The 94,717-nt window shown below is 59.3% G+C and carries 91 protein-coding genes and 5 pseudogenes; 37 read left to right on the top strand and 59 right to left on the bottom strand.

What is annotated here, in order from left to right; translation table 11 throughout:
• Positions 1 to 55 precede the first annotated feature (55 nt).
• The 7 genes and pseudogenes from ACGYLA_RS15040 to ACGYLA_RS15010 all read right to left on the bottom strand — a co-directional run.
• Positions 56 to 409 (bottom strand): annotated as a pseudogene (locus tag ACGYLA_RS15040) (metal-binding protein); the annotation flags it as partial.
• Positions 406 to 1,170: an exo-alpha-sialidase gene (locus tag ACGYLA_RS15035; protein ID WP_394433526.1), complete on the bottom strand. Its 765-nt coding sequence runs from the start codon at positions 1,168 to 1,170 to the stop codon at positions 406 to 408. The gene ACGYLA_RS15035 and the pseudogene ACGYLA_RS15040, both read right to left, overlap by 4 nt.
• A 281-nt stretch (positions 1,171 to 1,451) precedes the next feature.
• Positions 1,452 to 1,934 (bottom strand): hypothetical protein, encoded by a 483-nt coding sequence (locus ACGYLA_RS15030; protein ID WP_240791664.1) that lies wholly within the window; start codon positions 1,932 to 1,934, stop codon positions 1,452 to 1,454.
• Positions 1,912 to 2,880 carry a cation diffusion facilitator family transporter gene (locus ACGYLA_RS15025; RefSeq protein ID WP_132446302.1) on the bottom strand — a complete coding sequence of 323 codons (969 nt, stop codon included), beginning with the start codon at positions 2,878 to 2,880 and terminating at the stop codon, positions 1,912 to 1,914. The genes ACGYLA_RS15030 and ACGYLA_RS15025 overlap by 23 nt, the downstream gene beginning before the upstream one ends.
• A 39-nt stretch (positions 2,881 to 2,919) precedes the next feature.
• Complete coding sequence (locus ACGYLA_RS15020) at positions 2,920 to 3,387, bottom strand: DUF411 domain-containing protein (protein WP_132446304.1); 468 nt, start codon at positions 3,385 to 3,387, stop codon at positions 2,920 to 2,922.
• A 19-nt stretch (positions 3,388 to 3,406) separates the two neighbouring features.
• Positions 3,407 to 5,668, bottom strand: a complete 2,262-nt coding sequence (locus ACGYLA_RS15015) for a heavy metal translocating P-type ATPase (RefSeq protein ID WP_394433523.1) — start codon at positions 5,666 to 5,668, stop codon at positions 3,407 to 3,409.
• An 84-nt stretch (positions 5,669 to 5,752) separates the two neighbouring features.
• On the bottom strand, positions 5,753 to 6,535 hold the full coding sequence (locus tag ACGYLA_RS15010) for a ZIP family metal transporter (protein WP_394433521.1): 783 nt from the start codon (positions 6,533 to 6,535) through the stop codon (positions 5,753 to 5,755).
• Between the two features lie 154 nt (positions 6,536 to 6,689).
• Between ACGYLA_RS15010 and ACGYLA_RS15005 the strand changes: the two genes are divergently transcribed.
• Positions 6,690 to 7,115, top strand: coding sequence for a helix-turn-helix domain-containing protein (locus ACGYLA_RS15005; RefSeq protein ID WP_132446308.1), 426 nt, complete (start codon positions 6,690 to 6,692; stop codon positions 7,113 to 7,115).
• Complete coding sequence (locus ACGYLA_RS15000; RefSeq protein ID WP_132446310.1) at positions 7,115 to 7,438, top strand: YnfA family protein; 324 nt, start codon at positions 7,115 to 7,117, stop codon at positions 7,436 to 7,438. Before ACGYLA_RS15005 ends, ACGYLA_RS15000 begins: the two co-directional genes overlap by 1 nt.
• Before the next feature lie 38 nt (positions 7,439 to 7,476).
• On the opposite strand, the gene ACGYLA_RS14995 is transcribed toward ACGYLA_RS15000, so the two are convergent.
• The 3 genes from ACGYLA_RS14995 to ACGYLA_RS14985 are packed head-to-tail and all read right to left on the bottom strand — an operon-like array spanning position 7,477 to position 9,293.
• Entirely contained in the window at positions 7,477 to 8,133 is a 657-nt protein-coding gene (locus tag ACGYLA_RS14995; protein ID WP_394433518.1) for a transmembrane anchor protein, read from the bottom strand.
• Between the two features lie 17 nt (positions 8,134 to 8,150).
• Entirely contained in the window at positions 8,151 to 8,879 is a 729-nt protein-coding gene (locus ACGYLA_RS14990; protein WP_394433516.1) for a HupE/UreJ family protein, read from the bottom strand.
• A gap of 57 nt (positions 8,880 to 8,936) precedes the next feature.
• The gene (locus ACGYLA_RS14985) at positions 8,937 to 9,293 is read right to left on the bottom strand and encodes a hypothetical protein (RefSeq protein ID WP_394433514.1); all 357 of its coding nucleotides are present in this window, start codon (positions 9,291 to 9,293) and stop codon (positions 8,937 to 8,939) included.
• An 81-nt stretch (positions 9,294 to 9,374) separates the two neighbouring features.
• Here ACGYLA_RS14985 and ACGYLA_RS14980 point away from each other — a divergent pair, with 81 nt between their 5' ends.
• The 3 genes and pseudogenes from ACGYLA_RS14980 (at position 9,375) to ACGYLA_RS14970 (ending at position 10,872) form a co-directional block, all read left to right on the top strand.
• On the top strand, positions 9,375 to 9,635 hold the full coding sequence (locus ACGYLA_RS14980) for a metal-sensing transcriptional repressor (protein ID WP_340263858.1): 261 nt from the start codon (positions 9,375 to 9,377) through the stop codon (positions 9,633 to 9,635).
• Positions 9,553 to 10,254: pseudogene (locus tag ACGYLA_RS14975) on the top strand (MFS transporter); the annotation flags it as partial. The gene ACGYLA_RS14980 and the pseudogene ACGYLA_RS14975, both read left to right, overlap by 83 nt.
• A gap of 78 nt (positions 10,255 to 10,332) precedes the next feature.
• A complete protein-coding gene (locus ACGYLA_RS14970) occupies positions 10,333 to 10,872 on the top strand; it encodes an MFS transporter (RefSeq protein ID WP_394433533.1) in 540 nt (179 codons plus the stop codon).
• A gap of 42 nt (positions 10,873 to 10,914) precedes the next feature.
• Here the strand turns inward: ACGYLA_RS14970 and ACGYLA_RS14965 are convergent, their stop codons facing one another.
• A complete protein-coding gene (locus ACGYLA_RS14965) occupies positions 10,915 to 11,769 on the bottom strand; it encodes a sterol desaturase family protein (protein WP_394433511.1) in 855 nt (284 codons plus the stop codon).
• Positions 11,770 to 11,863: 94 nt separating this feature from the next.
• On the opposite strand from ACGYLA_RS14965, the gene ACGYLA_RS14960 reads away from it, so the two are divergent.
• Both ACGYLA_RS14960 and ACGYLA_RS14955 read left to right on the top strand, forming a co-directional pair.
• Complete coding sequence (locus ACGYLA_RS14960; protein WP_394433509.1) at positions 11,864 to 12,523, top strand: ArsR/SmtB family transcription factor; 660 nt, start codon at positions 11,864 to 11,866, stop codon at positions 12,521 to 12,523.
• An 89-nt stretch (positions 12,524 to 12,612) separates the two neighbouring features.
• Complete coding sequence (locus tag ACGYLA_RS14955) at positions 12,613 to 13,005, top strand: transposase (protein ID WP_340263854.1); 393 nt, start codon at positions 12,613 to 12,615, stop codon at positions 13,003 to 13,005.
• A 291-nt stretch (positions 13,006 to 13,296) separates the two neighbouring features.
• On the opposite strand, the gene ACGYLA_RS14950 is transcribed toward ACGYLA_RS14955, so the two are convergent.
• The gene (locus ACGYLA_RS14950; RefSeq protein WP_340263853.1) at positions 13,297 to 13,950 is read right to left on the bottom strand and encodes a TetR family transcriptional regulator C-terminal domain-containing protein; all 654 of its coding nucleotides are present in this window, start codon (positions 13,948 to 13,950) and stop codon (positions 13,297 to 13,299) included.
• 102 nt (positions 13,951 to 14,052) lie between these two features.
• Between ACGYLA_RS14950 and ACGYLA_RS14945 the strand changes: the two genes are divergently transcribed.
• The 5 genes from ACGYLA_RS14945 (at position 14,053) to ACGYLA_RS14925 (ending at position 19,459) form a co-directional block, all read left to right on the top strand.
• On the top strand, positions 14,053 to 16,512 hold the full coding sequence (locus ACGYLA_RS14945; protein ID WP_394433506.1) for an FAD-dependent oxidoreductase: 2,460 nt from the start codon (positions 14,053 to 14,055) through the stop codon (positions 16,510 to 16,512).
• 56 nt (positions 16,513 to 16,568) lie between these two features.
• Entirely contained in the window at positions 16,569 to 17,282 is a 714-nt protein-coding gene (locus ACGYLA_RS14940) for an IS6 family transposase (protein ID WP_340263851.1), read from the top strand.
• Between the two features lie 483 nt (positions 17,283 to 17,765).
• The gene (locus tag ACGYLA_RS14935; RefSeq protein WP_340263850.1) at positions 17,766 to 18,368 is read left to right on the top strand and encodes an FCD domain-containing protein; all 603 of its coding nucleotides are present in this window, start codon (positions 17,766 to 17,768) and stop codon (positions 18,366 to 18,368) included.
• Positions 18,369 to 18,455: 87 nt separating this feature from the next.
• Complete coding sequence (locus ACGYLA_RS14930; RefSeq protein ID WP_340263849.1) at positions 18,456 to 19,046, top strand: biotin transporter BioY; 591 nt, start codon at positions 18,456 to 18,458, stop codon at positions 19,044 to 19,046.
• Complete coding sequence (locus ACGYLA_RS14925; protein ID WP_340263848.1) at positions 19,043 to 19,459, top strand: DUF1284 domain-containing protein; 417 nt, start codon at positions 19,043 to 19,045, stop codon at positions 19,457 to 19,459. Before ACGYLA_RS14930 ends, ACGYLA_RS14925 begins: the two co-directional genes overlap by 4 nt.
• Before the next feature lie 11 nt (positions 19,460 to 19,470).
• Here ACGYLA_RS14925 and ACGYLA_RS14920 read toward each other — a convergent pair whose 3' ends face one another.
• The 10 genes from ACGYLA_RS14920 to ACGYLA_RS14875 form a co-directional block, all read right to left on the bottom strand.
• Entirely contained in the window at positions 19,471 to 19,701 is a 231-nt protein-coding gene (locus tag ACGYLA_RS14920; protein WP_394433502.1) for a hypothetical protein, read from the bottom strand.
• Positions 19,702 to 19,748: 47 nt separating this feature from the next.
• Positions 19,749 to 20,765 (bottom strand): alpha/beta fold hydrolase, encoded by a 1,017-nt coding sequence (locus ACGYLA_RS14915; protein ID WP_340263847.1) that lies wholly within the window; start codon positions 20,763 to 20,765, stop codon positions 19,749 to 19,751.
• Positions 20,766 to 20,770: 5 nt separating this feature from the next.
• Positions 20,771 to 21,760 carry a zinc-binding dehydrogenase gene (locus tag ACGYLA_RS14910; protein WP_340263883.1) on the bottom strand — a complete coding sequence of 330 codons (990 nt, stop codon included), beginning with the start codon at positions 21,758 to 21,760 and terminating at the stop codon, positions 20,771 to 20,773.
• 156 nt (positions 21,761 to 21,916) lie between these two features.
• Complete coding sequence (locus tag ACGYLA_RS14905; protein ID WP_340263846.1) at positions 21,917 to 22,969, bottom strand: TRAP transporter substrate-binding protein DctP; 1,053 nt, start codon at positions 22,967 to 22,969, stop codon at positions 21,917 to 21,919.
• Between the two features lie 72 nt (positions 22,970 to 23,041).
• Positions 23,042 to 24,349 carry a TRAP transporter large permease subunit gene (locus ACGYLA_RS14900; protein WP_340263845.1) on the bottom strand — a complete coding sequence of 436 codons (1,308 nt, stop codon included), beginning with the start codon at positions 24,347 to 24,349 and terminating at the stop codon, positions 23,042 to 23,044.
• Positions 24,346 to 24,882 carry a TRAP transporter small permease subunit gene (locus ACGYLA_RS14895; RefSeq protein WP_340263844.1) on the bottom strand — a complete coding sequence of 179 codons (537 nt, stop codon included), beginning with the start codon at positions 24,880 to 24,882 and terminating at the stop codon, positions 24,346 to 24,348. Before ACGYLA_RS14895 ends, ACGYLA_RS14900 begins: the two co-directional genes overlap by 4 nt.
• Positions 24,879 to 25,937 carry a phosphotransferase gene (locus ACGYLA_RS14890; protein ID WP_340263843.1) on the bottom strand — a complete coding sequence of 353 codons (1,059 nt, stop codon included), beginning with the start codon at positions 25,935 to 25,937 and terminating at the stop codon, positions 24,879 to 24,881. Before ACGYLA_RS14890 ends, ACGYLA_RS14895 begins: the two co-directional genes overlap by 4 nt.
• Positions 25,934 to 27,508: an AMP-binding protein gene (locus ACGYLA_RS14885; RefSeq protein WP_340263841.1), complete on the bottom strand. Its 1,575-nt coding sequence runs from the start codon at positions 27,506 to 27,508 to the stop codon at positions 25,934 to 25,936. The genes ACGYLA_RS14890 and ACGYLA_RS14885 overlap by 4 nt, the downstream gene beginning before the upstream one ends.
• Before the next feature lie 74 nt (positions 27,509 to 27,582).
• Positions 27,583 to 28,791, bottom strand: a complete 1,209-nt coding sequence (locus ACGYLA_RS14880) for an acyl-CoA dehydrogenase family protein (RefSeq protein ID WP_340263840.1) — start codon at positions 28,789 to 28,791, stop codon at positions 27,583 to 27,585.
• Positions 28,792 to 28,801: 10 nt separating this feature from the next.
• Complete coding sequence (locus ACGYLA_RS14875) at positions 28,802 to 29,581, bottom strand: SDR family oxidoreductase (RefSeq protein WP_340263839.1); 780 nt, start codon at positions 29,579 to 29,581, stop codon at positions 28,802 to 28,804.
• Between the two features lie 121 nt (positions 29,582 to 29,702).
• On the opposite strand from ACGYLA_RS14875, the gene ACGYLA_RS14870 reads away from it, so the two are divergent.
• Both ACGYLA_RS14870 and bktB read left to right on the top strand, forming a co-directional pair.
• On the top strand, positions 29,703 to 30,422 hold the full coding sequence (locus tag ACGYLA_RS14870; protein ID WP_340263838.1) for a TetR family transcriptional regulator: 720 nt from the start codon (positions 29,703 to 29,705) through the stop codon (positions 30,420 to 30,422).
• Between the two features lie 78 nt (positions 30,423 to 30,500).
• Positions 30,501 to 31,682, top strand: coding sequence for a beta-ketothiolase BktB (gene bktB / locus ACGYLA_RS14865; RefSeq protein WP_340263837.1), 1,182 nt, complete (start codon positions 30,501 to 30,503; stop codon positions 31,680 to 31,682).
• A 497-nt stretch (positions 31,683 to 32,179) separates the two neighbouring features.
• Here bktB and ACGYLA_RS14860 read toward each other — a convergent pair whose 3' ends face one another.
• From ACGYLA_RS14860 to ACGYLA_RS14845, 4 genes are all read right to left on the bottom strand, one after another.
• Complete coding sequence (locus ACGYLA_RS14860; protein ID WP_340263836.1) at positions 32,180 to 32,785, bottom strand: Isoquinoline 1-oxidoreductase subunit; 606 nt, start codon at positions 32,783 to 32,785, stop codon at positions 32,180 to 32,182.
• A gap of 3 nt (positions 32,786 to 32,788) precedes the next feature.
• Positions 32,789 to 34,960 (bottom strand): molybdopterin cofactor-binding domain-containing protein, encoded by a 2,172-nt coding sequence (locus ACGYLA_RS14855; protein WP_340263835.1) that lies wholly within the window; start codon positions 34,958 to 34,960, stop codon positions 32,789 to 32,791.
• A gap of 3 nt (positions 34,961 to 34,963) precedes the next feature.
• Positions 34,964 to 35,422, bottom strand: coding sequence for a 2Fe-2S iron-sulfur cluster-binding protein (locus ACGYLA_RS14850; RefSeq protein ID WP_340263834.1), 459 nt, complete (start codon positions 35,420 to 35,422; stop codon positions 34,964 to 34,966).
• 286 nt (positions 35,423 to 35,708) lie between these two features.
• Positions 35,709 to 36,185, bottom strand: coding sequence for a MarR family transcriptional regulator (locus tag ACGYLA_RS14845; RefSeq protein WP_340263833.1), 477 nt, complete (start codon positions 36,183 to 36,185; stop codon positions 35,709 to 35,711).
• A 166-nt stretch (positions 36,186 to 36,351) separates the two neighbouring features.
• Here ACGYLA_RS14845 and ACGYLA_RS14840 point away from each other — a divergent pair, with 166 nt between their 5' ends.
• The 3 genes from ACGYLA_RS14840 to ACGYLA_RS14830 are packed head-to-tail and all read left to right on the top strand — an operon-like array spanning position 36,352 to position 41,113.
• The gene (locus ACGYLA_RS14840) at positions 36,352 to 36,906 is read left to right on the top strand and encodes a TetR family transcriptional regulator (RefSeq protein ID WP_340263832.1); all 555 of its coding nucleotides are present in this window, start codon (positions 36,352 to 36,354) and stop codon (positions 36,904 to 36,906) included.
• The gene (locus ACGYLA_RS14835) at positions 36,893 to 38,038 is read left to right on the top strand and encodes an efflux RND transporter periplasmic adaptor subunit (protein ID WP_394433494.1); all 1,146 of its coding nucleotides are present in this window, start codon (positions 36,893 to 36,895) and stop codon (positions 38,036 to 38,038) included. Before ACGYLA_RS14840 ends, ACGYLA_RS14835 begins: the two co-directional genes overlap by 14 nt.
• A gap of 33 nt (positions 38,039 to 38,071) precedes the next feature.
• Positions 38,072 to 41,113 carry an efflux RND transporter permease subunit gene (locus ACGYLA_RS14830; protein WP_394433492.1) on the top strand — a complete coding sequence of 1,014 codons (3,042 nt, stop codon included), beginning with the start codon at positions 38,072 to 38,074 and terminating at the stop codon, positions 41,111 to 41,113.
• 293 nt (positions 41,114 to 41,406) lie between these two features.
• On the opposite strand, the gene ACGYLA_RS14825 is transcribed toward ACGYLA_RS14830, so the two are convergent.
• Positions 41,407 to 41,748: a winged helix-turn-helix transcriptional regulator gene (locus tag ACGYLA_RS14825; RefSeq protein WP_340263829.1), complete on the bottom strand. Its 342-nt coding sequence runs from the start codon at positions 41,746 to 41,748 to the stop codon at positions 41,407 to 41,409.
• Positions 41,749 to 42,025: 277 nt separating this feature from the next.
• Between ACGYLA_RS14825 and ACGYLA_RS14820 the strand changes: the two genes are divergently transcribed.
• From ACGYLA_RS14820 to ACGYLA_RS14810, 3 genes are read left to right on the top strand one after another with little or no spacing between them, the layout of a single operon-like run.
• Positions 42,026 to 42,784 (top strand): class III extradiol ring-cleavage dioxygenase, encoded by a 759-nt coding sequence (locus ACGYLA_RS14820; protein ID WP_340263828.1) that lies wholly within the window; start codon positions 42,026 to 42,028, stop codon positions 42,782 to 42,784.
• A 55-nt stretch (positions 42,785 to 42,839) separates the two neighbouring features.
• Positions 42,840 to 43,739 carry an NAD(P)H-binding protein gene (locus tag ACGYLA_RS14815; protein ID WP_340263827.1) on the top strand — a complete coding sequence of 300 codons (900 nt, stop codon included), beginning with the start codon at positions 42,840 to 42,842 and terminating at the stop codon, positions 43,737 to 43,739.
• Positions 43,740 to 43,749: 10 nt separating this feature from the next.
• Positions 43,750 to 44,385 carry a glutathione S-transferase N-terminal domain-containing protein gene (locus tag ACGYLA_RS14810; RefSeq protein ID WP_340263826.1) on the top strand — a complete coding sequence of 212 codons (636 nt, stop codon included), beginning with the start codon at positions 43,750 to 43,752 and terminating at the stop codon, positions 44,383 to 44,385.
• A 174-nt stretch (positions 44,386 to 44,559) separates the two neighbouring features.
• Here ACGYLA_RS14810 and ACGYLA_RS14805 read toward each other — a convergent pair.
• Positions 44,560 to 45,252 (bottom strand): annotated as a pseudogene (locus ACGYLA_RS14805) (IS6 family transposase).
• Positions 45,253 to 45,375: 123 nt separating this feature from the next.
• Between ACGYLA_RS14805 and ACGYLA_RS14800 the strand changes: the two are divergent.
• Positions 45,376 to 45,717, top strand: coding sequence for a transposase (locus tag ACGYLA_RS14800; protein WP_340263825.1), 342 nt, complete (start codon positions 45,376 to 45,378; stop codon positions 45,715 to 45,717).
• 325 nt (positions 45,718 to 46,042) lie between these two features.
• Here the strand turns inward: ACGYLA_RS14800 and ACGYLA_RS14795 are convergent, their stop codons facing one another.
• The 8 genes from ACGYLA_RS14795 to ACGYLA_RS14760 all read right to left on the bottom strand — a co-directional run bounded on the left by ACGYLA_RS14795 (position 46,043) and on the right by ACGYLA_RS14760 (position 54,997).
• Entirely contained in the window at positions 46,043 to 46,633 is a 591-nt protein-coding gene (locus ACGYLA_RS14795) for a maleylpyruvate isomerase N-terminal domain-containing protein (protein ID WP_340263824.1), read from the bottom strand.
• Complete coding sequence (locus ACGYLA_RS14790; protein WP_394433530.1) at positions 46,630 to 47,703, bottom strand: cupin domain-containing protein; 1,074 nt, start codon at positions 47,701 to 47,703, stop codon at positions 46,630 to 46,632. The genes ACGYLA_RS14795 and ACGYLA_RS14790 overlap by 4 nt, the downstream gene beginning before the upstream one ends.
• An 18-nt stretch (positions 47,704 to 47,721) precedes the next feature.
• A complete protein-coding gene (gene maiA / locus ACGYLA_RS14785; protein ID WP_340263822.1) occupies positions 47,722 to 48,369 on the bottom strand; it encodes a maleylacetoacetate isomerase in 648 nt (215 codons plus the stop codon).
• A 55-nt stretch (positions 48,370 to 48,424) separates the two neighbouring features.
• A complete protein-coding gene (locus ACGYLA_RS14780; RefSeq protein WP_224556238.1) occupies positions 48,425 to 49,120 on the bottom strand; it encodes a fumarylacetoacetate hydrolase family protein in 696 nt (231 codons plus the stop codon).
• Positions 49,121 to 49,151: 31 nt separating this feature from the next.
• The gene (locus ACGYLA_RS14775) at positions 49,152 to 51,086 is read right to left on the bottom strand and encodes a TRAP transporter permease (RefSeq protein WP_394433487.1); all 1,935 of its coding nucleotides are present in this window, start codon (positions 51,084 to 51,086) and stop codon (positions 49,152 to 49,154) included.
• A gap of 64 nt (positions 51,087 to 51,150) precedes the next feature.
• Positions 51,151 to 52,119: a TAXI family TRAP transporter solute-binding subunit gene (locus tag ACGYLA_RS14770; RefSeq protein ID WP_340263820.1), complete on the bottom strand. Its 969-nt coding sequence runs from the start codon at positions 52,117 to 52,119 to the stop codon at positions 51,151 to 51,153.
• 26 nt (positions 52,120 to 52,145) lie between these two features.
• Positions 52,146 to 53,771, bottom strand: coding sequence for a benzoate-CoA ligase family protein (locus tag ACGYLA_RS14765; protein WP_340263819.1), 1,626 nt, complete (start codon positions 53,769 to 53,771; stop codon positions 52,146 to 52,148).
• 83 nt (positions 53,772 to 53,854) lie between these two features.
• Positions 53,855 to 54,997, bottom strand: a complete 1,143-nt coding sequence (locus ACGYLA_RS14760) for an FAD-dependent monooxygenase (RefSeq protein ID WP_224556244.1) — start codon at positions 54,995 to 54,997, stop codon at positions 53,855 to 53,857.
• A gap of 86 nt (positions 54,998 to 55,083) precedes the next feature.
• On the opposite strand from ACGYLA_RS14760, the gene ACGYLA_RS14755 reads away from it, so the two are divergent.
• A complete protein-coding gene (locus ACGYLA_RS14755; protein WP_340263818.1) occupies positions 55,084 to 55,491 on the top strand; it encodes a thioesterase family protein in 408 nt (135 codons plus the stop codon).
• Positions 55,484 to 56,278 (top strand): helix-turn-helix domain-containing protein, encoded by a 795-nt coding sequence (locus tag ACGYLA_RS14750; protein WP_340263817.1) that lies wholly within the window; start codon positions 55,484 to 55,486, stop codon positions 56,276 to 56,278. The genes ACGYLA_RS14755 and ACGYLA_RS14750 overlap by 8 nt, the downstream gene beginning before the upstream one ends.
• Before the next feature lie 84 nt (positions 56,279 to 56,362).
• Here ACGYLA_RS14750 and ACGYLA_RS14745 read toward each other — a convergent pair whose 3' ends face one another.
• Both ACGYLA_RS14745 and ACGYLA_RS14740 read right to left on the bottom strand, forming a co-directional pair.
• Entirely contained in the window at positions 56,363 to 56,689 is a 327-nt protein-coding gene (locus ACGYLA_RS14745; protein ID WP_340263816.1) for a hypothetical protein, read from the bottom strand.
• Positions 56,690 to 56,797: 108 nt separating this feature from the next.
• Positions 56,798 to 57,439, bottom strand: coding sequence for a DNA-processing protein DprA (locus ACGYLA_RS14740; RefSeq protein ID WP_340263815.1), 642 nt, complete (start codon positions 57,437 to 57,439; stop codon positions 56,798 to 56,800).
• A gap of 1,164 nt (positions 57,440 to 58,603) precedes the next feature.
• Here ACGYLA_RS14740 and ACGYLA_RS14735 point away from each other — a divergent pair.
• Positions 58,604 to 58,813: a hypothetical protein gene (locus tag ACGYLA_RS14735; RefSeq protein WP_132446336.1), complete on the top strand. Its 210-nt coding sequence runs from the start codon at positions 58,604 to 58,606 to the stop codon at positions 58,811 to 58,813.
• A gap of 12 nt (positions 58,814 to 58,825) precedes the next feature.
• On the opposite strand, the gene ACGYLA_RS14730 is transcribed toward ACGYLA_RS14735, so the two are convergent.
• From ACGYLA_RS14730 to ACGYLA_RS14710, 5 genes are all read right to left on the bottom strand, one after another.
• Positions 58,826 to 60,649, bottom strand: a complete 1,824-nt coding sequence (locus ACGYLA_RS14730; RefSeq protein ID WP_394433483.1) for an ABC transporter ATP-binding protein — start codon at positions 60,647 to 60,649, stop codon at positions 58,826 to 58,828.
• The gene (locus ACGYLA_RS14725) at positions 60,646 to 61,482 is read right to left on the bottom strand and encodes an ABC transporter permease (RefSeq protein WP_132446340.1); all 837 of its coding nucleotides are present in this window, start codon (positions 61,480 to 61,482) and stop codon (positions 60,646 to 60,648) included. Before ACGYLA_RS14725 ends, ACGYLA_RS14730 begins: the two co-directional genes overlap by 4 nt.
• The gene (locus ACGYLA_RS14720; protein WP_206054335.1) at positions 61,479 to 62,420 is read right to left on the bottom strand and encodes an ABC transporter permease; all 942 of its coding nucleotides are present in this window, start codon (positions 62,418 to 62,420) and stop codon (positions 61,479 to 61,481) included. Before ACGYLA_RS14720 ends, ACGYLA_RS14725 begins: the two co-directional genes overlap by 4 nt.
• 101 nt (positions 62,421 to 62,521) lie before the next feature.
• Positions 62,522 to 64,063, bottom strand: coding sequence for an ABC transporter substrate-binding protein (locus ACGYLA_RS14715; protein ID WP_132446342.1), 1,542 nt, complete (start codon positions 64,061 to 64,063; stop codon positions 62,522 to 62,524).
• A gap of 73 nt (positions 64,064 to 64,136) precedes the next feature.
• Entirely contained in the window at positions 64,137 to 65,789 is a 1,653-nt protein-coding gene (locus tag ACGYLA_RS14710) for an amidase (protein ID WP_132446344.1), read from the bottom strand.
• 163 nt (positions 65,790 to 65,952) lie between these two features.
• Between ACGYLA_RS14710 and ACGYLA_RS14705 the strand changes: the two genes are divergently transcribed.
• Positions 65,953 to 66,687, top strand: coding sequence for a GntR family transcriptional regulator (locus ACGYLA_RS14705; RefSeq protein WP_132446346.1), 735 nt, complete (start codon positions 65,953 to 65,955; stop codon positions 66,685 to 66,687).
• Between the two features lie 2 nt (positions 66,688 to 66,689).
• Here the strand turns inward: ACGYLA_RS14705 and ACGYLA_RS14700 are convergent, their stop codons facing one another.
• From ACGYLA_RS14700 to ACGYLA_RS14680, 5 genes are read right to left on the bottom strand one after another with little or no spacing between them, the layout of a single operon-like run.
• Positions 66,690 to 67,490: an ABC transporter permease gene (locus ACGYLA_RS14700; protein WP_132446348.1), complete on the bottom strand. Its 801-nt coding sequence runs from the start codon at positions 67,488 to 67,490 to the stop codon at positions 66,690 to 66,692.
• Positions 67,490 to 68,365, bottom strand: coding sequence for an ABC transporter permease (locus ACGYLA_RS14695; RefSeq protein ID WP_165935609.1), 876 nt, complete (start codon positions 68,363 to 68,365; stop codon positions 67,490 to 67,492). Before ACGYLA_RS14695 ends, ACGYLA_RS14700 begins: the two co-directional genes overlap by 1 nt.
• 49 nt (positions 68,366 to 68,414) lie before the next feature.
• Positions 68,415 to 69,593, bottom strand: coding sequence for a PotD/PotF family extracellular solute-binding protein (locus ACGYLA_RS14690; RefSeq protein ID WP_394433478.1), 1,179 nt, complete (start codon positions 69,591 to 69,593; stop codon positions 68,415 to 68,417).
• A 44-nt stretch (positions 69,594 to 69,637) separates the two neighbouring features.
• The gene (locus ACGYLA_RS14685) at positions 69,638 to 70,723 is read right to left on the bottom strand and encodes an ABC transporter ATP-binding protein (RefSeq protein ID WP_132446354.1); all 1,086 of its coding nucleotides are present in this window, start codon (positions 70,721 to 70,723) and stop codon (positions 69,638 to 69,640) included.
• The gene (locus ACGYLA_RS14680; RefSeq protein ID WP_132446356.1) at positions 70,716 to 71,360 is read right to left on the bottom strand and encodes a pyroglutamyl-peptidase I; all 645 of its coding nucleotides are present in this window, start codon (positions 71,358 to 71,360) and stop codon (positions 70,716 to 70,718) included. The genes ACGYLA_RS14685 and ACGYLA_RS14680 overlap by 8 nt, the downstream gene beginning before the upstream one ends.
• A 145-nt stretch (positions 71,361 to 71,505) precedes the next feature.
• On the opposite strand from ACGYLA_RS14680, the gene ACGYLA_RS14675 reads away from it, so the two are divergent.
• On the top strand, positions 71,506 to 72,390 hold the full coding sequence (locus tag ACGYLA_RS14675) for a LysR family transcriptional regulator (RefSeq protein WP_132446358.1): 885 nt from the start codon (positions 71,506 to 71,508) through the stop codon (positions 72,388 to 72,390).
• A gap of 68 nt (positions 72,391 to 72,458) precedes the next feature.
• Here ACGYLA_RS14675 and ACGYLA_RS14670 read toward each other — a convergent pair whose 3' ends face one another.
• From ACGYLA_RS14670 to ACGYLA_RS14660, 3 genes and pseudogenes are all read right to left on the bottom strand, one after another.
• Positions 72,459 to 72,866: a hypothetical protein gene (locus tag ACGYLA_RS14670; protein WP_132446360.1), complete on the bottom strand. Its 408-nt coding sequence runs from the start codon at positions 72,864 to 72,866 to the stop codon at positions 72,459 to 72,461.
• 41 nt (positions 72,867 to 72,907) lie between these two features.
• A pseudogene (locus ACGYLA_RS14665) lies at positions 72,908 to 73,609 on the bottom strand (IS6 family transposase).
• A gap of 93 nt (positions 73,610 to 73,702) precedes the next feature.
• Entirely contained in the window at positions 73,703 to 74,071 is a 369-nt protein-coding gene (locus tag ACGYLA_RS14660) for a hypothetical protein (RefSeq protein ID WP_132446362.1), read from the bottom strand.
• Positions 74,072 to 74,458: 387 nt separating this feature from the next.
• Here ACGYLA_RS14660 and repA point away from each other — a divergent pair, with 387 nt between their 5' ends.
• The 5 genes from repA (at position 74,459) to ACGYLA_RS14635 (ending at position 80,488) form a co-directional block, all read left to right on the top strand.
• The gene (gene repA / locus ACGYLA_RS14655) at positions 74,459 to 75,643 is read left to right on the top strand and encodes a plasmid partitioning protein RepA (RefSeq protein WP_132446364.1); all 1,185 of its coding nucleotides are present in this window, start codon (positions 74,459 to 74,461) and stop codon (positions 75,641 to 75,643) included.
• Positions 75,643 to 76,614 carry a plasmid partitioning protein RepB gene (gene repB / locus ACGYLA_RS14650; protein WP_132446366.1) on the top strand — a complete coding sequence of 324 codons (972 nt, stop codon included), beginning with the start codon at positions 75,643 to 75,645 and terminating at the stop codon, positions 76,612 to 76,614. Before repA ends, repB begins: the two co-directional genes overlap by 1 nt.
• 171 nt (positions 76,615 to 76,785) lie before the next feature.
• The gene (locus ACGYLA_RS14645) at positions 76,786 to 77,838 is read left to right on the top strand and encodes a helix-turn-helix domain-containing protein (protein ID WP_394433473.1); all 1,053 of its coding nucleotides are present in this window, start codon (positions 76,786 to 76,788) and stop codon (positions 77,836 to 77,838) included.
• Positions 77,839 to 78,296: 458 nt separating this feature from the next.
• A complete protein-coding gene (locus tag ACGYLA_RS14640) occupies positions 78,297 to 79,220 on the top strand; it encodes a PQQ-dependent sugar dehydrogenase (RefSeq protein WP_132446368.1) in 924 nt (307 codons plus the stop codon).
• 488 nt (positions 79,221 to 79,708) lie between these two features.
• The gene (locus ACGYLA_RS14635; protein WP_132446392.1) at positions 79,709 to 80,488 is read left to right on the top strand and encodes an alpha/beta fold hydrolase; all 780 of its coding nucleotides are present in this window, start codon (positions 79,709 to 79,711) and stop codon (positions 80,486 to 80,488) included.
• 644 nt (positions 80,489 to 81,132) lie between these two features.
• Here ACGYLA_RS14635 and ACGYLA_RS14630 read toward each other — a convergent pair.
• Positions 81,133 to 81,711: a hypothetical protein gene (locus tag ACGYLA_RS14630; protein WP_394433470.1), complete on the bottom strand. Its 579-nt coding sequence runs from the start codon at positions 81,709 to 81,711 to the stop codon at positions 81,133 to 81,135.
• A gap of 114 nt (positions 81,712 to 81,825) precedes the next feature.
• Here ACGYLA_RS14630 and ACGYLA_RS14625 point away from each other — a divergent pair.
• Positions 81,826 to 82,784, top strand: a protein-coding gene (locus ACGYLA_RS14625) for an IS630 family transposase (protein WP_132446372.1) whose coding sequence is annotated in 2 segments (ribosomal slippage) — positions 81,826 to 82,167 and positions 82,170 to 82,784 — 957 coding nt in all. Because the reading frame shifts where the segments join, the coding sequence is not laid out codon by codon here.
• Positions 82,785 to 83,056: 272 nt separating this feature from the next.
• Here ACGYLA_RS14625 and ACGYLA_RS14620 read toward each other — a convergent pair.
• Positions 83,057 to 83,392: a type II toxin-antitoxin system RelE/ParE family toxin gene (locus tag ACGYLA_RS14620; RefSeq protein WP_132446374.1), complete on the bottom strand. Its 336-nt coding sequence runs from the start codon at positions 83,390 to 83,392 to the stop codon at positions 83,057 to 83,059.
• Positions 83,393 to 83,665: 273 nt separating this feature from the next.
• A complete protein-coding gene (locus ACGYLA_RS14615; protein WP_394433467.1) occupies positions 83,666 to 84,163 on the bottom strand; it encodes a hypothetical protein in 498 nt (165 codons plus the stop codon).
• An 858-nt stretch (positions 84,164 to 85,021) separates the two neighbouring features.
• Here ACGYLA_RS14615 and ACGYLA_RS14610 point away from each other — a divergent pair.
• Positions 85,022 to 85,555, top strand: a pseudogene (locus tag ACGYLA_RS14610) (chemotaxis protein CheB); the annotation flags it as partial.
• Positions 85,556 to 85,838: 283 nt separating this feature from the next.
• On the top strand, positions 85,839 to 85,964 hold the full coding sequence (locus tag ACGYLA_RS14605; protein WP_394433535.1) for a hypothetical protein: 126 nt from the start codon (positions 85,839 to 85,841) through the stop codon (positions 85,962 to 85,964).
• A 77-nt stretch (positions 85,965 to 86,041) separates the two neighbouring features.
• Here ACGYLA_RS14605 and ACGYLA_RS14600 read toward each other — a convergent pair whose 3' ends face one another.
• The gene (locus ACGYLA_RS14600) at positions 86,042 to 86,638 is read right to left on the bottom strand and encodes a chemotaxis protein CheB (RefSeq protein ID WP_394433465.1); all 597 of its coding nucleotides are present in this window, start codon (positions 86,636 to 86,638) and stop codon (positions 86,042 to 86,044) included.
• A gap of 263 nt (positions 86,639 to 86,901) precedes the next feature.
• Between ACGYLA_RS14600 and ACGYLA_RS14595 the strand changes: the two genes are divergently transcribed.
• Both ACGYLA_RS14595 and ACGYLA_RS14590 read left to right on the top strand, forming a co-directional pair.
• Positions 86,902 to 88,281, top strand: coding sequence for a sensor histidine kinase (locus tag ACGYLA_RS14595; protein WP_394433463.1), 1,380 nt, complete (start codon positions 86,902 to 86,904; stop codon positions 88,279 to 88,281).
• Between the two features lie 281 nt (positions 88,282 to 88,562).
• Positions 88,563 to 89,171, top strand: coding sequence for a recombinase family protein (locus tag ACGYLA_RS14590; RefSeq protein ID WP_394433528.1), 609 nt, complete (start codon positions 88,563 to 88,565; stop codon positions 89,169 to 89,171).
• A 298-nt stretch (positions 89,172 to 89,469) separates the two neighbouring features.
• Here ACGYLA_RS14590 and ACGYLA_RS14585 read toward each other — a convergent pair whose 3' ends face one another.
• Both ACGYLA_RS14585 and ACGYLA_RS14580 read right to left on the bottom strand, forming a co-directional pair.
• Entirely contained in the window at positions 89,470 to 89,697 is a 228-nt protein-coding gene (locus ACGYLA_RS14585; RefSeq protein ID WP_394433461.1) for a hypothetical protein, read from the bottom strand.
• Between the two features lie 108 nt (positions 89,698 to 89,805).
• Positions 89,806 to 90,159, bottom strand: a complete 354-nt coding sequence (locus ACGYLA_RS14580; RefSeq protein WP_394380664.1) for a hypothetical protein — start codon at positions 90,157 to 90,159, stop codon at positions 89,806 to 89,808.
• 413 nt (positions 90,160 to 90,572) lie between these two features.
• On the opposite strand from ACGYLA_RS14580, the gene ACGYLA_RS14575 reads away from it, so the two are divergent.
• Positions 90,573 to 92,003, top strand: coding sequence for an ATP-binding protein (locus ACGYLA_RS14575; protein ID WP_394433459.1), 1,431 nt, complete (start codon positions 90,573 to 90,575; stop codon positions 92,001 to 92,003).
• Positions 92,004 to 92,658: 655 nt separating this feature from the next.
• On the opposite strand, the gene ACGYLA_RS14570 is transcribed toward ACGYLA_RS14575, so the two are convergent.
• Both ACGYLA_RS14570 and ACGYLA_RS14565 read right to left on the bottom strand, forming a co-directional pair.
• Positions 92,659 to 92,958, bottom strand: coding sequence for a hypothetical protein (locus tag ACGYLA_RS14570; RefSeq protein ID WP_394433457.1), 300 nt, complete (start codon positions 92,956 to 92,958; stop codon positions 92,659 to 92,661).
• A gap of 419 nt (positions 92,959 to 93,377) precedes the next feature.
• Positions 93,378 to 93,905, bottom strand: coding sequence for a hypothetical protein (locus ACGYLA_RS14565; RefSeq protein ID WP_394433455.1), 528 nt, complete (start codon positions 93,903 to 93,905; stop codon positions 93,378 to 93,380).
• Positions 93,906 to 94,717 lie beyond the last annotated feature (812 nt).

Raw genomic sequence — 94,717 nt, 5'->3', positions numbered from 1 at the left:
CTTACAGAAGACCGCACTCGATCACTCGCCAATAGGGTCAAAAAATTCTTGCACTACGGGCGGCAACCACAGAAGGCACCAGACCGCTGACGTAGTAGCCATCGACCTCTGCAAGGTGGCACCCCAGCCCCTGCTCCGGCACGCCGACCTCAACCGAGCGTTTGTCAAAATCCCGGTCGTCAATGCGGATGACGTGATAGCCGTTCTCTTCGGCATAATCGGCATAGGCATCGCAGCAGCCACAGGACGGGTCGCGCCAGATGGTCATTTGGCGATCTGCCGGGACGGTGCTGGCTACGGTGTCGGCGGGTGCCGTTTTGTCGCTTTCAGCCATACCAAAGGTGGCGAAACCGATGATTCCGGCGGCGGTCAGGGCAGCGGCCGCGCCGAGGGTGTATCTACTGTTCATGTCTGGTCTCCTTGAGGGATGTTGAGGGGATCAAAGGTCAGGCCACCATCGCGGCTGACCGAAAGGGTGCCGTCGCGAAGGGTGGCAAGATGCTGAGGGTCGGCAGGATCGACAGCCAGTGCGTCGATCTTTCCCGCCGCTGCGCGCGTCCAATTCACACCCGCGTCGGGCGAGGCCCAAAGGCCAGTCGCCAAGCCAGCGTAGAGCCGTTCAGGCGCTTTGGGGGAGAGTGCCAGATGAGTGATCGGCTGGCCCTCGGGCAGAGGTTTGGCAGGCGGCGGCGTTTTGCCCGCAGCCAGCGCATCCATCGCGTCGCCCGCGGTCACATCCTGCCAGCGGCAAAAGCAATCCGGCACGCGGGTCAGCCCGGCGTCGGTCCCGGCATAGAGCCAGATGCCGCCCATGCCAGTCGGATTGCCCACCGAGACGAGCGTTAACACCTCACGTTCGGCCCCATCGAGATAGGGCCGGTCCATGACGAATTCCCAGCTTTCGCCCGCGTCTTGGCTGCGCCAAAGCCCGTCGCCCGCAAGGGCGGCATAGAGCATATCTGGCTCAAGCGCGGCCTGGGTGAGCGCGGTGACGCGGGTTGCAGGCAAGCCCGTGCTGGCGTCTGCCCATGTGCGCCCCCCATCCCGGCTGCGCATAAGGCCGACAGGATCAACTGCCGCGAACAAAGTGCCCGGAGTCTCTGGATGGCTGGTGATCGCGGTGATTAATCGCTCCAACGACACATGCTGGATGTCGCTTGGGGCGGACACGCGCCAAAGCTTGCGCTTTGAAGCCACAACAAGTGCATCGCCGTCATAATGAAGGGCGCGGACCGCCGCCCCCGTTGTCGTTGCGAGGGAGACATGAGGTAGGATCAGCGCAGAACCAACTGCCGCAAGCCCGCCGGACAGCACACGCCTGCGCGATATATCGCGCGGTGGATAAATAGACATAAAGGTTGTTCCCGAAAGTGACGGATAAGGTCGAACGCGCCGTTGCCAAAAGGCATCAAGCGTCGCGAGACTGGGCCGTCACCCTTCGGTGCGGCCGGTCAACTTAGGGAGGTGGTTCGCGGCGGGTTCGGGTCGGACCCGAGGTTGACCCCAGCGAGGCCAAGATCACCCGGCACAGGCGCGAAGAAACGCTGCACGCTCTCGGGTTGCGACTGAAGCATCTGCGAGTTCAGCAAGAGGGGTGCCGTGCAATCAATGTCACACACCACCTCACCCTGATCTTCTTGCAAACAAGCTGTACAGGTATCGTCCTCTTCCATCGTCGCGGATGAAATGACACCTGACATATGCAAGGACATGTTCGCCGCCGCCAAATCATGCGCCAATACGCCCGTCAAAAGAACGAGCGAGAGGCAGAATGTGGCAAGGCGAAGCAGGATGCGCATAGCTGAGATATAGGAACCCGATGCGGTGCTGTCGATCCCCTCACCAGAAAGTGAGGTGAGCGATCCGTCGCAGGCCCGCAGATCGGCAAGACACAGCGCATCGCGTTGAGCCTCAGCAGTCGTGCGACGCCCCATCGCTGTGCTCAGCGTCGTTGCCAGCGCGCGCCGGGCCGCCCTCATGCCCAAACAACGCGGCATCCTGATGGGCATTCGCAGAGGTTTCAAACTCAAGGCTTGAATGGGTGATGCCAAAGTCATCTGCGAGCATTTTCTTGACAGCCTGCTTCACAGCATCAAGGTCCGTCCAATCTTGCCCCTCCAACACGACATGGCAATCAAGCGCCACCTCATGCTCTTGCATCTGCCAAAGATGAACATGGTGCACGTCCCTGACGCCGTCGACCTTGGCCATTGCCTCCACCACAGCGCCCGCATCCATGTCAGGCGGGCTGCCCAACATCAGCATACGGATCGGGCCGCCGATTTCAGTAAGTGCCAGATAGAGGATATAAAGCGCGATACCGATGGTGATCGCCGGATCAACCCAACGCAGATCGTAAAGGATGATGAGCGTGCCGCCGATAATCACCGCGACCGAGGCCAGCGCGTCTGACAGGTTATGCAAGAACAATGCTCTGATATTCACGCTGCCCTTCTGCATCGAATAGGTCAGCAGCGCCGTCAGCGTATCGACCACAAGAGCGACGGCGCCCAGAATGACTACAGTCCAACCCGCCACCTGAGGCGGATCAATCATGCGCATTCCGCCCTCGTAGATCAGATAAACCCCGACAAGAATAAGCGTGGTGTAGTTGATCAAGGCGGCAACGATTTCAATCCGGCCATAGCCAAAGGTCATCCGCGCATCTGCCGGGCGCCGTGCGACCTTGCGGGCGACAAAGGCAATGACCAATGAGGCCATGTCCGAAAAGTTGTGCAGCGCGTCGGCGATAAGGGCGAGCGACCCTGCAAAGACACCGCCCACGATCTGCGCCACCGTGAGAAGCGCATTCGCCCAGATGGCCAGTGATACTCTGCGGTCCCCGCTTTCGGGGTCAATATGGGCGTGATCATGTGCCATGTGTGCTTCCTACCGGTTTGAGGCCCAATCCGCTGCGTTTTAGGCTGCCTCGTAGCTTGTGAAGACCTCGCTGCTGCCATCATGGGCAATCAGATAGACGTCATATGCATCGCGTTCGTTCTCCGGTCCCATCCCCGGCGAGCCATAGGGCATCCCCGGCACGGCGAGACCGATGGCATCTGGGCGCTCGGCCAGCAGTTTACGGATGTCGGCGGGTGGGACGTGACCTTCGATCATATAGCCCTCGATCTTTCCAGTGTGGCAGGAGGCCATACTTTGCGGGATGCCGTTGTCCTGCTTGTATTTGATCAAGAGCGTTCCCAAGCTGCGTTCCGTCCTCACGGCAAAACCCTCGTTCTCCAGAATCTCGATCCACGCCGAACAGCAGCCGCAGTTGGGATCTTTCATCACGTGGATGGCGGGTTTTTCTTCGGCCCATGCCGCGAATGGTGCGGCGGCGGCAAAGCTGGCGGAACAGGCCAGCAGGCTGCGTCGTGTGAGGGTCATAGAAAGTCCTTCCAAAGGTTCAACCTGTCGTTTCATTTGTTCCATGGGTTGTAGGGCGGCGGCGGGGTTCGGCCAACCGCTCAGCGGTGGTTGGCCGGAAAAACAGCAGCCGCAGGGCGTTGAGCGTCACCAAAACAGTCGCGCCAGTATCCGCCAAGATCGCGATCCAGAGGCCGGTGATCCCAAATATTGTGGTGACAAGGAACACGGCCTTCAGCCCAAGGGCGATAGCGATGTTCTGCCGGATATTGCCCATCGCTGCGCGGGCAAGGCGGATCTGGCCGGGCACGTCTGTCACCCGATCACGCAGGATGGCGGCATCGGCGGTCTCGAGCGCTACATCGGTGCCGGACCCCATTGCAACGCCCACATGGGCCGCAGCCAATGCCGGGGCGTCGTTGATGCCGTCGCCGATCATCATGACCCTCGCCTCTGCCGTGAGGTTTTGAATGGCCGCGACCTTATCCTCTGGCATCAGCTCGGCCCGGTGGTCGATGCCAAGCCCCTCTGCGATGGCCGAAGCTGTGCGCCGATTGTCCCCGGTGAGCATTACCGATGAAATGCCCAAGGCGCTCAACTGCGCCACAGCCTCTGCCGCATCGGCGCGGGGTTCATCGCGCAGGGCGATTAGTCCTTGGGCCACGTCGTCGCGCAGCACGATCACCACGGTTTTACCCTGCGTTTCGAGTGTTTCGACTTGGGCGCGCAAAGTCTCTGAGAGCGCCCCGCGCTCAGCGGCCAAACGGGGGGAGCCGACGCAGATGGTTGCTCCTGCGATCACCGCCTGAGCGCCTTTGCCAGCCAAGGCGCGGGACTGTGTCGCGGCGGCAGGATCGATCCCGCGTGTTTTAGCCGCGCCGCAAATGGCTTGCCCAAGCGGGTGGCTCGAGCCGTTCTCAACCCCTGCGGCAAGGGCCAGAAGGTCAGCTTCATTTCCCATTAGCACCTGCACATCGGTCACCCGCGGCTTGCCGTGGGTCAGCGTTCCGGTTTTGTCAAAGGCCACATGGGTAACCCGCGCCGCCGCTTCGATCACCGCGCCGCCCTTCATCAGCAACCCATTGCGCGCCCCGGCGGACAGTGCTGAGGTGATTGACGCAGGCACCGAAATCACCAGCGCGCAGGGGCAGCCGATCAGCAGCAAAGCCAGCGCCCGATAGATCCATTCGTCCCAACCGCCGCCGAAGGCGAGCGGCGGCACCACGGCAACCAGAGCGGCCATGCCGACCACGGCAGGCATGTAGACGCGGCTGAACCGATCAATGAAACGCTCGGTCGGCGCACGGACGCTTTCGGCCTCTTCCACCAGCCGCACAATGCGGGCGATGGTGTTGTCCGCGGCGGCCTTGGTGACGCGCACGCGCAGCAGCGCTTCTGTGTTGATCGACCCGGCAAAGACATCCGCGCCCGGTTCTTTAAGGCGCGGCACGCTCTCCCCGGTAACGGGGCTTTCGTCGACGCCCGAAGTGCCGCTGACCACCTCGCCGTCACAGGGCACCCGGTCCCCAGGGCGCACCTGCACAATCTGGCCGACGCTGAGTGCCTCTGCCGCCACCTCCCGCGTCTTGTTGCTCACCTCAAGCCGCGCCGTTTTCGGCACCAGCTTGGTCAGCGCACGGATGCTGTTGCGTGCCTTCCCAGCAGAGACACCCTCCAGCAATTCGCCGACGGCAAAAAGAAAGACCACCAACGCGGCTTCTTCCGGCTCTCCGATCACGAGCGCACCGCTGGCGGCGATGGTCATCAGCATTTCGATGGTAAAGGGCATGCCCACCTGCGCCATGGCAAAGGCCCGGCGGGCGACGGGGATTAACCCGATCAACGTGGCGATGACAAAGGCCCAGTGCGAAACCTCAGCCGGCAGGACAAGCCGCGATGCCCATGCCGCTGCGAGCAAGGCACCGCTGCCGAGGACCAAGCGGCCTTTCATAGTTTGATACCAAGCGGGGTCTGGTGTCTCTTCGGGCGCAGAGTCCTGAGGCACGGCCCCTGCCCCACCGATCACCGCATCGTCCGGCAGGATGAAACCGCCCTTGGGCCTCTCTGCCTTTGACCCCTTCGGAGAGATGCCAAAACCGATGCCCCGCACGGCTTTCTCGATACGCTCGGGCGAAGTCTCTCCCTCATCCAGCGTTAGGCGCAGCCGTTCGGACATCAGCGCGACATCAACATCCGCGACCCCCGGCAAGCGCTCCACCGCGCCACGCACCTTGGCCGCGCAGGCGCCGCAGTCCATCCCCGTGACGCGCCATTCCCGTTGTGCGGTGTTTCCGTCCGCCATCTCTGTTTCCAATCCAATTCACAGTCAGGAGCAGAGATACAACCTACAGCAACTGTAGCTTCAAGCGCTTTTCGAAGATTTTTTTTAGCCCAGCCAAACGTCAAGAAATAGCATAAGCACCAGCCCAATCGCCAAACCGAGCGTCGCCTTGTTCTGATGCCCGCTGCGATGGGTTTCGGGAATGATCTCATGGCTGATGACGTAAAGCATCGCCCCAGCGGCAAAGGCCAGCCCCCAAGGCAACAACGGCTCAGACAGTGCGATGATCCCGGCGCCGAGCAGACCGCCGATTGGTTCAACCATCCCGGTGAGGGCCGCAATGCCCCATGCGCGGCCTTTGGAGTAACCTTCGCCTAAGAGCGCCACCGCAACTGCGAGCCCTTCGGGTGCATTTTGCAACCCGATACCGAGCGCCAGTGCCATGCCGCCCGACAGCCCATCCGCGCCGAAGCCCACACCAACGGCCAGACCTTCGGGGAAATTGTGGATCGTGATCGCAATGATGAAAAGCCACACCCGTCGAAGCGATGCCGCCGCTGGCCCCTCTCGGCCCGTCTTGAAGTGTTCATGCGGCAGAAGCTCGTTCATGAGGGCCACGGCCCCCATGCCAAGCAAGATCGCCACACAAACGATCGCGGCAGGCGTGGCCTCGTTGTCATACCGCAGACCTGCTGCATCCAGTGCCGGGATGATGAGCGAAAAGAAAGACGCCGCCAGCATCACCCCCGCGGCAAACCCCAACGACAGGTCGCGCGTTGCCCGCGACGGGGTGCGCCCAAAGAGCACCGGCACGGCCCCCACGGCGGTCATAGCCCCCGCAGCCAGACTGCCGAGAAATCCGAGCATCAATGGTGACATCGTCTCCAAGGGGGAATCCTTCCTCAACATCTGCTATGTGCAGCCGTCGACGACATAGTCCGCCGGGCCATTCGGCCAAGCCTATGGGAAGGATCGTGCTCCGTCCACTTGCGCCAAACCACCGAGCAACCTACAGAGACTATAGGTTATAGGAGGCTCAGACATGCTCGCCATCGGCACACTCGCAAAACGCACCGGCACCAAGGTGCAGACGATCCGGTATTACGAGCAGATCGGCCTTATGCATGAACCCGGCCGAACCGAAGGCGGCCAACGGCGGTATGGCGATGCCGAATTGGACCGCCTCTCCTTCATCCGCCATTCCCGCCAGCTCGGCTTCTCGCTGGAGGCGATCCGAGAGTTGCTGGACCTTTCTGATACGCCCGACCGGTCCTGTGCGCAGGTCGATGCCATCGCCCAAAAACAACTTCGCCAAGTCGAGGCACGCCTTGTGCGGCTCGAAGCCCTCCGCGTTGAGTTGCAACGCATGATCGGTGCCTGCAATGCGGATCGGGTGGCCGACTGTCGCATCCTTGAGGTGCTGCGCGACCATGAGGAATGCCTTGCCGATCACGGGGCCACCGCCTGATGCCCGCCGCCTTGCTCTATCCGCTTGCGGCATTGGCTGAGATCGTCGGGTGTTTTGCGGTCTGGGCGTGGTGGCGCGGCGCATCGCCGCTGTGGCTGGTGCCGGGGCTGCTGAGCTTGGCGTTGTTTGCGGGGTTACTGGCTTTGGTCGAAGCCGGGTTCGCCGGGCGCGCTTTTGCGGCCTATGGTGGCATCTATATCGCGGCATCGCTGGTGTGGATGTGGGCTGTAGAAGGGCAGCGGCCTGATCTTTGGGATGCTGCCGGGGCGGGCCTCTGCATTCTTGGCGCAGCGTTGATTATTCTTGCGCCCCGCGCCGGATAGGCTGCCGACCCTTCTGAAAGGACCGGCAGCCACGCGGTTTAGCTGGCGTCTTTGAATTCGTCGTATTCGCCGCGCACCTGAACGGTCACCGTCACTTCGGTCTTGTCACGGTTGCGCCAGAACCAGCCGTGTTCACCTGCGAAACCGGCGGTGATTTCGCCCTCTTCGCCTGTCGAGCCGCGGCCCTTTTCATAGGTCTCGGACTGGCCCGAACCATGACCGTGCAGGTCAAAGTTCACGCGCCCCCCTTCGACCAACATGACATATTCCGCGGTCTGGCCTTCTTCCATCACCAACTTCCACTCGGCAGACTCGCCCGGTGCCAGCGTGAAGGTGATTTCATCACGCCATTCATCGGCGGGCTCAGAGACCACCTCTTCGGCATGGGCGGCACCGACGAAGACGCTGAAGATATCGTTCATCAGGCTGGATTGCTCTTGGGTCACAAGCGCGCCCTGCTCTTCCAGCGCTTTGATCCGGTCCGCTTCGGCCTCTGCGGCAAGCTGGCTTTTGATCTCGCCCATTTCTGCCAGACCGAGCACGCCGCCGATCCCGGTGGGGTCGATGTCGTATTCCGCGGGCAGCACAACGGTCACGAGGATCACTGCGGCACTGGCAGCAGCAATGGCGGTGGAGCGGATGAGCTGAGCGGATGTGGGCAATTCGTTGAGGCTTGGTTTTTCTGCGTTGAACATGTGGTTCTCCTATTTGCTTAAGCGGCTACGAAATAGCCGGTGATTTGAAGGCCCATGAGGATGAACCCCAGTGCCATCATGATGACGTTTGCGGTGTAGGCTTGGCGGAAGAAATTGGGTGATCTCCGCCAAAATCCCATGACGATAAGGATGACGGCGAGCGCCATCAGCTGGCCCATCTCGACGCCCACATTGAACGCCAGAAGGTTGGCCAAAAGGCCGTCCGGGGCGATCTCGTAGTCGAGAAGTTTGGTGGCCAGACCGGTGCCGTGGAAGAAGCCGAAGATCAGCGTGGCGACCTTGGTATTGGGCTGCACGCCGAACCAGCGTTGATAAGCGCCAAGGTTGTCGAGCGCCTTATAGACGACCGACAGACCGATGATGGCATCAACGATATAGGCGTTGATGCCCCAGCCGAACCAGACACCCGCCAGCATCGTCGTCGAATGCCCCACAGCAAAGATGCTGACATAGATGCCTACGTCTTTCATCTTGTAGAGAAAGAAGACGACGCCAAACAAAAACAGGATGTGGTCGTAACCCGTCACCATATGTTTGGCGCCAAGATACATGAAGGGAATGATGTTCACCCCCCAGATCTCCTGAATATAGCCCGCATCCCCGGGCGTGACGTTATGTGCCAAGGCATAGCTTGCGCTCTGAATGAGCAAGGTAACTGTGACAGGGGACAGGATCGCGATCCGGCCTGCGCCAAAATCGGTCCAAACCCGTGGGACTGTGTTCATGGATTGAACTCCGCGTATGTGATTTGTGAGGAATGGGAGCGCCAGTGGCGCGGCCAGTCACACGCGTGGCGGTCGTTCGATCAGGTAGACTCTTAAGGTATTTGCAGAAGCGGCACTGAGCCGCCAAGCGGCCCTGTAGACATCGACGGGTTGCGCGGCCAAGGCGCGGCCAAGCACCACCGCTTGGCTATGATCATGGTCCGCACTGTCGTGGCTGTGCCCATGCATGGCCCAAGCAAGGTCTTCTTCTAACCCGTGAGAGTGCCCGTGATCCGCGATCATCTGTTCATGTTCTTGAAGAACATCCAGCAGGGCAGGAACATGGGAGGAGGTCGGCACTACGGACCAGACAAGCACGGCCACACAGAGAAGCATCGCAAAAGCGGCTTGCCCAGTTGTCCGTAGAAAAGTCATCTGTCCTGTCTGCCCTCTCGTCAATTGCGCGGCGCTTTTCGCCGTCTTGCTCTATCCCCCCGAGGGGGATACGGTCTTACTATGTCAGATACCCATATTCATGCAAGTCATCCCGCCCTCATCGCCCGGCTGAAACGTGCCGATGGGCATCTGCGTGCGGTGATCGCGATGTTGGAAGCAGGCAAGCCTTGCGTCGACGTGGCGCAGCAGCTTCAGGCCGTTGAGAAGGCTGTGACCAACGCCAAACGCGTGTTGATCCATGACCACATCGACCATTGCCTTGAGGTCGATGGCTCCGAGCGTGACCGCGCCGAGCTTAAGACAATCACCCGTTACCTCTAAGGGCATTATGCTGGGTGTTCTTTCGGATCGCACCTACAGGCATCTGTTCCTTGCCCAAATTGTCGCGCTTCTTGGCACCGGCTTGGCAACGATGGCGCTTGGCCTTCTGGCCTATGATCTGGCCGGGGATCGGGCCGCGATGGTGCTGGGCACGGTCTTTACGATCAAAATGGTGGCCTATGTCGGCATCGCGCCAATTGCTGGCGCCTTTGCCGAGCGTCTGCCGCGCCGCGCTCTTTTGGTCACGTTGGACGTGGTGCGGGCTGCGGTGGCCTTGGCCCTCCCTTTCGTGACCGAGGTTTGGCAGATCTATGTCCTGATCTTCTTCCTGCAATCAGCCTCGGCGGCCTTTACGCCGACCTTTCAGGCAACCATCCCTGACGTGCTGCCGGATGAGGCGCGCTATACCAGAGCGCTGTCCTTGTCCCGCTTGGCCTATGATCTGGAGAACATCATCTCGCCCGCGCTGGCCGCTGTGCTGCTGACGGTGATGAGCTACAACACCCTGTTTCTTGGGACGGTCGTAGGGTTCGGGGCCTCGGCGCTGCTGGTGCTGACGGTCGTCCTGCCCGGCCCCAAAGCGACAGTCCCGCGCGGGATTTATGATCGCACCACGCGGGGGCTTCGGATCTACCTCGCAACACCCCGGTTGCGCGGGCTGCTGGGGCTGAACCTCGCGGTGTCGTCTGCGGGCGCGATGGTTTTGGTGAACTCGGTCGTGCTGGTGCGGGGGCAACTGGGCCTTGATGATGCGGCACTGGCTTGGTCAATGTTTGCCTTCGGGGCTGGCAGCATGAGCGCGGCGCTGGTTCTGCCCAAAGTGCTGGACAGATTTCCCGACAGACCCGTCATGCTGACAGGGGCTTGGCTGATGGTCGCGGCTCTGTTTGGGATCGCAGCGGGCATTATAGGTTTCGGCTTATCTTGGCCCCTTCTGCTGGCGATCTGGCTGCTCATCGGCCTGGGCAATTCCGCGGTTCTGACCCCGTCGGGCCGTCTCTTGCGCCGATCGGCCCAGCCGGAAGACCGACCTGCTGTATTTGCAGCGCAATTTGCGCTGTCCCATGCCTGTTGGCTGATCACTTATCCTTTGGCAGGTTGGACCATGACCGCATTCGGAACGGTTCCAGCGCTGATACTGTTGGGGAGCTTAGCCGCGCTCGGGATCGTAGCAGCTCTGCGCTTTTGGCCCGCTGACGTGTCGGACAACGCGGGCGTGTCTCGCACTAAGTTCTGAATATGATGGGCCCGCGCCCAACTCATTGCGGATGAACTCTGATCAGTCGACAGGCTCTTTCGTCGTGACCTTCGGGTCGAGTGCGCCGCCCGATGCTGGGCCGCGAACCGGCTGGATCAGCATGCGATCAAGCCAGAGGTCGCGGCGCGTGCGGAACTGCTCGATCCCGATCTCCATCCCTTCATGCCCCTTGGCGGGCTGGGCAACATATGTTCCCAAAAGATGGTCCCACCACGGCAGGTTGAAACCGTAATTCGAGTTGGTCTCACGTGGGTCGACGGAATGGTGAACACGGTGCATGTCAGGGGTCACCACAAAGAGGCGCAGTATCCGATCCACCGGGCGCGGCAGGTTGATGTTGGCGTGGTTGAACATCGCGGTCGCGTTCAAGACCACCTCAAACAGCAGCACTGCCACGGCGGGCGGGCCGAGGGCGGCGACCACCGCGAGCTTGATGCCCATCGAGATGAGGATTTCAACCGGGTGGAACCGCAACCCCGTTGTCGCGTCGAAGTCGAGATCGGCGTGATGCATGCGGTGCAGCCGCCAGAGGCCGGGGACCGCGTGGAACATCACGTGCTGTAGGTAGATCGCCAGATCAAGCAGCAGCATTGAGGCGGTAATTGCCACCCAGACGGGCAAGTCAAAGTTATTAAAGAACCCCCAGCCCCGTTCCTCGGCCATGACGGCAAGGCCGACCGCTACGATCGGAAATGAAAGCCGCAAGATGATTGTGTCGACGGCCACCAGCGCGAGGTTGTTCGTCCAACGGATCACCCGCGGGATCTCCCGCCGACGCCGCGGCGCCGCGACTTCCCACAGGGCCATCGCCACAAGCACACCCAGAAAGGCAGCAAGGCGGATCATGGGTTCGGCAGAGAGAAAGGTCTCAAACATCAAAAGAAGCTTTCCGGATTGTCTGGCACAGCAAAATAGCTAACATTCAAGCAACTGATTGAATGAAGTTATCGTTAGGAGACCCGCGATGTCAATGAGCCCGAAGGCCGCGCTGCTTGAAGAATACACACGGGTCGCACGCGCGCTCGCGGCACCAGCGCGCCTATCGATCCTTGAGCAACTCGCACAGGGCGAGTGCGGCGTGGAAGCGCTTGCAAAGAAAACCCGTCTGACCTTTGCCAATTGTTCTCAACATCTTCAGCATCTGCGCAGGGCTGGGCTCGTCACCAGTCGCCGTGAGGGCAAGGCCGTGATTTACCAGCTATCCGACAGTAAGACGCTGGAATTGATGGACCTCCTTCGCATCATCGCCGAGCGAAATCTGGCGCAGGTCGAGCACATCCTTCGCGGCCTCACTGGCGAAGATGACGCGCCCGAACCGATCGACCGCGCAGAACTGGCAGCCCGCCTCGCACAAGGTTCGGTCACAGTGCTCGATGTCAGACCTTGGGACGAATACGCCGCCGGTCACATTCCCGGGGCGCGCAATGTGACTTTGGCAGCGTTGGATGAGATTCTTCCTTCACTGGCGCCAGATGCCGAGATTGTCGCCTATTGCCGCGGGCCTTACTGCGTCTACGCCCACCAAGCCGTCGCGGCCCTGCGCGCGCAAGGTCTCAACGCGCGACGACTCGCAGGCGGCCTGCCAGAATGGCGCAAAGATGGACGCCCGGTTGTTGAAGCTGAAAGGTGAGCTGTCGTTGGAAACTCTATCACGAAGGACGCAAGCTGCTGTTTGAGCGGTGAAGGCAAGCCCGCCAGGTAACCGCTGCCCTTTCAGAAATGCGCAGCAAGACCGACAAGAACGACGCGCGTGAGATCGCCCATGTCCTGCGCACTGGCTCGTTGAGCTCGGTGCACACAAAGAGCCGGGAAGCGCATAGTGTGCGAGCCTCGCTCAGCACCCGCAAAGCGTTGTTGAAAAAGACGATTAATCTCGCCACTGAAGTGCGCGGTCTGCTAAATATCTTTGGCTTCCGACTTCCCAAGACTGTGAAGCATGGCCGCTTTGACGATCTCGTCCGCCCGATGATTGAAATGGATGAGGTTCTGGCAAATGCGATTATTTTACTGCTCCATTTACGCCGGGTCTTGGGGCATGCAACTAATGCGAACCAAAGGACGTTGCCGCGCCGTTGTCGCGGTAGCCAGAAAGTTGGCCGCCCTGCTGCATAGAATGTGGACAGATGGCACCGAGTCCGGTCCGGCAGAGGTGAAGGGTCCAGCATAACCTGATCAGCCACCGTGCAAAGCTGGACGAGGTCTGTGGAAGAAGCCGAAAATGACTCCTGCGCAACGAGAAGCGCGTCCCTTAGCAAGGCTCTCCGCTGCCAATCCGACACATGCGTGCTGCGATGCCCGACGGCATCAACCAGTCTGCGAAGGTAAACGTGACCCGGATGAGCGACAATGATCCACAAGAAAGAAGCAGCCGAGCTGGACCCAAACGCCCAATTAGAGAAGCCGTCATTCAGGATCTTCGCAGCGAATGTCGGCATGCTTCGGAAAACACTTGAAAAGGTAGGCCAAAACGTCTCCCAACACGGCTTGTCGGTTAAACCGATCTGGATATGTCAGAATGTTCAGCCACAATCCGTCAAACAATCCCTCAAGAGTTCGAGAAACCTCGTCAGAGGCAACATCCCTGTAGCCCCCTTCGTCTACAATTTCAGCACACAATTGCATTGTGATCCTCTGGCGTTCTAAATCCTCTTCACCAGAGGACTTTCGGTAGGCCTCCCGATGCCGCGCCTCGCCGAAGAAGGCGAACCAAACGGCAAGCTTGCGACGGTTGCAGATACGAGGGTGGAACTGCGCCTCTACGATGGCGCGCAGCTTTGCCATAGGATCAAGATCGCGTCGCTTGGATTTTCTGATCCACAGGTCGCGATGCTCATCCGCAAGATGCCGCACGGTCGCAAGCAAAAGCGCGTCTTTGCTTGTGAAGTGAAAGTTGACCAACCCAAGGGACAGCCCCGCTTCTTGCGTCACCCGATTGAGCGTTGTGCCGGAGATCCCGAATTTACTGATTGAGGTGATCGTCGCATCAATCAACTGCTGACGCCGCACCTCAGGACTGGCCGTGCGCGACGGGGTTTCAGGCGAAGCAGGGGCAGACATTTGCGCCTCCATTGAATGACCATTCAATCATTCTCTTGCTTTCTACCTCGGGTCAAGTCAGGCTTTTGATCAAATCTTTCGGATTCGAGAAGAGGTTCCACGATGACTACATCCCTTCCCACCCAAGCGCAGGTCGTCATTATTGGGGGCGGCTCTATCGGTTGTAACATCGCATACCATCTCACCGAACTGGGCCTGACCGACGTGGTCGTGCTGGAGCGTGACAAGCTGACCTCTGGCACCACTTGGCACGCCGCGGGGGAGATTGTGCCAGCGGTGTTGGGCGCGGAATGGGAATGCAAGCTTTACTTGCATGGACGCAATTTGATCGCGGGGCTGGAAGCCGAAACAGGACAGGCCACCGGCTGGCGCGAGGTGGGGTATATCCAACCCGCTGACACGCATGAGCGGATCGAAGAGATGCGCCGGGGCGCCGCCTTTATGCGTCTGCAGGGGATCGAAGTGCATGAGATTTCGCCCAAAGAGGCCGCAGAGCGTTTCCCCATCGGCGACTTTTCCAACACCCTTGCTGCCTTTTGGTATCCCAAGGAAGGCCGCACCAACCCTGTCGACACCACCATGGCTCTCGCACGCGGCGCGCGCAATCGCGGGGCGAAGGTGTTTGAGGATATCGCAGTAAAAGACATTCTAACCCGCGATGGCCGCGCGGTCGGCGTGCGCACGGACCAAGGCGACATCGCCGCAGAACATGTGGTCATTGCTGCTGGCATGTGGTCGCGTCAGATCGGTGCGCAGGCAGGGCTGAACCTACCGCTTCAGGCGGCGGAGCATTACTACCTTATCACTGAGCAGATAGAAGGGCTGCCGCGCGACCTGCCGCTGCTCGAAGACCCGCACAACTGGTCCTATTACCGTGAGGAGGTCGGCGGCCTGCTCGTAGGGCTGTTTGAGCCGGACGCGGCCCCTTGGATGGTCGACGCCATCCCCGAGGGGTTCTCCTTTGGCGAGATCGAGGCCGATTGGGAGCGCATGGCCCCGCATCTGGAAGCCGCTTTCAAACGCGTGCCATCGGTGGCTGAGGCGGGTGTGCGCAAGTTCTTTTGCGGCCCGGAAAGCTTTACCCCCGACCTTGCGCCGCTGGTGGGCGAAGCGCCGGGGTTGGGCAACTGCTGGGTGGCTGCGGGGATGAATTCGCTGGGTATCCTTTATGGCCCCGGCATCGGCAAGACTTTGGCCCATTGGATCGTTGAGGGACACTGCCCCGTCGATCATACCGCCTTTAACGTTGACCGATTTGCCGATGGCAGTCACAATACCCCCGCATTTCGCCGCGCCCGGACGCCGGAACTTCTAGCGAAGAGTTTTGGCGCGCATTTCCCCAACGACAGTTTCAAAACCGCCCGCGGGCTCAAACGGTCGCCGCTTTATGACCGGCTCAAGGCTGCGGGGGCGTATTTCAGCGAAAGCCACGGTTGGGATCTGCCGGACTGGTTCGCCCCGTCGCCTGCACAGGCACAGATCGACACCTATAGCTGGGGCCGACAGAATTGGTTTGGCTGGCACGCCGAAGAGCACCGCGCCGCCCGCGAGGATGCGATCCTGATGGACATGAGTTCGATGTCAAAGTTCCTCGTCCAAGGGCGCGACGCCTGCGCGCTGCTCGATCGGCTCAGCGGCAACACCATCGATGTCGCGCCGGGGCGCGTGGTCTATACCGCTTGGGCAAACACGGCGGGCGGGTTTGAGGCAGACCTCACCGTCACTCGCATTGCGCAGGACCGCTTTATGGTGGTGGTCGGCGAAAACAGCCACGGCCATACAGAGACATGGATGCGGCGCCACATTGGCCCGGATGAATTCGTGACAGTAACCGACGTGACCGACGGCATTACGCAGATCAACCTGCACGGCCCCAAAGCCCGCGATATTCTGGCCAAGGTCAGCACGGCGGACCTGTCGAACGACAGCTTCCCTTTCATGTCAGCCGCCCATATCGATGTCGGCCTGTTCCGCGTCTATGCCCTGCGGGTGACCTATGTTGGCGAGTTGGGCTGGGAGTTACATGTGCCGAGCCTCCATGCGGTTCAGGTCTATGACCTGCTCGTAGAGGCAGGCACAGAGCACGGCCTGCGCAACGCCGGTATGCAAACGCTGTCCTCGCTGCGGTTGGAGAAGGCCTATCGTGATTTCGGCATCGATGTGGACAACACCGACAACCCTATAGAGGCGGGGCTCGGCTTTGCCGTGAAATTGAATAAGCCGGATGGTTTCATCGGCAGAGACGCCCTCGCAGAGATCAAGGCGGCAGGCACCCCAAAGCGGCGCATGCTCCAGTTTCTGCTGAGCGATCCTGAACCCTTGATGCATGGGAACGAGATCATCCATCTGAATGGCAATCCAGTGGGATATATCCAGATTGGCGCTTACGGCCATAGTTTGGGCGGCGCGGTTGGGATCGGCTTTGTCGAAACGGCTGAGCCGATGACAGCGGACGTCGTCAAGACTGGTAGATGGACGATTGAAATCGCGGACAGCCACATTTCGGCAGACGCCTCTCTGAAACCTCTGCTTGATCCCACTATGGAGCGTGTGAAGAAGTAGGACCGTTTGAGGCATCGTCAAGTTGTGGGGCATCTCAATAGCCGGTACGTGGGGGCATGACCAAACCCAAGCAATCTGGGGCCTTTTCAGGCCATCGCTTTCCTCCTGAGATCATCGCATACGCCGTCTGGGCCTATTATCGGTTCTCCATGAGTTTGCGTGATGTTGAGGACCTGCTCGCTGCACGCGGTGTTGTGGTCAGCTACGAGACCATCCGCGCATGGGCCACCAAATTTGGATCACAATATGCTAGGGTGATCCGCCGAGACCGCCCCAAAGTGGCGGATAAATGGCACCTGGACGAAGTTGTCCTTCCAATGAACGGGCAGAAGTATTGGCTGTGGCGCGCTGTTGATAGCAATGGCGACGTGCTGGACATCCTCGTTCAGTCTCGGCGCAATAAACAGGCTGCAAATCGGTTCTTCCGCAAACTGTTCAGGGCGTTTGGTCAACCACGAGTTGTCGTCAAGGACAAACTCCGGAGCTACGGAGCCGCCCTGAAAAGCCTTGCTCCGGGAATAGAGCACCGCAACCATAAGGGTATCAACAATCGATCCGAAGGATCACACAGGCCGACCCGACGGCGAGAAAAGATCATGGGAAGATTCAAATCGCCAAAACAAGCCCAGCAATTTCTTTCCGTTCATGATCAGGTCCAAACCATCTTCCGTCCGCGCCGCCATACACTTTCACCCGCTGCCTATCGCCAAACCAGAGCCGATGCCCATTGGATTTGGGACGACATCACGCGTGATTTGCAGGCCGCCTAAGATCTAGCGCCCGACTTACGCTGCCAGAAACACCAATAACTTGACGATGCCGCCGGTCCGACCGGCCGCCAGTAAGATTGCACCGAAACACTGCATCACCGGGCTTATCAATCTCGTGATGGATATAGACCGACTGGCCAAACCAAGGATGCCATCGATAAAGAACCTCCCGGCATTCGATAACGTGGGTGTTCTGGCGTGCTGTTGTATAACGACAACCACCCACACAGCGGCCTAAGATGGCGCTCGCCTCGCGAGTTCATCAAGGCCAAAACCGAAACCGCTTAGGTGTCCGGTGAAACGGGGGCCGGTCCATGACGGAACGGGGGAAGCGAAAGCCCTTCAGGCGAAGCTGTGAAACTTTGCTAATCATGGCCGAGGGCTAAGCATGCAACCGAAGCACGTCAATAACCTGACAAAGTCCAACAGGTTATTCTGAACATTTGCCTGTTCCAATGGTTAGGTTCAGGTTAGATCCAGTCTATGTCTGATTTATCTATAAAACCCGCAGCGATTGCTGACATTCTTGCAGAAGAAATCATCAGGGGCGACATTGCTCAGGGTGCTCGGCTTGCTCAGGATCGCATCGCTAAACGCTTCAAGTGTAGTCATGTGCCTGCTCGAGAGGCGCTTCAGCGCCTTGTGCAGATGGAGCTTGCGACCTTCATCCCCAAGCGCGGTGTCCGAGCGTTTGCTTTAACTGACGCAGATCAGGACGATATTCTTGAGATGAGACTTGCGTTGGAACCACTGGCTTTGACGAAAGCGGTTGCCAACATTACGCCTATGGCCCTCCAAGAGATGGAGCAATTTCGACTTGCTTGCGATAAAGCAAAAGATCCGATCTCTTGGGAGAAAGCCAACCGACAGTTTCATTTGGAAATTTTAAAGCCCTGTTCGCGGCCCCTTATTCTGGGACGCATCAAACAGCTTCAGCGACTTTCCGCACGAAGGTTTCACGCCAGATGGCGCGAGACGTGGCAAAGCACCTCGGACAAAGATCATGTCGCGATCCTCCAGGCGATGGAGCGGCGCGATGCAAAAACCGCGTCGACGATCCTTAGGCGGCACCTCTTGCGCGGTTGAACTTGGGCATCCCTTGTAAATTATCTATAATTATTATACTTTATGATTCTTGAAGAGTTTTAATAGATAAATCAGGGAAGCCTCTTAATGACCTTATCCACAAATGCAGTGGCCCACAGCCATCTCAACGCATTCAATGTGCAGAGCTATACGGTGCCGTGGAAAGTGGCTGCCGTCCTTCTCGGCACCCTTTTCCTAACGGTCTCGTCCTATATCGAAGTTCCGATGATCCCCGTTCCGATTACCATGCAAACCTATGCGGTCATGCTTATCGGCGCTTTGTACGGCTGGCGGCTAGGTGGCCTCACAATTGTCGCTTGGCTAATTGAAGGGGCGCTTGGTTTACCGGTTCTGGCCGGGGGAGCAGCCGGAGCGCAGCATTTCCTAGGTGCAACAGGCGGTTATCTCTTTGCCTTTCCTGTAGCCGGCATGGCTGTCGGATGGTTGACGACACGAGGCTGGGACGGTCGGCACGTTTGGATGTCATTTGTTGCGATGCTCATCGGCAACGCTATCTGCCTTATTTTGGGTGCCGCATGGCTTGCCCTGCTGATCGGTGCAGAACAGGCCATCATGCTTGGAGTCGTTCCCTTTGTTATTGGTGGGATCCTCAAGTCTGGTCTTGGGGCGATGACGCTTAAGCTGTTGTCGCGCGAAGGCCACCATACTGCCGAATGACAGTTTACCTGCGTGCTCATCACCTCCTTTGTATTCTTACCTATATCGGCAAGGGGTACAGCCCCGCCTTCACAAACAACATGACTGTGATCGCGGGGCGCATTTTAACCGGAGAGATGATCCAGATCGTAGAGGGGCCAGATGATATCTGCGCCCCGCGTTGGGCAGAAAATGACGCGCATTGCCGTGACGACAGTATTCATCATCGAGACCGGCAGGCCGCAAAGGATGTGGGCCAGATACTGCCATTACAGATCGGTCCGGGCGCAAAGCTCTGTTTAGATACATATGCCCTGAAACGACTCCGGGCAGCGTTCACACAACACCAGATTAGGTCCGCCTGCATCGATTGCCAGTGGGAAAACCTTTGCACCAGCATTGCTACGAATGGTTATAGCGGGGCAGTGGTGTGAACGCACTTTGCTTAGTGGTACACAAGACCCATATTTGCGTCGGGCTCGCAAAATACATCGTTTTGCAAATTGTGAGCTCCGTTCGGCCCTCCGGCGAGCTCAGCCGAACACATGCCGATCACCAAATCCGCCTGACCGGCGGCCGCGATATCGGTAGAGGTCGCGAGCAGCGCTCGGGCCTGCTGCGCCTGCGGGGCACTCATCCGCTCTTTCTCGACCGCCCGGTCGAAATAGCGCGCCACACGCGCCTCCAATGCTGCCAGTGCCTGCGCCGATGACGACGATGGTATTAATCTCCATTAGGACTCACCTGCTGCTTTTGCGTACGCCCGTGCCGATGCAGGAACGCATGCACCGCCGAGAAGAGCGAGGGCGCGCGCCGCTCAGCGTTGATGAAATGGGTGCCGTTGCCGATTTCGAGATACTGTTTCTCGGCCGTGCCTAACCGATCGAAAAGCGCGAGCATGTCGCTGCGGGTCGACGTGGGATCCTGGGTGCCCCGGACCAGCAGCGTAGGGCAGTCGATCTTGCCGGGATCATAGATCGGCCGACCGCTGTAGCACTCCCACAGATCGACCAGCGTGCCGTTGGGCACGCAGAAGCCCGGCGGCGTTATGGTCAAGGCGGTGGGATCGTCCTGTAGGCTGACGCGGGCCAGCTCTTGCAGCACTGTTTCCTCGCGCCAATCGTCGCTGCCGAAAGGAAGCTGTGCGTCCCAGCGGCGGCGCATATCCTCAGCGGTGATCCGTCTAAAGGGGCCTAGCGGGCGGCGCTGCCCGGGTGTCTGGGGATCGGCAAGCTCGGCCAACCACGCCTCGTTGCGCTCGGCAAAGATGGGGGCGTAGAGCACGAGCGACGCGACCTTGTCGCGCCCAGGCCCGGCGACGTAGCGCGCACTGGTCGTGCTGCCCCAGGACCAGCCGACCAGTGCGGCGGGCCGTCCGTGACGATAAGTGACGAAGTCCATCGCGATGCCGATATCTTCTATGGCTTCAGCCCCCGTGCAGGCCGGGCCCGCGCCGTGTGCGAATGACCGGGCGCGCCAATTAGCATTTCCCGAGCGGCCATAGCCGCGCAAGTCTAGCGCATAGGCCGCAAAGCCCGCCGCAGCGGCGGCCCGGAGCCAGCTAACACCACTGGCGTCGATATCGAACATCCTTCCCGAGAACGTGGCACCATGCACGAACAGGATCGGCGGGCGCTCCGCCGCGTCGCCGCGCGCCGCGAGATGCAGGCGAAGATCGGGATCGCGCGGCGCGGTGAGCCAATGGATGCGCGCCGCACCTGGATTGGCGGTTGCGGCCATTGCGGTCACGCCACCTTTAAAACGATCTTACCGATATGCTCAGATGTCTCCATCCGTGCATGGGCTTCGGCAGCTTTCTCCAGTGGGTAGACCGAGTCCATCACCGGCGCGATACGACCTGCCTCCAGATGAGGCCAAGCCTCTTTCAGCAGCGCCTCGGCGATCATGGCTTTGGCGGCGTCGCTCTGGGGCCGCAGGGTGGAGCCGGTGATCGTTAGCCGCCGGGTCATTACCTGGGTCATATTAAGTTGCATGTCGGCGCCCTGCAGGAAGGCAATTTGGACGAGGCGCCCGTCGTTGGCTAACGCATCTAAGTTGCGCGCCATATAAGGGCCACCCACCATGTCGAGGATAAGCTGGGCTCCACCTTCGGCTTTCATGACCTCGACATAATCTTCCTCGCGGTAGTTGACGGCGCGCTCCGCGCCCAGGGTTCTGCAGGTCTCGCATTTTTCCGGCGAGCCAGCGGTCGCGAAAACCCGTGCGCCGCGCAGTGCGGCCAGCTGGATGGCCGTCGTGCCGATCCCAGACGAGCCGCCATGAACGAGGAAACGTTCGCCTGCCTCCAGACCGCCACGCATGAAGACGTTGGTCCAGACGGTGAAATAGGTTTCGCAAAGCGCCGCGGCCTGCTCCATCGACAGGCCCTCAGGCACCGGCAGGGCGTGGTCGGCATGGGTCACGGCGTATTCGGTGTAACCCCCGCCGGGCAGCAAAGCAGTCACTGCGTCGCCCACCTCCCATCGGGTTACACCCTCACCAATCGCGGCCACATGGCCCGCGCCTTCGAGCCCCGGCAGGGGCGAGGCGTCCGGTGGTGGGGCGTAGTTGCCGGCGCGCTGCAAGGCGTCGGGCCGGTTCACGCCTGCGTGGCTGAGACGGATAAGGATTTGCCCAGGACCGGGCCGGGGCACTGGCCGGGTCGCAGGCTTCAGAACCTCGGGCCCCCCGTATTCGGAGATTTCGACCACGCGCATCGTTTCGGGAAGTTGCATCATTCAGTCTCGGCTTTGGGGCAAGGGCCCTGTGAGTTTGAGAGAGACGGTACCGGCGCCAGCTGGATGGGACCAAAGCCTACGGACCGCACCGTGAGTAGCGGCAGAATTTGCCGCGAGGGCGGGGGGCCGCAAGGAACCCCCGCCGCCATGAGATCAGGCTTTCCCGGTGAGACGCATGAACTCGTGCAAGATTTCGGCAACGCGACCGGAATATTTCGGATCGCGCTCGGCAAACTCGTCCACGACCTCCATCGACTTCACGCGCAGTTCGTCAACCACGGCAGGCTCAAGGGTGGTGATCTCACCGCCAAGCTCTTTGACAAATTCGTCCTTGCGCAGAAGGTCGCGGTGTAGGAAGTGAGCGGAAGCGTCGGCGCTGGTGGCGCGCACAATTTCGTTGAAAGTCGCCTTCAGATCGTCGCCGATGGCCTCCCACTGCTTCATGCCGACCATGACTTCGCCATTGAGCTGGCTGACCAAATCAGGCTGGACGATATATTTGGTCACTTCTTGGAAGTTCATGCCCCAACCGGTAGAGATCGACCCCCAATGCGCGCCTTCGACCACACCGGTTTGCAACGCTTGGTAAAGCTCGCCGCCGGGGATTGACACGGGTGAGGCGCCCATCTTTTCGAACACCATCGCCGCGGTGCCGGTAGACCGAACGCGCCAGCCGTCGAAGTCTTCCTTGGTGACCAACGGACGGTTAGAGTAAAGCGCAAGACCGGCGTAGGAGACCGGGCCCGCCTGATAGATACCCTGCTCAGCATAGGCTTCGCGGATCACGTCGATTGCGCCCATCTCATACATGAACATGTGCATCTCTTCATGGCTGCCGAAGGTACCAATGTTACCGTTAAGATGACCCGCGACGGGGATCCGGCCCATCCAGTAGGACGGGTAGATGAATGCGCTTTCCAGCAGGCCGCGGCGTACGGCGTTGAGCACCTCGCCGGTGGGCACGATGCCATCGTTCTGAACCGGTTCGATGGTCAATTCGCCGCCGGTGGCCTCGGACACGCGGTTGGCAAATTTGACGAAAACATCTTCGTAGTACCAGTTGCCCGTGGGCCAATGGGTCTGCATCCTCCAGGTGATCTTGCTCTGGGCGATGGCGGCCGGTGCGGCCAACATCGAACCGGCACCGGCAGCGGCGCCGGCCGTAAGTAGCTTACGCCGGGACAGCGGTTGCTTGTTGATGGTCATATGTAGTCCTCCACAAGGTTAAGGGGCCGGGCCGCGTCACTCCTCCCGCGGCGCCGGGACTGCCGAAGCGGATCAGAGCCGCTCCGGAAGATCGGTGAAATTCGTGATGATCTGGGGAAACAGGAAGATCAGCGCGCCCGTGGCCAGCATCAGCAGGAAATAGGGGGTGATCGCGCGATAAATCGCGCTGATCGGCGTCTCAGGGCTGAGGATCTTTAGGTAAAAAAGGTTATAGCCGAAGGGCGGCGAAATATACCCGATGCACAGGTTGAGTTGGAACAGAATACAGAACCAAATCGGGTCGAAGCCCAGTTCCACCACGATCGGAAAGAAGATCGGCAGCATCAGCAGAATGATCCCGATGGGGTCTAAGAACATGCCCAGCAACAGCGTCACCGCCTGAAGGATAAGGATCATCATCAGCGGCGAGACGTCTAGCCCACGCAGGAAGTTCTGCATGAAGGTCGTGCCCCCTGCCCCACCGTAAACGGCAATGAAGGCGCTGGCCCCGAAGACGATCCAGATGACCATGCCGGTCATGGCGGCGGTTTCGTAGCTGACTTCCTTGATGTAGGTCCAGTTGAGTTCGCGCCGGATGGCGACCGAGACGATTACGGCAGCGGCACCCACAGCGGCGGCCTCAGTGGGCGTGGCGATGCCAGCGAAGATCGAGATCAGCACCGACAGGATGACCACCAGCGGCAAAAAGACCGAGCGCAGTGCGCCGATCCGTTCGCGCAGCGGCGCCACCTCTGCCGCGCCTGGCGCCAGTTCGGGGCGCATGTAACTGCGGATAGCGATGTAGAGAAGGAATATCCCCAGCAGCAGCAGGCCCGAGATCAGACCACCCAAGAAGAGCCGCCCGACCGACTGCCCGGTCTGCATGCCGATGACGATCAGCGTGATCGAGGGCGGGATCAGAATGCCCAACGTCCCCGATGCACCGATGGTGCCCAGCACGAAGGAGCGGTCATAGCCGCGCTTGTCCATTGCCGGGATTCCGACAAGTCCGGTCGTCATGGTTGAGGCGGCGCAGCTTCCGGTCATGGCCGAAAGCGTCGCGGCAAAGCCAGCGGTGCCCAACAGCAACCCACCATTGGTCCGGCCTGACCAGAGGTAGAAAGCTTGGTAAAGGTCATGAGCAATTTTTGATCGCGCCAGCGCCACGCCGATGAATACGAAGAGCGGGATCGCCGAGAGAAGGATCGACCACATCGCGCCAAACATCGTAGTAACGATGGAATACATGCCGTAGCTGCCAAAGGTCAGCAAGCCGAAGATGACGGCCGTACCGCCCATGGCGAAGGCGAGCGATACACCCGACAGGATGGCTAAGAGGACCATCCCGAACATTCCAATGGTCAAGATTTCAGGGCTCATAGGATTTCGCTCCTTTGGGCTTCGGCGGCGGATTGGGTATCGGCGTCGGGATTGACAAGCAGGACCAGCGCGCGGATCGCTTCGATCACGCCCTGCACGGTGATCAGCACCGCGCCTACGAAGAGTGAGAGCTTGATCGGCCACATCGGGTGCCGCAGCACGCTGTCGTCAAGCTCATTGAACCGCCAAGCGTCCTCAAAGAGCCAGAAGCCCTCCCAGATCAGAACGCTGCCCCAGATGATTAGGAAGATGCAATTGATCAGGTCGAGAAAGGCCGTGAACCGCGGCGAACGGGTGTTGAGCAGCAAGTCCACGCGGACATGGTTGCGGCGGATCAGCGTGTAGGCCCCTACGAGCACAAAATAGGCGCCGAAGATCCGCTGGGTGTAGCCATGGGCCCAAATGGTTGGCGCGCCGAACACGTAACGGGCGACCACTTCCCAGCAGAGCACAACGATGCCGATCCAAATCAGGAACGAGATGGCCTTCCCGATCAAGATGTTGATGTTTTCGATTTGTCTGAGGAGTCTCATGACACCACCTTTCGGGTTTTGGCCCTGGTATCCGGCCCATCGAAACCAGCCGCCTGCACCGCGCGGATGGCGAAGCGCTCGGCAAGCGGGCCGAGCTCGGCCGCTTCATCGGAAGCGGCGCTACCCGCCCGGGCGCGGTCGGCAATCCCCACGAAGATCACCGCAAAGCGAAAGAGCGCGAAAGCGCGGTGGAAAAGGGTGAGTTCCGGTGTCGGGCGGGCATGGGCGTGGTAATGGGCTACGAACTCTTCCCGCGTAGGAATGCCGAGTGCCGCATGATTGAGGCCTAAAATGCCGCCGTATTCATCGGGCGCGGTTTGCCAAGGCATGACGCAGAAACCCAAATCCGCCAGCGGATGGCCAAGGGTCGACAGCTCCCAGTCGAGCACCGCGATGACCCGCGGCTCGGTGGGGTGGAACATCATGTTGCCCAGCCGAAAATCGCCATGGGCGATGGACGCCGCACCGTCGTCGGCAGGCATATTGGCAGGTAGCCAGTCCATCAGCTGGTCGAGCGCGGCGATGCGCGGACCGGGTGATCCGGCATATTGCGCGCTCCAACGCCGCAGTTGCCGTTCGAAATAACCACTGGGCCGGCCATAATCGCCCAAGCCCACCGCGTCGGGGCGCACCGCGTGAAGCCGCGCCAGCGTCTCGGCCATGGAAAGATACATCGCCCGCCGCTCTTCGTGGCTCAGCCCGGGCAACGCGCAGTCCGAAAAGACGCGCCCCTCAAGCCGTTCCATCACGTAGAAGGGTGTGCCCAGAACCTCGGCATCTTCCTCAAGCACCAGCGCGCGGGGAACGGGCACATCGGTCTCCTCCAGCGCGCGAAGTACACGAAACTCCCGCTCGATAGCGTGGGCGCCGGGCAGGATCGGTCCGGTTGGCTTGCGCCGAAGCACCAACCTGCGTGCGCCCCAGTTCACAAAATAGGTGGGGTTCGACTGTCCACCGCTGATCGGCTCGAACGTCAGCGTGGCGTCGGGTCCGCCGTCTTCGGGAAAATGACGACTTAGCCAGTCGCGCAGGGTCGTAGCATCAAGGCCGCTCATTGAGTCACCATCCGCTTGGCGGTTTCCCGCAACAGGAATTTCTGAATTTTGCCGGTCGCGGTCTTAGGCAACTCACCAAAGACGATGCGCCGCGGGCGCTTGAAGCCTGACAGGTGTTGTCGGCAGAACCCGACGAGGTCGGCTTCGGTCAGGGCAGAGCCCTTGCGCGGCTCAACGAAGGCCCAGGGGGTCTCCCCCCATTTCTCATGCGGGGCGGCGACAACGGCGGCGAGCAGCACATCGGGATGCTTGTGCAGCACCGTCTCTACTTCGATGCTGGAAATGTTTTCTCCGCCCGAGATCACCACGTCCTTCGCACGATCGCGGATCTCGATCTGTCCGTCGGGATGGCGCACGGCCACGTCCCCAGTGTGCAGGAAGCCGCCGGCAAAGGCTGCTTCTGTTGCCTCGGGATCGCGGTAGTAACCGGCCATAACCGTGTTGCTGCGCAGGACAATCTCGCCCTCGCTCTGCCCGTCAAAAGGAACTTCCTGTCCGGCCTCATCGACGATAGCGATACCGGCGGTAGTGTTGTGGCGGTAGCCCTGTCGCGCCAACATAGCGGCGCGCTCATCGACCGTGCCGGGAGCGTCCGCGCCGGGATCATTAAGCGTGGCAGGACCGTAGCTCTCGGTCAGGCCGTAGCCGTGAACCAAGTCGAATCCCCGCTCCTCCATCCCCGCCAGAAGCGTGGGCGTGGGCGCCGCGCCGCCGGTCATCACCTTCACGCGGCTCGACGGCGCGTGGCCCCCGTGATCGAGGATCATGTAAAGCACCACCGGCGCGCAGCACATGTGGCTGACCTGATGACGGCCGATCAACTCAAGGATGGGGACCGGGTCCACATGCTCCAGACAGACATGCAGGCCGCCAGCGGCTGTCACGCCCCAAGTGTGGCACCAACCATTGCAGTGGAACATCGGCAGCGTCCAGAGATAGCGCGTCTCGCTGGTGAAGCCGAGCATCGTCACGTTGCCGACCGCGTTCAGATAGGCACCACGGTGCGTGCAGACGACACCTTTGGGCCGCCCCGTGGTCCCGGATGTATAGTTAAGTGCAATAGCTTGGGTCTCGGAGGCGATATTCGCGAACCAGTCCAGCGCCGGCGCTTCACCTTCGAATAGATCAAGCCCCGTGCCGTCGCCGGGTCGGTCGCAAACCATCGTTACGGGGGTCGCCACACCCTCAAGCGCGGGCGCCGTACGCGCCTCGCACAGGACGAGCTTGCTGCCCGCGTGATCAAGGATATAGGCGATCTCCTCACCGGCGAGACGCGTATTGAGTGCATTGAGCACCGCGCCGAGCGCCGGCACGGCAAAATGCGCGGCGAGCATTTCGGGCCGGTTCGTCAGCATAACCGAAACCACATCGCCGCGCCCCACACCCTGCGCCCTTAACCAATCGGCCATACGGGCGACGATCTGTCGAAATTCGGTGTAATCCCAAGTTCGGTCGTGCCAGGCCACGGCCGGGCGGGTGCCATGCACCTCCACAGTCCGCTCGAGCAGGTCGAGCGGTGTCAGGGGACGGAAATTGGCGGAGCGGGCCGCAAGATGTTGTGCGTCGAACAAGTGGGCACCTCCTCATGCCTTTATGTTTCGATTGACTCGGCCACGACGGCGGCGGCCGGGCATGTGTCTAAGGGTCAGTTCTCGGTCACGTCCCAGTTCCAGAAGTCACGGTGCTCCTTGCTCAAGAAGCGCTCCAAAACCATCATGTGGACCTCATCCGCGCCATCGACGAGCCGCGCCTGGCGGGCATAGCGGTAGATCCACTCCAGGGGCGTATCCGTGGAATACCCGCGCGCGCCGTTGATCTGGATGCCGGTATCGGCTGCCTGATGAAGCAGGTTGGCAACGTGTACCTTGGCCATAGAGACCTCCTTGCGTGCAAAACTGCCTTGGTCCAGCGCCCAAGCGGCCTTCATCACCAAAAGACGGCCAATTTCGATCTTCATCGCCAGATCGCCGAGCATCTGTCGGATGCTTTCGCGCTCAATTAGGCGTTCACCGAAGGCAAAACGATCGGAGGCGTAGTCCTGCGCGATCTCAACCGAGCGCTTGGACAGGCCCAACCAGCGCATGCAATGGGTCAGGCGGGCTGGCCCCAAGCGCATCTGCGTGACTTTAAGCCCAAGCCCCTCGCCAAGAAGCACGTTGTCGGCATCGACTTCCAGCCCGTCGAAGACCAGCTCGCAATGGCCACCATGCTCCTCGGGGCCCATGATCGGGATGCGCCGATCAATGTGCCAGCCGGGTTGGTCACGGTCAAAGAGGAAGGCCGTCAGACCTCGGCGCGGATCGTCGGACGTGCGCGCCATCAGGATAAAATGCTGCGCTGTCTCGGCACCGGTGATGAACCATTTGCGTCCAGTGATGACGTATTTGTCGCCTTTCCGCTCGGCCTTGGTCAGCATCATCGAAGGGTCAGAGCCGGAACCCGGACCGGGCTCGGTCATTGCAAACGCCGAGCGCACGCGCCCGTCCACGATGGGCGCAAGCCAGCGCTCTTTCTGCGCATCGGTCGCGGCCTGCTCCAACACCATCATGTTGCCGTCATCAGGTGCCGCGGAGTTGAAGACCACCGGCCCGAAAATTGAACGGTTCATCTCTTCATAACAGACCGCCATGCCAACCTTGCCAAGACCCTTGCCGCCAGTCTCGGGCTTAAGTTGCAGGCACCAGAGCCCCGCATCCTTAGCCTTACCACGCAAGGTGCCCAACAACTCTTCGTTGATGTTCCCGTGCGCATCATAGGCGCCGCGATCAGCTTCGAGAGGAATGATCTCCTGATCTACAAAGCGAGAGATGCGGGCGCGGTAGTCCTCAATCTCGGGAGAAATCGCGAAATCCATGGGGTGTTCCTTATAGTGAAGTGACCAAGTGGCCGCCGTCGACCACCAATTCCGAGCCGGTCATGAACCGACCATGATCCGAGGCCAGCAAGAGGAGCGGCGCAGAAAGATCCTCCATCTGACCCAGTCGGCGCACAGGGATACGGCTCACCAGCTTCTGGCCTGCTGCGGTTGCGAAAAAATCGCGGTTGATGTCGGTTTCGATATATCCAGGACAGATCGCGTTTACGCGGATGCCGTGGCGGGCCCACTCCAGCGCATGGGCGCGGGTGAGCTGCACCACAGCCGCCTTGGCCGCGGCATAGGCCGAAAGCCCTCCTGCAACGCGTTTACCCAAAATTGAGGCGATGTTGATGATGCTGCCCCCCCGCCCGTCCGCGGCCATGGCCGTTGCGGCGGCTTGCGAAACGAGGAAGACACCTGTCAGATCGGTGTCGATCACCTGGCGCCAGTTCTCTTCGGGCGTTTCCAACGCGGGGCCATTAAAGGCGATACCGGCATTATTGACCACAATATCAAAGCGCCGCCCGGTGAAAGCCTCTGCCACCGAGGCCGCGTCGGTCACGTCGAGGCGCAGAGCTTGGGCCGCGCCACCCGCGGCCACGATCTCCTGCGCAAGGTCTGACACTTTCTCGGCCCGCCGGGCGGCGACGGCGACGTCGGCCCCATGCGCGGCAAGGATACGGGCAAAATGTACCCCGAGGCCAGAAGAAGCACCGGTAACCAACGCGGTCCGCCCGGACAGGTCAAACCCTAGAGGGGAGGCGGCAGAAGATGAATCCTGTTGCACGTAAACAATTCCTTATTCGAACGAGCGCTCGATTTATTTCTTGCATGGTTTCTCTGGCGCTGGCAACGATTTTGTTGCAACATGACGATCAATTCGTTGCCGCGCCGCAGAAAGACGCCAGATGACTCAGACTGCAAACACCCACCTGCCAACGACCGATGACCTGTGCCGTTCGGTCCTCGAGAACAATCGCAACAGCATCTCGATTCAGAAGCCTGAGCTTGCAGTGCGCAAGCTGGCGTTGATCCTGAACGCCGCGTTGGAGCTTTCGAACAAAAAAGGGTTTCAGGCCATGAGCTTACGCGATCTTTCGCAAACCTCTGGCGTGAGCATGGGCGGGCTCTATTCCTATTTTGACAGCAAAGCCACTCTGCTAAAGATGATCCTGTCTGAGGTCACACTGGCGGTTGAGAATGCCCTTGCCCACCCGCCCGAGGAGGTGTGCCGGGACCCGCGCGCTCACCTTATGTGGCTGATCGAAATCCATATCCGTCTGACCGAGGCGATGCTCTCTTGGTTCACCTTTTCGTTCATGGAAGCGAAGAACTTTCCGAGCGCGGAGCGGAAGCGCGCCATCGACAGCGAAGAACTGACTGAGAGCTACTTTGCGCAGGTGCTGGAGCGCGGTGTGAAGGACGGAAGTTTTTCGATAGACATGCCACCGCTGATGGCCGCGCTTATCAAACCTCTGCTGCAGGACTGGTACGTCAAGCGTGCCAAATATCGACGTCGGAAGGTCGACATCGATAGCTATATTGAAATGGTTCAGAGCATCGTGTTGGCGGCCTGTGGTGCCAAGGCCGTTGGCGCAGATAGCAAGGACGCCAGCGACGCCGCCTAACGCCTCCCCTACGAGCAATCCCCCAGAATGACGCGCGCGCGCCGCGCCCAAACCCCCATGAAAAAAGAAGGACAGATTATGACGAAATCCGTAGTTATCGCCTCTGGCGTCCGCACAGCGATCGGCGACGCCGGTGGCGCGCTGGCCGGGGTTAGCCCCTGCGACCTAGGCGCTGCCGTCGCACGCGAAGCCATTGCCCGCGCCGGGATCGAACCCGAGGCCGTGGGCCAATCGGTCTTTGGCAACGTCATTCACACCTCGCCGGAGGACATGTATCTTGCGCGGGTCGTTGCAATGCGCGCGGGCGTGCCAGAAACCTCTCCGGCCCTTACCCTCAACCGTCTCTGCGGTTCGGGGCTTCAGGCGGTGATCACCGCGGCCGAGCAGATTATGCTGGGCAATTGCGACACAGCGCTGGCGGGCGGCGCCGAGAGCATGAGCCGTGCAGGCCACCTTCTCACCAAGTCCCGCAGCGGTCAGAAGATGGGCGACGTGGTCGCTACCGATATGATGCTGGGCGCCCTTAACGATCCTTTCGGCAATGGCCACATGGGGATTACCGCTGAGAACGTGGCGAAGCGCTGCAACATCGACCGCGCCGCGCAAGATGCCTTCGCCCTCGAATCCCACCGCCGCGCAGCACGCGCCATCGAGCAGAGCCTTTTCAAACAGCAGATCCTGCCCATCCCTGTCCGCCGCGGCCGCGAAGAAGTGGCCTTCGACACTGACGAGCACGTGCGCCCGAACCTGACCGAGGCCGATCTGACCAAGCTGCGCCCAGCCTTCGCCAAGGACGGGTCGGTCACTGCTGGCAACGCCTCGGGCATCAATGATGGTGCAGCCGCGTTGGTTTTGATGGAGGCGGAAACGGCGGACGCCCGAGGCGTCACGCCCATGGCACGGATCGTGGCTTACGGGCTAGGCGGCGTCGCGCCCGATGTAATGGGCCTTGGCCCCGTGCCTGCCACGCGCCAAGCGCTGGAGCGCGCTGGCTTGCAAGTGAGCGATCTTGACGTGATTGAATCGAACGAGGCATTCGCAGCGCAGGCCTGCGCTGTCAGCGCCGATCTGGGCCTACCCGTCGAAAAGGTGAACCCAAACGGCGGCGCGGTGGCGCTCGGCCACCCGATCGGCGCATCAGGCGCTATCATCCTTACCAAGCTTCTCTACGAACTTGAGCGCATCTCCGGCCGCTACGGCCTTGCGACCATGTGTATCGGCGGCGGCCAAGGGATCGCGGTGATCGTCGATCGCGGCTGACCGGCCTCTCAAACCTACAAATCAAAGTGCCGCCTCTTTTCGGGACGCGGCGCTTTTTAAGCTCATCGAGCGGAGGCGGTTCAGGTTCTACCCGGCAGCATGTAGCGCGGGCTCTGTACCATGATCCTCTAGCGTCAAGCCTAGGTTTCACCCACGTAACCAACCTTGAAGCCTTGGACTTCTGTTCGAGTGCAGCGACATTCAGTGACAATCAACGCTTCCGAAAATGAGAGCGGGTGATGCAAGGCTTCCGATCACCGGTGGGATTACAACGCTTCGTATCTATGCAGTCCGCAACCCGCAATCGATTCTCTGTCCCAGCCCGCCACCGCTCTGCCCTCCCCATCCGCTACAATCGGCTCGAACCACTCGAGGCGTGGAAATCCGCGGCACATGCCGGTTGATCAACGAACGGCATGCAAACTGGCAAACTCGGCGGGTTAACGTGACAACACCCTCGCCCGCGCCTTCCAGGATCCCTGAAAGGCGCGGTCAGGTCACTTTGTGGGGCAAGCGGCGCCCGTGTTGATCCAGGCCTGCGTCAACGCGCCGAAAACCTCCTGAGTACCGGGAGCGGGGGTTCGGCCTTTGCCTGGCTCCCATCCCCATCCGACCAGCCCATCTTCGGCGTTATGCTCATGGAGTTCAGCGAGCGTCCGGTTGCCATTGCGACCAGGATCTTTAAGTTGTTCGCAAACCTCTGCCGCCGTCAGGCCGACCCAACCCATTTCGATGGGCGCTAGCTGCCATGGTTCATGCCCGGGGATCGAGCCCTCCCCAGTGGTGTAAGGTACATTCTCTGATCCGTGGCAGGTCGAACAACGCATGCCCGGCGCACCAAAATCAGCAGCGCCGCGAACCACAGGCGGCTGATGCGGTTGCATTTCCTCTCCCTGCAAAGGCGTGTTGTTCACCGGATGGCAGTTCATGCAGCGCGGGCTTTCGATTACGAGGAACATCTCTTCGAAAAGCGCGACGGACCGGTCGGATTCGTTTTCGATTTCGTCGAACTCATCAACGGTGCGCAGACCATTGACGGTTTCGGCATTGACCGCGCCAGCCCAAAGAATGCTGGCAACGGCCAGTTTAACAAAAGTATTCATAGGTCAGGCTCCGTTCGCGGACAAAAAGGGAAGGGTGATCACGTTCGTCCCGGTCAGAGCGCGCCACGCGTTGGCAACGGCGGGGCCCACCGGGGGCGTGCCCGGCTCACCGATCCCCGTCGGGTCCAGCGTGCTTTCGATGATTTCCACCTCGACCTCGGGCATCTCGTTAATCCGGATCATCCGGTAGGTGTCGAAGTTCTGTTCCTGCACGACGCCGCCTTCTCCGAGTGTGACGGCATTGAACAGGACACTGCCCAAGCCAAAGCCGATGCCGCCTTCGATCTGGGCGCGGATCACATTCGGGTTTACCGCAAGACCGCAGTCCACCGCGCACCAGACTTTGGTCACATGGGGGAACCCGTCACGGTCTTCGACCTCGGCAATCTGAGCCACATAGGTGCCAAAGGATTCGTGCAAAGCCACGCCATAGCCTTTGTCGCCCTTCACCTTGGTCCCGTCCCAATCCGCCATTTCAGCGACCTTTTCCAGCACCGCGCGGTCACGGCCCATATCGCCCTTCAACAGGTCCAACCGGCCCTGCAAAGGGTTCTTACCGCCCGCTTCGAGCAGATGGTCCAAAAAGACTTCGGTCGCGTATCCGGTGTGCGAGTGTCCCACAGAGCGCCACCACAAAACCGGCACCGCGCTTTCAGCGCGGACCCAATCCACGCGCAAGTTCGCCAAGTCGTAAGGCATCTTGATCGCTCCCTCGAAAGAGGTCGGATCCTTGTTGTCTTTCATCATCTGTTCCATCGGGCCACCGGCCATGATGGATTGGTTCACGATGACATCATGCCAGCCCAAGATGTTGCCATCGGCATCCACGGCGCCCCGCATCTTGTGGACAGTCATCGGGCGGTAATAGCCGCCCGCCAGATCGTCTTCGCGGGTCCAGATGAGTTTCCAGGCCCCGTCACGCCCCGCGGCCTTAGCGATTGCACCAATTTCATTGCCGATCTGCGCTGACGGCTGAGCGCGGCGGCCAAAGGATCCGCCCGCCAGCATGACGTTCAGTTTCACATTCTCGACAGGCAAGCCAAGGTTGCCCGCAACTGCTTGCCGGTCAAAGCCAGGGAACTGGTAACCCCCCCACGTTTCTGCGCTGCCGTCCTTGACCTGAATGACCGCGTCGAGCGGCTCCATCGGGGCGTGGGCCAGATAGGGGAACCGAAACTCCATTTCGAGCACATCCACACCGTCCGACAAGGACGCGTCGACATCACCTACTTCTTCTGCGGCCCGTGCCTCACCACTGCTGGCCAGTTCGGCAAAATCTTCCATCATCTGGGCTGAAGTCCGGGTCTCGGCGGCACTGTCGTCCCACTCAACCGTCAGGGCATTGCGCCCAGAGAGCGCCGCGTGGGTAGAGGTCGCGTATACCGCGATGCCTTGTGGAATTTGGCGCACGGCGGTGACGCCCGGCACTTTCATTGCATCGGCGTCGTCAAAGCTGGCGACGGCGCCGCCGAGCATGGGCGCGTGGCGGATCACGACATACTCCATGTCCGGCAGGTCGATATCCATTGTGAATACGGCGGTGCCCGTGGATTTGGCCTGACTGTCGAGCTTTGGGCGATCTTTGCCGATCAGGACAAAATCCTTGGGGTCTTTGACGGGGGGATCCTCAGGCGGGGTCAGCATTGCAGCCTTCTTGGCCAGAGGCCCAAAGGTCGAGCTGTTATCGCCGGAGGTCAGCACTCCATCGGAAATGGTGATCGTAGACGCATCCACGCCCCATTCTTCGGCAGCGGCTTGCACCAGCATCGCGCGGGCCGCAGCACCTGCTTTGCGCATTTGGGTGTAGCTGTTGGCCATCGCGGTCGATCCGCCGGTGGCTTGCAGACCGAACAACAGGTTTTTGTACTTCTCGTCGTCCGCCGGAGCGGATTCGGCGCGCATCTGGCCCCAATCTGCATCCATTTCCTCTGCAACCAGCGTGGAAAGGCCGGTGAACGGACCCTGACCGAATTCGATGTGTTTGATGATAACTGTTATGGTGTCATCTTCGGCGACCCGGATAAAGGCGTTCGGTGCGAACGTAGGTTCTGTGCCATCCGGCTGGAAAGCGAGTGCCGCTCCCGATTGCGCACGGCCGCGCATGGGAAGCGCCACAGCGATGACGAGGCCCAGCGAAGAGGCAAGGAAGTTGCGTCGGCTTTGTAAGGTGGTCATGTCTTAACCCTCCAACGTCTTGGCAGCGTCTTTGATCGCTTGGCGAATGCGCACGTATGTCGCACAGCGGCAGATGTTTCCGGCCATGGCCTGATCGATCTCTTCATCAGTCGGGTTGGGAATTTCGTATAGCAGCGCAGCGGCACTGACGACTTGGCCCGATTGGCACCAGCCGCATTGCGGGACGTCGATCGCAGTCCATGCCGCCTTCACTGCCTTTGCCTCGGGAGTGTCGAGACCTTCGATGGTTTGAATATCGGCACCTTCTAAAGTTGCTACCGGCGTCACGCAGGACCGCCGCGTCATGCCGTCCAGCACCACGGTGCAAGCGCCGCATTGGGCCACGCCGCATCCAAACTTCGTTCCAGTGAGCTTTAACTCATCGCGCAGGACCCACAACAGGGGTGTATCGCCCGGCACGTCTACTGTGCGCTCTTCTCCGTTTACGGTGAATGTCGTCATGAGGCCCTCGCTGCTTTTCCAACTGCTTTGTCATGAGATATGGGTCGACACTGGAATAAGTCACGTTTAGATTACGAGCAGTGAGTGTGGCTTGTCGTGGAAGTGTCCGTATCACCAAAGCGGGTATTGTTACGATAGCTGGCCAAGGATTGCCAATATAACGGCGTCGGCATAGAGTGCTGCAGATGCAGCATCAGAACGTCGACTACAGATGCCACTGGTTTTCGCTCTAGGTTCGATTCCATGTCGTCAGCTCCAGCGTTTCAGCTACCGGTTGTGCGAACCGCTAAGGGTTCTTTTGAATTGCTTCTTCGGTTAACTTCAGACCTTCTTCTATCGCGCGATAAAATTTGGCGTAGCTGGCCACTCTTAACCGCGGACCGTGTTCAGAAGCCGGTATCTTTGCCAATGAGCATTCGATGGCTGTCGCTGCACGATGTGCGCGCTTGGCAAAAACGCCGACCATATTCGTAAAGGCGTCTTCTTCTACTTTGAAATAGACTTGTCGGTCGCCGATCTCAGTTACCCGCCGAATAAGCTTCAGTGCTTCCAGCTTTCGAACACTGGAACTGATGCTTCCCCGGCTGGCCTGAAGTGATCCGGCAAGTTGTTGAAAGGATATCTGGCCGCCATCGTAGAGCAATAGCGCAAAGACGCGGCCAGCGGTGCGAGGAAATCCTTCGGATTGAGCAATCGTTCCAATTTTTTCAATGAACACCGAACGCACGTAGCTTTCTTCGTAACATCTATCGAAGCTTCCCATTGTTCAATCCTTCTCCTGACCCGCTTAGCCCCTAGAAAGACCTCTAATTGAAGTCTGTTCGGCAACGAGTACCCTGACGTCGAGGTGCTCCCCCCAGCAAACCCTTGACCCTATTTCCATCCCAAACTAAGAGACACAATATTCTAAACCGACCAGACGGTACAGTGTGAATAGCAAAAACCAGCCTGCGGGTTCTACAAACGCGTCATTGAAAATTCTCGAGGCGGCGCGTGCGGTTGCTTCGCGTGACGGTGCCGGGAAGATCACCATCGACGCGGTCGCGCAGGAAGCGGGCCTCAGCAAAGGCGGTGTGCTTTACAACTTCCCGAGCAAGAAGGCTCTCATCTCTGGGTTGTTAGACCAAATGATATCCGCCCATCGTGACCTCATTGAAGCCATGCCTGAACAAGCTCAGTCGCGTACGCTCCGTGGGCATCTTGAGACGGTGCTGAAGCCGCGTGACGGAGATGTCGACCTATCTATGGCGATCCTTGCGGCTGCGGCGTCGGACCCTCAGCTGCTGGACCCATTGCGTGCTGAAATGTCGGAGCAGATCGAGCATATTCTCTCTGAAACGCAGGACGCCTCCACCGCGATGGTTGTCGTTCTCGCGATCCAAGGCCTTCGATTCCAAAATCTGCTAAAGCTTCCGGACGGCGGCGCGGTTTGCAGAGCACGCGCCGTCCAACGACTAAGGACATTGATTGATGAGCTTGAATAAAACGCGTCCGGGCTGGAAACGAATGGGCTCAATTTCGGCACTCGCATTTGGTGTGGTCTTCGCGGTGGCGTTGGCGACGGGGCCATGGAGCCATCTTTGGGCCCAGACAGAAACGGTTGCCGAGGACAGTGTTAAGAGCAATGAGACTGCTGCCCTTGGTCAACCGATAACGGTTGAAGTGACCGAAGTGGTCAGCCGTATGATCAACCAATCCCGTTCTGTTACGGGACGCGTTAAACCCGTCCGAACAGTCGATATTGCATTCCAAGTGCCGGGTCAGATCATTTCTATTAATGTTGAGCCGGGGTCTCATGTTCAAAAAGGTGACCTGATCGCTCAGCTCGATCAGACGGACTTTGATCTTGCGGTAGACCGGGCGCAAGCCTCCTATGATCTCGCGAATTCTGAACTGAAGCGCGCCTCGAGCCTGGCCGAACGGGGGGTCGCAGCCGATGCGCGGCTCGACTCCGCACGCGCCCAGTTCGCGCAGGCAGATGTGTCGCGCCGCGAGGCCAAGCGACGGTATTCCCAGACCCAGATTGTAGCACCTTTCGATGCGATCGTGGCGCGCACCTTTGTCGAAGAATACATCAATGTCACCTCAGCCGCACCCGTAGCGCGCTTGCAAGATATCAGTGAAATGCGGGTTTTGATTTCCATGTCCGAAGAACTTGCCGCCGTGGGACGCTCGGCCCCTGACGCCTACGACATCGTTGCCCAATTTCCCGCCGTGCCGGGGTATACCGCCCCGCTTACCCTTCGGTCTTTTGCCACGGATGCTGATCCAACCGCGCAGACCTACGACGTGGAATTCGCCATTACCGGAGAGATCGATCCGCGCCTCTTGCCGGGTATGACAGCGGATGTGCGCATTTCGACAACGGACTCCGAAAACCCGGAGGCCTCCTTCATCATTCCCGTCTCGGCGGTCGATACGACAAGTCGAACGGACCCATCGGTATGGGTCTATGACGAGACAACAGAAAAAGTCACCCGCAGAACGGTCCGGCTCGGTCTTCCGGTCGGTGACGAGTTCATCGTCTTAGAGGGGCTAAAGGACGGCGAGATGGTCGTGTCTGGCGGTTGGTGGCGGTTGAGCGACGATCAGATAGTGGCGGTTTCGGGGCGTTGATCCCGTATTTCTCAGCGAGACTCGGATAGACACATGGCAATTAGCATCTCTCGCGCGAGCATTAGGCGCCCTGTTGCGGTCTGGCTTGCAATCATCTTTTGCCTTGTGGGCGGCTATTGGGGTTTGAACACGGTGGGTCGTCTTGAAGACCCCAATTTCACCCTGAAAACGGCGCTTGTCTTTGTCCCCTACCCCGGCGCGACTGCTGTTGAAGTAGAGGAAGAAGTCGCTGACGTCGTCGAAAACGCGCTTCAGCAGATGAAGCAGCTTGACCGGGTCGAATCCAAATCCATGCCGGGGATGGCGCAGATCACTGTCGAGATCGAGATGACCTATGGCCCGGATGAGATTCCGCAGGTGTGGGATGAAATGCGCCGGCGCATCAACGATGTCCAAGGAGAGCTACCCGCCGGGGCGCGTCCGCCAATCATCAACGACGATTTTGGTGACGTCTACGGGATGTTTTATGCCGTTACGGCCGAGAACCTAAGCCCGTCAGAACAGCGTGACCTTGCCAAGAGCCTGCGGCTGGGGCTGGTCACCGTCGATGGGGTGGCCAAGGTTGAGGTACAGGGTCTCGCTGAAGAGGTGATCGACATTTCGGTCCCCTCTTCGCGCATGACGGAGTTGGGTCTGCCGCCACAACAGATCTTGGGCATTCTTGCGGACGAAAATAAGGTTTTCACCAACGGTGAGATTACCGAAGGGCCCGCGCGGATCAGCCTGTCGGTGCCGCCGGGCTATGTTAGCCCTGAAGGGATTGAAGAGCTTCGGATCGGGTTGGCCGGACAGGTCGGACAGATCGCGATCTCAGACATTGCACGCGTCACCCGTGAAAAAGCTGAACAGCCCAGCCAGATCATCCGTCAAAACGGCGTTTCTGCTTTCACTTTGGGCGTCTCGGCTCTCACGGATCGCAATGTTGTTGAGGTCGGCGACGCTGTCTCGGCCCGGCTGGACAGCTTGAAAACCAGCCTGCCAAACGGCGTGGAGGTTATTCCGGTTTACGAACAGCATCGCGTTGTCGATCAAGCGGTTTCGAGCTTTCTTGTCAGTCTGGCGCAATCCGTTGCCATTGTTGTTGCCGCACTGATGCTTACCATGGGCTGGCGCGCCGGTCTGGTGGTGGGGGCGACTCTTGGCCTCACGGTCTTCTCGACGCTGTTTTTCATGTCGGCTTTCGGCATCGCGATGGAGCGCATTAGCCTTGGTGCCTTGATTATTGCGATGGGTATGCTTGTCGATAATGCCATCGTCATTACCGAAGGGATGGTCATTGGCATGGCCCGGGGGAGGACCGCAGAAGACGCTGCTGCTGAGACGGAAACGGCCACATCTATCCCGCTGCTTGGCGCCACGGTCATTGGGATCATGGCGTTCTCGGGCATCGGATTGTCGCCAGACGCGACCGGCGAGTTCCTGTTTTCGCTCTTCGCGGTCATTGCGATCTCTTTGCTGCTGAGCTGGGCGCTTGCTGTCACGGTCACACCCTATTTGGGTCGCCTGCTGCTCAGAGCGCCGAAAAATGGTTCCGACGATCCTTACAAAGGAGCGTTTTACGGCGCTTATCGCGGGTTCCTTTGGTTCGCGCTGCGGACGCGGGTGCTGGTCGTCGTGGTCATTTTGGGGATAACGGTTTGGTCTGTCATGGCCTTCGGCCAAGTAAAACAGGCCTTCTTCCCCGCGTCGAACACGCCGATCTTCTATGTTCAGGTGCAGATGCCCCAAGGCACAGATATTAACGTTACCGACGCTGAAATGCGCCGCCTTGAAAAGATGCTCTTGGCGGAGGACAGCGTGACCGGTCTGACCACATTGGTCGGGAGCGGCGCGAGCCGCTTCATGCTGACCTACAATCCAGAGCAGGCCGATTCCAGCTATGGGCAGCTTATCGTCCGGGTTGACGACGCAGAAGTCATCCCGTCCATTGCGAACCGGCTCAACAGCGTCCTGCCTGCCGCGTTCCCGCATGCGTTGATCCGGGTTGAGCAGATCGTATTCGGACCGCCCTCGGGCGCCGATGTGGCGGTTCGGTATTCGGGGCCCGATCCTGTTGTCTTGCGCCAGCTCGCAGACGAAGCGATGAAGGTCTATGCGGACGCTGGCACCATCACCAACCCCCGCACGAACTGGCGGCAGCGAGAAATCCTCGTTGAACCCGTAGTTGATGAATCCCGTATGCGGCTGGCTGGCACGACGCGTGGCGCGATTGCGGATACGATCCAATACGGCACTTCGGGCCTGCGGGTTGGCGATCTGCGCGAAGATGACGAAGTCATACCAATCCGTCTCCGCCTCCCCAAAGATGCGCGTGATGGCGTTACTCAACTGCGCGACCTTTCTGTCTGGTCTGACGGAGCCGGGTCCTACGTTCCGATTACGAACTTGGTTGAGCGTTTTGAGACACGTCTCGTTGAGGCGCTGATCCACAGACGAAACCGAGAGCGGACAATCTCCGTGCTTGGCGGGTCGCGCGATGATCTAACTGCGGATGAAGCGTTCCGGAGCGTTCGGACCGAGATTGAGGCCCTACCGCTTCCCGAGGGCTATGCGATGGAATGGGGCGGCGAGTTCGAAAGCGCCAAAGACGCGCAGGCGAGCCTTGGCAAACAGCTTCCCCTTGGTTTCCTCGTGATGTTGACGATCTCGATCCTGATGTTCAACAAGATCCGCCAGCCGCTCATTCTTTGGCTTGTTGTCCCCATGTCTGTCACTGGCATGGTTCTGGGCCTGCTGTTCACCGGGTTGCCCTTTACCTTCACGGCCCTGCTGGGTTTCCTATCGCTTTCGGGCATGTTGATGAAAAACGCCATCGTTTTGGTTGAGGAAATTGACCAACAACGTGCGGAGGGTGTCTCGGACTACAGAGCCGTTGTTGACGGATCGGTCAGCCGATTGCGCCCCGTGGTGCTCGCGGCTGGCACGACGATTTTCGGTATGATCCCGCTGTTGCCCGACGCCTTTTTTGCTTCAATGGCGGTGACAATCATGGGGGGGCTCGCATTTGCCTCAGTCCTGACGCTTGTCGCCGTCCCTGTGCTCTATGCTATTTTGTTTCGCATAAGGTCAGAATAGTGACGTAATATAGAGTTCGGACAGCGGCATGGCTGAGATTGCGCTGCCAAGGACGTGGGCGGCTTCACCGTCTAAGCTGACTTCCTCGATGCCATGCTCGGCTCCAAGCAAAAAGAGCAACGGTGGATACCGGCATGGTATCTGGGACAGCTCGACCCCGATAAGACAGAGGCCGGCCGCATCCTCGATAACTTCGAGCGTCCTGCCAAAAAGATGGGCCCCGGAGCGGCGCAAACAAAAAGCGCTCAAACGCCTCTAATCAAGACGCGGGACTGCACTCGATCATTCGGCCTTCACTTCGACCTTTCGAACGCACCTTCGGCCGCCCAACGCTGTGCGATTTCGCCCAAGGATTCGAGCACTTGGCTCAGATCGTCGCCGCGCTCCGTCAAACCGTAGGTGACCGCAGGGGGGATCGTTTGCGTTTGATCGCGCCAAATCACTCCGGCCGCCTGAAGCATTCGCAACCGTTCGGTTAGCATGCGTGTCGAAATGCCCGGCACTGCCCGTTTTAATACCCCAAAGCGTTGCGGCCCGCTGTCGCTCAGAACCCAGAGGATATACGTGGTCCACGGCCCCATCAGCAGGCGCAGAATAGAGTCCATTGGACATACGGGCGGTGCTTTTTGCTTCATTCTAACGTTCCTCTGGAATGGTTACTTTTCCGTGCCTACTTTTCTTTCAAAATTAAGACGACTTATTATACTACCGCGGAAGAAATTGCCTAGCAAGAGCGACCCACTCAGAACAATGCCGAGGCAATGTGTTGAACAGCGCGGCATAACCGGACCTCAAAGCTGCAATGACGGATGGGGGCCATCAGGGGGTGCACAGGGTTCAGACGAAAGGACGCAAGACGTGACTCGAATGCCGACAATGTTCATTCCACACGGTGGAGGCCCATGTTTTTTCATGGACTGGGACCCGCCGGAAACCTGGGACCGACAGCGTGAGTTCCTTGCGGGTGTACCGGCATCATTAGCGGAAGCCCCCAAGGCGTTGCTGGTGATTTCAGGCCATTGGGAAGAGCAGCAGTTCACAGTGCAGAGAAACCCGGCTCCACCGCTGTTGTTCGATTATAACGGGTTTCCACCCCACACTTACGAACTGACCTGGCCCGCGGCCGGCAACCCCGCGTTGTCCGACAGGGTGCGGAAGCTGATCGAGGCAGCCGGGTTCCCTTGCCCCGTCGATGAATCGCGTGGTTACGATCACGGCGTGTTCATTCCGCTAAAGGTGGCTTTTCCGCGCGCAGACATTCCTTGTGTGCAGCTTAGCATGCGCTCCGATCTTGACCCGGCTGCGCATATTGCGGTCGGACGGGCATTGGCGCCGTTGCGCGACGAAGGGGTTCTGATCATCGGGTCGGGCAACACCTATCACAACATGGAAAAGATGATGCGCGCGATGCAGGATGGCGCCACCGATGCCGTGAGCGGGCAGGAATTTGACCGCTGGCTAAGCGATGCGGCCACCCGCACCGATCCGGCAGAGCGTGATCAAATGCTGGCACACTGGGACGCCGCCCCCGGTGCCCGCGATGCAAACCCGCGCGAGGAACATCTGATTCCGCTGCATGTGGTCGCCGGGGCAGCCCTTGCCGACAAAGGTATAAAAACGTTGGAAGATCACGTGCTTGGAGCAGTCGAAAGCGCGTTTACCTTCGGGTGACTCCCAACAGACGTTCGAACATCCAAATCCAACCCGAAAAATCGAGGAAAACCCAATGACAAACATTCAAGAAGGCCCTTTCATCGTCACTGGTGCGTCCGGCCAACTTGGCCGACAGGTCATCGACAATTTGATTACGGCCGGTGCCGGTCCGATCATCGCCGTTTCCCGCTCACCGGAAAAGCTGTCCGATCTGGCTGACAAGGGCGTCGAGGCCCGCAAGGGTGATTTCAACGACGCGGCGTCGCTGCCTGCCGCTTTTGCAGGTGGCAAACGTCTGCTTATCATCTCGACCGACGATCTGGAACCGGGCAAGCGACTGGCAGCGCAGAAAAACGCCATTGCTGCCGCGTCAAACGAAGGGATTGGACATATCGTCTATACCTCCCTCGCTAGCCCTGTCGAGGAAAGCCCGATTACCTTTTCCAAGGATCACAGCGACACCGAGGCACTGATCAAGGACACCGGTGTCAGCTATACTATCCTGCGCAACAATCTTTACACCGATCTGGTGTTGATGGGTGGTAGGCAAAGCATTGGTATGGGACAACATTTTGCCGCTGCTGCCGACGGAAAGACCGCCTATGTCACCCGTGGGGATTGCGCCCGCGCTGCGGCTGTGGCGCTGATGCAGGAAACCGGGTCAAGCGTCCTGGAAATAACCGGCCCTGCGGCGGTTTCCCAGGGTGACATCGCGGCGATCCTGTCGGAAATCTCGGGCAAGGACCTCCCCTATATTCCGATCTCAACCGATGATCTGGTTCGGGCCATGGTCGGCGCTGGCCTGCCTGAACCCATGGCAAAGGTCTTTGCGTCCTTCGACGAGGCGATCGCAAAGGATTATTTGAGCGCTGCAACGGACGACCTGGAAAACCTGACCGGGCAATCCGGGCAATCGGTGCATGACTTTCTGATTGCCAACAAGGCGGCCCTGCTGACCCCCCAGGCGCAATGAGGAGAGTACGATGAGACTTTACAACGCCAATTTCTCGCCCAACGCCCTTCGCGTGCGTGCGGTCGCCCTGGAACTAGGGATCGACCTTGAAATCATCGAGGTCGACCTCCGGGGCGGCGACAATCAAAGCGCGGATTTCCTGTCGATGAATCCCAATGCCAAGGTGCCAGTGCTGGTGGACGACGATTTCGTGATCTGGGAATCGCGCGCCATCAATTCCTATCTGGCAAGCAAGAAACCCGAACGCGGTCTTCACCCGGATGATCTGAAATCCCGTGCAACAGTGGACCAGTGGCTATACTGGCAGGCGATTCACCTTGGCCCGGCGATGCAAAAGCTATCGTTCGAGCGGTTCCTGAGAGCGAAGTTCGGCATGGGTGATCCGGATCAAAGCGTCATCGACGCCGAGTTGAAGAACGTCGATCAATTTCTTGCGGTTCTGGAAATTGGCCTTGCGGGCAAGGACTGGGTCGCGGGCGATCTGAGCGTGGCAGATTTCGCGTTGGCCTCGACGTTCATGTACCGTGCGCAATCTGACATCTCGCTTGACGATCTGCCGAATGTCGCTGCCTGGATCGAACAGCTTGAGGCGCGTCCATCATGGAAAGATGCGTTCGCACCGGTCCTAGCGCTTTTTGGTGGCTAGACTTCACCGAAGTCTGCGCGCCTTGGCGGGGTACTGCCATACAAAAACAGAAAGGCAAAAAATGTTTGAACTGACACCCCGCGCCGGCCCGCGACCGGACACCACTGACTGTGGGACGCATGGGTGTTGTCAACTTAACTTGCCGGCCGCGAATAGATGGCCGGTCTTTGAGCGTCAGATGCTCGCAGCCTCCTTCCAGGCGCCGAAGGCCTCTATTCTGTGATAGCGTGTTTCGATTGCGGAACGGCGGCGGGCAGGAATTGAGAAGCGGTTTCTGGTGGCAGACTGGCATGTCACAAACCGTTGCAACCCGCCCGGAGAGCGAAACCCTTGCATGCACCGCTCTCGTTTTCGAAACGGCAAATGGCTATTCTTGGCCCGATTGTTAAGGCCTTTGTGGGAGCGATGTTCAAGACCGGACGCGATCTCGCGTCTGGCCGCACCGTAGGAGCGCAGCTTGTCCGTTACGATCCGTTTGGGCAGCCCAAACCGCTTGATCAGCGCTTTCAAAAGACGCTTTGCGGCACGCTTGTCGCGCTTAGATTGCAGGATTTCCTCCAGAACGATCCCCTCTTGATCAACCGCGCGCCAGAGCCAGAATTTCCGCCCGGAGATCGTCACCACAACTTCGTCGAGATGCCAAACGTCCCCCGGAGGCGCCTGCCGCCGGCGCAAGTTTCGGGCGATCTGCGGGGCGAATTTCGCCACCCAACGCCGGATCGTTTAGTAGGAAACATCAATGCCACGATTCAGTAGCATTTCCTCGACTTCGCGCAGGGAGAGGTTGAAACGGACGTACAGCCAAACCGCGTGCGCGATGATCTCTGGTGGAAAACGGTGGCGCTTGTAGCTGACGATCATACTCATGCGCAGCAACTAAGCAAAATCTCCTACGCTTCCAACAGGCCCGAGTTAATGTGACAATGCCCTTAGCAGAACTAATTTGGGTTGTGTTGAGTGAGTAAGCCGCATGCTAAAAGTTATCAGTCCATGGTTGTCCCTCGCTTGATGCCTAGGGCCGACACAATCGACCGCGAGATCCGGGCTATCACTAAACGCCATGAGACCGTGCGGTTGCTAATGACTGCGCCGGGTGTCTGGCCGATCACCGCCATGGCGGTCGCTGCCGCATTTGACGACATTGACCGGTTCAAACGATCCTCATCCGCCGGAGCTTACCTTGGGTTGACCCCGAGGCGGTATGAATCCAGCGAAATCAGTCGGAACGGGCGAATATCGAAACGCGGCGATATGTTCACCCGAAAGTGCTTGTTTGAGGCCACGAACGCGATCTTCTGCCGAAATCTCAAAGGATCCCGCCTCCGCACATGAGCCCAGGCGATCGCCGAGCGAACAGTGCCAAGAAAGGCGAAGGTCGCATTGGCGCGCAAGCTCGCGGTGACGCTGCATGCCATGTGGCGCACCAGCACGCCCTCCAGGGAGGTGATAGAGTAAAGCACCCGAAAACCTTGGCCACTTGCAGACCTTCAGCACGACGAAATGGGTCCTGCTGGGACGCGCGGCGCGGCTGAGATCGCCCCCACGGCTGCGGCACAAACCGCGTACACCACTTCGACCCACCCGACCCTGCACGCAAATATGCGGCGACCGCGGAGAGAACCAAAGAGCCCGGCGCGCAGAATGAACCGCGGAGAAATCAACTCTTGACCGTGGCGATTAGAGAACCCTGTAGGGCATGATCCAGCGCAGCCTTCGGAACATCCGCAAGGCGGGCTCCATTGGCCAGATCAATCGCCCCCTGCCAGACCTCTTTTGCCCGCAACATCGGCGTCTCGCACGCCGGGATCTTCCTGCCGTCTGGCAGGTGCAGCCGAGCGTTCCAGTCCTGATCGGTAAGATCGCGCCATTCGACGTTAAGATGCACCTCCGCATGACGAAAGAGGCTGCGCAAGGCGCGCGGTGGCAAGGTAGCGCCAAGGGCGATTTCAGTATCGCGGTTCTCGACAATAGGCTGCGACATTCCGGTGCGTGCAGCCTCGAGCAGATGTGCGAAGAGCCGGGCGTGGTAGCTAACATGGGCCACGACCTGAGCGCGGGTCCAGCCGTCGCGAAGTGCTGGGTCCGAAAGTTCCGCATCGCTCAACTCGTTGAGCTTGCGCGCGAAATAAGCAGTGCCGCGGCGCGCTTGGAGGAGGTCATCATGCGGCGCCGCCTCGGCATCGTAACGCGCGCCGTCGCCTTGGCGGGCGCGCAGAGCGTCACGGGCGGCGGTGTCTCCCGGGGTCATTGGCCGTCGACCATCGTACGCATGAAATTCAGACGTTCGATGATCGGCGCGTCGGAGAAGCGGAACAGGTCGAACTGCGTCTCGGCCTGCAGCGACCAGCCGACCCAGGAAGGCACGACGAAGATGTCACCTTTCTCCAGCTTGCGAGTCTCGCCGCCCAGCACCACCGCCCCCGAGCCTTCGAAGACTTGGAAGACCGAAGAACCGACCTCCTGCCGCAGGGGCGTTTCAGTGCCCGCGCGCAGCCGGTGAAACTCGCAGCGGATCGTCGGCATCACGTCGCCGCCGGTGGTAGGGTTGGTGTAGCGCACCGCCGCGTGGCCGAGGCCCACCGTGGCGGGCTGGCCCTCGTCTTCCAGCAGCAGCTGTTCGGTCAGGGCGCGGTCGGTGTGCTCCCACCGGTAGGCGCCGATCGGCGACGATACCGTATCTTGCAGGCCCGAGAGCGGGCGCAGGCCCGGATGGCCCCACAGCCGCTCGCCTTGGCTGTAGTTCGGGGTGGCATTGTCGGTGACACGCTCTGCGCCGAACTCGAAAAAGCCCACGTCCATCTGCTGGCTGAACGGAATATCCAGCCCATCAATCCAAGCCATCGGCTCGGTAGCGACGTTGTGATGACCGTGGAAAGCCCAGCCCGGCGTCAGCAGCAGGTCGCCGCGGGACATGCGCACCGGGTCGCCGTTGACAACGGTCCAGACGCCCTCGCCCTCGACCACGAAGCGGAAAGCGTTCTGCGAATGGCGGTGCTCGGGGGCGTTCTCCCCGGGCAGGAGATACTGGATCGCGCACCAGAGCGTCGGCGTGCAATAAGCGTGCGGGGCGAGGCCGGGGTTGGCCAGCCCGATGGCGCGGCGCTCGCCGCCTCGACCGACCGGCACCAGGTCACCGGATTGCTCGGCCATAGGCAACAGATCGGCCCACTTCCAGACGTAGGGCACCGCTTTGGGTTTGGGATGTTGCGGCATGAGGCCGGCGGTCTGGGTCCAGAGCGGGTTCATGTGGTTCCGCTCGAAGCCCTCATAGAGCGCGCGCAGTTCCGGGGTGTCCTCGGGTTGCATGGCATTGTCCATCATGGGTCTCCTTGTTGGCTAGGCAGCGTCGGGTTGGTTCGGCGGCGCGGCATTGGTGAAGGCGGGGAGCTGGTCGAGCTCCGCGAAGATACGCGCGATGGTGGGCCAACGATCCAGCGCGATGTCGAAGCGCTTGTTGTTCCAGACCTGCGCGTAGAGACAGATATCGGCCAGCGTCGGCTGATCGCCGTGAGAATAACGCCCGGTCTCGGGGCTGTCGGCCAACGTCGCTTCCAGCGCGTCGAAGGTAAGCGTGACCCAATGGGTGAACCATTTCTTCTGGGCCGCCTCATCGGCGCCGAATTCGTCGCGGAGGTAGAACAGCACCCGCAGGTTGTTCAGTGGATGCACCTCGAGCGCCAACATCTGCGCCAGCGCCCGCACCCGTGCCCGGCCGTCAGGATCGACCGGCAAAAGCGCTGGCTTGGGGTGGGTCTCCTCAAGCCATTCAATGATGGCCAGCGACTGTGTCAGGTGGCTCCCGTCTTCGCGCTCCAGTGTCGGAACAAGGCCCTGCCGGTTACGGTCGAGGTATTCCGGCGTTCGAGTTTCGCCGTCCCGCAAGACGTAAGGCACGTAGTCGTAATCCAGTCCCTTGAGGTTCAGCGCGGCGCGCAGCCGGGTTGAAGTTGAAGATCGGAAGAAGTTGTGAAGCCGCAGAGTCATGAGAGCCTTTCCTTTTCTGAGGTGACGCGGGGGGCCGACGGCCCCCCGCATTGGTTCAGGCGCGCGGACCGATCGGGGTTTCGATGGCGCCCAGGCCCTCGATCTCCACCCGGCAGGTATCGCCTTCGACCAGCGGGCCGACACCGGCGGGGGTGCCGGTCATGATCAGATCGCCAGGCCGCAGCTCCATCGAATGGGACAGGATCGAGATCACCTCGGGCACCGACCAGATCAGGTCAGCCAGATCAGCGTCCTGCTTGATCTCGCCGTTGACTGTCAGCCGGATCGAACCCTTGGAAGGATGGCCGACCTGTGCGACCGGATACACTGGGCCGATCACTGCAGAGCGGTCAAAGGCTTTGCCCCAGTCCCAAGGGCGCCCCTTCTCACGCGCTTCCAGCTGCAGATCGCGGCGGGTCAGGTCGTTGCCGACGGCATAGCCCCAGACGTGATCGAGCGCGTTTTCTTCGGCAATGTTCTTGCCCCCCCCGCCGATCACGACGACCAGCTCGGCCTCGTAGTGAAAGTTCTCTGTCTGGGGCGGATAGGCTACCGTCTCCCCGGTATCGACCACCGCATCGGCGGGCTTAGTGAAGAAGAATGGCGGATCGCGGTCCGGGTCCTTGCCCATCTCGACAGCGTGGGCGGCGTAGTTGCGCCCAACACAGAAGATACGGCGCACCGGCAGGCGGTCATCGCTCCCGTGAACGGCCACGTCAGCAGGCTCGGGCGGGGTGAAGACAAAAGACATTTAGTTTCCTTTTTTAAGTTTGAGGGCCTTTTCAGCCCTGTCCATTTTCCGTTAGCGCGGGGGAGTCATTGCGCTCCGCCCGAGCGGTGATCCAGAGCAGAGCAAGCACTGCAAAACCTGCCGCGTTGATCCACAACGTATGTGCTCCGCCGATACCCGGCGGCAGCAGGAGCGCTACCCCGGCGAGGCCAACGAGAGCCCTGCGCCCCTGCCCTGCCGGGCCGTGGAACCAGCCAACAAAGGCCGCCGAAATCGCGTAGACCCCTAAGACAGCGCTCGTGACGGCAATGGCGATTTCCATTGGATCACCGATCAACAAGAGCGCTGGCGAGAAGACAAAGAGGAAAGGCACGATATAGGCAGTCCAGCCGAAGCGCATAGATTCCCAAGCCGTGGCCATAGGCGAGGCCTTGGCGATGGCAGCGGCAAAGAAGGCGCCGATGCCGATAGGCGGGGTTACCATCGACATCATGCCGAGGTAGAAGATGAACAGATGTGCTGCGATGGGCTCGACCCCCGACTGAACCAGAGAGGGCGCGATCAGCACGGCGAGCAGCAGATAAACCCCCACCGTGGGCATCCCCATGCCGAGGATCAGACAGACCAAGGCCGAGATCAGCAGCAACACAAAGACATTGCCCTGCCCCAGATCGACCAGCGCGAAGGTCGCGGCAAATCCCAGACCGGTGACGTTCAACACGCCGATGATAAAGCCCGCCGCCGCCGAAATCATGATGATCTGGGTGATCGACTTGCCCGCCTCGACAGACGCTGCCCAGAGGTCGCGCAGCACCATGCGGGTCTCTCCGTAGCCCACGGTCAGCCCGATCATGAGTGCCGCCGCCCCGCCCCAAAGCGCAGAGGTTTCGGCCGGTTGGTTGAACCAGAAAAGCGCCGTGACGATGGCCGCAAAGGGCAGGATGAAGACCCAGCCGCGCGATAGGACAGCGGCGGTTGTCGGAGCATCGCTTAGGTCGAGCGGCTTAATGTCCTGTTTCGCCGCCTGCAGGTCGGCCTGCACGAATAGCGCCACGTAATAAAGCAGCGCCGGCACGATAGCGGCGACGACAATCTCAGAATAGGGTTTCTGAAGGATGTCAGCCATCAGGAAAGCCACGGCCCCCATCACTGGCGGCGCGATCTGGCCGCCGGTGGATGCAACCGCTTCAACCGCGCCAGCGGTGGTACGACGAAAGCCGGACTGTATCATCAGCTTGATGGTGACCACGCCAGTGGCGACGATGTTGGACACCACCACGCCTGAGATCGAGCCAAAGAGCCCGGACGCGACAATCGAGATTTTGGCCGCGCCGCCACGCTTGTGACCCATGGTTGACATGGCGATGTCGTTGAAAAAGTCCGCCCCGCCGGAGCGCAGCAGCAACTGGCCGAAGAAGACGAAGGCCACAACCACGGTGGCCGCGACGTTGAGCGTGAGGCCGAGCAAGCCGTTCGGGTCGAAGGCCAAATAGACCGCCAGCCGCTGTGGCGCGACCTCGCGGGTTTGCAGTGCCCCGGGCACCAGATGACCGATCATGCCATACCCGACGATCACGAGGACCACGATCACCAAGGTCCAGCCCACCGAGCGGCGCAGGCCTTCAAGCACCAGCAAAAACAGCGCTCCGCCAACCAGCAGCGCATCCCAAGGCAGTGACATCGCCTGCGATACGAGTCTCGGATAGGCCAGCATCACGTAGAGTGAGAGGCCAAGCCCCGTGACTGAGAGCAGCCAATCGAGCGCCGTGTCGCCTCCCGAGCGCGCGCGTTCCTTGTTTTCGCCAGTAACAAGGAAGATGATCGCCAAGCTCAACCCAAGCACCAACGCCAGGAATTGCTCTGTGTAGTAGGAATACCCCATGCGCGACGGCAGGCTCGCGGCCTGTGCCATCGCAGCGATGGTCAAAGTGCCGGCCAGAGCGCTGACAACGATGTTCTTTACACACAAGGCCTTCGGAGAAGTCACGTCCTGTTCCACAGCATTCCCTTTCGATTGACGGACGGGGCGGCAAGACCGCCCCGGCATTGCGTCACTGGTCCGAGGTCATCTCGACACCGCGGTCCTCAAAGAAGGCCACCGCGCCAGGGTGATAATCGACGCCGGGAAACTCTTTAAAAGCTGTCTCGAGGTTGAGTGCATTGAGCGGCGGATAAGCAGCGCCGATGGCCTCGCGCTCGTCGAACAGCACCGCCAGTAGCGATTGCACCTGCTCGTCGGACACATGCGCGCCTGCGACGAGAACGTTGTCCCAAGTCACGAACATCATCGGCTCGGCCACGCCAACGCGGACCGGTGCCGGCGTGACTTCGGAAAAGTAGAACGCGGGCCGCACTTTGCGGATTTTCGCCAGCGTTTCGTCATTGGCCGTGATCCCGAGGTAGCGCACGCCGCCCACCGAGGCGTCGACCTCGGCCACCTTGGGGCCACCCACTGCGAAAAAGGCGCTATCAACGCGCCCCGATGCCATGTCGTCGGAGCCGCGGATCAGTTCCGGGACCGGCACCTGATCGACATCTTCCCAGCCAATACCTCCAGCGGCGAGGATGGCCGAAATATGCGACCGCGCGATTGGAAAGGCATCCCAGCCGGAAGGCACGCTGCGGCCTTCGAGGTCCGCGACCGAGGTCAGCCCCGAGCTTTCCTTGACGTAGAGGCCCACCGGAAACGGGTTGATCCGCGCCACAATACGCAGGTTGGGCATCGCGGCGGTGTAATCGCCCGAGCCTTGAACCGCGGTGATCACATCATTTACATCATTGAGCGAAAACTCGGCCAGTGCCTCGTTCACGGCCTGCATCATCTGCGCATTGCCGCCATAGGGCTGCACGACAAGGCGCATCCCGGCGCTCTTGCGCGCCTCGCCTGAGATGACCGAGGCCATGGTGTTCCAGACCGAGCCCTGCGGCGGTGTGGAGAAGGATTGCACCTGCGCCTGCACGGCGGGGGCAAGCCCCGTGGCCAGCAGCGCAGCGGCGGCGAGTGTCTTAAGCAGTGTCATGTAAGTTCCTCTCATTGAACTGTGAATCAATCGGTTTCCGGTTTGCGGATCAGCGCCTGACGGTCGATCTTGCCGGTGCCCGTCTTGGGCAGATGGGGCAGATAGTCGAAGAGACGCGGTGCCTTGTAAGGGGTCAGATGCGTCTTGATGTGATCGCGCAGCCGCTGTGTCTGCGCCTCGTCGCCCGTGCCTCCCTGCACGAGGCTGACGATGGCGCGCAGCGCGGTACGCTTGTCGTCCAGTTGCTCGGCCAAGACTGCGCATTCATTAACATCGGGGTGTTCGTTCAGGCAGCGCTCGACCTCGAGCGGCCAGACCCACTGACCGGAGACCTTAACCAAGTCATCGGCGCGGCCTTGGAAATAATAGAAGCCGTTCTTCTCGACGAAGCGGTCACCGGTGTAGATCCAGTCGCCGCGCATGGTCTCGCGGGTCTTGTCGGGCCGGTTCCAATAGGTCGGCGCCGAGGAGTGGCCGCGCACAAACATGACGCCCTCCTCGCCCGGCTGGGCGGGCCTGCCCTCGGGCGTCTCAAGTCGGATTTCATAACCCGGCACCCGCGCGCCTGCAGCACCCAAACGGTGATCGTCGAGCCGGTTGCTGAGGTAGATATGGAGCATTTCGGTGGAGCCCAGCCCTTCGGTGGGGCCGTGGCCGACCTTGGCTTCCCACGCAGTATAGACGTCTTCCGACAGGATCTCTGCCGCCGACATCGACTGCCGCAGCGAGGTGAGGTCCCGACTGTCGATATCAGGCGCACGGCACAGCGCGGTATAGAGCGTCGGCAGGCCGAAAAGCACCGTTGGCCGATAGATCTCGATGGCCTTCAACACCGCCTCGGGGCGGGGCTGGTCTGAGACCAGCAGCGTGGTGGCACCGACGGCAAAGGGGAAGACCAGAGAGTTGCCGAAGCCATAGGCGAAATAGGCCTTAGGCACCGAATAACATATATCGTCTTGGCTCAGCTTCAACACATGCGCGCCGAAGCTGTCGTGGATATAGGCCACGTCGTGATGCAGATGGACGATGCCCTTGGGCCGCCCGGTCGAGCCCGAGGAATACATCCAGAAGGCCATGTCATCGGGGCCGGTGTCCGCGGCGTCGAGAACCGTGTCGCTGCCATCGAGAAAGCTCTCCGCCTCAATTGACTTGGCAAGATCGGCACTGCCATTGGCGATGACCAGCCGGTCCAATTCAGTGCCTGCCAGCGTCTCGTCATTGAACACCCCGTCCAGTTGCGACTCGACTAGCGCAATACGCGCGCCGCTGTCCTTCAGGAAGTAATTCAGCACATCAGGCTTGGTCTGGATGTTCAGAAGCACCGGCACTAAGCCCGCCCGGACCGCCCCGTAAAAGGCAGCCGGATAGACCGGTGTATCATCAAGAAAGAAGGCAATCCGCTCGCCGCGCGTCAGTCCCGCGCGGGTAAAAGCATGCCCCCACCGCGCCGCCTCGGCAATCAATTCACGGTAGCTGAGGCTGCCGTTCGGACCGGTCACCGCGGTCTTATCGGCGTTGCGCGCGAGGTTCTGCCACAGAATGTCCGAGCAGTTGCGATGCTGCGCTTTGTCAAAGCCGATCTCTTGCGCGCCCGCCGCATTCAGAGCGACTGGATCGGTGAGCGGGGTCTTGGGGTTCGATCCCTGTGACATGGTGTTTTCCTCCCTCGGCCGGAGCCCCAGGTGGGGACTGCGCAGGCCGTGATGTTCCTACGTTGAGTGAAGGGGCCGAGCCGTCAGTCCGCCATGGTCCGTTTGGCGGCATAGTCTGCGGCGAATTGCGGCGCGATCTTGCGCAACCGCTCTTCGGTCATTCGCCCGGACCTCATCAGGTAGTCGAAGGCAAAATCCACCGGGGACAGCTGCATCTTCTGGCCAAAACTGTCGTACCATTCTGCCGAGGTATTGGCCGCATTGACGATCTTGCGCGCGATGGGCTGGCGGTGGTCTTGGTAACTGGCGAGCGCCGTTTCTAAGTCCGGTTCCGCCGCCAGGGCCTGCACCAAGGCAATGGCGTCTTCGAGCGCCAGCCGGGTTCCCGAGCCGATCGAGAAATGCGCGGTATGCACCGCATCCCCCAACAAGGCATACTTCCCGGCAACCCAATTCTCGCACCAAAGCCGGGGGAACTGCCGCCACATCGACTTATTGGTGATAAGCTTGGTGCCCTTCAACACGTCCGAGAAAAGCACGGCGCAGCGTTCGGCGCTTTCTTCCTCGGTCATCTCGCCGAAGCCAGCCTTACGATAGGTCGCTGCCTCGCATTCCACGATGAATGTGCTGCGGTCGGGGGTGAAGCGGTAATGGTGGGCGTTCATAGGGCCGTGTTCAGTTTCGATGAAAGTCTGGGTCAGTGTGCTGAATGGGATCTGCGCGCCAAACCACGCGAAGTGATTGTCGAAATAGTCGACCTTTGGCGCGAAACTCTCCTCGAAGGCGCGCCGCACCAGCGAGTTCAGCCCATCAGCGCCGATAACAAGATCGGCCTCCAGTTCCTCCACCTCCGTAATTTGGGTATCGAAGCGGATGGGAATGTCGAGGACACGCGCCCGCTCAGTCAGGAGCTGGATCAGGTTCAACCGGCCGATGGCGGTAAAGCCCACCCCATCCAAGGTCACCGAACCATCGGGCAGGTTCAACGTCATGTTTTGCCAGCGCTCCATATGCGGTGCCACCAGGTCATGGGTCTCGGGGTCATCAGCCTTGAGAAACTCCAGCGCCTGATCGGAAAAGACTACGCCGAAGCCAAAGGTGGCACCTTCTGGGTTTTGCTCGGTAACCCGAATACGCAGCTGCGGCATCAAACGGCGCAGCAGGATCGCGGTGTAGAGGCCCGCGGGCCCGGCACCCAGAATCTCTACGGTGGAAAGCTTTGTCATAGATCCCCCAAATCTCCTCGACCTTTTTTAAGGACTACTGTACAATTCTGAATTATGCAATTAATTTCATAATAAGGAATTGACTGATGACTGCGGCACAAGACTTTGATATCACATTCGGCGACTGCGATCCTGCCGGAATTGTCTTTTATCCCAATGCATTTCGATGGATGGATGCAGGTTTTCACACCCTTCTCAGACCTGCCGGCGGCCACGCGACCCTTTGCCGAAACCTGAAAGCTGTGGGGGTGGGTTTGGTCGATGCCTCTGCTGAGTTCCGCCGTCCGATGGGCGATGGGGATCGTCTCTCATTGCGAATCACAATCACCGAATGGTCACCCCGGTCGTTCACTCTGCACTATGACGGCACTGTTGAGGGCAAGCGAGCTTTCCGAGGTCGCGAGGTGCGCTGTCTTTTCACTCGGGCGGAAAGCGGTATTGTGGCCGCTGACGTCGCGCCGCTGCGCGTACTATTGGAGACCGAAAATGTCTGACGAAACTGCCCACGGCCAGGGATTGAAGTCCCTCGATACTGCCCTCGGGGTACTGTCCTATCTAGCTGCTCAGGGCGGGCCACAGACACTTTCCGACATTGGCCGAGGCTGTGGCATGCCGCCCAGCAAGGTGCATCGTTATCTTGCCTCCTTCGTAAACGCGGGGCTGGTGCAGCAACAGGGACGCTCAGGGCAATATGATCTGGGGCAGGGGGCACTGCAGATCGGTCTGGCAGCCTTAGCTCGTCACGATTTCATCAACGCCGCCGCAGATGGGCTGGCCGGACTGTCCGCCGACACCGGCATGACGGTACTGCTGTCGGTCTGGGCCAATCAAGGCGCAACCGTGGTCCGCTGGGAGCGCGGCGCCGCCCCGACAGACACCTCGATGGGTTTGGGGACCACTCTACCCCTGCTCACCTCGGCCACCGGGCGAGTGTTTCTGGCCTGGGGCCCGCCTCGCGCCATCGCGCCGGTGCGCAACACCCAGCTGCGCCGCCTGGCGCGACAGCCCAACCTGCTGCTCGATATAGAACCGTCAAAATCCAGCGTTGCCGAATTGGCAGAACGCACCCGCGCGCGCGGTTTTGCGTCGATTGAGGGCCGGTTCATCCCCGGCCTCGTCGCGGCGGCAGCACCCATTCTCGACTGGCAAAGCGAAGCCCAAGCTGCTGTCACCCTTGTCGGCACCGACCCTGCCACCGTTGCCGAGGCCGCCGCGCAAACTGACCTGCTGTTGACCTACTGCGCGGCGAAATCCGTCGTTCGCGAGAATGCAAAAGTCTAAGAATGGATTGATGCTTTCCCAGTGCGGCGAAGATCGCCTTCCAACCGTTCGTCCGTGTGGTCCATTAAAGGCGCGCCGGAGATTTCATGGTTCACTATACGGATTACCTGTGGCACAGTTGACAATTCTGCAAGCGCAAGGACCGGAGACGGTCTCGATCTCATCCACAAATCCGAGAGTACGCATCACAGCAAAGATGTGAATGGTGGCGTTCGGATATTCCTTCTGGAGCAGTTCCGCCCTGGCGGCGGTCGTTGCGCCCTTGGTCAGGACATCATCCACCAGCGTGATTTGCTCTGGCTGCAACAAGTCAAACCGCACGTGGAGGCTCGCCTTATGAGTATCTATCAAAGGCCGCCCCACCGCCGCTGCGAAGGCTGATTTCTGAACCGGAGAGATGCGTGTAATCATTGCTTCCACACCTGCGCCATACCCTGCTGCGCTCAGAATGTCCGCGATCGCCTTGAGGGTTCGGATGTGCCACGCGGCGAGTAATTGGCGAAGGTGCCGTAAGTAAATTCAGAAGACACTGACGCTCGCAGCAGTGCAATTTGGGATGTCTTCCAGCACAGCGGGTAGATCATCGCGGCGCAAGACCTGCGCGCCATAGCCGATCATCTCCTGCGGCCAACTAAGCGCAGAATTCTCCACGATGCTCTGAAGCAGAAATACCATTCGTCCAAGGCGGAGGGCTTCCCACCCTTGATGGCGGGTGCCGCTTTTCTCGCTGGCTTCAATGATAATCGTTGCATCGGAAATCAGCGCCATGGTGCGATTGCGCTGCGGGAAATTAGTGCGGCGGACGGGCGTGCCTTCAGCGAACTGCGAAATGGCCAGATGCTCGCCCTTGATGCGATCCAGAAGCGGACGGTTGCCTTTGGGGTAGGGTTCGGAAAGCGGAGTACCCAAAACAGCAATCGTGCGCCCACCCAGTTCGATGGTGGTTTCATGCGCAAAAGTATCGATCCCGTCCGCCAACCCGCTGACCACAGTGATACCTTGCTCGACCAGTGCACGCGTGACCGCGCGGGCACGCGTTTGCCCATCCGGGCTTGGTTTGCGGCTGCCAACGACCGATACGCGCCTGCCCTCGGACAGCAACGAGACATTACCTTCGAGATAAAGGCGCTCCGACGCATGTTTGTTCTCGAAGCTGTTCATCGCCCCGAAAAGCTCCTGCATGCGGACAAGGTCAGATGTATTATGAGCATGCAACATACGTTTTCTCCCTCGAACAGTGTAGCGGAGGCAGATTCCAAGCGCCACTATTCAATGCAAGGCAAGCCCAGCGCGATAACCGCCCCACCTTGCCGTCTCTAGTTATGTCCGATAAGTTTACATTATCGGACATTCTGGAATACCCTCCCAGCCATGGTAGTGTCGTTTTAGTTTCATGGGTGGATTCAACCGAAATCGCCTCTCTCGTCGAGGAAATTTCCATTTAACCGGCGGACGGGTCTCTTGCTTAATCTGTGGACGCGTTCCGCTCCTGCGTCAATCGTGCGCTTTCCTTTACCATTCGGTAGGTCCCGCCCATCCGTGAGCCACGGCAATTGGGCCGCACGCCGGAACAGGACGAGGGCGGCCTCCGGCAGGACCGCGCCGGGGCACCAAATCTGTTCCAAAGAGATCATGCAAGATCACCAGCGTCAAAGCCCGCCAGCTCACTGGTAGGTGCTGAAGAGGCGCAGACCGACCGAAGGCCGCGCGGGCCTCGTAGGGACAATTCCACCCCGGTTCATCGTACCAGAGCGCGAGGACGGGCCGGGCCGCACCGTCGCGATCAAGTGGCGCCCAGAGAGTGCGAATTGCATACTCGAGACGATCAAAACGGCCTGGGTTAACTCTGACGATCCGGCTGATCTGGCTTTGGAGATCGAGGACGCCTCCGGCGAAATCCGCCTTCGAAGGGTCCTCTGCTGTCTTCCCTCCCCCGCCAGTCAAAACGGCATCGCACTTGCGACAGAAGGGGCGCAGCGGTCCAGGAGCATGGTCCGGTGCGTCGGGCAAATCACCAGCTCTGCCAATCGCCAATGCGTCCGGCTTTAAACATCGCCCTCACAAAGGACTGAACAATCGGGCCGAGAACAGCCATCTGCCGTTTCGAAAACGAGAGCGGTGCATGCAAGGGTTTCGCTCTCCGGGCGGGTTGCAACGATTTGTGACTTGCCAGTCTGCCGCCAGAAACCGCTTCTCAATACTCGCCCGTCGCCGTTCCGCAAACGCAACACGCTATCACAGAATGGAGGCCTTCGACGCTTGGAAGGAGGCCGCGAACATCTGACGCTCCAAGACCGGCCATCTCTTCGCGGCTGGCGAGTTAAGTTGACAACACCCCAACTGCCGATGTCGCGTTTCACCTGGCTGGCCAATTACCTTGACCTAACAGCGGCGAGCCTGCCGTTGTGGCAGGTCAACGACCTGCCCGCCGGGGCGCAGTTTGTGATGCAGCGCGATCAAGATGCGCGGCTCTTGGCGTTTCTTACCGCGGCTGAAGGGATCAAACCGCGACTGTCGGAAAGAGCGATGGCATAAACGGCGCCGCCCTCAAGTTAGCGCCGTCTTAAGGACCAAATGACCGGGGGCGACCTCATCGTATTCCGACGGACCGGGCTCGTGCCCTACCGGGAACACGGGCGAAGGAATTGGCTTGAACGTCAACTCTTCGCCCAGGCTTCGGCGGGTCGGATCTGCGATAGGCACGGCGCTGAGCAGCGTGCGGGTGTAGTCATGCTGGGGCGCTTCAAACACCTGTGCGCGGCTGCCAATCTCGACCAGCCTGCCGCGGTACATCACCCCAACCCGGTGCGAGACCCGCTCGACCACCGCCATGTCGTGGCTGATGAACAGAAACGAAATGCCCATCTCGGCCTGAAGCTCCATCATCAGGTTCAGCACCTGCGCCTGCACAGACACGTCCAGCGCACTCACCGCCTCATCCGCGACGATCAGTTTGGGCCGCACCGCCAAGGCGCGAGCGATGGCCACGCGTTGGCGCTGCCCGCCTGAAAGCTCGTGTGGAAAGCGCGACATGTAGCTGCGCGGAAGATGCACCCGGTCGAACAATCCCGCGACGCGGTCCTCGATTTCGCTACCCTTGGCCAGATCGAAGTTCCGCAGCGGTTCGGACACCTGATCGCGCAGACGCATATAGGGGTTGAGCGAGGCGAAGGGGTCCTGAAACACCATCTGCATGTCGCGCCAAGCACGGCGCAGGTTGCGGTCGCTCAACACGCCCACGTCTTCGCCATCAAGCAGCACCTTGCCCGATGTCGGCTCAGACAGCCGTAGAATGGACCGACCGCAGCTTGATTTGCCGCAGCCGGATTCGCCGACCAGCGCGAGTGTCTCGCCCTTGCCGATGGTAAAGCTCACATCCTCGACCGCATGCACATTCGCCACCACCCGTCGCAGGATACTGCTTTTGATCGGGTAGCGCGTGGTCAGGTTCGAGACCTCCAGCAAAGGCGCGCGGGTTTCCGGAACGACCGGCGCAATGGTCCGCCCCTCGTCCCCGATCAGCCGCATAGGTTCGGGCGCTGTCTTGCCGCGCATTTCGCCAAGCCGGGGCACCGCGGCGAGCAGCGCCTTGGTGTAGTCCTGCTTGGGATTGGCAAAAATTTCCTCAACCGGCCCTTCTTCGACCAGCTGACCACGACGCATGACCACCACCCGGTCCGCCACCTGTGCGACCACGGCCATGTCATGGGTGATGAACAGCACCGCCATGCCAGTCTCGGCCTTCAGCCGATTGATGAGCGAAAGGATTTCGGCCTGAATGGTCACATCAAGAGCTGTGGTCGGCTCATCCGCGACCAACAGGCGCGGTTTGCAAGCCATCGCCATGGCAATCACCACCCGTTGCCGCATGCCGCCTGACAGCTCGTGCGGATATTGCTTTAGTCGACGCTCGGCCTCCGGAATGCGGACCTGTTGCAACAGCTCCAGCGCACGGGCGCGGGCGTCTTCTGCTGACATCCCCATGTGCATACGCAAGCCGTCGGTCATTTGACGCTCGATGGTAAAGACCGGGTTGAGCGAGGTCATCGGTTCTTGAAAGATCATGCCGATTTCATTGCCCCGGATACGGCGCATGGTGGCGTTGTCGGCCTCGGCCACATCCAGGAGCCCGGCGTTGCTGGCAAACTCCAGCTTACCGCCCGTAATCTTGCCGCCGCCAAACTCAACCAGCCGCATCAGCGAAAGCGAGGTGACCGATTTGCCCGAGCCGCTTTCGCCGACCACGCAGACAGTTTCGCCCGACGCGATGGAAAAGCTGACATCTTCGACCCCGACGATGGGGCCGTCTTCGCCCTGAAACTCGACCCTCAGATTGTCGATCGATACCAATGGTCTGTCATGCAGGGTCATCCCGCGCCTCCCTTTGATCTGGGGTCCAGCGCATCGCGCAAGGCGTCACCGAACATGTTAAGCCCCAGCACGGTCAGCGCCACGGCGGCACCGGGCACCAGCGCCGTCCAAGGCGCGCGGTCGAGGTAGTCGCGTGATGCTTGGATCATCAGCCCCCAGGAGGCATCGGGCGGCTGGGTGCCAAGCCCCAGAAAGCTCAGCCCCGCTTCGGCAAGGATCGCAAAGGCGAGGCTGATGGTCGATTGCACGATCACGGCCGGCATGATGTTGGGCAGGATATGCCGCACGATCAGCCGCAGGTCCGAATTGCCCGCCGTTCGGGCGGCTTCGACATAGGGCATCTGCGCCACGCGCAGCGCCTCCCCCCGGATAATCCGCGCCAGAAAGGGAGCAAAGGCGATGCCGATGGCGATGATGGTGTTTTGCAAGTTTGGCCCCAACACCGCGCTGATGGTCAGCGCCAGCAGCAATGCCGGGAAAGCCAGCAACGTATCGACCAGTCGCATTAGTACATTGTCGGTGGTCCCGCCCGCATAGCCCGAGATTAGGCCAAGCGGCATGCCGATCAGAATCGACATCAGCACGGCGGCACTCGCAATCAGGATCGAGGTCTGCGCCCCCAGCAATACCCGATAAAGCAAGTCGCGCCCTAATTGATCGGTGCCGAGCGGATGCGCCCATGTCGGCGGCGAAAGCCGGGCGCGCATGTCCATCTTTGTGGCGAGCGTGTCGGGAATGAGCATCGGCGCGATGATCGCAATCAAAAGCACGGTCACGACCAGCGCGATACCCAAGATTCCCTTGGAGGTTCGGAAAGAAGCAGGCAATTTCATGACAGGCGAACCCTCGGGTCAACGACGACGTAGAGGATGTCGACAAGCAGATTGGCGAGCATGACCACGGCGGCGATCACAAAGACGCTCGCTTGGATCAACGGCATGTCCCGGTTCAAAAGCGCCTGATAGGTCAGCCATCCCATGCCGGTATAGTTGAACAGGCTTTCGACCACGATGATCGAGCCAAACAGATAGCCCACCTGCAACCCGGCCACCGTCATCACCGGGCCGACCGCGTTGGTCAGACCATAGCGCCAGACCACGGTGTTTTCGCTCAGACCCTTGGCGCGGGCCACGCGGATGAACTCTTGGTTCAGGATGCCGGTCATGGTGGCGCGGGTCATCCGGGTCAAATGCGCCATCAGCCCCAAGCCGAGCGCCAGCGAGGGCAGCAACGCATGTTTCAGCGCCATCGCGAAATCCGTACCTGGGTCGACAAAGCCCGAAGACGGCAACCACTGCAGCCCCCGTGCGAAAAGCAAGATCATCATAATGCCCCAAAAGAAGTCCGGCAGACTGACCCCCAAAAGCGCGGCAGAACTGGCCGTGGTGTCCTGCCACCGATTGGGATGCACCGCCGCCCAAACCCCGAGCGGGATCGCACAGCTCAGCGCGATCGACATCGACATCACCACGATCAACCCGCTGGCCTTCATCTTTTGTAACAACAAAGGCGCGATCGGCTCCTTGAACACCAGCGAGGCGCCCCAGTCGCCGGTGACCATACCGCCGATCCAACGCCCGTATTGCACCACCAAAGGCTCGTTCAGCCCGAGCGACTCGCGCAGCCCGGCGAGAGCTTCGGGGTTGGACTGCGTCCCCATGATCATCATCGCGACATCACCCGGTAGGATGTTCGTCACGGTAAAAGTGATCGCTGAGATCAGAAACAGCGTCAGAAGCATCGATAGGATGCGGTTGAGGATATAGCCCACGGCCTGCCTGCCCTTTTAGATTGCGCAGGCCCGGAGGCGCTGCGTGTTTTTGCCGTTTGTGCCGGGGCGGTCGCGCGGTCGCGCCGCCCCGGCACTTCGGATCAGTTTTGCAGCCAGACCTTGTGGAAGTTCAGGTTCGACCCGTTGGGATGCACAATGGTATCCAGCCCCTGCACGGCGGGCTGCGCACCGATGGTGCCATTGCGGAACCACAAGAGCACGTCCAGCGTCTCGTCATGGACGATCTTCTGCACCTCTTTATAGACCTCTGCCCGCGCTTGGGGATCGGTGGTGACCCGAGCTTTGGCCGTCAGTTCGTCCACCTTGGGGTGCGAAATCTTCCGGTAGTTGAAGGCCCCTTCGGTGTTCCACATCGAGTAATACAGGAAATCCGGCTCCCACAGGGTGAAGAAGTTCATCATGGAAATCTGGAAATCCTTGTCGACCCAAACCTGGCTCAACCAATCCGACCATGTGAGCTGCTCGATGGTGGCGTCAACGCCGGCCATGCGGAACCATTCTAGCATGATCTGCGCCGCCTCGATGTGGTAGGGGTAGTTTGTCGTCGCCTTGAACACGACCGACAATTCGCCCGGCCCATAGCCCGCTTCCGCCAGCAAGGCCTTTGCCTTTTCGATGTCTTGCGGACGCTGCTTCAGATCGTGGTTGTAGGAGGCCGAAGTGGGATAACTTGGCGAAGCGGTCACCTTGCCCTGACCCCATAGCGCGCCTTCCAGCAGCGCTTCCTTGTCGATCATGTAGTCAAAGGCTTCGCGCACTTTCGGGTCTTTGAAAGGCTCGAAGTCGTGGTTGAAGTTCACGAAGTCCCAGTTCAGCGGGAACCACGACACGACCTGAAGCCCCTCCTCGGCCTCGATCTCGGTGATGCGGTCGGCGGGGATGTCGTTGATCATATGCAACTCGCCGGTGCGCAACCCGGTGAGGCGCACGGTAGGCTCGGTGATCTCGCGCGCGATGACCTTGTCGAGGTAGGCTGGCCCGTCCCAGTAGTCGTCAAACCGCTCCAGTTCCACTTCGTTGCCGAACTCGCGGCGCACGAACTTGAAGGGACCACAGCCAATAGGCGTGTTGCCCTGCTCATCGCCGCTGCCGGCTGGCATGACAACGCCCGCGCCGTTTTCGGCGAGGCGGAAGATGAAGGGCGCGTTGACCTTGTCGAGCGTGACGACCACGGTCGTGTCATCCGGTGTCTCGATGCCAGTGACATTGTTGAACACTTCAAAGTTGACCGCCCCTGTGGCCGGATCCTTGCAGCGCTCAAAGGAATACTTCACGTCTTCCGAGGTCATCTTCTTGCCGTTGTGGAACATCACGTCATCACGCAGCTTGAACGTATAGACGGTGCCGTCGTCGCTGATCTCGTAACTCTCCGCGAGGTTCGGGATCACGTTTAGGTCCTTGTCCACGGTCACGATGGAGTCGTGCACATTTTGCAGAACACGCCCGGTCGACGCGGTGCCGGTCTGGTGCATATCGAGGTTCTGTGTGGTTTCGGAATGGCCCCAAATTAGGGTGCCGCCCTTGACCGGCTCAGCCTGCGCCAGCGCCGGCAGCGCGACAGAGGACAGCAGCGTGCCGCCAAGCAGGGCGGAGGTGGATTTCAAAAATTGCCTTCTTTTCATGGTGGTCTCCTTGTTGGTCGCGGGCACATGGGCCCGCTGTTTATCCGCCCCGTTCGGGGTCGTTGTATTTGGGTTATTTCGGTAGGTTTGGTCGTTCCGCAGCGACGCCCAGTTTTGCCTCAAGCGCTTGCCCGAGGTTCAGGATCGTGCCCTCTTCATACAGCCGACCCCAAAGCGAAATGCCTTGCGGCACGCGGTGGGTTTCACCTCTGTCGTCGGCGTCGCCGGTGGTTAGCTTGCCTGCGCCAAGCGACGCAGGGCTGCGCGTGCCCAACTGTTCGAAGCCCGCGCGCAGGTGCAGGCAGGGATGCCCGGTGAAGTTTGACGCCACCAGCATCGGCCCAGTCATGAAGGGGCCGATCAGGGCATCAACCTCGTCAAACAGCCCATCCAGAGCCTGCATCACGAGATAGCGCAGCCGATCAAGCTGAACGTGATCCACAGCCGAAAGGAAACGCGCCTTGCGGAAAGTGTTGGGCCATGCGCCCTCGTCCTGCCATGTCAGCGTGTCGTCGGCGTCGGTCAGGGTGAGCGGCTCAAAGGCGGCAGCGGCTTCGGCATAGAGAATGTTCATCAGCGCGCCGTAAGGCAGGTCGGGCAGCGAGACTTCGACAACGTCGATCCCAAGCTCACGTGCCGCCGCCAGCGCGGCGTGATCAACCTCGGTGGCGCCCTCAGCGAAGGCCTCGGGCAGATAGCCTAGCTTCAGCCCCTCGATCCCCTTTCCGGCGTCGAAGGCCAGCGGCGCCTGCACGGTGCAACGGTCCCCCGCATCGGCTCCGTTCAAAGCGTCCAACACCAGTGCTGTATCCTCCACGCCGCGGCAGATCGGGCCGACCTTGTCGAGCGACCAACACAGCGCCATCCCACCTGCCCGGCTGACCCGGCCAAAGGTGGGCCGCAGCCCGGTGGTGCCGCAGCGCTGACTGGGCGAGGTGATCGAGCCGAGAGTCTCGGTCCCGATGGAGAAGGCGCAGAGCCCTGCCCCCGTAGCCGAAGCCGACCCGGCGCTGGAGCCGGACGACCCTTCTTCGAGGTTGAACGGATTGCGGGTGCGCCCGCCATACCAGATGTCGTTGTAGGCCAATGCGCCTAGCGTCGTCTTGCCCAGAATCACCGCCCCGGCATCGCGCAGCAGCGTGACGATGCGGGCATCGGCCTCGGGCACCCGATGTTGGTAAGGTTCGGCCCCCCAACCGGTCACGATGTCCTTGGTGTCGAAGAGGTCTTTCAGCCCGTATGGAATGCCATGCAGCGGGCCAAGGTTCTTGCCCTCTGCCGTCAGGGCGTCCATCTTGTCTGCCTCGGCCAATGCCAAATCGCGGGTCACCGTGGCGTAGCAGTAAAGATGCGGGTTCAGACGCTCGATCCGGTCAAGATAGATTTCCGTCAGCCGCCGACTGCTCAGCACGCCCGAACGTATCCAGACCCCCAATTCAGGCAAACAGGCAAAGGCGATGTCTTCGTCGTTGTCCGGCAAAGGCCGCTGGGGCTCGCTGGCTTGCACACCGTCGGCGGTGGGCATTTCGAAGCCCGGCAGGCGCGGGTCGAAACGCGAGGCCATGGGCACCGAATTGGGCAGCTCCACTGTACGCCGCGCCTCGGCCGAAGCAATCTGCCCCTCAAGGTTCCCAATCATCTGCGTGCGTTCCTTGGCCGTATAGGCGATCCCCATCAGGCGTTCTGCGGCTTCGATGTCTTTTTCGGTGATCGGTCGGGAGTTCATGGGTTTGCCTCGGATAATTCAAATGGAATTCGGAATGCTGCGTCCGCAAGATCGGTGCAGCGGATTGACAGGTGACGCGGTGACGTAGGTTGCTATACCCCCAAGCTGGACAGCGGATTAACCATTCATTAACAATATCGATATTAAGAGGCGGTCGAAATTTATGTCAACAGCCCCGGACATTTCACTTCATAGTCTGACCGCAGACCTGCCGCGCGTGGGTGGCCGGAAATCCGAACTGGTTTATACCGCTTTGAAACGGGCGATTTTGTTCCGGCAGCTGGTCCCCGACCAGCAACTGTTGGAACAAGAACTGGCCGCTGTCTTCGGATGTAGCCAAGGCACGATCCGCGAAGCCCTCTTGCGCCTCGCCGATGACGGGCTGGTCCGACGATTGGGCTATCGCGGCACCCGGGTGACTGAGACCAGCCTCGAAGAAGCCGTTGAAATGGTGCGCGTTCGGCTCACCATCGAACGTGGCGTGGCCCGCAAGATCGCGGTCGCCGAGATGGGCCCCCATCGGGAACGGATGGACGCGCTTTTGGCCCGGATGGCGCAGGCCCATGCCCAAGACGACCTGTTTCTTGGTGCGGAACTTGACCGTGAATTCCACTGCGCGCTGGCATCGGCCGCTGAAATGGACCTGCTCCGCCCAGTCTTGCTGCGCTGCACGCTTCATATCCATCGTTTCACCCTCAGCAGCATCGAAGTACCCCGCCAATATTATCAAGAAGCCGGTGTCGATGCGGAACATCAAGCCCTGTTCGAGGCACTGACCTGCGGCGATCCCGACCGGGCTGAACGCGTGATTTCCGAGCATATCGCCCACGTCCTCGAACGCTGGGCGCCTTCGGTCTATGATGCGATCGGTCCATCTCTCTTTGCCTCCCTGCGCTAAGACTACCGGCTCTCAGCCGCCGCCGATGAAGTCCCGCCGCGTGCCTTAAGCACGAGCAGCAACATCACCAGCAATGTCACGAGGATCAACAGCGTCATCAGCGCATAAAGTGTCGGGCTCAGCCCCACCTGTTTATACTGCGCCCATAGATAGGTCTGCAGCGTATTGTGACGCCCCTGCACAATGGATGTACGGATCGTCTCATTGAACGAAAGGATCAGAGCAAAGGCCGCGGCGCCCCCCAATCCGGGTCGGATGTGCGGCAATTCGATGTTCCAGAACGCCTGAAAACGGTTCGATCCCAACAGGTAAGCGGCCTCAAGATAGGCGCCCTCAAAACTCGACATCACGGTCATGATGATCAACGTGGCAAAGGGCAGCGCCCAAAGCACCTGAACGGCAATCATGGTCAGCAGCGAAGGATCAATGTCTAATGTCTTGAAAAAGATCGCCGTGGCCACCCCCATGCTGACCCCCGGCACGAAGAGCGGCAGCAGCACCAGCGACAAGAGCAGCCGCGGCTTGCCCCATTCGCGGATCGCCTGCGCCACCGCCAGCGCCAGAAGCGGCGTGATCACCGCCACCGCCACCCCGATGATCAGGGTGTTGACCACCCCGCCCATCAACCTTGGGTCGTCCAGAATGGCGGTGTAGTTGGCGAACAGCCCGTTCGCCTCGGTATCTCGGAACGAATGAATCAGTGGCGGCAACAGCGGCGCGTAAAGAAACAGCAGCACTGCCCCTAAAAACAGCCACATTAAGACAAGCGCGCCACGCGACCGTTGTGTATTGCTTCTGTCCATCAGCCGCGCCCCATGATTTTACCCAAGAACAGCCTCAGGTCGAAGAAGTAGAACCACGCGGCCAAAAGCAGCAGCATCACGAGGATCGAAAATGTCGACATGGCGGCGGCCAGTGGATAGTTCACCACGTCCAGCGAGCTCATGATCGAATTGCCCAAAAGCTGGTATCCGGTCCCGCCCAGAATGGTAGAGACGGCAAATTCGCCAAAGGCACCGACGAACCCAAAGATCGCGGCGGCAAAGACACCGGGCAGCGACAGCGGCAAGGTGACCCGCAGAAAGGTGCGGAACCGGCCCTCGCCCAGCATCCAACTGGCCTCTTCGTGGCGCTTTTCACCCCCGCTGAGCGAAAGCCAGATCGGAAAGATCATGAAAGGCATATAGGCGGTGACGAGCCCGAGATAGACCGCGAAGGTGCTGAACAGCAGCCAGTCCATCGGCGCGTCGATCACCCCGGCCTGCATCAGCAAAGAGTTCACCACCCCGCTGCGGCTAAGGATATCTGACCACGAAAAGGTGCGGATGACGAAGTTCACCAGAAACGGCACCGAGAACAAAAACAATACCGTTCCGGTCAGCGATGCCCGCACTTTGCGGGTGATGATATAGGCCAGCGGATAGGCCAGCAGCAGCATCACCGCCGTCGCCGTCGTCGCCACCCAAAGACTGCGCAGGAACACATCGAAACGGACCCCGCCCAGAAAGGTTACATAGGACTTCAACGTCAGGTCCGGCACCATCGTCAGCCCGGTCTTGGACCAGAAGCTGACGATGATCATGATCACGATGGGGCCAAGGATCATCAGCGCCACGAGGGCGAGCGGAATGCCAAGGGCGAGTTTCCACAGCGTCTGGCTGTGTCGCGCAATATTCATGGTCGCGTCCTTTCGCAAAGCTCTGACATATCCCTGCCCCACCGACGCATTACGACGCCTTGAACCGCTGCCATTCTTCCTCATAGAGGTCGACATTGGTCGGCCAGCGGTTCTGCCAGGTGCCGCCAGTGGCGAAACGGTCCTGCACCCCACTGTCGATCGCGGCGATCTTCTCGGCCTCTTCGGTGGTGAAGGCATCGCTGTTGTCGCGGGCAAACTGCGGTGCGGTCGGGTTGGTCATATAGCCGCGCAGCCCGGTGATCTTGGCGCCGTACCATGGCCCCAGCATGAAGTTCAGCAAGGCATAGGCCGCCTCGGTCTGCTCGGCGCTGCGCTCGGGGTTGTTGACGATATAAGCCGCCATCGCCCACATCAGATAGCCTTCGCGTGGGGCAGCATAGCGGACATTGGCACCCTGCGAATTGGCCACGAAAACCATCGGCTCCCAGCAATCCATGACGTGCACCTCTTTGCTGACCAACAAGTTCACCGCCTGCTCAAAGCTCGACCAGATAACTCGGAACTGCCCCTCTTTCTTCTTCTCGATGAGGAAATCGATCACCGTCTTCAACTCGCCCTCGGACATGTCCGACGGGTCTTCGATCTCCGCAAGCCCATTGGCCTTGAGGTAGAGCGCGGTTTTCTGACCGGCTGTCGTATAGTTGTCCTCGATCGACACATAGCCGCGGAACTTGGGATCAAACAGCGCGCCGTAGCTGTCCAACTCCCCGGTTTCGTCGGGCAGATAGGCAAATGAATCCGCCTGAAGGACCGTTGGCACGCCGTAAAGCTCACCGTCGTAGCCAACGAAGTCAAAGCCGGGTGTGCCCTTAGCAAGATACTTGTCGATATAGGTATTGGTCTCGAGGTTAGGCAGCTTTGAGCGGTCGATCTTCTGGATCAGGTCCGCTTCCGCCAAGGGCTTTTGCATGCCGCCCACGATGTTGATGATGTCGAAGGTCTGCATGCCGCCCCCGGCAAGCAGCTGGTTAATGATCGCCGCTGGTGCGTTGCCAATCGAGACCATGTTGACGCTATGGCCCGTGGCATCGCTGAACCGGCTCCAGTCGCCCCCCGGATCGCCCACACCGATATCCGCAATGGTGATCTCATGCCCCGCTTGGGCGAAGGCCGGCAGGCCCGTTACAGAAAGTGCACCGAGCGCAGCACCGCTGCGCAAGAAAGCGCGACGGTCAAATCCGCCGAAAGTCGTGGTCTTATGTGTCATGTCATTCTCCCAGAAAATGTTGTGCTTCAGGTCTCGCTCGATCCCTAGTCGCTGTCTGCCTCAAGAACGATCAGGTCATCCGCCGCAATATGAATAGCGCGCTCATCGCCTACCCGATGATCACTCTGCGCGGCATGGATCGCCGTGAGGGACTGCCCGTTAGGCAGTTGCAGTTCGATATTGCTGTAAGACCCCCGGAACGAAACGCCGGTAACTTCTGCGCGTAGCGTCAACCCGTCACCTGCCGGTGCCCCCGCCGTCTCAGCAACGGGCCGGACCTGAATGGCCTCGCCCCGCACCGCCACCATGCCGCTGTCCGTGCGCCTCCCCCGGCGATCAATCATCAGGCTTTCCCCGGCGAGGGTCATGCGCACCTCTTCACCCTGCGCGTCCAGATCGGCCGAAAGCAGATTACAGCCCCTGAAAAAGCGGGCGACGAAAGGCGTGCGCGGGCGGTGGAAGATCTGTTCCGGCCGGTCGCATTGGACATAGCGCCCCTCGTTTAGCACTGCGACACGGTCGCTCATGGTCAGCGCTTCTTCTTGGTCGTGGGTGACATAAATGAATGTCGTGCCCGTGCGCTGCTGGATGCTGCGCAACTCGTCCTGCATCTCGCGGCGGATCTTTTCATCGAGGGCGGAGAGAGGTTCGTCCAGCAACAGAATTGCCGGGCGCGGCGCCAAAGCCCGCGCGATGGCTACGCGCTGCTGCTCGCCGCCCGAAAGCTGGTTCACGTTACGGCTCTCGTAGCCCTCCAGCCCCACCAGCGTCAAAAGTTCAGAAATTCGGCTGGCCGTCTCTTCACGACTTAGGTTTTCGCGGCGCAGCCCGTAGCCCACGTTTCCGGCGACGTCGAGATGCGGAAAGATCGCATACTGCTGGAACACCATGCCCAGATGCCGATCCCAAGGCGGCACCGACGTCATGTCGCGCCCGTCGATCACAATGCTGCCGCTGTCGGGGTATTCCAGCCCCGCGATCATCCGCAGCACAGTCGACTTACCCGAACCGCTGGGCCCCAGCATGGTAAAGAATTCGCCGCGTTCGACCGTCATCGAGAAGTCCCGCGCCGGCGTCGCTCTGCCAAAGCGTTTGTGAAGATGCTCGAGCTTTAGGATCGGGTCAGTCACCGTTCGGCTCCTCCAGCAAGGTTTTCACGGCGACCCCCCCTGCCCGCGCCATCATCTCAAGCGCCATCGAAGGCCGCATCTCCTTCTCCGCATCTTCAGCCGCCACCATTTCGGGCGTCATCGGCAGATGCATAAAGCCACAGTTCATTTGCGCGACACCCGTCTCAACAAGATGGAGGGTCGTATAAAGCATCTGGTTGCACAGGTGATTGCCGGCAGAATAGGAAATTGCCGCCGGAATCCCTTGGTCGCGACAAGCCGTGACAATGCGCCCGTTTGGCACCGTTGCATCATAGGCTGCAGGGCCGCCAGACACAGTCGCCTCATGTGCCAGCGTCAACCCGTCATTGTCGGGCACATCGAAGGACCGCCAATTGGTCCCCAAAGCCTCCAGCCGAATCCCGCAGGCCCCTGGCGCAATGCCAAAGCCCAGCCAGTGATCCGGCGCGTATTTCCCGATTGCATCCGTCAGAAAAGACATAAGTCCCTGCGTGCGTACCGGCACTTCAAGATGAACAACGCGGTGATGACCCCAATCCAGTCCCGCCACGCGTTTGGCCGTTTCAGAGGCAGGATTGTTGTCTGCCTTCGCCCAGGCGCCATAGCCGGCGACAATCACAGTCTTCTGTTCGTTCACACCGCGCTCCCCCTGTTGGTTGGTTAAGGAATGCTATGCGAACAAAAGCCATACCAACAAATCGTATTTACACATGAAGCTATGTGTGAATGTTATGGAGCCATGATTTACCGGGCAGTTTTGAGGCCTTAGGGGGACCGACATCATGCAATTTCGTCAGATCGAGGCGTTTCGTTTCGTCATGATCACCGGTACCATCACCGGCGCCGCCGAGATCATGGCTGTCTCGCAGCCCGCCGTCAGCCGCCTGATCGGAGACTTGGAAGCGGCCTTGGGCTTCCGCCTGTTCGATCGCGTCCGGGGCCGCTTGCTCCCGACCGAGGCCGCAGGCCGCTTCTTTCAGGGGGTCGAAAAGTTTCATGTCGGTCTCGATCAGCTTGACCGGATCGCCGAACAGATCAGGACCGACAAACCCGCCGACCTCAAGGTCTGCGCCACCCCTGCCCTATCCACCCATTTCTTTCCGCCCGCCGTTCGCCAGTTTCAAACGCTCTACCCGTCAGTCGATCTGGTCATCGACAGTTTTTCCTCTTCCGAAATCGTAAACCGATTGCGCAGCCATCTGACCCATCTCGCGGTGACACTGGCCTTCCCCGAAACGCCGGGCGTCGTACAAGAGCCACTGGTCACTACCTCTCATGTCTGCGCTGTCCATGAGAGCCACCCATTGGCGAAAAAGGAGGTCGTCACGCCTCAGGATTTCCGTGGGGAACGGGTGCTGAGGATTCTGCCCAGTGGGCTAACCAACTGGAACCTTGTCGCTAAAGCGCTGACGGATGCGGGGGTGGATTACGCCCAAAGCATCGGCATCCAGACGTCGCACACGGGCTACAGTCTGATTGCTGAAAACCTAGCGATTGGTCTGATCGAACCTTTCGCGGCAAGTGCGTGGCGGAACAATGGGGTGGTGGTGCGGCCCTTCCACCCGGAAGTCACTTTCGACTACGTGATTGCCTATTCAGTGATCCAACAGCGCACCGAGCCGTTAAAGGCTTTCGCCAAGATTATCCGCGACATCGCATCGGCCTGAACCTATGGCTGGCCTAAAAGCGGCCGCTGCCCGACGGTGGTTCCCCGCGGTGGCGGGGAACCGCCTCTTCAATCTTTCGCGTCGAGGGCGGCTAAGAAAGCCTCAATGCCTTGCTGAAGCCGCGCCTTTGGTATGGCCGAGAAGTCGCGCTCCAACCGCAACTCGACCTTCTTCCCATCCAAAGCGGTCACCCGGGCCTCACCCTCCGGCCGGCCCATTCTGAGCGAGGTTTTCGAAACCGATTTCCCTCCCTTTGATCCTGTCTTTTTTTCCACAGACAGCGCATTTCGGAGCACCCCCAACTCGGCATCCTTGTCTCGGTCAGGAAGCCCGTCCAGTTGTTCTACAATACGTCGGGCAGCGTCGGGCCGTCCCTCAACCAGCTTATAGAGGTCCAGCCCCAAAGCACGGGGGATTGCTTCGGGATAGCGCACAGCCCCTTCAAGTGCCGCCAATACCCATGCGGGTGTTGTCACGTTAACTCGCCGACTTTTCAAGTTGGCATGCCGATCGTTGATCAAGGGGCAATTGCCGCGGATTTCCACGCCTCGAAAGCTTCGAGCCGATGGTAGCGGATGGTGTGAGCGGACCGACGGCGGGCTGGGACAGAGAAATGATTGCGGGTTGCGGACTGCATAGAGACGAACCGCTGCAGTCCGCCCGGTGATCGGAAGCCCTGCATTACTCGCTCTCGTTTTCGGAAAGGCAAATGGCTGTTCTCAGCACGGTTATTGAGCCCCTTATGTGACCAATGATCAAGGCCGGGAGTCACCTCACGTTTGGCGGCACCATAGGAGCGCAGTTTGTCCGTAATGATCCTTTTGGGCACGAAGCCCCACCGTTTTATCAGCTTGAGCAAAAGCCGCTTTGCGACGCGCTTGTCTCGTCTCGATTGAAGGATTTCCTCAAGAACGACGCCGTGTTGATCAACCGCGCGCCACAGCTAGTATGACCGGCCCGCGATCTTCACAACGACTTCGTCCAGATGCCAGACATCGCCAGGGCGCGGCTGCCGTCGCCGTAGAACGTGGGCGATCAGGGGGCCGAACTTGACGGTCCAGCGTCGGATCGTTTCATACGAAACGTCCACGCCACGTTCCAGCATCAGCTCCTCGACCTCGCGCAGGCTCAAGTTGAATCGGACGTAGAGCCAGACAACATGAGCAATGATCTGGGGCGGAAACCGGTGGCGCTTGTAGTTGATTTTCAATGTCTGCATCGATGCCGCCTACGCCCAGATCCAATGAACCAGCAACCTCACGCCCGTTAACGTGACAACACCCAACACCGGTCACGTGATCGATAAAGCCGTTCAGACGGATACCCGTAAAATCTTCACGCCAACAGCGGCAAACTTCTTGATCGTGTCGGCGGGCCATACCACGTCAATCTCTGACGCGATCTGCTGGACCTGCCCGAGGATCACCCAACCGCTACTACCTTCACCAAGCTGAAAAATAGTGAAAAGACGGAAAAGATGGAGGCGCTGTTTAGCGATTCCGAAATGCGCAAGGCGCACAGCATCACCGAAGCTCAAGCCAAGCGCATCGACACGTGGTTTCCCGAAGGCATGGTGTAAACAAGAGGCGGGGCGCTGACAGGCGTCCTGCCCTACCCAATCCTTGTGGTGAGGATCAACTGGCTTCGCTGCAGCGGAGCCATTTTTGCTATTGAAGGACATCCGATCCAAGATTCCGCAGGATCCAATCTTGCGAGATTGACCTGAAAAGACGGGGACCAGCCCCCTGCCCGTTCAAGCCCGGCGCTATTCGCGCGGAATCGCTATCGCGAAATACCATTCCGATGTGGAACAATTGCGGCATTGGTCTTTTGACCGATTCAGGTGGGCCACCAAACCCGATCGCCAGACAAGCCAATGATGCCCTTCCGATGAGTTTACAGTTGTAAACTTTGACCGTATTAGCAGATAGTTCCTAGTGTCTCATCTTGCGCATTACGACGTGTTAGACACTAAATATAAGAAAATCGTTGACTTAGAGAGGTGAATCACACCTTTTATCCCCAAGTGGCGCGAAAAGAGCCACATTGAGCAAATTGGGGCAACCAGATGATTCCCGCGACACTGAGTATAACAGACCGACCATCAGAGTTAGCAACGGATATTTCCGAGCGGCTAAACCGTGCCATCCGCGAACATTTACTCTCTGCATTCGCGCCCGACAACACAAAATCACTGCGCCCCTTCTCGGCCCCAGAGGCCGCAGAATTGCTCGGCGTGTCCGGCCAGTTCATGCGTAAAGTCCACGGCGAAGGCACGGTCCCGGAGCCAAAAGACGTTCGCGCTGGCCGCCGCTACTACAGTGCCCATGAACTGTGGGAAGCCCGCCAAATCCTTGAGATTGCGTCTCGAACAAAGGGCAGATACGTCCCTGGACGCAAAGAAGGCGAGCGATTGCAAGTCTGGCAGTTGATGAACTTCAAAGGCGGCAGCAGCAAAAGTACATCGACAATTCACCTGGCCCACTATTTCGCACTTCATGGCTACAGGGTGCTTGTTGTTGACCTGGACCCACAAGGGTCGCTAACCTCAATGTGCGGCATCAACCCAGAGATTGAGTTTGATGGCCTCACCGTTTATGACGCCATCCGATACGATGATCCGGTGCCGTTTTCTGAAGTCATCATGCCCACATATTTTCCGGGACTGTCGCTTGCTCCGGCACGCCTGCTACTGTCCGAATTCGAGACTGAATCAGCGGTAAACTCAAATCCTGACCAGCCCTTCTTCCTGCGCATTCGCAATGCATTGGCCCAGGTTGAAGACCAGTATGACATTGTCTTGATGGACAGCCCCCCACAGCTGGGCTTCCTGACGATCTCCGGCATGGCCGCAGCGACATCCCTTATCGTTCCTCTCACGCCCTCAATGCTCGATGTGTCATCCACTGCGCAATTTCTCGAGCTTGCCGGTGCCTATATGGGCGTCATTGAGGATGCAGGAGCCGCGCTCCAATATGATCACTTCAAATTCCTCATCACACGCGACGAGCCAACAGACATGCCGTCACAACAATTGACCTCGTTCATGCGCGCTCTCTTTATGGATCGCGTCATGGCGGCCACGGCGCTCAAGAGCACCGCAATCAGTGATGCCACGATGCTCAAACAATCAATCTACGAAGTTGTCCGCTCTGAGATGACACGGGCGACCTATGACCGGGCCAAACAATCGATGGATGCTGTTGGCAGCGAAGTTGAAGCAATGATTCACCAAGCATGGGGGCGTAGCTGATGGCACGTAAATCACTTCAGGATTTAAGCGGAATTGCCAAAACAATTGCCAATTCCAGCCCGCAACCCAAAGATCGAACCACAAAGACCACAGCACCCGCCTTGGGCGCATTGCAAGGGTCGCTGTCAGCCATTCGCGAATTGGATCCGTCACTCATCGTCGATTGGGGCCCCAAGGACCGCCTAGACGGGTTTACAGCTGTAAACTCCGAAGATGATGGCGACGGCTATGAAACCCTCAAATCCAGCATCAAGGACGGCGGCCAACAAGTTCCAATCTTGGTGCGAAGGGCAGGGACCGAGGGCCTATTTGAAATCATCTACGGGCGCCGAAGATTGCGCGCCTGCCGAGACCTTGGGCTGAAAGTCCGCGCCAACGTTCAAGATCTCGATGACGCCACAGCCCTTCTCGCCAAAGGCCTTGAGAATGCCGCACGTCGCAACCTGTCGTTTTATGAAAAGGCTCGGTTTGCAGCCGTCATTCAAGCGGCAGGTCACAACACCAAAACTGTTCGGCAGGTTCTGAGCCTGTCCGCGTCAGGGCTTTCTCACCTGACCAAGGTTACGGACAATATCCCGGACCATGTCGGCGATCAAATTGGAGCCGCTCCAAAGTCGGGCCGCCCAAAGTGGACCGCCTTGGCCGAAGCCTTCGCATCCAAGAAGGTCAATGCATCATCATCCTTCGCAATCCTGTCAAAGTTGAGTGATGAGCTGTCGTCAGATGACCGCCTTGAGCAGCTTATGAGAGAGATTACGCGTCGTGGAGCGCGTCCAAGCGAGGGCAGGGAGGCAACACCGGTCCCAGGCGTCACCATCAAATCGGGACGCGCAACAATCGGGATGTCTATCAAAAGGGCAGGGGAGAACGCAGCTTTTGCTGAGTGGCTCGACCGTGAGCTCGAGGACATCATCAAGAAATCCTACCAGGAGTTTACAGCTGTAAACCCTGCGGATGACACCAGAGGTTAGAGCAACAAAGGAGGACGTAAGCAAAGAGAAACCCCCGAAACCGAAGCTTCGAGGGCTGTAACGCATTTCTACGCTTCTCAGATTAGACACCTGAAACGTAGCAGTCACCGAATCGCTAAGCAATAAAAAACGCCCTTGGGTGAACGGGAAATCTTTGCCTGCAGGCCAATTATGAGAACAATTCAAGGAATGGCTCCTGCTGGAGCACGCTCGTCGCGCAAAGCGACGGGGCAGGGAGGTATTGCCAAAAACAAATGGCAACTCCTCAAAACAATCGAAGACATCCGGGAACCCCTCGGCTTGAAAGGCACGTCCATCTCTCTTCTGAGAGCGATGATCTCGTTCCTACGTGTAGATCAGGTTGATGCCACGCGCGACGAGGGGCATATTTGCTTTGCGTCAAATGCCTCCCTCGCAAAACGCGCTCATGTCAGCATCCAGACCGTTGAGCGCCACATTGCGAAACTGGTGTCCTTGGGCCTGCTGACGCGGCGATCGAGCGGTAATGGCAAACGGTGGGCACGCCGAGATCGCCAAGGCAGCATTGTCCTTGCAACAGGCCTGTCACTCTTGCCACTCGCAGAGCGTTATCCTGAGTTCATGCGCATGGCGCAAGACCACCAGGATCAGCAAAACGAGCTGGGACGGCTCAGAGACATGTGCTCGGCAGCCCTGAGCAACCTCAAAGCACATCTCATGCCCGCCAATTGGGGCGAGAGCCTCCTATCAAAGGCACGCAACCTTTTGAGACGCCAACCAGATAAGCAAGCTTTGAGCGATCTTCTTTCTGAAATCACTGCGGAAATCTCGAAAATAACCTGTGCAGAAACAGATAAATTGAAGACCACTGACCCCGAAATTGAGGGGCATAAAGAGACTTCCAAGACTCAGTATGTTAAAGAAGAAACTTCTTTTCAGATTGAAGTAGGCCAAGAAGAGATGGAGCGGGCCTATCCAAGGCTCTGCGCAGAACTCAGATTTGCTAAGAACCAGGAGCAGTGCCATCGCTTATTGGACGATATAGCCGGATATCTCAACCTCGGGAACATTTGGTTTTCAATCAAGGACTTTGGTCCAGCGCTTAGTTTTATGATCTTAGGGTACCTCTTGGAGCGCACTGAGACGATCAGTAATCACCGCGGCTATGCCTTCAAGATAGCGCAGGATATTTCGAACAAGAGCCTCGATTGGCGTACACTGCTGAAGAAACCAAGGTTAAGTTAGGGCCTCTCTGAAAACACACGAATGTCGGCGTTGTAAGCACTGAAAATAGCGAACAGTTAAAGCGCGCACTCAATACCATTCTGAAGCCCATATGCATGACATCGTCAGAAAGACTGGAATTACTCGTTTATTTTCTGAGCAGTAAAGATTGACCTTTTGGTGAATATAAGGAAATTGGAGTTAACCTTACTGGACAGTAAATATGAGCGAACTAGTGCAGATGTTCAAGCAGACGTTGCGCGGATCGGTGATCCGGCGCGGTCGGGGCTCGATCAGACTTGACCGCATCTCGCTACGGGGTGGGCTGACGAGTCGATCTGCGGAGTGCATTTGGGCCAGCGGCCATCGCCGCGCGAACAGGCCGGATACACGGCAGCCCTGCAGGAACATTTCGGGTCAGTGACGCGTTTCGGTATCGGGCCACCTTGTTAGATCAACGAAACAGGAAGAGCATTCCGATGCAGGGAACACGCCAGACCACACTTGCCGCGCTGCTTGTAACCATGGCTGCGCCCGTCGCGGCGGCGCCAGGCCATGGCGAGACAGAGGTGACCTTCACGCGTGGCAATCGCAACACCGATTTCGCGCCGGCCTACGACGCCCAGTTCCGCGCCAAATTGGTCGAAGGCAGCGCCGAGACCTCGACCGAACTTCTGGCCGGCGGGCTGGTCCACCCCTGGGGCATCGACCAGCTGCCCGACGGCTCCTTCCTGGTGACAGAGCGGCCCGGCCGCCTGCGCCACGTCACCGCCAACGGCACCGTGCACGCTCCCATCGAAGGCGTGCCCGAGGTCTACAATGAGGCGCCCGAAACCGGCTGGGCCACGCAGGCCGGGCTGCTGGACGTGAAGGCCGGGCCGGAATTTGCCACTGATCGCATGGTCTACTTCACCTATTCCAAGCCCATGGGCGACGGCATGTCCGCCACAGCGGCAGCGCGCGGCCGGCTGTCCGATGACATGACCCAATTGACAGAAGTCGAAGACATCTGGGTCCAATCGCCGCCCTCAGACGCAGCGATGCATTACGGCTCGCGTCTGGTCTTCCGTGGCGACGGCACTGTGTTCATCACCACGGGGGAGCGCTTCACCGAGAAGTATCGCGAATACGCACAGGATCTCGCTCGGACCTACGGCAAGGTAATCCGCGTGAACCTCGACGGCTCGATCCCCGAGGATAATCCTTTCGTTGGCCGCGAGGGCGACGACGCGATCTGGTCGCTGGGCCACCGCAACATGCAGGGCGCCGATCTGGCCCCCGATGGCAGCCTTTTCGTGCTCGAGCACGGGCCTGCCGGGGGCGACGTGCTGGATGACGGCTCAATCGTGTTCCTGACGGATTTCGAGAACGGCTCGGTCATGCACGTCACGGCGAAGGACTGAGCTTTTTGAGAGGAAACTAAAGGTGGCGCAGTTTCTGCGGCGCTGCCACTCCTCTGCCACGCGAGGCTCGGGCTCCTATAGCGTCGACTGGTGTGCGTCTATCGCGTCCTCCAGGTGGTTAGGCGCAGGACATTGAATGTTACCCTCAGTTTCGCCCCTGTATCCCGGCGCCGCGGAGAACGGCAGAAAGGCCCGGCGCGCGCACCGCAGGCGTTGATCATGCTGGGCGCGCATCAATGTCTGCTTCGGGAAACTTGCGGAGCAGCACGTGGGTGTAGCGCGAACAGCAGGTTCGGGCCGTCCTTGACTGCGGCGAGACGACCGCACAGGGGTCAGGAATCGATATCTGCTGCGCGGGGGCATCGGCGGCGGCGATGCGCAGGAGGACCGGAATATGCGCGTCCGCTGCACGTCGCCGTCGGCACGACGACCCGTCGGCTACCAGCACAACCGGCGGAACCAGTTTCGCTGCCGAGCGTTCCTTGAGCATGGAATTGAATTGCGAACGTCACGGTGCCGGACCACCATTGCTCCTGGTTCACGGGCTGGGTGGAAGCGTCCGGTCCTGGGACGGCATCCTGCCGATGCTTGCTCGCGGACGCGAGGTCATATTGGTCGATCTGCCTGGGCACGGGGGGTCTCCGGCGCTTCTGGGGCGCCAGACGATCGCCGCCCATGCGGACGCGCTCGAATACTTCATCGACCGGAACGGGCTCGCCGACGTCGATACCGTCGGCAGTTCTGTCGGCGCGCGGCTGGTGCTGGAACTGGCACGGCGCGGCATCGGTGGCCACACGGTCGCTTATGATCCGGGCGGTTTCTGGCGCGGCTGGGAGACGGCGTGGTTCCGCTCCACGCTTGCCGCCTCGGTCCGGCTGGTGCGCCTCCTGCGGCGGCGCATTCCGGCGCTCTCGCACAGCCGCGTCGCGCGGGCCGTTCTGCTCGCGCAACTGTCGGCGAGGCCCGGTGCCCTCGATCCCCTGCTGGTCCGGAACGAGCTGACGGCCATAGCCGAGACGGACGTGTTCGACGCGATGCTGCGCGAACTGGCACGTGGTCCGTTGCAGGAGGGGACCGCCACACCTCCGGGCCGCGTGACGATTGGCTGGGGCCGTCAGGACCGTCTTCTGCTGCCACGTCAGGCGGAGCGCGCACAAGCGGCCTTCCCCACCGCGCGGTTGCACTGGTTCGAGCGGTGTGGCCACTTCCCGCAATGGGACCGCCCGAAGGAGGCCGCAGAGGTCATTTTGAAGACGATCGCGAGATGAGGCGCGGATAACGGACGTGACCTCTCACACGCGGTCCAGCTCCTCGAGAAACTGCATGATGAGACGGAGATAACTCGAGCGGATGCTTCCTTTGTCCGCTCTGCCGACCTTCACCTTCGAAAATGATGCGCGAGGGATGAATGGCCGATATCGTGAAGCTGCATCGCAGCGTTCGACCATCAAGCCAATGGCAGGGTCTGGGCCGGCTGCGTCACGTGTAATAACTTTATAGATAGGAATTTAACACTTTCCGTATGCGGCCACAGTAGCGTCGCGCTAAACCATATGACCAATAGGGTTAACTTGACCTCGGCGTTCCGCATTTCGGCAAGGAGCTGAGCGGACAGACGGGCTTTCGCTGCAAGTGCGCCAATGACTGGTCTCCGCTTTTGACATGCCACACCCAGCATGACCGACACGGGAGTCTGAAAGACCGGGAGAGAAGACGCCAAAGGCTGTCTTTTGTGCGGCGTTGAGAGAAGCGGGGGAGAACGACCGGAACGTTTTTTCACGACCGTAACCGGTGCGCCGCTTATAGCGATCTCTCGATGATCATCGTCCTCCAATGAAAAAGGGCAAGGCTAACGCCCCGCCCTTTTTTTCGGCTCAAACGAAAGACTGGCGGCTGACGTCAGCCGCTTAGCTCACTTCTCAATAATGCTCTCATCTGGGTTTGAAAGATTCTCGCTTGTAGGCTCGAAGATGAACCCTTGTGAGTATTCTGGCGTCTCGCCGTTCATGACCTGCTGGATCGTCTCGCCATAGTATTGGCGCGCCTCCTCGACGGTCTTGTTGCCTTGGATGATGTCGTGGGCCAGATTGATGGCGAGGAAGTTCGCGCCTTCCTTGTCGCATCGAGCCGAAATCATCGCCTCTGTCTTGTTGACGACAACGCTGCCATCATAGCGGGCAAGGTCGTCGAACATGTCGTCCGGGACATCCATTTCAATCCACTGCTGCATTACGTCGGGATGCTCGACAGGAAAGTTGTGCGTCGTCGCCTCATCGTAAATTACTGTCTTCTTCCAAGGACCGGTATCATACCAGACCAGCTCGTGGTCGGTAACATGCGCGGGCTCCCCATAGGTTTCCATCATATACTGCGCAGCTTCCTGCGAAGCTTCCGGCCAAGAGCTCAAATCCATATGGGCTTCTGCAAGGGCCGGGCCAGCCAATCCGGTGCAGATTGCAGCCATAGTAACGAGTTTTGTGGTGCGTTTCATGTCATCCTCCTCCAATGCGAAAGCGCTTGTTTAAAGCGTCCGACGCAAAACCTGAATCGGAATAGATTCCCTTGAGGGCTGATCTGTGATTCATCCTGTTTGGGAGGATGGATCATGTCAGCACCTTTGCCGGATGCGCTTCGAGCGCGATTTCAGAGATTGATTGAAGAAGGGTTGAGCGGGCGGGCGGCGGCGTTGCGCCTGAAGCTTTCACCTGCCACTGGGGCGCGTTGGAGCCTTGCGATCCGACGAAGGGGACACGCATGCGCTTCCCCGCAAGGTCGGCCTCGGGGCAAGGGCAAGCTTGATCCTCATCGCTCGTTTCTCATCGAACTGATCAATCAGGACGGCGACATGACCATGCCCGAACTGGCCGGTGCGCTGGCGGATGCGACCGGTGTTCAGGCGCACCCGGATGCGATTGGACGGTTCCTGCGCAAGCTCGGCTTCACGTACAAAAAAAGTCGTTGGTCGCAACCGAGCGGCGGCGCGCACGGGTAAGGAAACAACGCGAGGACTGGATCAAGCATCGCCTGCCAGCCGTCGCGGCCCGACCGGATCGCGTTGTCTTTATTGACGAAACCTCCGTCAAAACCAACCTGACCCGCCAGCGAGGCTGGTCTCGGCGGGGCGAGCGGCTGGTGATGGACGCGCCCTTTGGATCATGGGGCACGCAGACCTTCATCGCGGGTCTGGGCGCAGGGACGCTGATCGCCCCGTGGGTCATCAAAGGTGCGATGGATGGCGAAGCCTTTGCCGCTTACGTCGAGCAGGTACTGATCCCGGAACTGGAGCCAGGCACCGTCGTCATCCTGGACAACCTCGCTACGCACAAGAACGCCACCGCCGCCAAAGCCATGCGCGAAGCCGGATGCTGGTTCCTGTTCCTGCCGCCTTACAGCCCCGACCTGAACCCGATCGAGATGGCCTTCTCGAAACTCAAGGCACATCTGCGCAGGATCGGCGCGCGAACCTTCACCGACATGTTCAAGGCTCTCTCGGAAATCTGCGATCTCTATTCCCAGGACGAATGCTGGAACTACTTCAAGGCTGCCGGATATGTTTCAGGTTAAAGGTCGGGCGCTTTAAAAAAATGGAGGCCGCGTTCCGGCCTCTCACCACCACAACAAAGCGCGAGAGCCAATGTTCCCGGACAGACGTCCTTGTATGGTTGAGATAATGTTATCCGCCCATCCAGAGGCTGTGCCCGGGGTGATGCAGTTTCGCTCGAGACTTGTGGGCTTTGACCCGGGGGGCGGTTACAGCATCAGTCCCGCTTTCGATGACCTGAGGAGGCGGCACTCATCAGATAGCGGCAACGGCTGTCCACAGAGTGCAAGTATCGTCATTCCGGAATGACGTCGCGCAGCGAGGCCGGTATGTCGCGCGCGCCGTGCAGCACGCGCCAGAGATCCACGAAGTCGTCTTCCTCGCTGTAGAATGCCAAGTAGCCGAAGCCCTTCACTGGCCACACCCTCAGACCGGGCCGACCGAGATCCCAGCCGAACCGAGGTGATCCGGATGCTGGGTGCGTCGAGATGTGCAGGCAGGCCGCCTCGAAGGCATCGATGAAGCGCATGGCCGTTTCGTAACCCGCCTCGCGGGCGAGGTAGTCGACTGCTGCTTCGATATCGTGACTGGCGGCCAGTCGTGGGACGACGGGCTTAGCATGATCCGTCAAGCTGTCTCGCCGGCCGCCAGAGATGCCCTGGCCCTGAGAGCCTTGAAAGTCTTCTCAGTGATGGGCTCGCCTTGCGCGCTTACGCGCCCCTCATCGAGCAGAGCTCGCAGCGCCTGCCGGTCCAGATCCCGGCGGATTAGATCACGCACATACTCACTGGATGTGCCGTAGCCGCGCGCTACCGTCTGAGCGTCCACTGCGGAGCGCATGTCATCGGGCAATGAGATGTTCATAGTAGCCATCCCCATAAGATGAGCACTATTGCAATTTTTGTCAATGCGAGTCAGGCCTTGATCGCCAATGTCCCAAGCGAGGGGTCGCGCTGATTTCTGATGACCACCAACACGATTTGCTGACATTCGCCTCATAAGCATTGTTCAGGTCAGCATTGAGGCCAGCATAGGTGATTGACCATGTAGGCACTGTATTCACGTCGTCCTGACTGGGATTGATCCCCAGAGCGACGAGCTCGCAGTAAATGTAGGAGGCGGCAATTTCAGCGGTCTCGTCAGCGATGCAAGGGTCGTCAATCGGGCTATTGGCCAAAAGGTCCCACGCATGATCAAATAGAGCCCACCAGCGGCGCAGTGTCCCGACCTCCACCAGTGAACGACCAGCGACGAACTGAGCTGTGGCGCGCCGGATCACTGCCGCATGTTCGGTGAACCCGTGCCGGTGCGGGGCGGAGATCGTCTCTTGGGTGGCCTTTACCAGGCCTCCGGCGTCCGCTGCGTGGAAGATGGTGGTGTCGGTGTCGGAAATCTTCGTCAAAATGCTTGGCTCCTATGGTGATAGGAACAAGGTGGTCATGTTCGACAGATTCAAAAAATAGAATCTCTCCGAGCCGACTGCCGGTGGCGAAGATGACACGGCTCCGAGCCCCGATCATGATCGGGAAGAATAGCCAACGCACATGGATGGATTCCTCTGGATCTTCCCAGTTTAACACCCCCGAAGGCGTCGAAAAGATCCGGATAATTCTGTATTAAGCTTAACGCACAACATATAGATTTGGACCCTATAGATAGTCTATATATGGACATATACGCCCAAGTTTAACAGCTCGGGAGAACCAGAAGCTCAGCGGCATGCTGAATCCGAGCTTCCAGAACAGGATTTGTGTGGGCATCCCCTATTGCCCGCGTGCTGTGATGCACAATCCGTTAGATGAAGAAGATGGATGATCTGCCTCTAAGCGGCCCTTTGGCGACCGCATAGTGAGCTAATTAAATCCGGTTCCTATAGGAACCAAATGAAATCAATAACTTAAGTTTTTCGCCAAGGCTCGGTTTGGGCTTTGTGTCTTGAACACGGGGCAGGCGTCGCCAGCTACGACGGCGGATGAGAAATCCGGTTCCTGTAGGAACCAAATGAAAACAGATACTTAGAAAATGGAAGATTGGAAAATTAGATGATCAGGTCCTCCAGAAGCTGTCCTCACTTCTCATGCTACGGCTTTGGAGGTCATTGTGAACGAGATACGCCGGAGGCGGCCTTTAAGAGTGCCATCAGCCTCGCGCCTAAAATGAGAGCCAACCCGCCTCCGACGATATCGAGCATGTGCGGCAGTGTCCGGCGGAAGCTGGCCGGTCGGTTAGGAACGTTTCTTGACGCCGGGGGTTTGCCAATATGGTTGTTGAGCATCGAACTATCGCAATCGGCGGTTCCACTGGTGCGGTGAAGGACCTCAAGCGCATCCTTGCCGCCTTACCGGCGGACTTCCCTGCGCCCGTGTTTATCGTGATCCATGTCGGTGCGCAGGGGCGCAATCTGCTTGCCAAGTCTTTTGAAGGGTGTGGGCCGTTTCCGGTTACGACAGCCGAGGATGAAGAAACGGTCGAACCCGGCCATGTTTACATTGCGCCCTCAGATCGACACCTTCTCGTTATGGACGGGGCGATAAGATTGGGGCGCGGCCCGCGCGAAAATATGGCCAGGCCCGCTGTGGACGCCCTCTTCCGCTCCGTTGCTCTATCCTACGGATCTCGGGCCATCGGACTGGTTATCACCGGACATCTAAACGACGGGGCCTCTGGTCTGGCCGCTATCGGGCAGCGCGGGGGTATCACAGTCGTTCAGAACCCATCTGATGCAGAGGCGCCAGACATGCCATTTGGTGCGCTGGAGGCGAGCGACATCGATTACAGAGCGCCAACGGACGAACTCGCTCCACTTCTCTCGATGTTGGCACAGCAGCCCCCTGGGCCGGAGGTTCAGGCATCGAGAGCACTTGAACTCGAAGTCGACATTGCTCTCGGGCGTCCATGTCGAAGCCCGACGATTGCCGAAATCGCCACTCCCTGTGCCGATCACCTGCCCATCTTGTGCTGGAGTGCTTTCGGCGATCAAGGAACCGCCATTGCGGTTTCGTTGTCAGGTGGGGCACGGCTACACGGCCGAGGCGCTGGCCAAGGAGCAAGAAGGATCTCTCGACGAGGCGGTCCGCGTGGCACTGCGTATTGTGGGCGAGCGGGCCACGCTCATCGAACGCATGGTCCGCGACGCGCAAGCCGCAGGCCGGACGCATGCGCACCGGGACCTGCATGAAAAGGCCCGAACTCCGGACCTATGAGGACGTGCTCCGGCGGGCTGCGCTCGGATGGATGGATGCCCAGCAGACGGACCGATAGCTCTCGGCGCTCGGACGGCTCAAGAGGACCGAGGTGCGCTCGTCAGAAGACCCTTCACCGCTTTGGCGATCGCAGACACATCGCCCATGACATCGACGGGACCATCGTATGCTCTCGCATTCTCCGGCATGCCGGGCCGACGCTGTCCTTCCCTTCTGAGGACCATTGTATAGCCTCCCGCATCATGGATCTCAGCAAGACCCCGTGAACCGTCGTCAAGTGACCCGGATAGCACAATCCCGATGGTTCGCTGGCCTCCCAATACGACGAGGGAGTTGAACAGCAGATCAACCGTCCGATTTCGGTGCGCCCGTTTTGGATCGGATATCAAAATACTAATGCTATCCGATAGAAGGCACAGATGGCGGGAGGGCTCCCCAATATAGATACAGCCGGGCCGCAACTGCTGGCCTTGATCCGCGATCTGCACTGGCATGTGCGTCGAACGTTGCAATATTTGCCGTAGATGAGTGTCTTTCTCCCAAGGCCGGTGCAGGACGATCATTACGATGGCATTGATCTCCTGCCATTCTGCAAGCAGGGATCGAAGATCATCGAGCCCTTCAGCCCCTGACGCTCCAATGGCAATGACCCAAGGGGATAACTCTTCCAGCATACATTGAGTGTGTGTTATCTGCGCGTGTTCCGATAGTGCTGCTGTTCCTTGAAACCTGTCCGCTGCCGGATCGCCGCCATAACCTCAGTCGAAAACTTTAAGCCCGCCCAGCAACTTAGGCGGGACAACTATGTCTTTTGACATAACGTGAATAGGCTGCGGCTGTTAAGCAGACGTCAGTGTTGTCACCAAAGCGTTTCGCTTGCCCATTCTTGGCTTCCTGTTCAAAGTGGCCGGTGGCGGGAAATAAGGATATGCCACACATGCAAAACGAAGAGAGGTCGGAACCCCGCGACAGCGATCCCTATCAACTTGCCTGCCTTGCCGCAGGAGTAGGTGTTTGGGATTGGGATCTTCGGTCGGACGAGATCTACTTTTCTTCCCTTGCGCGAGAGATTCAGGGTCTTCCGCCAGATGAGCCAGCAACGTTCGCCACAGTGCGGGCGCTAACCCATCCCGATGATGCTGCAGGTATGCTTGCCGCGCTGGAGCGCGCCCTCGATCCGGAGAACCGCTCACAGGAGAACTATGTCTACCGGATCACGCGTCCTGACACCGGTGAACTTCGGTGGGTGAGAGCTCATGGCGTTGCGCGGTTTGCCGAGGTCGAGGGCAAGATTCAGGCCGTGCATTACAGCGGCTCGCTCGAGGATATCACCGAGCGGGAGGAAATGCGGCGCGCCCTGGCTGAAAGCGAGGCACGGCTGCGCATTGCACTCGATGCCGCCCAGATGGCTGTCTGGGAGATCGATCTCGAGAGCGATATCGTCACGTCCTCGGTAGAGTTGAACCGGCTCTACGGTTTCCCGGACGATGCCAAGCCCGCTGCTGATGATTTCCGGGCGCGCTATGCTCCAGGCGAGGGCGAGCGCCTCGCAAAGGCAGGAGCGGAGGCGCGGGCAAGTGGTGAGAACAAGCTTCAGACACAGGTGCGTCATGTGTTTCCTGATGGATCGGAACGAGTGTTTCTGCTCAGGGCCGCGCTGGCGCCGGTCGATCATACCGGGCGGGAACGTGCTATCGGGGTGGTGTTCGATATCACGGAACAGGCAAGACAGGAGGAGCGCATCGCAACTGTCGCCGATGAACTTCGCCACCGGCTGAAGAACCTGGCAGCATTGATGGGAGCGATCGCCGGTCGAACCTGGGCCCGGGACGCGCACTACGAAAGCTTTATGGCGCGTCTGCGCGCGATGTCGGCAGCCACCGATCTGATGTTCGGAAAAGAAACCCGTGCTATCGCGGTTTCGGAGCTTGTCGATCATGTTCTGGCTCCCTTCCAAGATGAGACCTGTAAAATCAGAATCGAGGGCTCGCCGGTGCCCGTTCCGAACAAGGCGATTTCCGGCCTTGCCATGGCGCTCCATGAACTTGCCACCAACGCCGTCAAGCATGGCGCGCTTTCGGTCCCGGCTGGCGGTATCGATGTAAGCTGGCACAGCACCGCAGATGGGACGCTGGAGCTGCACTGGAAGGAGCACGGCGGCCCCCCGGTGGCGAAGCCTGAGCATGTGGGGTTTGGCACCCAGCTACTGCGCCGTGGTGCCCTTCCTCCGCCGCATCGAGTGGAACTCTGCTATCTCGCATGTGGGCTGGAAGCCTATATCCATGTCGCTGGAGATGATCTCAGTCCTAATCAGTAACTCTCTCGTTATGCCCGTTGTCAAACTGGCGCTAAGTTCCAGAAACGGATCGACGAATTGTTCTAATCAGCGACGGGTTCAAATGACTTCGAGGTCTTCGTCCGCCAGTAGTGGATGGTGACTTTATCTGTCGACCGATCGAAAGCACTGACCTCTGGTGCGCGGTCAGAATAGAGCGTCTTGGCATGCGAGATTGTCCTTGTTAGTCATTAGTCTATTATGGACAAAATTCGCGCCAGCAAAATCAATGGTTTGCGAGGTCAAAATCCGAGGGGGTTCAACTGGGACAGCGCGCAGCAATTTATGCGAGGGTTTCGACCTCGGACCAGTCGTGCGAGCGACAGGTCACCGAACTGACAGCCTTCGCGGAACGTGGCGGTTACGGCGTCGTCGGCGTCTTCAAAGAAACGGCCTCCGGAGCCAGCGTTAATCGCACCGCGCGCAACCGATTGCTCGATCTTGCACAAGCCCGACAAATTGACGCGATCCTGGTCAGCGAACTTTCTCGATGGGGGCGGTCTACACAAGACTTGTTGGATACTCTGAACAGGCTCGCAGGCTGGAAAGTCTCGGTTGTGGCCATGAATGGTATGACCTTCGAACTTGACACACCGCACGGGCGTATGATGGCCACCATGCTCGCCGGGATCGCGCAGTTCGAGCGAGACATCCTCAGCGAGCGCGTGAAATCTGGCCTTGCCGCCGCGCGGGCGCGAGGCAAGAAGCTTGGCCGACAGCCAGGCCAACGACCAAAATCCGATAAGCTTGCTCCGAAGGTGCTTCAGGCCATCGAAGAGGGCCGGTCATACCGCTGGATTGCCCGAGATCTTGGTATCTCGAAAAACACCGTCTCCGACATCGTCAAACGGAACCGTCAAAAGGCCTTGTGAGACGATCGCCCCTATTGGAAACGAGCCCAGTAGGCGATGTTTCTAAACTGCGATTTAATCATAGCCAGAGTAGAAGGTTGCGCGATGCCCGTGTGATGCAACCTCAGACACCGTGGCTCTGATGGTGCCAGTGCATATGCTATGGTTGCCGCTGCATTCCCGCTCTGCCGCCATTTGTCGTCTGGATCAGCGTGGGTTTCTTTCGCGGCCGCAACGAACGGCAGGTCCTTGAGCCCTGACTGACCGCGCCGAGCTTGAAGCTTTTCGCAGTATCAGCATCGCATGTTGGGGACGGCCCTTAGCCGGCCTTGGTGATGTCTGCAGCGGATGACGGCTTCGAGCCCATTTTGACTGATGCTGCACCTCGCGCGAACTGCGGCTTCGACCCTTCGATGCGCAAATGCGTGTCGCGCCAAGAGTCAAATTTCTTGCCGCCATTTATGTATTCCTGTCCGATATTGATCCCGCCGGTAAACCCGACCGTGTCGTCGATCACCACGGCTTTGCGGTGGTTGCGGAAATTCACCCCGATACGACCAAACGCACGATGTGGGCCGGGAATACCACGTATCTCAATACTTCGTCCTGAATCTTGCGCACATAGCGAAAGCCCAGAAACAAGGACCCGAGCATGTCAAAGAACACGGACCCTTACGCCGCGGCGTGCGGCCTGGATCAGGAGATCCTGCATCTTGAGACCCACGGCATCGGAGCGGATGATATAAAACTGAATAAGAATTTCGTCCTCCGCCGCGTCGATCGCGGCGAAAACCGCATCAAAAGTTTCTTGCCCATCAATGAGTAATTTGACGGAATTGCCTTTCTCCGGGGTTACGGTGGACAAGTTGACGAGGCTGTCCAGCCCGCCCACAGCCGTTTGCGTCGACGGCCGGACATCCTGCCCAGCCCGCCGTGAGGATAGGCGGGAAACGCTGCCGAATAAGGCGTAGGCCGGCAAGGCCAGAAGCGGAAAAGAGATGAGAAACACAACCCAGGCTGCGGCGATTTCGTTACAGCCAGAGTAGAAGGTTGCGCGATGCCCGTGTGGTGTAACCTCCGAAATCACGCGGGAGAGAGCGGCCTAAGCGGAGCTTTGAGGCGGGTTCATCTCCCGAGAGCGGCGTCCAAGCCAGCCGTTTGTGCGTCATCTGACGGCCTCCCTGTCGGCGAGATCTGCGGCCTTAATCACGCCCATTTTTTGGGCGAAATAAATTAGGCCAACTTTCGCTCAAAGCAAGTCTTCGTTTAAGCATTTTTTCGCCGCGCCGCAGCAGTTTTATTCATGAGCAGTGAATCCGGAGTTGTGTAAACAGCCCCTCGCCCCCAACTGCGGACTTCAACCTTTTTTCTTTCACATTGCCGATGTGGTTGAATGCTCACTCTGTCTGAAAGACATCCTCCATGAATTATAACGCGATGGCCCTGTCGGGGCTCAGTATGCCGTTTTCTGATTTTGATATCCGCTTTGATAAGATCACCAGCTTGGCTTCGCGGCTCTTACATGCACCGGTTTCGCTTCTCACGGTCATCGACGATGCAGGGGGGCGCCAGCTGTTGAAATCAGCCGTGGGTGTCCCGGATGAGCTGCATCAGAGCCGTGCGACGCCGCTGAGCCATTCCTTCTGCAAACATGTGCGAGACAGCCGTTCGACGTTGCTATTGACCGATGCTCGAGAGCATCCACTTCACATGCACAATCCCGCAATAGAGGCTTATGGCGTCGTTAGCTATCTCGGCGTTCCGTTTCACGGCGAGCGCGGCAAGCCGATTGGTGCGCTTTGCTGCTCAGATGAACGTCCACGAGAGTGGTCTGAGCAAGACGTGGAGCTATTGATGCGCCTGGCTTCAATTGCGGACGACCAGTTTTATCTGGCTTCAGCAGTAAGAGATCGAGCAAGGGCTAAGCTTCTTGCGGAAAAAGCGGCGTTGACCCGAGCGAGTTTTCTGTCGCATGCAAACCATGAGGTCCGGACCCCCTTAAGCGCAATTTCTGGAGCCGCGCGCCTTCTCAGTGCTATTTCGACGGACGATAAAGCTAAAAGCTTGGTCGAGGTGATTGAGCGAAATACGTCTCGCCTGCGCGCCCTCACAGAGGATCTGATGCGCATCGCAGAGTTGGACACGGCTACCGCTTCCATTACAGCAGAATCTTTTGATCTTACTGATGTGATCGAAGATGTCGTCGCCCGAAACCTCGAGGCCGCCCACGCCAAGGGGATAGCTCTGACTTCGAATAGTCAGACCATAGACAATATGATCTTCTTGTTCGATGTCGCCATTCTCACAAACGTAGTGGACCAACTCGTATCAAATGCGATCAAATTCACAGCCGGTGGTGAAGTCCAAGTGACAGTAGAAACAACCTCGCAGGAGGATTCTGTCATAATCTGTGTAAGTGATACCGGAGCCGGTATGGGATCCAATCTGCAAAGCAGGCTTTTTGATGAGTTTGAGGGCCATGATCCGAGAACTGCCCGGGAAGGGGGAGGGACCGGGCTTGGGATGAACATCATCAAACGTGAGATCGAGTTGCTGGGGGGCACCATATCTCTGTCCAGTGGCCTCAATGAAGGAACCCAGTTTACCATTTATCTCCCAACAGCCCATCGCTTGGCGAACAACGACCTGATGGAGGGCGACGAGCAGAGTGATTACCGCCATATTACCTGTCTTGAATGTGGCGAGAAGGTGAACACTCTGCGTCGCCATATTAGCCAGAAGCATGACATGACACCGGAAGCATATCGCGCTAAATGGGGCTTGCCAGAGGATTTTGAACTATCGAGTCCAGCTTACAGGGCAATGCGGCGCGCTGTTAGAAACCGCAAGTAAAACAAGCTGCCTGCGATAGTCTACCGCGTATCCCGGTAATCCCCCCATTTTTAATGGGGTCCAGCCGTAGAGTTCAAGCGGCTGTTTTCAGTTTCATTGCGGGTGTCATGCCGCGCATGGCAGAGCGTATTAAGCTCGGCATCTTCATCTTCCTCTTCATCGTCATGACACCACAGGTCAGGCGCTGTCGTCCTCTGACGGCTGGGACGCAGCGAGTGCCTGAATGCGCTTTGATGGGCCTTTGTAACGCGCCCCTCGGAGGGAACCGCCGTTAGCGCGTGCCATATCAGCGTGTGAAACCTGACCAGAGCGAAGTAGTTCTTCATCGCGCGCACGCGCGGCGGCTTTCTCAGCTGCGCGGTCTTTGAACGAAAATCTGGGCGCCTTGGGTTTCATGTTGCCTCCCTCGCGTGAAGCTTATCACATCGATGTCGATTTCTTCCTGGGAAACCGGGACACCTGTGGCCAGCCTGTGCCGCACTTGCAAAATGTGAAAAGCGCCAACTGAAGATATTAGTCTCTTCAACCATTGGGGAGGATCTGTCGAGCGGTGACATGTCACCGGACTTCGGGGCAATTGCTTCGATTGCACAAGTGCGCCAGAACCTAAATCTGGCGCACTGAGGGAGAACAGAGATCTCTGGTCTACTGTTACTTACCGGCTGTCGTTGCCAGCGCCGTAACCACCGTAGATGTAGCCTTCGCCGGCGCTGCTACGTGCTTCGGAGCGGGAGCTCATCACTGTGTCGTCGTTGTAGCTGTTGTCGGCCGTGCTGAAGGTAATGTCATTCGCTTTGGTCGACTCGAGCGGTGCGAGCATCCGTGCCTCATCACCGTATGTCATCTCAGCGCCGATCGACGTGTCCAGGAAGAGGTCCTGACGATAAGTCGAGGTATCAGCCAAGGCGGCGGTGGAAATCAAGGCGGCGGCGGCGGTTGTCATAATCAGTTTCATACTGTGATCCTTTGATCTTACGGCTGTCGCGTGATTGCGACATCATCGTTGCTGTAGGAGTAACGGGACCAACATGATTAAAGTTTCTGCAGTGCAGCGCACACGGTCTGTGCTTCACCGAACAACTCACCGATCTCGCGAAACGGCCTACATCGACGTAAAGGCTTTGCGCGGATATCTGGTCACCTGTGGCCAGCCTGTGCCGCACTTGCAGACAGACCGGCGCTCGAACTCGTGTTGGGTAATGCCGTCGGGCACATCGCCAAGCCTGCGGGTCACCGTATGACCGCACTCCCAACATCGAACCTCGATGTGAGTGATGCCGGGTGAGAACAGTTCATCAATGGTGGAGGTCATATCTGATCGACATACGCCATTGCCATCATGCCGCCAATACAGCGGCCGCGAGGGTTCCTCCCTCAAACTCTTCCTGTGTGTCTGCGCAGGTATCGTAGGTAAGCTGGTCCAGCAGCTCCGCCACCTGCGCAGACACGCGCTTCAAGTGCAGGGTCGGTCAGCCGGGGCAGGGTAGTCAGGATCTCATAAGCATTGTTCAGGTCAGCATTGAGGTCAGCATAGGTGATTGACCATGTAGGCACTGTATTCACGTCGTCCTTACTGGGATTGATCCCGAGAGCGACGAGCTCGCAGTAAATGTAGGAGGCGGCAATGTCAGCGGTCTCGTCAGCGACGCAAGGATCGTCAATCGGACTATTGGCCAAAAGGTCCCACGCATGATCGAATAGAGCCCACCAGCGGCGCAGTGTCCCGACCTCCACCAGTGAACGGCCCGCGACGAACTGCGCTGTGGCGCGCCGGATCACCGCCGCATGTTCGGTGAAACCGTGCCGGTGCAGGGCAGAGATCGTCTCTTGGGTGGCCTTTACCAGGCCTCCGGCGTCCGCTGCGTGGAAGATGGTGGTGTCGGTGTCAGAAATCTTCGTCAAAATGCTTGGCTCCTATGGTGATAGGAACAAGGTGGTCATGTTCGACAGATTCAAAAAATAGAATCTTTCCGGACCGACTACCGGTGGCACAGATGACACGGCGCCGAGCCCCGATCATGATCGAGAAGAATAGCCAGCGCACATGGACAGATTTCATTTGGATCTTTCCAGTTTAACACCCCCGAAGGCGTCGAAAAGATCCGGATATTTCTGCATTAAGTTTAACGCACAACATATAGATCCTGAATCCTATAGGTAGTCTATATATGGACATATACGCCCAAATTTAACAGATCGGGAGAACCAGAAGTTCGGCGGCATGCTGAATCCGAGCTTCCAGACCAGGATTTGACAGTGTGGGCATCCCCTATTGCCCGCGTGCTGTGATGCACAATCCGTTAGATGAAGAAGGGATGATCTGCCCTAAGCGGCCCTTTGGCGACTGGATAGTGAGCTAATTAAATCCGGTTCCTATAGGAACCAAATAAAATCAATAACTTAAGATTTTCGCCAAGGCTCGGTTTGGGCTTTGTGTCTTGAACACGGGGCAGGCGTCGCCAGCTACGACGGCGGATGAGAATCCGGTTCCTGTAGGAACCAAATAAAATCAATGACTTAGCATTTTGGCCAAAGCTCGGTTTGGGCTTTGTGTCTTGAGCACGGGGCAGGCGTCGTCGGCTACGGGCGGGTGAGAAATCCGGTTCCTGTAGGAACCAAACGAAATCAATGGCTTAGGATTTTCGCCAAGGCTCGGTTTGGGCTTTGTGTCTTGAACACGGGGCAGGCGTCGCCAGCTACGACGGCGGATGAGA

This window comes from Sulfitobacter sp. 1A13679 (genome assembly GCF_043557115.1).
GTDB classification, from domain to species: Bacteria; Pseudomonadota; Alphaproteobacteria; order Rhodobacterales; family Rhodobacteraceae; genus Sulfitobacter; species Sulfitobacter faviae.
This window is presented reverse-complemented; position numbering and strand designations above follow the sequence as displayed.

Coding starts and splice junctions, on each gene's coding strand:
- ACGYLA_RS14810 (WP_340263826.1), top strand. CDS start 43,750: ATGAGACTTTACAACGCCAATTTCTCGCCCAACGCCCTTCGCGTGCGT.
- ACGYLA_RS15000 (WP_132446310.1), top strand. CDS start 7,115: ATGCCCGCCGCCTTGCTCTATCCGCTTGCGGCATTGGCTGAGATCGTC.
- ACGYLA_RS14710 (WP_132446344.1), bottom strand. CDS start 65,789: ATGAACTCCCGACCGATCACCGAAAAAGACATCGAAGCCGCAGAACGC.
- ACGYLA_RS14950 (WP_340263853.1), bottom strand. CDS start 13,950: ATGTCTGCCCCTGCTTCGCCTGAAACCCCGTCGCGCACGGCCAGTCCT.
- ACGYLA_RS14705 (WP_132446346.1), top strand. CDS start 65,953: ATGTCAACAGCCCCGGACATTTCACTTCATAGTCTGACCGCAGACCTG.
- ACGYLA_RS15020 (WP_132446304.1), bottom strand. CDS start 3,387: ATGACCCTCACACGACGCAGCCTGCTGGCCTGTTCCGCCAGCTTTGCC.
- ACGYLA_RS14675 (WP_132446358.1), top strand. CDS start 71,506: ATGCAATTTCGTCAGATCGAGGCGTTTCGTTTCGTCATGATCACCGGT.
- ACGYLA_RS14790 (WP_394433530.1), bottom strand. CDS start 47,703: ATGGACAATGCCATGCAACCCGAGGACACCCCGGAACTGCGCGCGCTC.
- ACGYLA_RS14795 (WP_340263824.1), bottom strand. CDS start 46,633: ATGACCCCGGGAGACACCGCCGCCCGTGACGCTCTGCGCGCCCGCCAA.
- ACGYLA_RS14940 (WP_340263851.1), top strand. CDS start 16,569: ATGACCAAACCCAAGCAATCTGGGGCCTTTTCAGGCCATCGCTTTCCT.
- ACGYLA_RS14595 (WP_394433463.1), top strand. CDS start 86,902: ATGCAAAACGAAGAGAGGTCGGAACCCCGCGACAGCGATCCCTATCAA.
- ACGYLA_RS14780 (WP_224556238.1), bottom strand. CDS start 49,120: ATGTCTTTTGTCTTCACCCCGCCCGAGCCTGCTGACGTGGCCGTTCAC.
- ACGYLA_RS14965 (WP_394433511.1), bottom strand. CDS start 11,769: ATGTTTGAGACCTTTCTCTCTGCCGAACCCATGATCCGCCTTGCTGCC.
- ACGYLA_RS14690 (WP_394433478.1), bottom strand. CDS start 69,593: ATGACACATAAGACCACGACTTTCGGCGGATTTGACCGTCGCGCTTTC.
- ACGYLA_RS14855 (WP_340263835.1), bottom strand. CDS start 34,960: ATGACCACCTTACAAAGCCGACGCAACTTCCTTGCCTCTTCGCTGGGC.
- ACGYLA_RS14930 (WP_340263849.1), top strand. CDS start 18,456: ATGACCTTATCCACAAATGCAGTGGCCCACAGCCATCTCAACGCATTC.
- ACGYLA_RS14990 (WP_394433516.1), bottom strand. CDS start 8,879: ATGAACACAGTCCCACGGGTTTGGACCGATTTTGGCGCAGGCCGGATC.
- ACGYLA_RS14815 (WP_340263827.1), top strand. CDS start 42,840: ATGACAAACATTCAAGAAGGCCCTTTCATCGTCACTGGTGCGTCCGGC.
- ACGYLA_RS14980 (WP_340263858.1), top strand. CDS start 9,375: ATGTCAGATACCCATATTCATGCAAGTCATCCCGCCCTCATCGCCCGG.
- bktB (WP_340263837.1), top strand. CDS start 30,501: ATGACGAAATCCGTAGTTATCGCCTCTGGCGTCCGCACAGCGATCGGC.
- repA (WP_132446364.1), top strand. CDS start 74,459: ATGATTCCCGCGACACTGAGTATAACAGACCGACCATCAGAGTTAGCA.
- ACGYLA_RS14760 (WP_224556244.1), bottom strand. CDS start 54,997: ATGACAAAGCTTTCCACCGTAGAGATTCTGGGTGCCGGGCCCGCGGGC.
- ACGYLA_RS14695 (WP_165935609.1), bottom strand. CDS start 68,365: ATGAATATTGCGCGACACAGCCAGACGCTGTGGAAACTCGCCCTTGGC.
- ACGYLA_RS14765 (WP_340263819.1), bottom strand. CDS start 53,771: ATGTCACAGGGATCGAACCCCAAGACCCCGCTCACCGATCCAGTCGCT.
- ACGYLA_RS14725 (WP_132446340.1), bottom strand. CDS start 61,482: ATGAAATTGCCTGCTTCTTTCCGAACCTCCAAGGGAATCTTGGGTATC.
- maiA (WP_340263822.1), bottom strand. CDS start 48,369: ATGACTCTGCGGCTTCACAACTTCTTCCGATCTTCAACTTCAACCCGG.
- ACGYLA_RS14755 (WP_340263818.1), top strand. CDS start 55,084: ATGACTGCGGCACAAGACTTTGATATCACATTCGGCGACTGCGATCCT.
- ACGYLA_RS14745 (WP_340263816.1), bottom strand. CDS start 56,689: ATGATTACACGCATCTCTCCGGTTCAGAAATCAGCCTTCGCAGCGGCG.
- ACGYLA_RS14995 (WP_394433518.1), bottom strand. CDS start 8,133: ATGTTCAACGCAGAAAAACCAAGCCTCAACGAATTGCCCACATCCGCT.
- ACGYLA_RS14955 (WP_340263854.1), top strand. CDS start 12,613: ATGCGCAGCAAGACCGACAAGAACGACGCGCGTGAGATCGCCCATGTC.
- ACGYLA_RS14570 (WP_394433457.1), bottom strand. CDS start 92,958: ATGAAACTGATTATGACAACCGCCGCCGCCGCCTTGATTTCCACCGCC.
- ACGYLA_RS14640 (WP_132446368.1), top strand. CDS start 78,297: ATGCAGGGAACACGCCAGACCACACTTGCCGCGCTGCTTGTAACCATG.
- ACGYLA_RS14845 (WP_340263833.1), bottom strand. CDS start 36,185: ATGGGAAGCTTCGATAGATGTTACGAAGAAAGCTACGTGCGTTCGGTG.
- ACGYLA_RS14750 (WP_340263817.1), top strand. CDS start 55,484: ATGTCTGACGAAACTGCCCACGGCCAGGGATTGAAGTCCCTCGATACT.
- ACGYLA_RS14985 (WP_394433514.1), bottom strand. CDS start 9,293: ATGACTTTTCTACGGACAACTGGGCAAGCCGCTTTTGCGATGCTTCTC.
- ACGYLA_RS14630 (WP_394433470.1), bottom strand. CDS start 81,711: ATGAAACGCACCACAAAACTCGTTACTATGGCTGCAATCTGCACCGGA.
- ACGYLA_RS14850 (WP_340263834.1), bottom strand. CDS start 35,422: ATGACGACATTCACCGTAAACGGAGAAGAGCGCACAGTAGACGTGCCG.
- ACGYLA_RS14645 (WP_394433473.1), top strand. CDS start 76,786: ATGAGAACAATTCAAGGAATGGCTCCTGCTGGAGCACGCTCGTCGCGC.
- ACGYLA_RS15025 (WP_132446302.1), bottom strand. CDS start 2,880: ATGGCACATGATCACGCCCATATTGACCCCGAAAGCGGGGACCGCAGA.
- ACGYLA_RS14925 (WP_340263848.1), top strand. CDS start 19,043: ATGACAGTTTACCTGCGTGCTCATCACCTCCTTTGTATTCTTACCTAT.
- ACGYLA_RS14835 (WP_394433494.1), top strand. CDS start 36,893: ATGAGCTTGAATAAAACGCGTCCGGGCTGGAAACGAATGGGCTCAATT.
- ACGYLA_RS14880 (WP_340263840.1), bottom strand. CDS start 28,791: ATGGATTTCGCGATTTCTCCCGAGATTGAGGACTACCGCGCCCGCATC.
- ACGYLA_RS14575 (WP_394433459.1), top strand. CDS start 90,573: ATGAATTATAACGCGATGGCCCTGTCGGGGCTCAGTATGCCGTTTTCT.
- ACGYLA_RS14700 (WP_132446348.1), bottom strand. CDS start 67,490: ATGGACAGAAGCAATACACAACGGTCGCGTGGCGCGCTTGTCTTAATG.
- ACGYLA_RS14860 (WP_340263836.1), bottom strand. CDS start 32,785: ATGAATACTTTTGTTAAACTGGCCGTTGCCAGCATTCTTTGGGCTGGC.
- ACGYLA_RS14600 (WP_394433465.1), bottom strand. CDS start 86,638: ATGCTGGAAGAGTTATCCCCTTGGGTCATTGCCATTGGAGCGTCAGGG.
- ACGYLA_RS14960 (WP_394433509.1), top strand. CDS start 11,864: ATGAGCCCGAAGGCCGCGCTGCTTGAAGAATACACACGGGTCGCACGC.
- ACGYLA_RS14900 (WP_340263845.1), bottom strand. CDS start 24,349: ATGAGCCCTGAAATCTTGACCATTGGAATGTTCGGGATGGTCCTCTTA.
- ACGYLA_RS14935 (WP_340263850.1), top strand. CDS start 17,766: ATGTCTGATTTATCTATAAAACCCGCAGCGATTGCTGACATTCTTGCA.
- ACGYLA_RS14660 (WP_132446362.1), bottom strand. CDS start 74,071: ATGTCCTTCAATAGCAAAAATGGCTCCGCTGCAGCGAAGCCAGTTGAT.
- ACGYLA_RS14870 (WP_340263838.1), top strand. CDS start 29,703: ATGACTCAGACTGCAAACACCCACCTGCCAACGACCGATGACCTGTGC.
- repB (WP_132446366.1), top strand. CDS start 75,643: ATGGCACGTAAATCACTTCAGGATTTAAGCGGAATTGCCAAAACAATT.
- ACGYLA_RS14830 (WP_394433492.1), top strand. CDS start 38,072: ATGGCAATTAGCATCTCTCGCGCGAGCATTAGGCGCCCTGTTGCGGTC.
- ACGYLA_RS14770 (WP_340263820.1), bottom strand. CDS start 52,119: ATGACACTGCTTAAGACACTCGCCGCCGCTGCGCTGCTGGCCACGGGG.
- ACGYLA_RS14635 (WP_132446392.1), top strand. CDS start 79,709: ATGGAATTGAATTGCGAACGTCACGGTGCCGGACCACCATTGCTCCTG.
- ACGYLA_RS14820 (WP_340263828.1), top strand. CDS start 42,026: ATGGACTGGGACCCGCCGGAAACCTGGGACCGACAGCGTGAGTTCCTT.
- ACGYLA_RS14800 (WP_340263825.1), top strand. CDS start 45,376: ATGGTTGTCCCTCGCTTGATGCCTAGGGCCGACACAATCGACCGCGAG.
- ACGYLA_RS15005 (WP_132446308.1), top strand. CDS start 6,690: ATGCTCGCCATCGGCACACTCGCAAAACGCACCGGCACCAAGGTGCAG.
- ACGYLA_RS14970 (WP_394433533.1), top strand. CDS start 10,333: ATGGTTTTGGTGAACTCGGTCGTGCTGGTGCGGGGGCAACTGGGCCTT.
- ACGYLA_RS14895 (WP_340263844.1), bottom strand. CDS start 24,882: ATGAGACTCCTCAGACAAATCGAAAACATCAACATCTTGATCGGGAAG.
- ACGYLA_RS14890 (WP_340263843.1), bottom strand. CDS start 25,937: ATGAGCGGCCTTGATGCTACGACCCTGCGCGACTGGCTAAGTCGTCAT.
- ACGYLA_RS14945 (WP_394433506.1), top strand. CDS start 14,053: ATGACTACATCCCTTCCCACCCAAGCGCAGGTCGTCATTATTGGGGGC.
- ACGYLA_RS15030 (WP_240791664.1), bottom strand. CDS start 1,934: ATGGGGCGTCGCACGACTGCTGAGGCTCAACGCGATGCGCTGTGTCTT.
- ACGYLA_RS14715 (WP_132446342.1), bottom strand. CDS start 64,063: ATGAAAAGAAGGCAATTTTTGAAATCCACCTCCGCCCTGCTTGGCGGC.
- ACGYLA_RS14905 (WP_340263846.1), bottom strand. CDS start 22,969: ATGACCATCAACAAGCAACCGCTGTCCCGGCGTAAGCTACTTACGGCC.
- ACGYLA_RS15015 (WP_394433523.1), bottom strand. CDS start 5,668: ATGGCGGACGGAAACACCGCACAACGGGAATGGCGCGTCACGGGGATG.
- ACGYLA_RS14740 (WP_340263815.1), bottom strand. CDS start 57,439: ATGAACAGCTTCGAGAACAAACATGCGTCGGAGCGCCTTTATCTCGAA.
- ACGYLA_RS14825 (WP_340263829.1), bottom strand. CDS start 41,748: ATGAAGCAAAAAGCACCGCCCGTATGTCCAATGGACTCTATTCTGCGC.
- ACGYLA_RS14910 (WP_340263883.1), bottom strand. CDS start 21,760: ATGCAACTTCCCGAAACGATGCGCGTGGTCGAAATCTCCGAATACGGG.
- ACGYLA_RS14915 (WP_340263847.1), bottom strand. CDS start 20,765: ATGGCCGCAACCGCCAATCCAGGTGCGGCGCGCATCCATTGGCTCACC.
- ACGYLA_RS14730 (WP_394433483.1), bottom strand. CDS start 60,649: ATGACCCTGCATGACAGACCATTGGTATCGATCGACAATCTGAGGGTC.